This is a genomic window from Isoptericola sp. NPDC056134 (assembly GCF_042264825.1).
Taxonomy (GTDB): domain Bacteria; phylum Actinomycetota; class Actinomycetes; order Actinomycetales; family Cellulomonadaceae; genus Isoptericola; species Isoptericola nanjingensis.
Window position 1 is genome coordinate 141,498 of sequence record NZ_JBHJVM010000001.1, and the last position, 80,779, is coordinate 222,276.

Sequence of the window (80,779 nt, forward strand, 5' to 3'; positions counted from 1 at the left end):
GGAGGTCGGTAAGGAGTTGCCTTTCCACGGACACGGTGTCTCGTGCCAGCGCTCTGGACCCCCCCCCCCCGCCTCCGGGAGGGGGGGGGCCTCCGGCGTTACCGGACCCGGGCGCGGTCGGCGCCCGGCGCGTGGCGTCTGGATCGAGTCCGTCGGCGTCCCGGTCGGCCCGGGCGCGGCCGCGCGTTGTTGCGACCAGCATGACGACGAACCCGATCGACACCACCGCGGCTCCCGCGGCGGCCACGACGACGGCGACGACGGCGGCACCGGGGGCGCCCGGCCCTCTCCCGCGCCGACGCGCCGCACTGGCGCTGGCCACGATGTTCCTGGGCAGCTTCTCCCTCGTGACGGCGGAGTTCCTGCCGCCCGGGGTGCTCACCCCGGTGGCGCAGGACCTCGGGGTGACCGAGGGCGTGGTGGGCCTCTCCGTGAGCGCCACGGCTCTCACCGCGCTGCTCACCGCCCTCGTGCTGGGCTCCCTGTTCCCGCGCACCGACCGCCGCACGCTGCTCGTGGTGCTCGCGCTGGGCGCGGTCGCCTCCAACGTGCTGGTGGCGCTGGCGCCGAGCATCGGCGTGCTCATGGCGGCCCGGCTGCTGCTGGGCGCGGCGCTGGGCGGCTACTGGTCGATGTCGCTGGTCATCGCGACGCAGCTCGTCCCCGCGGACCGGGTGGGCAGGGCGATGATGGTGGTCAACGCCGGCACGACCGTCGCCACGGTGGCCGGCGTGCCGCTGGGCGTGATCCTCAGCGCCGCGGCCGGCTGGCGGGTCGTGTTCGTGGCCGCCGCGGTGATCACGGTGGTGACGGCGGTCGCGATGCGCGTCGCCCTGCCGCCGGTGGCGCCGACGCCGGGGATCGGCTGGTCGGCGACCGGGCGGGCGCTGCGGTCGCCGGGCGTCGGCGTGGGCCTGGTGGCCATCGTCGCGGTCATCGGCGGGCACTTCGCCGGCTACACGTACGTGCGGCCCGCGCTGTCGCTGCTGCCGGGGTCCGACGTCGGGACGGTCGCCGTGCTGCTCGCGCTGTTCGGCGTGGGCGGCTTGGTCGGCAACTTCGCGATCGGGGCGCTCGTCGACCGGCACCTCGCCGTCCTGCTGCTCGCGGTCCCCGTGGCGATCGGCGCGGGCGTCGCCGCCGTCGGGCTGGCGTCCGCCCTGCCGCTGCTCGTGTACCCCGCGGTGATCGTGTGGGGCGCGGCGTTCGGCGGCGTCCTCAACGTGGTGCAGGTGTGGATCACGCGCGTGATGCCGGGCCAGGTCGAGGCGGGCAGCGGGCTCGTCGTCGCCGCGTTCCAGACGGCGATCATCCTCGGCTCCGCGGTGGGCGGCCTCGGCGTCGACTCCGTGGGGGTCGGCTGGACCTACCTCGTGGCGGCGGTGGCCGCCGTCGCGGGCGGGGTCCTGGTGCGCAGCACGCTGTCGCGGCGGTACTCGGACGGCGTCGCGCCGGTGTGACGGCGAAAGGCGCGGCCGAACGCCGTGTCGGAGCCGTAGCCCAGACGGCGGGCGATCGTCGCGACCGGCAGGTCGCCCGCCGTCAGGAGACAGCGTGCGTGCGCCACGCGCACCTGTGCCAGGTAGCGCCCGGGGGGCAGCCCCGTCGCGGCGCGGAACCGGGCGGCGAACCCGGACCGGGAGGCGAGCGCCACCCGGGCCAGGTCGTCCACCGTCCACTCACGGCCGGGGTCGGCGTGGATCGCGGCGACGGCGCTCGCCAGGCCCGGGTCCTCGCGCTGCATCAGCCAGCGGGCGGGGGCGCAGCCTCGCGCGTACCAGGCGCTGATCGCCATCGACGCCACGAGGGTGACGACCCGGTCGCCCAGCACGCTGCGCGGGGCGCGGTAGTCCTCGACCAGCGAGCGCAGCATCGTCGCGGCCGTCGGCTCGGTCTGGGGCAGCTCGGTCAGGAGCACGACGGCGGGCAGCACGCCCGCGCCGTCGTCCGCCCCCACGGGCGCCACCCGCACGCACTGCACGGCGGCGGTCGAGAGCGCGTGCACCTCGAAGCGTGGGCCGTGCGGCAGGAACAGGAAGTCGCCGGGCGCGAGGTCGGCGACGTCGCCCACGCCGCGCACGCGCACCAGGCCGTCGGTGACGAGCAGGAGCGCCGCGTCCCCGGAGGTGTGCTCGGCCCACTCGCCGGCGGCCAGCGTGTGCCGGGACCGTGCCACGAAGCGCCACTGCAGCCCCGCGAGCACGCGGTCGAGCTCCTCCGCGGCGGCCGACGCCGACGTCGTGCTCGACGAACAGCGGGACGCGCAGCCCAGGGCCGTCACAGGTCGCCCGTCTTCTCGAGCCGCTTCATCGCCACCCAGCCGATCGGCACGCGGGCCCAGTACGTGACGACGCGGTAGAGCATGGTCACGGTGACGGCGAGGGACGCCGGGATGCCGGCCGCGGTGAGCCCGGCGATGAGCGCGCCCTCGACGCCGCCCAGGCCGCCGGGCGTGGGCACCATCGCGCCCACGGAGTTGCCGACCAGGTAGATCACCGCGACGTCGATGAGGTTGAGCGACTGCCCGAACGCGGCCAGGGCGAAGTCGAACGCCAGCACGTACCCGAGCGTCATGATGACGTTGCCGCCGAGGCCCAGCGCGAGGCGGGTGGGCTGGCCCAGCATGGCCGACAGCCGGGGCCAGACCTGCTCGAGCGTCGGGCGCGCCTTCTCCCACGCCCACCGGCGGACGGACGGCACCAGGAGGATCGCGACGACGGCGATCGCGACGCCCGCGATCGCCAGCAGCACGGTCGTGGAGGGCAGGTCGATGAGGCCGCCGGACTGGGTGGACACCGACAGCACCACGAGCAGCAGCACCGTGACGACGAACTGCGACAGCTGCACCAGCGCGACCGTCGCGACCGCCATCGGAGTCGACACGCCGCGGCGGGTGAGCATGCGCAGGTTGAGCGCCGCGGGCCCGATGCCGGCGGGGGCGGCGAGCGCGACGAACGAGCCGGCCATCTGCGTCAGCGTGGCGCGCCACAGCGGCAGCTTCTCCGGCGAGAAGGCGCTGAACGTCAGGGCCGCGCCGAACCAGGTGAGGGCCCCGAGCAGGAACGACGCCGCGACCCACCAGGGATTCGCCTCGGCGATCGCGGAGGCGATCTCCTCGAAGTTCAGGGTCGTGACGATCACCGTGACGGCGACGATGGTCAGCGCGAGAGTGATGACCGTGCGGGCGCCGAAGCGGGTGATGTTCTGCGGCTGCACGTCCGCCTGCGGCAGCCGCTCGACGAGCGCCTCGCGCAGCTCGTCCAGCAGGCCCTTCGTGCGCCGCACCTCCTCGCGCGTCGGGCTGGGCAGCGCGATGGACTGCAGCAGCGGCCCGATGGCGGCGATGTCCTCGTCGGGCAGGGCGCGCACCGCGGAGGCGAGCGCGCGACGCGCCCCGACCCGCAGGGCCAGCAGCGCGAGCATCTGCGTGAGGTCCAGGCGTCGCGACAGGGTGCCCGACGCGATCTCGCCCTGCTCCCAGCCGGTGAGCCACACGTGCGGCGCGCCGGAGAGGTCCCGGTGCACCAGCACGACGTCGGGCGTCAGGGCGTGGTGGGTCAGACCGGCGTCGTGCGCGCGCCGCAGCTGCTCCCACGCCTGGGCGAGCACGGCGTCGCCGCGCGGCCCGTCGAGGTCGTCGGGCTCGAGGTCGCGCAGGGAGACGGCGCCGCGGGCGTGCTCCTGCACCAGCACCACGGAGTCGGCGGCGACGCCGATGCCCTCCAGCCGAGGGGTGCGCACGCCGGCCGCCTGGGCGGCGTACGCGAGCAGGGCGGTGCGCTCGGCCGCGGCGCGCAGCGAGATCGCGGCGCGGCCCTCGAGGCCGCGCAGCCGCAGGGCGCGCCACAGCCGCTGCACCGTGGTCAGCACCTGGCGGTCGCCGTCCAGCACGACGACGTCGCGGCGGGGCTCGCCGTCGCCGGTGAACAGCGCGTACACCCGGTTGTCGCCGGAGCGGGTGAGGGCCACGGCCGCCGCGTCCGCGGTCGTGGGGTCCGGCGGGAGCGTGTGTTCCTCGTCCTCCGGGGCGTCCACGACGTCGCCGTCGGCGTCGTAGGAGGCCACCGGGTCCTCCGGCACGGCGGGAGGCCCGTCGGCGTGCGCCTCGGCGTCGTCGACGACGGCGGAGACGTCGCGCACCCGCACCAGCGCCGTGGGGTGGAACCCGGCCCGCCGCACCGCGCCCACGAGGTCGGCGCCGTAGGCGCGCTCGCTGCGCACGCCGGACACGTACTGCACCGCCTGCCCGGCGAGGCGGCCGAGCAGCAGGGCGACGAGCACGCCCGGCAGCGACACCTGCCCCGTGATGAGCACGATGAACAGGGCCAGGTACAGCACGTTCCACGACCAGCGCACCGTGCGCCGGCGCGTGCGCGGCCCCGCCGTGGTGAGCAGGCCGGCGATCGCCGCCACGTACCCGGGGATGGTGAGCTGCCACGCGCCGTCGGTGAACACCGACAGCCCGCGCACCAGCTCGTCGCTGCCGAAGCGGGAGATGGTCAGGGCCGTGACGACGCCGAGCACGAGCCCGAGCGCGGCCGCGCAGATGGACTCCACCACCTGGCGGCCCAGCCGGCGCCAGCCCAGCTCGATCAGCACGGCCGCGGGCACGAACAGGGTGATGAGGCCCTCGAGGAGCGCGACCGGGATGAACAGGATGCGCGCCAGCAGGGAGCTGAACGTCCGCACGTCCTGGGTGACGCCCTCGGTGGTGGCGTGCGCGACGACCGACAGCACCAGCACCAGGGCCACGCCCAGCGCGCTGACCACCATGCCGAGCATGTCGGACGGGTGCCGCACCCGGGCCTCGGGGGTGTCGACGACGCGCACCAGGTCGGTCGGCGTGCCCTGGTCGGAGGTGTCGCCGCCGAGCAGGGCGCGCAGCGGGCCGGTCGGTGTCGCCGCGTCGCCCGCGGGGCTCCGGTGCGGAGGATCCTGGGCAGGACCCGCGGTGCTCGCTCCGGACATGCCGGAAAGTCTAGGTGTTGCCGGGCCTCACGGCCTGTGACACGAGGTAGAGAGCGGTGGTAGGTTCCCGGACCACGATGCGAACCTGCCCCCGGGTGTGACCCGCACCCGTGACGGGAGCGACACACCGGTGTGCTAGAAACCCGCATCGTGACGAGTCCGCGGCCACCCGCCGCGGCCGGCCTGGACGAAGGGGACCACGACCATGAGTGCCATCAGAGGCTCGCGACGGCTGCTCGCCGGCGCCGCAGGAACGGCAGCGCTCGCGCTGGTGCTGACCGCGTGCGGCGGGGGTTCCGGCGACGGCGGGAGCGGCGGCGGAGGCAGCGCCGAGTCGCTGGTCGTCGGCACCACGGACAAGATCACGTCGCTCGACCCGGCCGGGTCGTACGACAACGGGTCGTTCGCGGTGATGAACCAGATCTACCCGTTCCTCCTGAACACCCCGTACGGCAGCCCCGACGTGGAGCCGGACATCGCGGAGTCGGCGGAGTTCACGTCGCCCAAGGAGTACACGGTCAAGCTCAAGCCGGGCCTGAAGTGGGCCAACGGCAACGACCTCACGTCCTCCGACGTCAAGTTCACCTTCGACCGCCAGCTCGCGATCGCGGACGAGAACGGCCCGTCGTCGCTGCTGTACAACCTCGACTCGGTGGAGACGCCGGACGACACGACCGTCGTCTTCAAGCTCAAGAGCGCGGACGACCAGATCTTCCCGCAGATCCTGTCGTCCCCTGTGGGCCCCATCGTGGACGAGGACGTCTTCTCGGCCGACGCCGTGACGCCGGACCAGGAGATCGTCGACGGCAAGGCGTTTGCCGGCCAGTACTCGATCACGAGCTACAAGGCCAACGAGCTCATCAGCTACGAGGCGTACGACGGCTACCAGGGCATCCTCGGCGCGGCCAAGACGCCGAAGGTCGCCGCCAAGTACTTCACGGACGCCTCCAACCTCAAGCTCGAGGTGCAGGACGGCTCGGTGGACGTCGCCCTCCGGTCGCTGTCGCCCACGGACATCGAGGACCTGCGCGGCGACGACGCGGTGAAGGTCGTCGACGGGCCCGGCGGCGAGATCCGCTACATCACGTTCAACTTCAACACCCAGCCCTACGGCGAGAAGCAGCCGGACGCCGACCCGAAGAAGGCGACCGCGGTCCGCCAGGCCGTCGCCGACCTCATCGACCGCGAGGCCCTGGCCGACCAGGTCTACAAGGGCACCTACACCCCGCTGTACTCCTTCGTCCCGGACGGCCTCACCGGCGCCACGGAGCCGCTCAAGGAGATGTACGGCGACGGCCAGGGCGGCGCCGACGCCGACGCGGCGAAGAAGCGCCTCGACGACGCCGGGGTCACCACCCCGGTCGAGCTGAACCTGCAGTACTCGAACGACCACTACGGCCCGTCGTCGGGCGACGAGTACGCGCTCATCAAGGACCAGCTCGAGGCGGACGGCCTGTTCACCGTCAACCTGCAGACCACCGAGTGGGTGCAGTACTCCAAGGACCGCACGTCCGACGTCTACCCGGCCTACCAGCTCGGCTGGTTCCCGGACTACTCGGACGCGGACAACTACCTCACGCCGTTCTTCCTCAAGGAGAACTTCCTGGGCAACCACTACGTGAACCAGGACGTGGAGGACATGATCCTCGAGCAGGCCGTCACGGCCGACGAGGCGAAGCGCACCGAGCTCCTGGGCCAGATCCAGGAGGCCGAGGCCAAGGACCTGTCGACCGTCCCGTACCTGCAGGGTGCGCAGGTCGCGGTCACCGGCGCCGACGTCACGGGCGTCGAGGACACCCTCGACGCGTCGTTCAAGGTCCGCTACGCCGCGCTGGCCAAGGGCTGAGAGACGGACTGAGCACTTCTCGTGTCTGCACGTAGCACGGCAGGGAGCGCACTGGGACGCTACGTCCTGGTGCGCTTCCTGCTCATCATCCCCACCGTGTTCATCCTGGTCACCACCGTCTTCGTGCTCATGCGCGCGACCGGTGACCCCATCACCGCCGCGCTGGGCGGCAAGCTTCCGCCCGACCAGCTCGCCGAGCTGATCCATGCGGCCGGCTACGACCGACCCATCGTCGTCCAGTACTGGGAGTACCTCACCGGGATCTTCTCCGGCGACTTCGGCACCACGATCAGCGACAACCGGCCGGTCACCGAGGTGCTCACCACCTACGGGACGGCGACGCTGGAGCTCGCGTCGTACGCGATCCTCGTGGCTCTCGTGCTGGGCGTCCCGTTCGGCATGGTCAGCGGTTACTTCCGTGACCGTCTGCCCGACGCGGTGCTCCGCATCCTCGCGATCCTCGCGTACGCGACGCCGGTGTTCTTCGCCGGCCTCATCCTCAAGCTGGTGTTCTCCGTCTGGCTGGGCTGGTTCCCGGTGGCGGGCCGCGTGTCCACCGACGGGGAGATCGCGATGCAGCTCGCCGGCGCCGACTCCGGGTTCATGCTGATCGACGCGTTCAAGACGGGCGACCCCGCGGTCGTGCTCGACGTGCTGTCGCACGCCGCGCTGCCGGCGATCGCGCTCGGCCTGCTCACGGCCGGCGTGTTCCTGCGCCTCGTGCGCACCAACATGATCGGCACCCTCGGTACCGGCTACGTCGACGCGGCCCGCTCGCGGGGCGTCAAGGAGAGCCGCCTCGTGCGCAAGCACGCGTGGCGCCCGGCGCTCATCCCGATCATCACCGTGGCCGGCATGCAGGTCGCGATGCTGCTCGTGGGCGCCGTGCTCACCGAGACCACGTTCGAGTGGCGCGGCCTCGGCTTCCAGCTGTCGGAGTACCTGCAGGCGCGCGACTTCGTCGCCGTGCAGGGGATCGTCGTGCTGATGGCCGTGGTCGTGGCGGTGACGAACTTCCTCGTGGACGTCCTCGCCGCTCTGATCGACCCGAGGGTGAGGTACTGATGACCAGCGGAGAGATCACGAGCGTCGGCACGGCCGGCGCAGCCCCCGAGCACGTCGCCGGACGCGGGGCCTGGTTCAAGAAGCTGCCGGTGGTGCACCAGGTGCGCCAGAGCGTCGGGCTCCAGCGGGGCATGCTCATCGCGGGCCTCGTCCTGACGACGCTGTTCGTGCTGGTCGCGGTCTTCGCGCCGCTCCTGGCGCCGTACGGCTGGTCGCAGCTGCGCAGCGGGGACGGCGTCGCGTTCGGTGCCCAGCAGCCACCGTCGGCGGAGCACTGGTTCGGCACCACCGTCGGCGGCTACGACGTCCTGTCCCGCGTGGTGTGGGGCGCGCAGACGTCCCTGCTCGTCGTGCTCGTCGCGGTCGCGGCGTCGATCGTCGTGGGCGTGCTGCTCGGCCTGGTGTCGGGCTACTTCGGCGGCTGGCTCGACCGGGTGCTCGTGGTGATCGCGGACGCGATCTACGCGTTCCCGTCCCTGCTGCTCGCGATCCTGCTCGCCATCGTCATCTCGGGCGGGCAGTCGAGCATGTGGGGCGGCATCCTCGCCGCCGCGCTGTCGATCACCGTCGTGTTCGTGCCGCAGTACTTCCGGGTGGTGCGCGCCGAGGTGGTGCGGATCAAGGCGGAGGCGTTCGTCGACTCGGCGCGGGTGCTCGGCACCGGGCACTGGCGCATCATGACCCGCCACGTGCTGCGCAACTCCACGCGCACGCTGCCGCTCATCGTCACGCTCAACGCGTCGGAGGCGATCCTCACGCTCGCCGGACTGGGGTTCCTCGGCTTCGGCATCGAGCCGACGGCGGCAGCCGAGTGGGGTTACGACCTGCAGCGCTCGCTCGCCGACGTCACCTCCGGCATCTGGTGGACCGCGCTGTTCCCGGGTCTCGCCATCGTCCTCGCGGCGATGGGCATGACCCTCATGGGCGAGTCGCTCAACGACCTGGCCGACCCGCGCCTGCGCTCGCGTGCACGCTCCGGCCAGGTGGCGGGGGCGGTCGCGGCGACGTCGGTCGAGGCGGACGCCTCCGACCCGGAGAACCCGGCGTCCGCCGAGCACTCGGAGGAGAACCCGAAGGGAGGCGACGCATGAGCGCCGTCGCATCGAGCGCCGCCGCATCGAACGGCGCGGTCGCGCCGAACGGTGCTGTCGCGTCGATCAGGGACCTCGAGGTCTCGTTCGCCACGGACGCCGGGCCGGTACGGGCCGTCGCCGGCGTGAGCCTCGACGTCCAGCCGGGCGAGGTGCTCGCCGTCGTCGGCGAGTCCGGCTCCGGCAAGACCGTCACGGCCAAGACCATCCTGGGCCTGCTGCCGGAGACGGCGACCACGAGCGGCGCCGTCGTCCTCACGGGGCGCGACGGCGCGGCGACGGACGTCGTCGCGGTCTCGGCGTCGAAGCTGCGCCAGGTGCGCGGCCGCGACGTGGCGATGGTGTTCCAGGAGCCCTCCAGCGTGCTCAACCCCGTGTACACGGTGGGGTGGCAGATCGCCGAGGGCATCCGTGCGCACGGCGACGTGTCGAAGAAGGAGGCGCGGCGACGGGCGATCGAGGTGCTCGGCACGGTCGGGATCCCCGACCCCGAGCACCGCGTGGACCACTACCCGCACCAGTTCTCGGGCGGGCAGAAGCAGCGCATCGTCATCGCGATGGCGCTGGTGCTGGGGCCGAGCCTCATCGTCGCGGACGAGCCGACGACGGCGCTGGACGTCACCGTCCAGGCCGAGATCCTCGACCTGCTGCGCCACCTGCGCGACGAGACCGGCACGGCGATCGTGCTCATCACGCACAACATGGGCGTGGTGGCGGACCTGGCCGACCGGGTCGCCGTGATGTACCAGGGCAAGGTCGTGGAGCAGGCGCCGGTGGGCGACCTGTTCACCGACCCGCAGGCCGACTACACGAAGGCGCTGCTCAAGGCCGTGCCGCGCGTCGGGGAGGGCACCGTCCGCGCCGTCGAGCGCGCCGCCGCCCGCCCCGAGGGGTGGGCGGCGTCCGAGCCGGTGGTGCGGGCGGAGGGCCTGACCATCACGTACCCGGGGCGGTTCCGGCAGCCGGCGTTCACCGCGGTGGACGGCGTGGACCTCGCGATCCGCCCCGGCGAGGTGCTGGGGCTGGTGGGGGAGTCGGGCTCGGGCAAGACGACGATCGCCCGCGCGATCGCCGGCCTCACGCCCGTGAGCGGCGGGTCGCTGCAGGTGCTCGGCACCGAGATGCGCGGCGCCAAGGGGCGTGACCTCAAGGCGATGCGCCCGCGGCTGGGGTTCGTGTTCCAGGACCCGGCCACGTCGTTCAACCCGCTGCTGACCATCGCCGAGTGCGTGGCGGAGCCGTTGGTCGTGCACGGGCGGGTGCGCAACCCGGAGGCCGCGCGCGGCCGCGTCGACCAGCTGCTCGAGGCCGTCCAGCTGCCCCGCAGCTACGGCGACCGCTTCCCCCACGAGCTGTCGGGCGGGCAGCGGCAGCGCGCGTCGCTGGCGCGCGGCCTGGCGCTCGACCCGGAGCTGCTCATCGCCGACGAGCCGACGTCGGCCCTCGACGTGTCGGTGCAGGCGCGGGTGCTGGAGCTCTTCGCCGAGCTGCAGAAGGAGCTCGGCTTCGCCTGCCTGTTCGTGTCGCACGACCTCGCCGTCGTGGACCTCCTGGCCGACCGCATCGCGGTGCTCTACCGCGGGCACCTGGTCGAGGAGGGCACGGGCGAGCAGGTGCTCGGCGCCCCGCGCGAGGACTACACGAAGCAGCTGCTGGCCTCGCTGCCGGTGCCCGACCCGGACGCGCAGGCCGTGCACCGGGAGGAGCTGCTCGCCCTCCGGCAGCGCTGACCCGGCGGGACGCGCTCGGTCGCCGATCAGAGGCCGAGCGCGTCCTTCCACCCCTGCGGCAGCAGCGCGTAGCCGACGAAGGCGACGACGTCGAGCAGGGTGTGCGCGACGACGAGCGGCAAGACCCGCTGCCGGCCCCACCGGCTGGTGTAGAACCACGAGAACACCAGCCCCATCACGACGTTGCCGAAGAACGGGCCGATGCCCTGGTACAGGTGGTACGAGCCGCGCAGCAGCGAGCTCCACACCACGAACCACAGGCGGGACCACCCGAGGTCGCGGGTGCGCTCGTGCAGGTACGCGACGGCCACGACCTCCTCGAGCAGACCGTTCTGCAGGGCGGCGACGACGAGGACCGGCACCGTCCACCAGTGCTCGTTCAGGGCGCTGGCCTGTACCTGGACCGTGATGCCGAGCAGGCGGCCGAGGGCGTAGAACGCGAGCCCCGGGATGCCGATGGCGGCGGCCAGCGCGAAGCCCCACGCGACGTCGCGGCCGGGGCGCGCGTCCTCCAGGCCCCAGTCGAGGCCGATCCGACGGCGCGTGCCCCGCCACGTGGCGCCCGCCCGCCCGCTGAGCAGGTACAGCGCCAGCGCGACCGGGACCAGCGCGAAGAAGATCCCCAGCAGCTGGTAGGTGAGGTCGAGGAGCGAGCGGTCCGACTGGCTGGCGTTGAGGGTCGCGGACTGCTCCGCGAGCGGGGTCTCGGCCGTCAGCCTCGCGATGATGTTGACCAGGGCGTACACGCCGCTCTGCCCCAGGCTGAGGCCCAGCACGATCCAGATCTCGGCGGTGGTGCGGCGTCGCGCCGCGGGCGTCATCGTCTGCGGGTCGGCCACCGTCCGGTTATAGCACCCGCCCCTGGACGGCGGTCAGGAGGACGGCGGCGTCCTTGAGCGCTGGTCCCCGGGTTCAGAGGGCGCGGGCGTCACAGGTGCAGCGATCCCGCGTGACGACGGGGTGGCGCGGCTCTCGCCGCACAGCACCTCCAGCAGGTTGGAGACCGTGGTGGCGCGGCGCTCGTCGTCGAGCGTGACGACGCCCTCGGACTCGAGGCGGTTCAGCGCGTCCGCGACCATCGAGACGGCGCCCTCGACGATCCGCGACCGGGCGGCGATGATCGCGCCCGCCTGCTGGCGCTGCAGCATGGCCCGGGCGATCTCCGGGGCGTAGGCGAGGGGGGTTGTGCGCGGAGCCGCTCGGTGTCATGATCAACAAACCAGTTTGCAGCGCAAAGTCGTCTGCAGGATCCTCGAGAGGGAGCCATGACCGACCACCCCGACCGCCCTGGCGACGCCACCGACGACGCCGGGCTGGCCGCCGCCGACTCGCTCCGGCTCATCCGCGAGCAGCAGGACCGGGCCCGCGCGGCCCTCGGGCCGGACGGCCGCGCGCTCTACGGCGCGTGGGGCGTCGCATGGCTGGCCGGCTACCTGGTGCTGTGGTTCAGCGCGCAGGGCCGCGAGCAGCCGGAGGCCTGGGCGTACTGGGTCTTCGCCGGCGCCCTCGCCGCGGCCGTCGTGTTCACGATGGTGCACACCATGAGCCGCACGTCCGGCACGCGCGGCGTCTCCGCCCGGACGGGCGCGATGTACGGCTGGGCGTGGATGCTCGGCTTCCTCACCTTCAGCGCGTTCCTCGGCGGGCTCGCCCGCGCGGGCGCGGACGGGGAGCTCATGGGCCTCGCCAGCAACGGCGGCGCGTGCCTCGTCGTCGGGCTGCTGTACCTGGGCGGGGCGGTCGCGTTCGACGACCGCTCCCTGTTCGTCCTGGGCGGGTGGATCCTGCTCGTCGCCGCGGCCGCGACGCTCGCCGGCCTGCCCCTCACCTACCTCGTGATGGCGTTCGCCGGCGGGGGCGGCTTCCTCGTGATGGCCCTCGTCGACCACCTGCGCATCGTGCGCCGACGGCGCCGCGCGGGGGAGGGGGCGGGCCGTGGCTGACGCCCTCGACCCGGTCATCCACGCGCCCGCCCGGCTGCGCGTCGTCGCGACGCTCGCCGCCCTGGACGCCGGCGACGAGCTGAGCTTCCCCAGGCTGCAGAAGCTGCTCGACATGACCGCCGGGAACCTGTCCACCCACCTGCGCAAGCTCGAGGACGCGGGCTACGTCCGCGTCACCAAGACCCACGAGGGCCGCACCCCCGCGACCTATCTCGCGCTCACCCCGCAGGGGCGCCGCGCGTTCGAGGACTACCAAGAGGCCCTGACCGGCCTGCTGAGAGGAGCCGGATCATGACCCGCACCCGCCCCCCGGAGCGTGCCCCCGCCCGGGCCGACACGCCGCCCGTGCCCGCCGCCGCGCCCGACCCCGTGCCCGCAACGGTCCCCGCCGTCGTCGCCGTGCGCGGTGTCACCCGGCGGTTCGGCGACGTCGTCGCGCTCGACGACGTGTCGCTCGACGTCGGGCCCGGCGAGCTCGTGGGCCTGCTCGGGCCCAACGGGGCCGGCAAGTCCACGCTGCTCTCGCTGGTCAGCGGCCAGCGCCGCCCCGACGCGGGCACCGTGCGCCTGCTGGGCGGCGACCCGCGCGACGCCGCCAGCCGCGCCGGCCTCGGCATCACCCCGCAGGAGACGGGGCTGCCCGCCACGCTGCGGGTGCGCGAGGTGGTCGACTTCGTCGGCGGGCACTTCGCCGGCCCCGTGCCCACCGGCGAGCTGCTGGAGCAGTTCGGGCTCGCCGACCTGGCCCGCCGCCAGACGGGCGCCCTGTCCGGCGGGCAGAAGCGGCGGCTCGCCGTCGCGCTGTCGCTGGTGGGGCGGCCGCGCGTCGTCCTGCTCGACGAGCCCACCACCGGGCTCGACGTCGGCGCCCGCCAGGCGCTGTGGGACGCGATCCGCGCCTACCACGCGGACGGCGGCACGGTCCTGCTCACCAGCCACTACCTCGAGGAGGTGCAGGCGCTGGCGCAGCGCGTCGTCGTCATCGACCGCGGCGTGGTGCGGGCGGACGACACGCTCGACGCCATCCTGCGACGCGTGGGCCTGCGGCGGGTGGCGCTGCGCGCGACGGCCGACCTGGCCGCGTGGCCCGGCGTCGTGCGCGCCGAACGACTCGACGACGGCACGCAGGAGCTGTACACGGCGGACGCCGACGAGCTCGTCCGGTCGCTGGTGCGCGGCGAGGTGGACTTCCACGACCTCCGCATCCGGGGCGCGAGCCTCGAGGAGGCGTTCGAGGAGATGGTGACGGAGGCGGCACGATGAGCGCGACGACGACCCCCACCCGGGCGGGGACGGCCCCGGGACCGCTGCGGCTGACCTGGCTGCACCTGCGCTACCAGTTCCTCGAGACGGTGCGGGTGCCCATCGCGGTGCTGGGCAACATGCTGTTCCCCGCGCTGGCGATGTTCTTCTTCGTCGTGCCGCAGCGCGAGGTCGCGCAGAACCCGCTGTGGGCCACGATGTCGGTGGCGAGCCTCGGCCTGTTCGCCGTCTGCTCGGCGAGCCTGTTCACCTACGGGCTGGGCGTGGCCGAGGACCGGCAGCTCCCGTTCGACCCGTTCCTGCGCTCCCTGCCCGCCGGCCCCGGCCCGCGGATGGTCGCGCGGATCGGCAACGGCGCGATCTTCGCGCTGTTCGGGTTGGTCCCGCTGATCCTCATCGGCTGGCTTTTCACGGCGGCGACCGTGACGTTCGGGCAGCTGCTCGCCGGGGTGGGCACCATCCTGCTGGTCTCCGTGCCGTTCGTGCTGCTCGGCATGGCGGTGGGGTACTCGCTGTCCGCCAAGGCCGCGCTGCCGGTCGTGCAGGCGGTGCTGTTCCCCCTGGCGTTCGCGGGCGGCCTGTTCCTGCCGCCGCAGGCGTTCCCGGAGTGGCTGGACGCGATCTCGCAGGCCACCCCGACGCGCGCCGGTCGTGACCTGCTGGTGCAGGCGCTCACCGGCGAGCCCGCCTACGGGCTGGCGTGGGTCGTGCTGCTCGGCTGGACCGTGCTGTTCGCCGTCCTCGCCGCCGGCGCCTACCGCCGCGACGAGGGCCGCCGCTTCCGCTGACCTGCCTGCCCGCCACCGGCTGTGTTGTGGGCGCGATGTCGGGGACCATGCGTCCCCGACATCGCGCCCACACCATCGCGGGAGGGTCAGCCGGCGCGGCGCAGGCGCAGCGAGTTGCCGACGACGATGACGGACGACGCGGCCATGGCCGCCCCGGCGATCATCGGGTTGAGCAGGCCTGCCGCGGCGAGCGGGATCGCCGCCACGTTGTAGGCGAAGGCCCAGAACAGGTTCTGCTTGATCACGCGCAGCGTGCCGCGCGAGAGCCGGACGGCTGCGGGCGCGGAGCGCAGGTCGCCGCGGACGAGCGTGATGTCGCTCGCCTCGATCGCGACGTCGGTGCCCGTGCCCATCGCGAGCCCCAGGTCCGCCGTGGCGAGGGCGGCGGCGTCGTTCACGCCGTCGCCGACCATCGCCACGACCCGGCCCTCGGAGCGCAGCCGCGTCACGACCGCCGCCTTGTCCTGCGGCAGCACGCGGGCGATGACGTCCTCCTCGGCGATGCCGACCTCACGGGCGGCGACGCGGGCCGCGCCCTCGCCGTCGCCGGTGAGCAGGACCGGCCGGAGCCCGAGGTCGCGCAGCTCGCGCACCGCCTCGGCGGAGGTCGCCTTGACCGGGTCGCGCAGCACGACGACGCCGCGGGCGGCGCCGTCCCACGCGACGACGACGGCGCTCGCGCCGGTCGCCTCGGCGTCGGCGAACGCCGCCGCGAGGTCGCCGTCGAACGCGACGCCCTCCCCGGCCAGCCACGACGGCTGCCCGACGAGCACCCGCCGGGCGTTGAGCCCGCCGTCCGCGGCGAGCCCGGCGAGGCCGGAGTGCGCCCGCCGCACGACCGCCTCGACCCCGCCGCCCGGCGTCGCGCGGAAGTCGAACGCCTGCAGCGCGCCGATCCCGACGCCGTCCGCCCCCGTCCCGCCCGACCTGTCAGGGCCAGGACCATCAGAACGTGCTCCTGGTCCTGACAGCTCGCGTGCGGCGGCCGCGACGGCGTGCGCGATCGGGTGCTCGCTCAGGGCCTCGACGGCGCCGGCGTACGCCAGCACCTCGTCCTCCCGTGAGTTGTCACGGCCAGGGCCATCAGAACCTGCTCCTGGCCCTGACAGCTCGGCGACGACGCGCTCCACCTGCATGCGGCCCTCGGTGACGGTGCCGGTCTTGTCGAGCACGACGGTGTCGACGCGGCGGGTGGACTCCAGGATCTCCGGGCCCTTGATGAGGATGCCGAGCTGCGCGCCGCGGCCGGTGCCGACCAGCAGGGCGGTGGGGGTCGCGAGGCCGAGGGCGCAGGGGCACGCGATGATCAGCACCGCGACGGCGGCGGTGAAGGCGAGCTGGACGTCGGCGCCGGCCAGCAGCCAGCCCACCAGGGTGAGCACCGACAGCCCGATGACGATCGGCACGAAGACGGCGGAGATGCGGTCGGCGAGCCTGGCCACGGGGGCCTTGCCGGTCTGCGCCTGGGACACGAGGCGCCCGATCTGCGCGAGCGTCGTCTCCTCGCCCACGCGCGTGGCGCGCACCAGCAGGTGGCCGGACGTGTTGACGGTCGCGCCGGTGACGGCGTCGCCGGGGCCGACGTCGACCGGGACCGGCTCGCCCGTGAGCAGCGACGTGTCGACGGCGCTCGCGCCCTCGACCACCTCGCCGTCGGTGGCGACCTTCTCGCCCGGCCGCACGACGAACACGTCGCCGACGGCGAGGTCCGCGACGGGCACGCGCTCGGTGACGCGCCCGCCGTCGGGACCGGTCAGGGGTGCGCCGTCGGGTGCGAGCCGCACGCGCTCGGCGTCCTTGGCGCCCAGCTCCAGCAGGGAGCGCAGGGCGTCGCCGGCGCGGCGGCGGGAGCGGTGCTCGGCGTAGCGGCCGGCGAGCAGGAAGGTCGTGACGACGGCCGCGACCTCGAAGTACAGCTCGGGCGCGCCGCCCGACTCGGACGGGATCAGCGACGGCCGCATCCGCATGCCGAGCTCGCCCGCCCCGCCGAGCGTGAGCGCCCACAGGGACCACAGCGTCGCGGCGGCCACGCCGAGCGAGACCAGCGTGTCCATCGTGGACGCGCCGTGCCGGGCGGCCCGCGCCGCGGCGGTGTGGAACGGCCACGCGCCCCACGTCACGACCGGCAGCGCGGCGGCGGCGACCACCCACTGCCAGCCCGTGAACTGCAGCGCGGGGATCATCGACAGCGCGACCACCGGCACGGTGAGCGCCGCGGACGCGACGAGCCGACGGCGCAGGTCGGCCCCGCGGGCGTCGCCGGGGGCGGACGTGTCGGACGGAGGTCGTACCGGGGTGCGCTGAGCGTCCGACAGGTCGGGGGCGGGCGGGGCGACGTCGCGGCGGCCGGTGACGCGGGCGCCGTAGCCGGCCTTCTCGACGGCCTCGACCAGCGCGGCGTCGTCGACGGGCGCGGTGAGCTCGACGTGGGCGCTCTCGAGCGGCAGGTTCACCGTCGCGGTGACGCCGTCGACGCGGTTGAGCCGCTTCTCGACGCGCGCCACGCACGACGCGCAGGTCATGCCCTCGATGGCGAGGTCGATCTCCAGGATCGGAGGGCCGGCGGCGGGCCCTGCCGGGTCGACCGGCGAGGACGTGGGGGTGCTCATGAGGGTGACTCCCTGAGGTGCTGGGTGGAGGTCACCCGCGACGACCCGGGGCGGCGGGGTCGCGGTGGGGGCGCCGGGTCGGGGGGACGGCGGCGCGGCGCGGAGGGCCTGGGTCGCGGCGGCTCGTGGTGGTCGAGCGGCGCGACGGTTCGGCAGGCGGTCCGCGGGGATGGGCTCCGGGGAGCGGGGACTCAGGCGCGCGGGGGCACGGCCAGGTCGTAGGTCTTCCGCGCCGGGCCGGTCTCGGTGGCGGAGGCCTCGCCGGTGCCGCAGCCGCAGGCGCAGTTGTGCGCCTCCTGGCGGGCTGGCGCCTGCGCGGCCTGCTGGGCGGCGAGCGCGTCCTGCTGGACGGCGACGGACTCGACGTCGTAGCCCGCCTCGTCGACGGCCTCGCGCAGCGCGGCCTCGTCGAGCGGGGCGTCGGAGAAGACGGTGACGTCGGAGGTGCCGCCGGCGTGCAGCTCGACGGAGACGTCCTCGACGCCGGGGACGGCGGAGAGGTCCTTGGTCACGTGCGCGACGCAGTTGCTGCAGGTCATGCCGGTGACGCCCAGGGTGGTGACGGTGCTCATGCGTGCTCCTTCATCGAGGGTGGATCAGCAGGGGTGAGACGTGGGTCAGGACCGGACGAGCCGGCCGATGGCGTCGGCGGCCTCCTTGACCTTCGCGGCGCCCTCGGCCTCGGACGCGCGGGCGGCGTCGACGACGCAGTGGCCCAGGTGGTCCTCGACGAGGCCGATGGAGACCGCCTGCAGCGCCTTGGTCACGGCGGACACCTGGGTGAGGATGTCGATGCAGTAGACGTCCTCGTCGATCATGCGGGCGATACCGCGCACCTGGCCCTCGATGCGGCGCATGCGCTTGAGGTAGGCCTCCTTGTCGGAGGCGTAGCCGTGCGGGCCGTCGTGCGGGTGGCCGCCGTCGGTCGCAAGGTCGGGGAGGGGCGTGCCGGTGTCGGTCATGCGTCCACCATACCCCTAGGGGGTAATGCGTCAACCCTTGAAGCGGTCAGCCGACGCGGAACGGCGTCACCAGCAGGTCGTCACGGCGCGAGCTCGGACCGACGAGCAGCTCGAACTCGCCCGGCTCGACGACGCGGCGGCCGGCGGCGTCGACGATCGTGCAGTCCGTGGCGGGCACCTCGACCTCGACGACGACGCTCTCGCCGGGTGCCAGCGGCACGCGGCGGAAGGTCTTCAGCTCCCGGTCCGCCCAGGTCACGGACGTGACCTTGTCGCTCACGTACACCTGCACGGTCTCGACCGCCGGGCGGGCCCCGGTGTTGGCGACGGTGACGCGGCCCCGCACCACGTCGTCGGCCGCGACGTCGGCGGCGTCCAGCTCCAGCCCGGAGTACTCGACCGTCGTGTACGACCGGCCCTCGCCGAACACGTACGGCGGGCGCTGCGTGAGGTCGGCGTACCGCGTGCCGTGCTGGCCGCGCACCTGGTGGTAGAAGACCGGCTGCTGCCCGGCGTGCAGGGCGTAGGAGATCGGCAGGCGGCCGGTCGGCTCGACCAGCCCGAGCAGCAGCTCCGCGACGGCCCGGCCGCCACGCATGCCGGGGTTGGCGGCGTGCACGAGGGCGGCGGCGCGGCCCACGGCCTCGGGCAGCACGAGCGGCTTGGAGGCGACGAGCACGACGACCACGGGAGTGCCCGTCGCGACCAGCCGCTCCAGCAGCTCGGCCTGCCCGCCCTGGAGCTCCAGCGTGGCGGTCGACCTGCCCTCGCCCGCCAGCGCGACCTCGTCGCCCAGCACGGCGACGACGACGTCCGCGGAGAGGGCCGCGTCCTCCGCCTCGGCCAGCAGGACCGGGTCGGACGGCGCGGGCAGGGCCGCCGGCGGGCGCGGCTGCCCGTCGGGGAAGTGCGTGCCGTCGGGGTCCGGTCCCAGCTCGACGATGTCGGCGCCGCGGGCGTACGTCACCTCCCACGACGGCGGCGCGACGGCGCGCAGCCCGTCCAGCACCGTCTCGGTCAGCTCGCGCGGGTGGCCGTCGCGGATCCAGCTCACCTGGCCCGACGCGCCGGCCCAGTCGCCGAGCTGGGCGTGCGGGTCGTCGGCGTTCGGCCCGACGACGGCGACGCGCAGCGGCGCGGCACCGGTCGGGGCGACCGCGCGCCCGTCGTCGTCCGCCACGAGGCCGCCCGCGAGCGGCAGGGTGCCGTCGTTCTCCAGCAGCACCAGCGAGCCGCGCGCGACGTCGAGGGCGAGGTCGCGGTGCTCCGCCGAGCCGACGACGGCCTCGATGCGCTCGCCGACCGGCGCCCGCGGGTCCTCGAACAGCCCGAGGTCCACCTTGAGGCGCAGGATGCGCCGCACCGCGTCGTCGAGCCGCTTCTCGTCGATGCGCCCGTCGGCGAGAGCCTCCTGCGCGCCCTCGAAGAACGTCGGCGTCGCCATGATGACGTCGTTGCCGGCGCCGACGGCGGCGGCCGACGCGGCCGCGTGGTCGGGGCTGACGAACTGCTCCCACACCATGCGGCCCACGTTGTCCCAGTCGGTGACGAGGGTGCCGTCGAAGCCCCACTCGTCCTTGAGCACGCCCTGCAGCAGCCAGCGGCTGGTCGTGATGGGGACGCCGTCGATGGCCTGGTAGCCGATCATCACGGTGCGCACGCCCTCGCGGACCACGCGCTCGAACGGCGGCAGGAACCAGGAGCGGAGCTTGCGCGGCGTGAGGTCGGCCTCGGTGGCGTCGCGGCCGCCCTGGGTCTCGGAGTAGCCGGCGAAGTGCTTGGCCGTCGCGAGCACCGCCGTCGGGTCGGTGAGCCCCTCGCCCTGGTAGCCGCGCACCATCGCGGCGCCGAGCTCGCCGATGAGGTACGGGTCCTCGCCGAACGTCTCGTTCACGCGGCCCCAGCGCAGGTCGCGCGTCGCGCAGAGCACGGGGGAGAAGGTCCAGTGCAGGCCGGTCGCGGCGGCCTCGACCGCCGTCGCGCGGGCCGCCCGCTCCACGAGGTCGAGGTCCCACGTCGCCGCCATCCCCAGCTGGCTGGGGAAGACGGTCGCGCCGGGGAAGAAGCCGTGCCCGTGGATCGCGTCGTCGGCCACCAGCAGCGGGATCCCCAGGCGGGTGCCGCGGGCCAGCTCGATCGCCTCGACGACGCGCGACGGCGACGCGTGCAGGATCGACCCCGCCAGCCGCCCGACGACGATCTCGTCGAGGTCGTCCATCGCGTTGAGCTGCAGCATCTGCCCGACCTTCTCGGGCAGCGTCATGCGGCTCAGCAGGTCCTCCACCCGTGCGGCGGGGGACAGGGACGGGTCGCGGTACGGCAGGTCGGTCATGGCTCCTGAGCCTTCCGTCGGTCGAGGATCGCTGAGGTAGTACGAGTCTCCGCGAGGTAGTACCGCACCCCGCGAGGTAGTACGGGCCGTGCCGAGGTCGTGGGCAGCCCACTACCTCGGCACGGCCCGTACTACCTCGGCAGGGTCCGTACCACCTCGCGGACGGGGTCAGCGGACGGTGAGGCCGTTCGCCTGCGCGACGGAGCCCAGCCAGCCCAGCGACGGCTTCGGGCGCCGCTCGAACGTCTCCTTGTCGAACTCGACGAGCCCGAACGTGGGGCGGAACCCGGAGGCCCACTCGTAGTTGTCCAGCAGGCTCCAGTGCAGGTAGCCCCGCACGTCGATGCCGTCGGAGATGGCGGCGTGCAGGCCGGCCAGCGCGCCCTCGGTGTAGTCGATGCGGCGCGCGTCGTCCTGGGTCGCCATGCCGTTCTCGGTGACGAACACCGGCACGCCCTCGGTCTTCTCCCACGCCGAGCGCACGCCGTGCTCCAGGGCGAGGGGGTAGAACTCCCAGCCGGTGAGGGTGGTCTCGACGCCCTCGGGCACCTGGCGCGGGCCGTCGGGGCCGATGATGGTGCGGGTGTAGGCCTGGACGCCCACCCAGTCGTCGCCGCGGGCGGCCTCGAGGTACCAGTCGTCGCGCTGGTGGCCGTACTCGTGGGCCACGTCCTCGCAGCCCGGCTCGGGCTGGAAGTCCTGGGTGGCGACGGTCCAGCCGGAGCTGATGCCGCCCACGCCGGCGAGGATCTCGCGCGAGCGCCGGTGCGACTCCAGCAGCGTGTCCGCGACCTGCAGGTCGGGGGCGGGCAGCCCGTAGGCGACCAGGTTGGCCGGGTCCTCGCCGCCCGCGATCATCGCGGCGATGTTGGGCTCGTTGATGGTGCAGACGTAGTCGACGTCGTTCCCGAGGATCGGCAGGGCGAGCTCGGTGAAGCGGGCGAAGCGGTCGGCCGCCTTCGGGGAGCGCCACATGCCCTCCTCGTAGAACCAGCGCGGCACCGTGAAGTGCATGAGCGTGACCATCGGGGTGATGCCGAGCTCGAGGCACGTCTCCACCATGCGGCGGTAGTGCGCGATCTCGGCGCGGGAGACGAAGCCCTCCTCGGGCTCGATCCGCGCCCACTCGATGGAGAAGCGGTACGTGTCGAGGCCGGCGTCGCGCAGGAGCGTCATGTCCTCGCGGTAACGGTGGTAGCTGTCCGCGGCGTCGCCGCTGGGCTCGACGATCGAGGTGCCGGCGGCGTGCTCGCGCACCCACCAGTCGCTGGAGACGTTGTTGCCCTCGATCTGGTGGGCCGCGGTGGCGGCGCCCCAGCGGAAGCCCTCGGGGAAGTGCAGCACGGGATGGTCCTTACGTAGTGGAGCGGTGTTCGGGGGGTGGCTCAGCGGGAGGTGGTCCAGAAGCCGGCCAGGAGGTCCGCCGTCGCGGCGGGGTTCTCGACGTTGGGGAGATGACCGGCGTCGGCGATCACCTCGTAGCGGGCGCCGAGCCGCTCGGCCATGGCGCGCTGCCACGGCTGCGGCCACGCCGCGTCGTCCACGCCGTGCGCGACCAGCACCGGCAGGCCGGTGGCGGCCAGGCCGGGCGTGACGTCGCGGACGTCGGCGAGGACGTCGATCGCGCCCAGCAGGTTGTCCGTGCTGGTCGCGACCGAGCGGTCGCGGTGGAAGCGGGCGTCGACGTCGAGGGCGGCCAGGGCGGCCGAGTCCTCGGACAGGCGCCGGGCGAGCCCGGGGTTGTCGAGCGTCCACAGGTCGACGAGCCCGGCGGCGGCGAGCAGCCGGTCGCGCTCGGCGTCCTTGCGCCCCGGCCAGCCGTGCGGGCCCGAGCAGAGCATGGTGAGGCTGGCGAACGGCGCGGCGTCGCGCACGGCCGTGGCCGCCGCGACCGTGCCGCCGAAGCTGTGCCCCAGCAGGTGGAGGTCGCCGGCGGGGAGGCCGGCGGCCGCGCCCACGACGGCGGCGACGTCGAGCGCGTCGCCCGTGAAGTCGTCGCGGCGGTAGGCGCCCACCCCGCGCGGCGCGACCGAGTCGGCCTGCCCGCGCTGGGAGTACGTCCACGCCTCGACCCCGCGCTCGGCCAGCAGCGGCAGCAGCAGCCGGTGGTCCTCGCGCGACCCGGTGAACCCGGGGACCAGCAGCGCGACGGCGCGGCGCTCCACGCCGTCCGGCACGAGCGACCGCAGCGCGGTCAGCGGGCCCACCGGCACGTCCAGCACCAGCGGCTCGACGCCGTCCGGCAGCGGGAGCACCGAGAACGGCGCCCCGGGCCGGACGGCCGTCGGGGCGGGCGCGGTCACGACGCGGCCCCGTCGGAGAAGCGGCGGGCCGGCTGCGGGATCGCGTCGAGCAGCTGGGTCGTGTACGCGTCCTCGGGGAACCGCAGCACCTGCGTGGTGCCGCCGGACTCCACGACCTTGCCGTGGTGCAGCACCATGATCTGGTCGGTGACGACGCGCGCGGACAGCAGGTCGTGCGTGATGTACAGCAGCGAGACGCCGAGGCCGGCGCGCAGGTCCTCCAGCAGGCTGAGCACGCCGGCGCGCAGCGACACGTCGAGCATGGAGACCGGCTCGTCGGCGATGAGCACCTGCGGGTCCGACGCCAGGGCGCGCGCCACGACGACGCGCTGGCGCTGCCCGCCCGACAGCTGGTGCGGCAGCTTGGCCGCGTACTGCTCCACGGGCGTGAGACCCACGGTCTCGAGCAGCTCCAGCACGCGCTCGCGCGCGGCCTCGCCCTTGAGCCCGGTGAAGTTCTCCACCGGCCGCGTGAGCGTGTACTCCACGGTGTGCAGCGGGTTGAGCGCCGAGTACGGGTCCTGGAAGACCATCTGGACGTCCGCGTGCAGCGTCTTGAGCTGGCGGCGGCGCAGCCGGTCGACCCGCAGGTCGCCGAACGTCACGGTGCCCGACGTCGGTCGCTCCACGCCGGTGACCATCTTGGCGATGGTCGACTTGCCGGAGCCTGACTGGCCGACCAGCGCCATCGCGGCGCCCGGTTCGAGCCGGAACGAGACGTCGTCGACGGCGGTGACCGCCTTCTCGCCGCGGCGCGGCGGCGGGTACACCTTCGACACGTGGTCGACGACGATCGCGTCGTGCGCGGCCGCGCGCCCCTCGCGAGCGCCCGTGCGGGCCGCGCCGTCCTCCGCCCCGCCGGTCGCTGCGGCCGCAGGGGCCTTGCGCTCGAAGCCCGGCAGCTCCACGACCTCGGCCCGCGGGTCGGCGTAGTGGCTCAGCAGCATCTGCGTGTACGGGTGCGCGGGTGCGGAGAAGATCTGCCGCGAGGCGCCGTCCTCGACGATCTCGCCGTCGTGCATGACGACGACGCGCTCCGCGGACTCCAGCACGACGCCGAGGTCGTGCGAGATGAGCACGGCGGTGAAGCCCTCCGCGGCCTGCAGCTCGCGGATGGTGTCCATGACGGCGTGCTGCACCAGCACGTCGAGGGCCGTGGTGGGCTCGTCGAACACCATGAGGCGCGGCTCGAGCGACAGGGCCAGCGCGATCGAGACGCGCTGGCGCATGCCGCCGGAGAGCTCGCCGGGGTAGCGGTCGAGCACCGTGGACGGCAGCTGCACCTTGTCGAGCAGCTCGACGGCGCGCTGGCGGCGCCTGCCCTTCGGCACGTGGCCGTGCGCGGCGAAGATGTCGCCGAAGTGGTGCGCGATGGTGCGCACCGGGTTGAGCGCGTTCATGCCCGACTGCAGCACCATCGCGAACCCGCCGCGGCGCTGCACGCGCAGCTCCTCGGCGTCCAGGTGCGCGATGTCGGTGCCGTCGAACACGATGCGGCCGGCGGAGATGCGCGCCGGGGCCTTGGCGAGGCGGGTGACGGCGAAGCCGAGCGTCGACTTGCCGGAGCCGGACTCGCCGACCAGGCCCACGAACTCGCCCTGCTCCAGGGTGAGGTTCGCGTGCTTCACGGCGTGCGTCGGGACGGCCCCGCGGGGCTCGTAGACGACGGACAGGTCCTGGATCTCGAGCAGGCTCATCGGCCGGTCCCTTCCCGCAGGCGCGGGTTGGACAACCCGTCGACGCCGAAGTTCACGAGGGTCATGGAGGTCGCCAGCAGCGCGATGCACAGACCCGGGGCGAACAGGAGGATCCACTGGCCGGTGAGGATCGCCATCGAGTTCTGGGCCCAGAAGATCATCGAGCCCCAGCTCACGGTGGCCATGTCGCCCAGGCCGAGGAACGACAGGCCGGACTCGGCGAGCACCGCCGACGTCGCGGCGCCGAAGAACGACCCCGCGATCATCGAGGTCATGTTCGGCAGGATCTCGCGGAAGATCACGCGGGCCGAGCTCTCGCCGGAGAAGATCGCCGCGGTGACGAAGTCGCGCGAGCGCAGGGACTGCGTCTGCGAGCGCAGCACGCGGGCGCCCCACGCCCAGCCGGTGATGACGACGACCAGGATGATCATCGGCAGCCCGCCGTTCTGCAGGTACGCCGCGATGATGATCATCAGCGGCAGGCCCGGCATCACGAGGAACAGGTTGACGAGGAAGTTGACGACGTCGTTGCCCCAGCCGCGCAGGTAGCCCCACGACAGGCCGATGACGACGGCGACGACGGTCGACAGGCCGCCGGCGACGAAGCCGACGAGCAGGGAGACGCGGGCGCCGTAGATCACCTGGGACAGCACGTCCTCGCCGGCGCCGGTGGTGCCGAGCCAGTGCGCGGCGCTGCCGGGCTCGTTGCGGGCGAACGAGTCGTCGTGCGGGGAGTACGGCGCCAGCAGCGGCGCGAAGACGGCCATGAGGACGAACAGGCCCAGGATCACGAGGCCCACGCGGGCCTTGGGGTTGGCCCAGACGGTGGCGAACGCGCGGCCGAGCACCTGGCCGGTGCGGCCGAGGCGGGTGCGGGCGGGCCGGTTCGGGCCGCGGGCCGCCTCGGGGGCGGGACCCTCGGGGTCCGGGATCGTCGCGGTGGTGGTGGTGGTCGGGTCAGCCATCGGGGTCACCGCCTCGTTCGGGGGTCGAGGACGCCGTAGAGGATCTCCACCAGGAAGTTCGCGAGCAGCACGCTCACGGTGATCATGAGGAAGAGGGCCTGCATCAGCGGGAAGTCCTGGTTGGTGACGGCGTTGAACAGCAGGTAGCCGACGCCGGGGTACGCGAACACCTGCTCGACGAGCAGGGAGCCGCCGACGACGCCGCCGAGCGCCATGCCGAACCCGGTGAGGTTCGGCAGGATCGCGTTGCGGGCGGCGTAGCGGATCGCGACGGTGCGGCCGCGCAGGCCGTTGGCCTCGGCGAACGTCACGTAGTCGTCGCCGAGCGTGTTGATCATCGTGTTGCGCATGCCGAGGATCCAGCCGCCGAGCGACGTGATGAGGATCGTCACCGCGGGCAGGGCCGCGTGGTACAGCACGTCGCCGAGGAACTCCCACGACAGGTTCGGCACCGCGGTGGCGGAGTAGGCGCCCGAGGTGGGGAACCAGCCGAGCACGTAGCCGAGGAAGAAGACGATGAGGAGCGCGGTCCAGAAGTAGGGGAACGCGGAGAGGAAGCTGCCGGCCACCGTGGGCAGGGAGTCCATCCAGGTGCCGCGCTTCCAGGCCGCCCCGATGCCGATCAGGGTGCCGAGCACGAACGCCACGACGGTGACGGCGCCGACCATGATCAGCGTCCAGGGCAGGGCGCCGGCGACGAGCTCGGAGACCTGCTGCGGGAAGAAGGTGTAGGACACCCCGAAGTCGAGGTGGATGACGTTGTTCAGGTACGTGACGTACTGGTCCCAGATGCTGCCGCCGGGCACGCCGAGCTGGGCCTCGATCGCCGCCTGCACCGACGGCGTCACGGGGCCGTTCTGGGCGAGCTTGGCGATGGCCGCGTCAGCGGGCGAGCCGGGCATGAGGCGCGGGATGACGAAGTTCAGCGTCACCGCCGCCCACAGCGTGAGGACCAGCAGGCCGAGCTTGCGGAGCGCGTAGCGCAACGGAGCCTCCGGGTCGGTCGGTTCGGTGGGGCAGGGGGTGGCGGGGGGGGGTGGAGGGGGGGGGTGGGGGGGGTGGCGGGGGGGGAAAAGAAACAAGCCCGCCCCCGCCTCTCCAACCCCCCCCTCCCCCCCCCCGGGTCCGGGATCCTGCGGCGGTCGGCTCAGCGGCTGTGCGCCGACACGTCGCCCATCGTGGTGGTGGCGCGGATCGCGACCTGGACGTCGCCGCCGCTGTTCGTGATCGAGTTGTTGATGCGGCCCAGCGTCGTGCCCGCGTCGAGCGACGCGGTGACGCCGGACGCGACGCCCACGGTCACGTCGCCGGCCTGGGTGCTCAGGTCGAGCGCACCCTGCACGGCCTCCTCCACGCGGAGGTCGCCCTTCGCGGTGCTCAGCGTGCCGGGGCCGGTGAGCCGGCCGACGGTGATGTCGCCGGCCTGCGTGGCGAGGCGGGCGCTCGCCGCCTCGTCGATCTTGACGTCACCGTGCGCGGTCTCGACGACGACGGCGCCCAGGCGCCCGACGCCGCGCAGCGGGGCGCTCGCCGCGGTGACCTCGACCGCGGACCCTGCGGGCAGCTGCACCGTGACCTCGACCGAGCCGGAGGGCCCGAAGGCTCGGTGCCCGTCGGGCGCCGCGACGCGCAGGACGCCGTCGGCGTACGCGACGGTGGTCTGCTCGGCGGCCTCGACGTCGCGGCGCTTCGAGGCGTCGGCGGGCCGCACCTCGACCGTGGTGTCGGACCGGTCGGCGGCGACGAAGGTGAGGCGCCCGGCCGGGACGTCGACGACGGCGGAGACGGGGGCGGGGGTGGCGAAGTTCTGCATCGTTCTCAGCTCCTGCGATGGTCGGTGCGGTGACTTTCTGACATGCGAAACGCTACGTTGCGTTCGTAGATCGGGCAAGAGCAATGTTGCATCAGAAGACCGTTTGCGCAGGTCACAATGCCAATATCGTTGCACCAGGCCTGAACATCAACGCAACCACCGCGCTTGAGCCCGTTGCACCTGACCCGAAGTGAACGTAACGTGGCACCCGGCCCGACCCCGGGCCCGACCCCAGGAGGACGCCATGCCGGGAGGCCGGCTCACCGCCCAGGAGCGCCAGCAGATCGCGCTGGGCCTCGCCGACGACCTCGCGTACGCCGAGATCGCCCGCCGGCTCGACCGCCCGACGTCGACCGTCACGCGCGAGGTGATGCGCAACGGCGGCCCCGGCGGCTACCGCGCCGACCTCGCGCAGCGCGCCACCCAGCAGCGCGCGCACCGTCGTCGTCCCGCCTCGCCGCGCGCGACGTCCGGCTCGGGGGCCGCGACCGACGACGCGGCCCTGCGGGAGTACGAGGAGACGTTCACGACGCTGCTCATGCAGTCCGGCCTCCCCCGCATGGCCGCGGCCGTGCTCACGCGGCTGTACGTGGCGGACTCGGGCAGCCTCACCGCGGCGGAGCTGGTCGAGAGGCTGCAGGTGAGCCCGGCGTCGGTGTCCAAGGCGGTCGCGCTGCTGGAGAACCTGGGGCTGATCCGCCGCGAGCGCGAGGACGGGCGCCGCGAGCGCTACGCCGCCGACGGCGACGCCTGGTACCAGTCGATGATCGCCGCCGCGCGCTCCAACGCCGCGCTCGCCGCCACCGCCCGGCAGGGGGTCGACGTCCTGGGCCGCGACTCCGCCGCGGGCGCGCGCCTCGAGAACATGGCCCGCTTCATCGACTTCGTCGCCGACAGCATCACCCGCGCGGCCGAGCAGGCCCGCGACCTGCTGCACACCGGCCCGGCTACTTGATCGCGCCCATCGACAGGCCGCGCACCAGCTGCTTCTGCGCGATCCACCCGGCGAGGATCACCGGCAGCGACGCGAGCAGCGCGGCGGCGCAGAGCCGCGCGAGGAACAGGCCCTCGCTCGTCATCGTCGAGACGATGAAGATCGGCACGGTGGCGGCGCGCGACGCGGTGAGGTTGAGCGCGAAGAAGAATTCGTTCCACGCGAAGATCACGCAGATGAGCGCCGTCGCGGCGATGCCGGGCGCGACCATCGGGATGAGCACGGACCGCAGCGTCTTCATCAGCCCCGCGCCGTCGACGGCGGCCGCCTCGAGCACCTCGGCGGGGATCTCCTGGAAGAACGACCGCATCATCCACACCGCGATCGGCAGGTTCATCGCCGTGTACAGCACGACCAGCGTCCAGATGTTGTCGAGCACCTTGAGCTGCCCGGCGATGACGTAGATCGGCACGATGACGGCCACGACCGGCAGCATCTTGGTGGAGATGAAGAAGAACAGCACGTCGCTGACCTTCTCCACCGGCCGGATCGACAGCGCGTACGCGGCGGGGATGCCGAGCAGCAGCACGAGGACGGTCGAGACGCCGGTGGCGATCGCCGAGTTCGCGACGTACGTGCCGGACTCCCCGACCACCGCCTGGAACTGGTCGAGCGTCGGGGTGAAGAACCACGTGGGCGGGTCGGACGACGCCTGGTTCTCCTGCTTGAACGCCGTCATCGCCATCCACAGGACGGGGAAGAAGAACCCGAGCGCGAGGATCCAGGTGAGGGTGGTGAGCAGCCCCCCGGTGACGCTGCTCCGGCCTGAGCGGCGCGCGGCCGCGGACGGGGCGACAGGCGTGCGCGGGGCCGTTTCGGTGGCGGTCATGCTCACTCCTTGACGTCGAAGCTGCGGAAGATGAGCCGCAGCGCGGCGGAGGCGACGATGATCGTGGCGATGACGACGACGACGCCCATCGCGGCGGCCTGCCCGACGTCGAAGCCGAGGAAGGCGCGCTGGTAGATGTAGAACGGCAGGTTGGCGCTGGCCGTCCCGGGGCCGCCGGCGGTCATGAGGTAGATCTGGTCGAACGTGTTGACCACGTAGATGATCCCGAGCAGCACGCCCAGCTCGATGTACCGGCGCAGCTGCGGCAGCGTGATCGACCCGAAGGTGCGCCACCAGCCGGCGCCGTCCATCGCGGCGGCCTCGAGCACGTCCTTCGGCTGGGCCTGCAGCCCGGCCAGGACGAGCAGCATCATGAATGGCGTCCACTGCCACACCAGGGCCATGAGGATCGCGACGATCGGGTACGTGGAGGTCCAGTCGACGGGGTCGATGCCCACCAGCCCGAGCGTCCAGTTGAACAGCCCGTACGTCGGGTTGAGCATCGCCATCGACCACAGCACCGAGCTGGCCACGGGCATGATGAGGAACGGCGTGATGAGCAGCGTGCGCGCCACGCCCCGGCCGCGGAACGGCCGGTCGAGCAGGATCGCGAGCACGATGCCCAGCACCATCGCGACCAGCACGCAGCCGAGGGTGATGACCACCGAGTTGAGCGCCGTCTGGCGGAACACCGAGTCGCGCGCGATGTCGAGATAGTTCGAGAGCCCGACGAAGAGGTCGGAGTCGGGGCGCAAGAGGTTCCGCGAGTGCAGCGAGTACCAGATCGTCACGAGGAACGGGATCTGCGTGACGACGATCGTGAAGACCAGCGCCGGCAGCAGCGGCCCGCGGCGGCGCCACCGCTCGGCGCGGGAGTACCGGTGCTTGTCCGCGCGGGCGGCGCGCTGGGCCTGCGCGCGCCGCAGGTTCCCGGCCTGCGTGGTGACGGCGGTCATCGCTCGTTCTCCTTGCGGTACGTCTCGGCGACGGTCTCGGCGTACTGCTGCGACTGCTCCAGCGCGTCCGCCACCGACTTCTGCCCCGCGATCGCGGCCGACATCTGCTGCCCCACGCGGGTGCCGAGATCCTGGAACTCGGGGATGCCGACGAACTGGATGCCCGGGTACGGCACGGGCGCCACCATCGTCTTCTCCTGGGTGGCCTCGCTCATCGCGGTGAGGGTCGCGTCGGCGTACGCCTCCGAGACCTCCGCGTACTGCGGGATCTCGTACGTGGACAGCCGGCTGCCGGGCGGCACCCGCTCCCAGGAGAGCGTGGAGCCGACCAGCGTGATGTAGTCCTTGTCGGTCATCCACGACACGAAGTCCCAGGCGGCGTCCTTGTGCTCGCTGGTGGACGGGATCGCCAGGGACCAGGAGTACAGCCAGCCGGCCGCGTCGGTCTCGCTCACCGGCGCGGGCACGTAGCCCGTCTTGCCCGCCACGGTCGACGACGCCGGGTCCTCGATCGACGAGACCATCGACGTCGCGTCGTACCACATGGCCGCCTGGCCCTGCGCGAACCGGGTGAGGCAGTCGCCGAAGCCGGAGGTCGCGGCGCCAGGCTGCCCGTACTGCTGCACGGTGTCGACGTACGTCTCGACGGCCTCGCGCACCTCGGGCGAGTCGAGGCGAGCGTTCCCGCCCTCGTCGAACCACTGCCCGCCGTAGGTGTTCATCACTGTCGTCATGGGGGCCATGACCTCGCCCCACCCGGCCAGCCCGCGCAGGCAGATGCCCGCGAAGTCCTGCGACGGGTCGTGGAGCTCGGCGGCCAGCTCGCGGACGTCGTCCCAGGTGGGACGGTCCGGCATGGTGAGGCCCGCCTGCTGGAAGAGGTCCTTGCGGTAGGCGAGGAACGACGACTCGCCGTAGAACGGCACCGAGTAGAGGTCGCCGTCCACCGACAGCGCCTCCCGCACGCTGGGCACGAAGTCGTCCGGGTCGTAGCCCTCGGTGGCGTCGGCGTACGGCTGCAGGTTCTCGATCCAGCCGTTCTCGGCCCACATCGGCGTCTCGTAGTTGGAGATCATCACGACGTCGAACTCCCCGCCGCCGGTGGCGACGGACGCGGTGATCTTGGCGCGGGCCTCGTTCTCCGGCAGGGACACGAAGCGCACGTCGATGCCGGGGTGCTCCTTGCGGAACTCGTCCTGGAGGGAGATCGCGTCCTGCATCTGCGGGTTCGAGACGATCGCCACGACGATCTGCTCGCCGTCTCCCCCGCCGACGGCGCCCGCCCCCGCGCAGGCGGCCAGGGAGAGCCCGAGGACGGCGGCGCCGGCCGCGGCGGCGAGCCTCCGGGTTCGTGGTCGGAACATCGCTGTCCTCACGTCGTCGGTCCTGTCGGTGTGTCTCGACGAGCTCCGGCGCGCACAGATGAGATGCTGCGCTGCGCTCATCTGTATGGACAGTAGTTCGTGATGCTCACGTGAGCAAGGACCGAGCGCTCAGAGTGGCGCGGCGGCCCGACCTGCGAGGAGGATGATCCCGTGACCGACGCCGAGCACGCCCGCCTCCTCGTGGAGGTCAGCCGCGACTACTACCTCGACAACCGCTCCAAGGTCGACATCGCGTCCGCCCGCGGCATCTCCCGCTTCCAGGTGGCCCGGCTGCTCGCCGAGGCGCGCGAGAGCGGCGTCGTACGGATCGAGATCTCGCCGCCCGCCCACCTGGACGCCGGCCGCGCCCGGCGCCTGGCCGAGCGCCTCGGCGCGCGCGAGGTCGTGATCGCCGGCGCGGCCGGCACCCCCGGCGCGACGCGCGAGTCGGTCGCCCGTGCGCTCGCCGGCGTCGTCTCCGCGCACGTGCGCGAGGGCGCGACCCTCGGCGTCTCCTGGTCCCGCACGATCGAGATCGCGGTGCGCCACCTCGATCCCCTGCCCGCGTGCGACGTCGTGCAGCTGGTCGGCGCGCTGCCGGTGGACGGGTCGGGCGACTCGCTCGACATGATCCAGGGCTTCCGCCGGATGCCGGGCGTGCGCACCTGGCCGGTCTGGTCGCCGCTGCTCGTGGCCGACCCCGGCACGGCCGCCGGCATGCGCCGGCAGCCCGAGATCGCCGCCGCCCTCGACCGCGCCGACGGCCTCGACGTCGCCGTCGTCGCGATCGGGGCGTGGACGGCCACCGGATCCACCGTGTTCCCCCAGGTCACGGGGGACGAGCGGCGCGCCGCCACCGCCGCGGGGACCGTCGCCGAGTGTTCCGGACGGCTCTTCGACGCCGAGGGCCGCCGCGTCGTCACGCCGCTCGACGCCCGCGTGGTGGGCGTGACCTTCGACCAGCTCGTCCGCACCCCCGAGGTCGTCACCGCCGGCTACGGGCGCGAGGCCGCGCCCGGCCTGCGCGCCGCCGTCGCGGGCGGCATCGCCACCACCGTCGTGTGCGACGACGCCGCCGCGGGCGCGCTCGAGGAGCTGGTGGACGCGTCCGCCGGGTAGCGCCGCCGCTGTCCCGATTGCGGGCATGACCTGCGCCGTCGAGCCTGGGGGTGACCGAGGAGGCCACCATGACCGAGTCCGGCGAGCACCAGCCCGAGCGTCGCGCACGGGCGGACGACGACGCCACGCACGACGTCCCCGACACCCCGCGCGCGCCGTCCGACGCGCCGAAACCGTCCTGGGGCCGGGCCCTCAAGGGCACGGTCCGTGAGTTCGGGGCCGACCAGTGCACCGACCTCGCCGCCGGGCTGACGTACTACGCCGTCCTGGCGTCCGCGCCCGCGCTGCTGGCGCTGGTGTCGCTGCTGGGGTTCGTCGGGGACGCCGAGAAGGCTCTCGACTCCGTGATGAACACGGTCTCGGAGTTCCTGCCCGAGGACATGATCAAGATCGTCGAGCCCCTCATCGAGAACGCGGTCGGCAACACGGGTGCGGGGATCGCCCTCGTGGTCGGTCTCGTGCTCGCGCTCTGGTCGGCGTCGGGGTACGTCGGGGCGTTCGGCCGCGCGATGAACCGCATCTACGACGTCGAGGAGGGGCGCCCGGTCTGGAAGCTGCGCCCGGCGATGTTCGCGCTGACCCTGGTGGTGCTGATCATCGCCGCCGTCGTGGTCGCGAGCCTGGTGCTCTCCGGGCCGATCGCCCGGTCCGTGGGCGAGGCGATCGGCCTGGGGGACGTCGCCCTCACCGTGTGGGGCATCGCGAAGTGGCCGGTGGCGCTCCTGCTCGTCGTCGTCGCCGTGGCGATGCTGTACCACTTCACCCCGAACGTGAAGCGGCCGCGGTTCCGCTGGCTGAGCGTCGGCGCTGTCGTCGCCATCGTCGTCACCGCGATCGCGTCCGCGGCGTTCGGCTGGTACGTCGGCAGCAGCTTCTCCAACTACGGCTCGTACGGCATCCTCGCCACGTTCATCGTGCTGCTGCTGTGGCTGTGGATCGTCAACCTCGTGCTGCTGTTCGGCGCCGAGCTCGACGCCGAGGTGGAGCGCAGCCGCGAGCTCAACGACGGCATCGCCGCCGAGGAGAACATCCAGCTCCCGCCGCGCGACACCAAGGCCAGCGACAAGAAGGCCGGCAAGCGGCGCGACGCCGTCGCCGAGGACCGCGCGGTCCGCGAGGCCGCCGCCCGCGACCGCGCGGCGGACTGAGCGCGGCCGACCGAGCGCGGCCGGCTGACGGAGGCCTCCGGGCTCAGCCCGCGACGAGGCCCTCGACCGTCGCGCGGGCGCCGAGCGTGTGCAGCGAGTCCAGCGCGGCGGTGTACGCCTCGACGAACCGCGGCTCCGACGCCAGGTCGCCGAAGAGCTCCTCGTCGCGGACGAACACCAGCGGGTCCTCCCGGTTCCTCGCCGCCGCGGCCTTCAGGCGGTCCGCGAGGCGGTCGACGATCTCGATGGGCTCGCCCTGCTCGTCCACGGCCTCGTCGTACCGCGCCCACGCGGCGACGACGGCCGCGGACCGGTGCACGTCGCCGCCGGAGGCGAGGTTCGCCCGGATCACCGGGACGAGCCACTTGGGGATGCGGTCGGAGGACTCGGCGCACAGGCGGGCGAGCGTGTCGCGCACGTGCGGGTTGGCGAACCGCTCGATCAGCGTGGCCTCGTACTCCTCGAGGTCCACGCCCGGCACGGGCAGCAGCGTCGGGGCGCCCTCGCGCGCCATGTAGTCGCGCAGGAAGCGCACGAACGTCTCGTCGGCGCAGACCTCGTGCGCGTACCGGTACCCGGCCAGGTAGCCCAGGTAGCACAGCGCCTGGTGGCTGGCGTTGAGCAGGCGCAGCTTCATCAGCTCGTACGGCTCGACGTCGTCGACGAGCTGCGCGCCGACCTCCTCGTACGGCGGGCGCCCGTCCGCGAACCGGTCCTCGACCACCCACTGCGTGAACGGCTCCGCCACGACCGGCCACGCGTCGTCGACCCCGAACCGCTCGGCCACCATGGTGCGGTCGTCGTCCGTGGTGACGGGAGTGATGCGGTCGACCATCGAGTTGGGGAACGGGACGTGCTCCTCGATCCACCCGGCGAGCTCCGGGTCCTTGAGCCGCGCGAACGCGGCGAACATGCGGTGCGCGACGTCGCCGTTGCCCTGGATGTTGTCGCAGCTCTGCACGGTGAACGGCGGGACGCCGCGGTCCCGGCGGCGGCGCAGCGCCTCCGTGACCAGCCCGAACGTCGTGGCGGGCACGGCGCCGGGCTCCAGGTCCGCACGCACGGCCGGGTCGTCGGCGTCGAACTCGCCCGTCACCGGGCTGACGTTGTAGCCGCCCTCCGTGACGGTCAGCGACACGATGCGGATCTCCGGGGAGGCCATCGTCGAAAGCACCGCCTCCGGGTCGTCCGGCGCGAGCAGGAAGTCCACGATCGAGCCGATGACGCGGCCCTCGAGCGTGCCGTCGGGGTGCTTGAGCACCAGCGTGTACATCCCGTCCTGCGCGGCGAGCGCGTCGCGCATGCGGGCGTCGTGCGGCAGCACGCCGACGCCGCAGATCGCCCAGTCGAGCGCCTGGCCGGCGTTCATCAGCCGGTCCAGGTACATCGCCTGGTGCGCGCGGTGGAACCCGCCGACGCCCAGGTGCACGATGCCGGCGCGCAGGCGGCTGCGGTCGTACTGCGGGACAGCCAGGCCGTCGCTCGCGAGCGACTCCACGGTCTCGGCGCTGAGTGCGGTCATGGTGCGTCCTTGCTCCGTCGGGTACGGGAAGGACCAACGTAGCAAACGAGCACTGCGATGGTCACAGATGAGCGCGGACTGCCGTCACCGCGGCCGGTGCCCCGTCCGCGCGTCGACCATCCGCGCGCCCGTGAGGACACAGGCGAGGCCGCGCCGGTCGCCGGTCGCGACGACGCCGACCAGGGCCGCGAGCGCCACCACGTTCTGCAGCGCCCCGGCCCACGCGTTCGACGCGTCGCCGGGCGGCACCGCCTCCACGATCCCCAGCACCCCGTACAGGCCGAGCACGAGGTACCCGCGGGCGAGGCGCCGCGCGAGCGGACCGCGTCGCAGCGCCCCCGCGCCGTCGGGCCATCGCGGCTCCAGCCACACCGCCCGCTGCCCCAGCGACGCGCCCGAGCCGACCCACGGCGGCAGGAGGAAGACCACGACGGCGGGCACCACCGTGCCGAGCAGCACGTCGGGCCACGTCGTCGCGGACGAGACGTCCCGACCGGTCGCCAGCACCCCCACCCGGTAGGCGAGCTGCAGCGCCGCCCCCAGCGCGAACGCGGCGAGCAGGTCGGTGACCATCCCCAGGACGCGGCGCCAGAACGTCACCGGCCGCGGCTCCAGGCGCGCGGCGGCGAGCTCGCGCGCCTGCGGCATCCAGCGCAGCACGACGGGTGCGACGAGCGCGCCGAGCAGGCCGCCGAGCGTGTTGGTGAGCACGTCGTCCACATCGGCCACGCGGTAGGAGCACGGGATGATCCCGAGGATCCCGGTGTACTGCACCGTCTCGATCGCGACCGACGCGACGAGCGCGCTCAGGGTGGACCCGGCCACGCCCCACCCGAGGTATCGCCGCGCCAGCACGCCCCACGGCACGAAGAGCAGCACGTTGAACGCCACCTGCAGCACCGCGGCGCTGCGCAGCGTGGCCAGCAGCCCGAGGCCCGCCGTCTCCCGGCGGACGTCGTCCAGCGAGTGCAGGGGCACCAGCTCCGCGCCGGGGACCCCGTGCGCAGCGCACCACGCGGCCAGGTCCCCCGACGGCAGCGGCAGCAGCGTGTACGCGAGCAGCGTCACGACGTACACCGCGAGCGCCGCGGCGCCGAGCACCCGCCGCGCGTCGAGCCGCCCGTATCGTCGCTGCTGCACCAGCAGCACGGGGATCAGCACCCCGAGGAACACCAGCACCCCGAGGCCGACGCCCACCGCGGCCGGCCATGTCCATCGATCGATCACGCCGCCGACGGTAGGCGGCTACGGCTGGGTCAGCGCGTTCAGATCGCCGATCGTGCCGTCGAACACGTTCATGTCGATGTGCTCCTCCTCGCCGGCGTAGCCGGGGAGCGTGTCGCGGTCGGAGTACTGCCAGAACTCCCAGTCGCGGCGCGGCAGGTCGGGGGTGGAGGCGACGGACCGGATCCACAGCGGGTACCGGTCGTAGTCGTCACCCAGGTAGTCCGCCCGGATCTGCTGCGTCGTGTAGAGGATCGGCGGCACGCCGTAGTGCTCCTCGAGCGCGTCGAGCATCGGGTCGAGGATGCCCCGGAGCTCGTCGACCGTCGGCGGGTCGGCCGCGAAGTCGCCGTAGTACTCGACGTCGACGACGGGCGGCAGGGCGCCGCTCTCGGCGGGCACGACGTCGATCATGTGCGCCGCCTGGTCGGCGCCGGGGCTCTCGAAGGAGAGGAAGTGGTAGGCGCCGACGAGCAGGTCGGTGGCGCGGGCTCCCTCCCAGCTCGCCGCGAACCGCTCGTCCTCGTGGGCGGAGCCCTCGGTGGCCTTGATGAACGCGAAGTCCAGGTCCTGGTCCGCGAGCACGGGCCAGTCGATCTCGCCCTGGTAGGCGGACACGTCGACGCCGCGCACGGCATACCGGTCGGCAGCCAGGCGGTTGGGCCAGAGCACTCCGTTCCACACCAGCAGCGCCAGCACGCCCAGCAGCACGACGACGGCCCCGACGGCGACCGCCAGCGCACGACGACCCCGACCTCGCCCTGCTCGCTCGCCGCTCATCCCGCTGATGATCCCCGATCACGCCCACGCCGGGCCACCACCGGGCCGGTCGGACGGCGCGCGCCGCGACGCGGCCCGCGGAATGATGCCCTCATCCGAGGTGAGGAGACGCATGACCGACGCCACCGACCAGGCTGCGGCGCCGCCGTCGACCACCTCCCCGGCGCTGCGGCTGCTCCGCACGGCGAGGCGTGCCCCGTTCACGCTCGGGATCGTCGCGCTGATGCTCGTGCTCGGCGTCGTCACCGGCGCCCTGTGGTCGCCGTTCGAGGACCACCCGTGGTTCGCGAACGTCGCGTTCGGCGCCCCGGCGTTCGCCGACGGACGGTGGTGGACGCCCGTCACGGGCTCGCTGTTCGCCCTCGAACCGTGGGAGTACGTGGCTGTCGCCGGGGTCTTCCTCCTGCTCGTCGGCTGGACGGAGCTCCGCCTCGGGACCCGGCGCGCGGTCGTCACGGCGGTGACCTGCCAGCTCGTCGGCGTCGTCGGGACCGCCGGCGGTCTCGCCCTCCTGGCCCGGACGGGCTGGGACTGGGCGGAACGTCTGGCGCAGGTGCTCGACGTCGGCTTCAGCGCGGGGGTCGTCGGGGCGGTGACCGTGACGGCGTTGAGCCTGGCACCGCCGTGGCGGTTCCGGGCGAGCGCCCTGATCGCGATCTACGTCCTGGCCGCCCTCGTGATCTGGGGCGGGATCGCGGACGTCGAGCACGTCGTCGGCTGGGTGGCCGGGCTCGTCGTCGCCCGCCCGGTGCTGGGAGCGAGGCTGGGGCGCGGCACACGCGCCGGGCGCCTGCAGCGCGACCGGGCGACGGCCGCCGGCTACTTCGCGATCTCGGCCCTGATCGTGGTGCTCACGAGCTTCGCCGCCGGGCCCAGCGAAGGACCGCTGGGCGAGGTCGCCAGCAGCGGCTGGCCGACGGGTGTCCTCGCCGTCGCGGTCGACCTGGTCCTCGCCGTCGGCCTGCTCCGGGGCAGGAGGTCGTGGTGGCGGCTGGCCGTGGCGCTCACGCTGCTCGGGGTGCTCGGCGAGGCGCTCTTCGCGCTGGCCGCGTCCCTCGCGCTGCCCGAGGAGCTGCCGCTCGTGCTGCTCATGCTCCTGCTGGACCTGGGTGCGCTGGCGCTGCTGGTCGTCCGGCGGTCGTCGTTCCGCGCCCGTCGGCACGCGCGGCCGTCGGCGGGGGCCCGGCTGGACCAGGACGACGCGCGCGCGACGCTCCGCCGGCTCGGGGCGGGCCAGCGGCTGGCCTGGATGACGACCTGGGACGGGCTCGAGCGGTGGACGCCCGAGGGGCAGGACGGGTACGTCGCCTACCAGGCGCACGCCGGTGTCGTCGTCGTCCTCACGGACCCGGTCGGCGACGGGCCGGACGGCCGTGCGGAGCTGGTGGACGCCTTCGTGGGGGCGGCGTCGACGGCGGGCGCGGGGTCGTGCTTCTTCTCCGCGAGCGAGGAGGTCGCGGAGATCGGGCGATCGCGCGGCTGGACCCTCGTGCCGGTGGCCCAGGAGGCCGTGATCGACCTGCCGGGCCTGGAGTTCCGGGGCAAGAAGTGGCAGGACGTGCGCACGGCGCTCAACCAGGCCGCGAAGCAGGGCATGGAGCACCGGCTGGTGCGACTGGTCGACGAGCCGCCCGAGACGCTCGCGCAGGTGCGGGCGATCTCCGAGGCGTGGCTCGGCGACAGCGACCTGCCGGAGATGGCCTTCACGCTGGGCGGGGTGCGCGAGGCCCTCGACCCGGAGGTGCGCGTGGGGCTCGCGGTGGACGGCGAGGGTCGGGTGCACGGCGTGACGAGCTGGCTGCCCGTGCACGCACCGGACGGGCAGGTCGTCGGGTGGACGCTCGACGTCATGCGGCGCGCACCGGACTCGTTCCGCTACACGATGGAGCTGCTCATCGCGTCCGCCCTCACGACGTTCCGGGACGAGGGCGCCCTGGAGGCATCGCTGTCCGGCAGCCCGCTCGCCCACGGCGACCTCCCCTCTCCCGGGGGCCTCGACGCCGTCCTCGACCGCCTCGCGGAGCGCCTCGAGCCCCTCTACGGGTTCGAGTCCCTGCACCGTTTCAAGATGAAGTTCCAGCCACGGAACGCTCCGCTCTACCTCGTGGTGACCGAGCCCGCGACCCTCCCCCTGGTGGGACTCGCCCTCGTGCGGTGCTACCTGCCCGACGTGCACGCGCGCGAGCTGGTCGCGGCCGCCCGGTCGTCCCGCCGCTGAGCGCGCGGCGCACGGCGTCGCCCGTCACTTGATGCCCGTGGTGGCGATGCCGCGGACCAGGAACCTCTGACCGAAGAGGAACACGAAGAACACGGGCAGCAGCGACACGATGGACATCGCGAACATGGCTCCCCAGTTGCTCTCCCCCTGCGAGTCGACGAACAGCCGCAGCGCGACCGGCACGGTCATCATGTCCGTGTCGGTGAGGTAGATGAGGGCGCTGAAGAACTGGTTCCAGGTGCCGATGAACGTGAAGATCGCCGTCGTCGCGAGGGCCGGCGTCATCAGCGGCAGGATGATGCGCAGGAAGATCCGCGCGTGTCCGGCGCCGTCGATCCGGGCGGCCTCGTCCAGCTCCTTGGGCAGCCCCCGGATGAACTGGACCATGAGGAAGATGAAGAACGAGTCGGTCGCGAGCATGTTCGGCCCGACCAACGGCCAGAACGTGTTCACCATGCCGAGCTGGGAGAACAGCACGTACTGCGGCACCAGCGTGACGTGCCCCGGCAGCATGATCGTGATGAGCATGATCGCGAAGAGCAGCGTCTTGGCGGAGAACCGCATCCGCGCGAACGCGTAGGCCGCCATCGAGCACGAGACGAGCGTGCCGAGCACGGACCCGAGCACCACGACCGCCGAGTTGAGCATGTAACGGCCGAAGGGGTGGCTGAGCGCGTTCCACCCGTCCGGGTAGTGCGACAGGTCGACGTCGCTCAGCCACAGGCCGGGCTGGCTGAAGATGAGGTCGTCCGGCCGCAGGGACGAGACCACCATCCACAGCAGCGGGTAGATCATCACGGCGCCCGTGACGATCAGCACGAGGTGCTTGAGGACGCTCCGCACGGGGTGGGAGGAGCGCCGACGTCGCGCGGCGACCGGCGCGGGCTCCTGGGGGGCCGGGGCCGTCTCGACGTCCCGCTGGATGGTGTCAGTCATCGTAGTAGACCCAATACTTCGAGGCGATGAAGTTGACGGCGGTGAGGGCGCCCACGATGAGGACCAGCAGCCACGCCATCGCGGAGGCGTAGCCCATCTCGAAGTCCTTGAACCCCGTGTTGTAGAGGTACATCGTGTAGAAGAGCGTCGAGTCGGACGGGCCGCCGATCCCGCCCGAGATGATGAACGCCTGGGTGAACGACTGGAACGCCCCGATCGTCTGCAGCACGATGTTGAAGAAGATGATCGGGGTGAGCATCGGCATGGTGATGCGCCAGAACTGCTTGGCCTTGGTGGCCCCGTCGACGGCGGCCGCCTCGTAGTACATGGTCGGGATCTGCCGCAGCCCGGCGAGGAAGATGATCATCGGCGACCCGAACGTCCACACGTGCAGCAGGATGATCGTGCCGAGCGCCGTGTCCGGGCTGGAGATCCAGCCCATCCCCTCGATGCCGAAGAGGCCGAGCACCTGGTTGACCAGGCCGGTCGTGCCGAAGATCTGGCGCCACAGGATGGCGATGGCCACCGACCCGCCCAGCAGCGACGGCAGGTAGAAGACCGAGCGGTAGAAGGACAGCCCGCGCATGCCCCGGTTGAGCGCCACCGCGATGAAGAGCGCCACGGCGAGCTGGAGGGGCACTCCCACGACGACGTAGGTGAGGGTCACCCGGAGCGACTGGTGGAGGCGGTCGTCGGTCAGCATCCGGAGGTAGTTCTCCAGGCCGACCCAGTTCGGGTCCTCGAGCAGGTTGTAGTCGGTGAACGACAGGTAGAACGACGCGATCATCGGGCCTGCCGTGATGACCACCAGCCCCAGGAGCCACGGGAGCAGGAAGACCAGGGCCGCCTTGTTGTCCCGTCGCGCCGCCTTCCGCTCGCGCGGGTCCAGGGGGCGACCGCCTCGCTTCAGCTTCGAGAGCTCGGTGATCGCGCTCATCCGGACGAGCCCGTCTGCGCTGTGGAACGATTCATCGCGTGGACCTCCTCGACCACGGAGCGCTGCGCACCAGCGCGCAACTTTTGGGGTAACCGTTGACCACAGTATCGAACTCTTCGTAGTCTGGGAAGCGCCTTCCCGCTCGCCGACGCCGACCGTCGCGAGCCTTCCAGGGGACGGGCTGCTCGTACAGGGAGGTACGACCCCATGCAGAGACTCAACTTCAGGACGACCGTCGCGACGGCCACCGCCGGCCTCGTCGTGCTGACGACCGCCGCGGGCTGCGCCGTCGACCAGCCCGGCGCCGACGCCGCGCCCTACGACCCCGACGAGGAGGTGACGATCACCTTCGCATGGTGGGGCGGGGAGGAGCGCAACCAGATCACGAAGGAGGCGATCAAGGGGTTCGAGGAGGATCACCCGAACATCACCGTCGAGACGCAGAGCAGCGACTTCGGCAGCTACTGGGACATGCTCGCGACGCAGGTCGCCGGCGGCGACGCCCCCGACCTGATCACGATGGGCGGCTCCTACCCGAGCGAGTACGCCGGCCGCGGCGCGCTGCTGGACCTCGGCACGGTGTCCGACTACCTCGATACCTCCAAGGTGCCGGCGGACACGCTCAAGATCGGCGAGATCGAGGGCACGCAGTACACCGTCCCGTCCGGCGTCAACGCGCTGGCGGCCTTCCTCAACCCGGCCGTCTTCGAGGAGGCCGGGGTCGAGCTCCCGGACACGTCGACGTGGACGTGGGACGACTTCGCCGCGATCACGCAGCAGCTGTCCGACCAGAGCCCGAAGGGCACCTACGGCACCGTGCCGTTCGCCAACTCCTCGCTGCTCGACGCCTGGGCCCACCAGCACGGCGAGGCCATCTTCGCCGAGGACGGCACCGTGGGCGTGAGCCCCGAGACCGTGTCCGCCTGGTTCCAGCTCTGGTTGGACGCCCAGAAGAACGGCGCCACCCCCGAGGCCAGCATCTTCGTGGAGGACTCGACGGCCGTGCCCGAGCAGTCGCTGTTCGGCACCGGCAAGCAGGGGATCGCCTTCGCGTGGAGCAACTTCAAGGCGGACGCGCTCGGCGACTCCGTCGTCGAGGCGAACCTCCCCGGCGAGGCCGAGGCGGTCGGCAACCGCGTCGGCTCCACGATGGAGTACGCCATCACCTCGAAGACCGCGCACCCCGAGGCCGCGGCGATGCTGCTCGACTACCTCATCAACGACCCGCGCGTGGTCGACGCGGTCGGCACGGACCGCGGGGTCCCGGCGAACGCGGAGGTGCGCGACCACCTGCGCGAGAGCCTCAGCACCGTGCAGCAGAAGGAGGTCGACCTCATCGACGAGATCGCCGCGTCCGACGCCGGCGCGCGGATGCCCGCCCCCGAGGGCGCCAGCAGCACCGGGGACATCTTCACCCGGCTGATGCAGGACGTGCTCTTCGAGCGGACGACGCCGGACGACGCCGCCGAGCAGTTCATCTCCGAGGTCGAAGGCTCGTTGAAGTGACCGCCCCCGGCGTCGCCCTCGTCGGCGGCCACGGCTACGCGACCCGCCACCTGGAGCACCTGCGGGGCGCCGAGCGCTCCGGCCGGGCCCGGCTGCTCGGCGTCGCGGACCCTCGCCCGCCCGAGGACGACGCCGGCGGCGTCCCCTGGTTCGACTCGCTCGCCGACCTGCTGGACGCCGGCGTCGAGCCCGACGTGGTGGTGATCTCGACGCCGCCGCACACCCATGCGCCCCTTGCGCTGCGGGCGGTCGCGGCCGGGGCGGACGTCTACGTGGAGAAGCCGCCGGTCGCGTCGTGGGCGCAGTACGTCGAGCTCGAGCGGGCTGCGCGCGACGCCGGCCGCGTCGTGCAGGTCGGGTTCCAGAGCCTGGGGTCCGAGGCCCTGGGGATCATCGAGGACGCGCTCCGCGCCGGCGAGATCGGCGACGTGCTGGCCGTCGGCGCCGTCGGGACGTGGTCGCGCACGGTCGGCTACTACGACCGGTCCCCGTGGGCGGGCAGGCGCGTCCTCGACGGCGTCGACGTGGTGGACGGCGTGTCGACCAACCCGCTCGCGCACGCCGTCGTGACGGCGCTGCGCCTGGCCGGCGCCCGGCGCGCGGACGACGTGCTCGACGTCGACGCCGACCTCTACCGCGCGCACGCGATCGACGCCGACGACACGTCCGTCGTCCGCGTCCGCACGGCCAGCGGCGTCGCCGTGACGCTCGGCCTGACGCTGTGCGCGCAGGAGCAGACGGCCCCGGTGATCCGCGTGCGCGGCACCCGCGGCACGATCGAGCTGAGCTACACCACCGACGAGCTCACGGTGGACGGCGTCGCCGGACGGCGCACCCTCACCGCGGGCCGCGCGCACCTGCTCGACGACCTGCTCGTGCACCGCGCGACGGGCGCGGACCTGCTCAGCCCCCTGGCCGACTCCGGCGCGTTCATGCGCGTGCTCGAGGCGGTGCGGGTGGCCGATGCGCCCCGCCAGATCCCCCCGGAGGCCGTGACCTGGACGGGCTCGGGCCGCGACCGGCGACCGGTCGTGCACGACGTCGACGCGATCCTCGCGCGGGCGGTCGTCGCGCAGGCGACGCTCGCCGAGCTGGGCGTGCCGTGGGCGCGGAGGCGACCCGCCCTCGACGTGCTCGACGTGGGCGGCGTGCCGGTCGCCGAGCTCCGCGACGGCGCCGACGTGGCGCCGATCCTCTCCCCGCGGCCCTACCTGCACCCGGTCTCCACCCTCGACGGCGTCGTCGTGACCGACCACCTGCCGGCCGACCACGCCTGGCACCTCGGCGCCGGCCTGGCGATCCAGGACGTGAGCGGCACCAACCTCTGGGGCGGCCGCACGTTCACGGCGGAGGACCGCGAGTACGTCTGGCGGGCCGACCACGGGCACGTGCGCCTCGACCGGCACGCCCGCCGCGGCGGCATCGCCGAGCAGTCGCTGACCTGGTGCGACCCCGCGGGCGCCGCCCTGCTGACGGAGCACCGCCGGTGGGAGGCGTCCCCCTCCCCCGACGGCTGGTGGCTCGACCTGCGGACCGAGCTCCGCAGCGCCACCGGCGACCCGGTCCCGCTCGGCGGCCCCGGCAGCAACGGCCGGGCCGGCGGCGGCTACGGCGGCTTCTTCTGGCGCATCGCGCCCTGCACCGACGTCCATGTGCGGACCGCGGACGCCGACGGCGAGCAGGCCGTGCACGGCACCACGTCTCCGTGGTTGGCCTGGACCGCCACGTTCGCCTCGGGGCCCGCCACGCTCGTCGTCGTCGCCGCGCACGACGACGACACGGACCCGTGGTTCGTCCGCTCCGCCGGCTACCCCGGCGTCGGCCTCGCGCTCGCGTGGGACCGCCGCACCACCGCGCCGGTCGACGAGTCCCTGCGCCGGCGCGTCCGCGTGCTCGTCGCCGACGGCGTCCTCGACGACGACCACGTCGCGCGGCTCGCCGCCGACACCCTGGCGCGCGACCTCGCGCCCGCACCGCTCGCCTCCCGACCCGCCTGAAAGGGCCCCACCGTGCACTCCCAGCCCATCGACCGGCGCGCGCTCGTGCGCCGGCACGACGTCGTGCAGACCGCCCTGGACCCGCGCAGCCCCGTGACCGTCGGGAACGGCGAGCTCGGCTTCACCGTGGACCTCACCGGCCTGCAGTCGATGCCCGGCGAGTACCCGGTGCACAAGCGGGGCCACGAGCCCGACCGCGACGACCCGGGCACGCTCCTCGGCACCCAGACCCAGTGGGCCTGGCACTCGATCGCGGGCGAGCGGGAGTACGCGCTGGAGGAGACCACCCGGCGGTACGAGGTCGACGGCCGGCTCGTGCCGTACGTCGAGGAGAGCCGCCGGGACACGCCGGGGTACGACGCCACCCGGTGGTTCCGGGCCAACCCGCACCGCCTCGACCTCGGCCGCATCGGCTTCGTCGCGGTCACCAGGGACGAGGACGACGGCGAGCCCCTCGTCGCGCTGCGCCCGGCTGACCTCACGGGCACCCGCCAGGTCCTCGACCTGTGGTCGGGGACGGTGGACAGCGCGTTCTCCCACCGCGGCGTGCCGGTGCGGGTGCGGACCTCCGTCCACCCGACCCGCGATCGGATCGGCGTCACCGTCGCGTCCGCCCGGGCCGCCGGGCTCGCCATCGCCGTCGACTTCCCCTACGGCTCGTCGGACTGGCACAACGCCGCCGACTGGGACTCCCCCGACGCCCACTCCACGTCCGTGACGCCCGTGCCCGGCGGGTGGCTCGTGGAGCGGCGGCTCGACGACTCGACCTACCGGGTGCACGTCGCCGCCGCCGGCGCAGAGCTGACGCACGTCGCGCCGCACCGCGTCGTCCTGCGGCCCACGGCCGACGACGTCGACGTGGCCGTCGAGCTCACCACCGACGGGCAGGGCGACATGGTGCTGCTGCCCTCCCGGGCCGGGCACGCGGACACCGCGGCTGCCGCAGGCGACGCCCAGGAGGTGCACCGCGCCGCGGCCGCGCACTGGCGGGACTTCTGGGAGTCCGGCGCGGCCCTGCAGCTCGCGGGGACCGACGACCCGCGCGCCCGGGAGCTCGAGCGGCGCGTCGTGCTGTCGCAGTACGTCACGGCCGTGAACAGCGCAGGGTCCCTCCCGCCGCAGGAGACCGGGCTGGTGTGCAACTCGTGGCGCGGCAAGTTCCACCTCGAGATGCACTGGTGGCACGCCGCGCACTTCCCGATGTGGGGCCGCCCCGAGCTCCTCGAGCCGAGCCTCGGCTGGTACCGGCACGCCCTGCCGCTGGCCCGGGACACCGCGCACGCCCAGGGCTACGCCGGGGCTCGCTGGCCCAAGCAGCTCGGCTCCGTGCTGCGCGAGACGCCGAGCTCCATCGGCGTCCACCTCGTGTGGCAGCAACCGCACGTCGTCTACCTCTCCGAGCTCGTCCACCGGGTCACCGGCGACGACGCGTTCCTGCGCGAGCAGGCCGAGGTCGTCTTCGCGTCGGCGGAGTTCATGGCCGACTTCGCCCAGAGGGGGACGGACGGGTTCACGCTCGGCCCGCCGCTCGTGCCCGCGCAGGAGAGCTACGCGGCAGAGCGAGCCCGCCTGTCGAACCCGCCGTTCGAGCTGGCGTACTGGCGCTGGGCGCTGCGCACCGCCAACGCGTGGCGCGAGCGGCTGGGCCTGCCGGTCGAGGAGCGGTGGGCCGAGGTCGCGGAGGGCATGATGGCGCCGCACGTGCGCGACGGCGTCTACACCGGCGTCGACGTCGAGCCGTACACGATCCGGACCGACCACCCCTCGATGCTCGGCGCGCTGGGCATCGTCCCCGACGTCGGGCTGATCGACGCCGACGTCATGCGCGCCACCTACCTGGACGTGCTGCGCGACTGGGACTGGACGTCCACCTGGGGCTGGGACTACCCCATGATGGCGATGACGGCGACGCGCCTCGGCGAGCCCGGCTGGGCCGTCGACGCGCTCATGGACGCGGCGGGCAAGAACGTCGTGCTGCCGAACGGGCACAACCACCAGACGGACTCGCTGCCCCTGTACCTGCCGGGCAACGGCGGCCTGCTCGCCGCCGTCGCGCTCATGGCGCGCACCCACCTCGACGGCGGGGCGGGGTTCCCCGCCGGCTGGGACGTCCAGCTGGAGGGGTTCCCCGCCACGGTCTGACGCCGGTCACCGCCGGCCCGGGCGGCGCCTCACGGCGAGCCGGGCAGGGTGACGGCCCGCAGCGGGGCCGACGGCTCCGACGTGCCGGCCGCGTTCACGGCCACCACCCGGTAGGTGTACGCGGTGCCGGGCTCGAGGTCGCGGTCGTAGGTGGTGTGCACCTTCGCAACGCCGACCTCCTGCGGATCGCCGCCGGCCTTGGACCGCAGCACGCGGTACTCCGTCGCGCCCCCGCCCGAGGTCCAGACCAGGCCCGTGAACGTGGCGCCCTGGAGCCCCACGCGCAGGTCGGTGGGCGGCGCGGGCACGGGCAGCGGCACGGTGAGGCTCGCGCTCCGCTCCGACTCGCCCAGCTCGTTGACCGCCGTGACGGCGTAGTCGTAGGACGCCACGGAGGCCCCGATGGTGTCGTCCTCGTACGCCGGCTCGGTGGTCGTGCCGACCAGGGCGAACGCGCCCCCGCCGTCACGGCGGTACACCTGGTACGTCTCGGCGCCCGGCACGGGCTCCCAGCCCAGGGCGAACGCCGCGGCCGACACCTCGGTGGCCTGAAGCCCTCCCGGGGCCACCACCGGGTCCAGCGGGCCTGACGTCGCGGCCGAGACGGCAGAGGACGGCTCCGACTCCCCGCCCGGGGAGACCGTCGTCACGGCGTAGCGGTACGACGACGACGGCTCGGCCGTGTCGTCGGTGTACGACGGGTCCGCCACGTGGCCGAGCAGCTCGAGCTCGCCGCCGTCGGCCGGTGCGCGGTAGACGCCGTACGCGGTGGCGCCGTCGACGGCGGACCAGCCCAGGTCGACGGAGTAGCTCCGGGCGGCACCGACGGCGAGGTCGCCCGGCGCGGGCGCCGTCGTGGACCCCGAGGTCACCAGCGCGCTCACCGCGGCCGACGCGTCCGAGGCCCCGCCGGGTCCGACGGCCGTCACCTGGTACCGGTACGGCACCCCGGCCTCGACGTCGGCGTCACGGAACGAGGTGTCCGCGGTGGTCCCGACCACCCGCATCGCCGGCTCGGACGACGACGCCCGGGCGACCAGGTAGGCGGTCGCGCCGGCGGAGCCGGTCCAGGAGAGGTCGACCCCGAGGCCTCCCGCGGCCCCCGACGACTCGGCGCCGAGGTCCGCCGGCGCGGCGCTCACGGGCTCGTCCGCGCCCGGCACGGGGTCCACGGCGACGATGTAGTTGAGGACGGTGCCGCCCGCGTTGGCCCCGGTGACCACGTGCGACCCGGCGGGGAACCGCGCCTTGAAGAGCTTCCACGACCCGCCGTGGTCGTCGGCGACGGTGAGGTCCGTGGCCTCGTAGCGGTCGGTCAGCCAGGCGGGGCGCGGGGAGATGCGCGTGTCGTGCGCGACCCAGACGTCCGCGTCCACGGGCAGGAAGAAGGAGAGCAGGTCGTCGTTCGTGGCGGCGCGCGACTCGACCGCCGACCGGACCCACTCGAGGCCCTGGATCTCCGCCGGCACCGACGTGAACCGGTAGGCCTTGCTGCCGGTCATCCGGTCCCCGGCGACGAAGTCGCCCACCTGGAGGTCCTGCTGGATCGACCACAGCGCGGCGTTGGCGGCCCCGTTGGTGCTCGAGTCCGTGACGACGGCGCTGCGGATCGCGTCGCCCTCCAGCGGCGCGGCCGGCGCGGCCTCCGGGGCCTCCGGCGCCGGCGGCTCGAAGGCGTCGCCGGACCATTCCACCGGGGTCAGCGGGTAGCCCTTCGGGAAGCCCGGCGCCGCGAGCTCGTTCAGGTACTCCTCGAGGTTCGTGTACCCGTCGCCGTCGTCGTCGCCGTTGCGGTCCTCCGGGTCCGCCGGGTCGAGTCCCCGCGCGAGCTCCCAGTCGTCGGCCATGCCGTCCCGGTCGGCGTCCGTCGCCGGGGTGCCCTCGTCGAGCTCCGGGTACCCGCCGACGTCCGACTCGTCCCCGATGATGGCACCGGTCTGGTGCCGCACCTCGTCGACGACGCGCGCGTCCACCGCGTCGCGCGCGACCGAGGCGCCCGCGTGGTCGAGCGTCAGGTCGAGCGCGCGGCGGGGGCTCTGGGTGTGCACCGGCGGGTACGCGAAGCGCTCGGGCACCCGGACGGCCGGGCGGGCGGCCTCGATCATCCCCGAACCGGTGTCCCGGCCGTTCAGGACCCCGTCCCGGTTGCTGTCGATCCGGTTGTCGTCGAGGAACACCTGGTAGTTCTCGTTGCCCCGCACGACCGCCGCGGTGGGGTTCGCGGAGTTCACGCCGGCGACGAAGTAGTTGCCCACCACGTTGCCGTACCCCTTGGTGCCCGACTCGCCGCCGGCCACGTAGGGGAAGTCGCCCCAGTTGTAGACGACGTTGTTCACGAAGTCCATGACGCCCTTGGTCTTCGGGTTCCGGTCGTTGTTGTGGGCGTAGAGGTTGTGGTGCATCGAGATGGTGTTCATCTCGACGAGCCCGCCCATGGAGTGGGTCAGCCGGCCCTCCGACATGATCGACCACTGCACCGTGATGTTCTTCGACCGCGGAGCGTCGTAGTCCTTGCTCTTGATCGAGAGGACCTCGTCGCCCGCCCAGGAGAACGACGAGTGGTCGACGATGACGTCCTGCGAGTCCTCGATGTACATCGCGTCGTCCGTCGAGGCCGAGCCGAGCCGGAACCGCATGTTCCGGATGACGACGTCGCTGCACTCGACGAACCGGACGGTGTTCCCCTTGATGGTCACGCCGTCGCCGGGCGCCGTCTGGCCGGCGATCGTGATCCCGTGCTTGTCGCGCGCCACGATCTGCGGGATCGTCACGTCCCCCGCGACGTCGAAGACGATCGTCCGCGGCACGTCGCCCGCGGTGGTGAGCGCGTCGTGGAAGGTGCCCGGGCCCGTCAGCTCCTTGCTCGTCACGTGGTAGACCTCGCCGCCACGTCCTCCCGTCGCGGCGTACCCGAACCCCTCCGCGCCGGGGAACGCCGGGAGGGCGTCGTCGCCCGCCGACGCCGGTGCCGCGGGGACCAGGACGGCCAGGGCCGCCGCCAGTCCGGCGGCGGCCGCCACCGCGGATCGTGCTGCTGACCGTCGTGCCCTCATCGTCCGTACCTCTCTGTACGTGCGCAACATTGTGGGAATGCGGTTTCCTGAACGTAGCGCCGACGTCCGTGCACGTCAACAGGAACGACGAGGGGTGAGGAAAGGGTGGGAGGGCGTGCGGGTCAGAGACCGGACGTCGTCGAACCGCGTGGCACGAGCTCGCACGGCATGGCGACGACCCCGGGCTCGAGGCCGCCGCCCGCGAGCGCACCGTGCAGGAGCCGCGCCGCCTCGCGGCCCATCTCCTCGAGCTCCATGTCGACGCTCGTGGTGCTCGGGTCGGAGTTCCACACCAGCGGGCCGAAGTTCTCGTAGCCCACGACCGCCACGTCCTCGGGGACCCGCACGGACTCCCGCCGCAGACGGTCGATGACGCCCAGCGCGATGGCGTCGGAGTCGCACACGACCGCGTCGACGGCGCCGGCCCCGACGTCCTCGAGGATGCGGAGCATCGCCGCCCGCCCCCACAGGGCGGTCCGCGGGCCGTCGGCCAGGTCGGCGACGAGCCGCAGCCCCTGGGCCTCCGTGGCCTCGGCGACGCCGGTCCTGCGGTCGGCGGCCACCCGGTACTGCGGCCGGCCGCTGACGTGCGCGATGCGGGTCCGCCCGAGCCCCGCGAGGTGCTCGACCTGGAGGCGGCCGCCCTGGGCGTCGTCCACGACCAGCGAGGTGTCGCGCGGGTCCCGGGACCGGCTGTGCACGTAGACGACCGGGACGGGAAGGTCCTCGCCGACCGGGTCGCGCTCCTCGGTGCGCCCGCCCACCACGATCAGCCCGTCGACCCGGCGGTCCAGCAGGGCGTTGAGCTGGTGACGCTCGCGCAGCCGGTCATCCCGGGCGTTGCAGAGGTGCACGAACGAGGAGTACGAGCTCAGGCCGTCCTCGAGCCCGTCGAGGATGGGCAGCGAGAACCGCGACTCGAGGTCGGCGGCCAGCACCCCCACCGACGTGACCGGCTGCCGCCCGGGCCCGCTGCTGGCGACGAAGCCGAGCTCGCGCGCGCTGTCCAGGATGCGCCGTCGGGTGGCGGCGGAGATCCTGCCGCGACCGTTGATGGCCTTCGACGCCGTCGACATCGACACGCCTGCGGCCTCGGCCACGTCCGCCAGCCTCGCACGATGTCTGCGCACGCCAGCGCTCCTTTTCGTCCACGCACCACCTGGAAGCGTTCCCGCTGAGGACCCGACCGTACTGCACACGGGAACGCGCAGCCGTCCGACCGCCGGGGCCGCGTCCGGGAACACCAGGCGCCCCTTGCGCGTTATGTCACAAGATTCACCCGCACCATGAGGAGCACTCTTGCGACGCATCCCCCGAAAGGTCGAGGTCGAGCACGAGCCGGGGAAGTTCACCCGGTACCTCCGGCACGACAACGGCGAGGGCTTCGTCTCGCCGCACGCGAGCGTCCACCCCGACGCCACCATCAGGCCCGGCGCGTACGTCGAGGCCGGCGCCCGCGTGGGCGCGCACGCCAAGGTGGGCCGGTTCAGCTGGGTCGACGTCGACGCCGTCGTCGGACGCGGAGCCCGCGTCGACGAGAACGTGCACGTCGGCGTCCGTGGCGTCGTCGGCGACGACGCCCGGGTCGGCTCCGGCACCCGCCTCGGCACCGACAGCCGCGTCCCGTCCGGCGTCGTCGTGCCGCCCGACGCGATCGTCCCCGACGGCGAGACGGCGCACGGCGAACGCCGGCGGAAGGACTTCGGCACGGCCGCCTGACGCGGCGCGCGCTGCCGGCGCCCGCGCGGCATGATGCTCGGGACCGACCCGAGGAGAACCGTGCCCCACCATGACCCCGAACCCGCCACGGAGACGGCGCGGCCCTCCGGCGACGGCGTGCTGCGGCTCGGACGGATCGGGTGGGCGGTGGTCGGCATCGCCGCGGCCGCGGTGGTGGTCTACGCCGCCGTGTCGGCGATCAGCGGGCTCGCCGTCCCCCTCGTCGTCGCCGCCGTGCTCGGCGTGCTGCTGCACCCCCTGGTCGACCGCCTGGAGCGGCTGGGGCTGCGGCGCGGCCTCGGCTCCCTCGCCGTGCTGGTCGCGCTGGGCGCGGTCCTCGGGGTCGCCGTCTGGGTCACGGCCGACGGCGTCGTCGACCAGGGAGCGGAGATCACCGACCGGCTGGGCAGCGGCCTCGACACCCTCCAGCAGCAGCTCGCGGGCACGACGCTCGACCTGTCCGGCGTCGACCTGAGCGAGACGACGAGCTCCCTGGCAGGCGGCGTCGCCAGCCTGTTCGGGAGCGTGTTCTCCAGCGCCGCGGCGTTCGTCGTCGGCACGTTCGTCGCCGTCTTCTTCCTCTTCTACGTGATGGCGGACTGGCCCCGCATCGAGGAGTTCGCGGCGCGCCACTCGTCCGTCCGCGGCACGCCCGGCCGCGTCGTCGTCGACGAGGCCACGGCCACGCTGCGCCGCTACTTCGGCGCGCTCACGACGTCGAGCCTCGTCACCGCGGTGCTCATCGGGCTGGGCGCGGTCCTGCTCGACGTGCCGCTGGCGTTCTCGATCGCGCTCGTCACCTTCGTGACCTCGTACATCCCGTACCTGGGCGCGATCTTCTCCGGCGCGTTCGCCGTGCTCATCGCCCTGGGGTCGCAGGGCCCGACGTCGGCGCTGATCCTGCTCGCCGTCATCCTCGTGGTGCAGAACGTCGTGCAGACGCTGATGCTCACCAAGCTCTCCTCCGACCAGCTGCGGCTGCACCCGATCGTCAACCTCGGCTCGACGATCATCGGCGCCGTGCTCGCCGGCCTGCTGGGCGCGATGCTGTCCGCGCCCGTGACCGTCATCGTGCGCGACGTCCTCGGCCACGCCCGCAGGACGGACGCGGCCGAGGACCTCACCGACCTCACGACGGGCTGACGCCCGGCTCGTGTCAGGGGGTCGTCTGCTTGCGGCCGCCCATCCCGGCGACGATCGAGACGCCGATCACGGCCAGGACGATCTGGAAGAGCAGCTCGATCCAGTCGATGCCGCCCGTGTCCTTGACGTCGAACAGGCTCGCGATCCACGTGCCCAGCAGGGCGGCGACGATCCCGATGAGGATCGTCACGATGATCGAGATGTTCTGCCTCCCCCGGACGAACAGCCGGCCCAGGGCGCCGATGATGGCGCCGATGATGATCGCGGTGATGATGCCCGAGATGGTCACGGTGGTGCTCCCTCCTCGACGACGGCGCAGGTCGCGCCCGCAACGAAGGTACGGCGGACCCCCGCTGCTCGCCCCCCGAACGCCGACGGCGCCGACCCTGTGACCAGGGCCGGCGCCGTCGTGGGCGGGCGTCAGTGCTGCTGTCGGCGCCGGATCCCGACGAGGATCGCCCCGCCCGCGACCAGCAGGACGGCGAGGCCGACCCACAGGGCGATGTCCGCACCGGTGGTCGGGAGCCAGCCGCCCCCGCCGGTGTCGCCGTCGCCGCCCGGGGGCGGTGGGGGCGGGTCGAACGTGTTCGTCACCGTCAACGACGCCGGGTCGGCCGCGATGGTCACCGCGCCCGGGTCGCCGTCGCCCACGGTCGAGACCGTGGACGACGCCGCGCCGCCGTCGTCCGTCTCCGTCACGACGCACTCCGCGCCGATCGGGAGCCCGGCGTAGGTGACGGTGTCGCCCGCCGCGATCTCGCGCGCCGCGCCGCCCGGGATCTCGATGTCCTCGCCCTGGAACGTGCAGGCGAGGGTCACCTCGAACGGCCCGACGTCGTACGCGTCACCCTCGAAGTCGACCACCTTGTCCACCGCCAGCGAGCCGACGTCGAACGTGTTGGTCACGGTGACCACCGCCGGGTCGGCGTCCGCGCCCGGCACCACGACCTGGCCCGGGTCGCCGCCGTCGACCGTCGTGGAGATGGTCGTCGTGGTGGCGCCCGCGGCCTCCGACTCGGTGACCACGCACTCGGCCCCGACCGGCAGGTCGGTGTACGTCACCGACTCGCCGCCCGTGATCGTCTGGGTCGCCCCGCCCGGGATCTCGATGTCCTCGCCGTCGAACGTGCAGGACAGCGTGACCTCGAACGGGCCCGACCCCCAGGCCTCCGCCCCGTCCCCGTCCACCACCTTGTCGACCGTGAGCTCGCCCAGGTCGAAGGTGTTGGTCAGCAGCAGCGAGACCTGCTCGGCGTCGGACGCGGGCACGACGACCTCGCCCGGGTCACCGTCCTCGACGGCGGTGGTGATCGTCGACGACGTCGCCCCGCCGTCGTCGGACTCGCTGACGACGCAGTCGGCGCCCACCGGCAGACCGGAGTAGACCGCCGGCTCGTCCGGCGACACGGCGCGCGTGGCACCACCCGGGACCTCGATGTCGTTGCCCTCGAACGTGCACACCGCGGTCACCTCGAACGGCCCGTCGCCGTACGCCTCGGCGCCGTCGCCGTCCACCGCCTTCTCGACGGTGAACTCGCCGACGTCGTAGGTGTTGGTGACCGTGAACGCCTGCGGCTCCGTGATCGGCGCCGAGCCGTCCACCACGACGTCGTCGGGCGCGACCGCCACCGAGGTGGCACCGCCCTCGTCCGTCTCCGTCACGGTGCAGGTCGCCCCGTCGGGGATGCCGAAGTACAGGCCCGGGAAGCCCGGCCCGAACCGGCGGGTCTCGCCGCCCGGGATCGTGACCTCCTCGCCCTCGCTCGTCGTGCACGCCATCGACACCTGGTAGGGGAACTCGTCGAACGGCACCTGTGCCAGCCACTCCTGGACGTCCTGGAGCGCCGCCAGGATGTCCTCGGGCGTGGTGGGCAGCGGGTCGGGGAGGCCGGGGAACGGCTCGAAGTCCGGCATCGGCGGGGCGAACTCGGCCCCGTCGCCGTCGACCACCTTGCGGACGACCACCGGCGACGTGAGGAACGTGTTCGTCACGGTGACGAGCACCGGGTCGTCGTCGGTGGTGCCGACGGTCACCGTGCCGCTGGTGGCCGGTTCCTCGGGGTCCTCCCCGACCGGGTCCATCTCGACCGAGCTGGCGCCGAAGTCGTTCGTCTCCGTCACCGTGCACTCTGCGCCGACCGGCAGGTCGTCGTACGTGATCGTCTCACCGGCGTTGATCGAACGGGTCGCGCCGCCGGGGATCGGGTCGATGGCCTCGCCCTCGAAGCTGCACGCGAGCTGCACCTCGAACGGCCCCGGCCCGTACAGCGCCCCCAGCCCGGCCAGGTCCTTCTCGACCTGGAGCGACCCGAGGTCGTAGGTGTTCGTCACGGTGACACCGACCTCGGTCTCCGTGCCGTCGTCCCCGCCGACCGTGACGTTCTCCGGGTCGATCGCGACCGACGTCGCACCCCCGTCGTCCGACTCGGTCACGGCGCACTCGGCGCCGATCGGCAGCCCGTCGAAGGTGGCGGGGTCGCCCGGCGTGAGCTCCCTCGTGGCGCCGCCGGGGATCTCGATCGGCTCGCCCTGGAAGGTGCACTCGAGGGTCACCTCGTACGGCCCGGTGCCGTACTGCGCGCCGTCGCCGTCCACGACCTTGTCCACGGCGATCGATCCGACGTCGAAGGTGTTGGTCGCGGTGACCTCGACCGGGTCCTGGGTGCCGTCGTCCCCGCCGATCACGACCGTCTCCGGGTCGATGTCCGTGGACGTGGCACCGCCGTCGTCCGTCTCGGTCACGACGCACTCGGCCCCGATCGGCAGGTTGTCGATCGTCGCGTCGAGCGGGTCGTCCCCGCCGAGGCTCAGCGAGTCCTCGTAGACGGTCTGCGGGTCCGATCCCCCCGCGCCGTCGCCGTCGAACGTGCAGACGACCTCGAACGTGTAGGGCCCCGTGGCGAAGTCGGCGCCGTCGCCCGTGACCTCCTTGAGCAGCTGCATCGAGCCCACGTCGAAGGTGTTCGTCAGCGTCACCGCGTTGCGCGGCTGCCCGACGATGTCGCCGGCGAGTGTGAGGTCCGCCGAGACGCCGTCCGTCACGACCGGCTCGCCGAGCGGGCCGTGCTGCACGGTGATGGTCGTCGACGACGCGTTACCCGCGCCCGTCTCCGTGACCGTGCACTCCGACCCCACGGGCAGGCCGTCGAACTCGACTGAGTCCCCGTCGTCCAGCTCGAACGTCATCGGGTCGTCCGGCCCGTAGCCGTCGGCGTACACGGGCTCCCCGAGGAACGTGCACTCGACCGTGCCGTCGAACGGACCGAACACGATCGGCTCGCCGTCCTGGTCCACCGCGTCGCTGACGACCTCCTTGTCGATGACGATGCTCGACAGGTCGTAGCGGTTGATCGCCGTGATGGTGGTCGGGTCCTCCGGGTCCTCGCTGTCGATCGTCACGGTGCCGACGATGAGCTCGCTCTGCCCGGCGTCCGCATCCTCCGTGATGGTGCACTCGGCGCCGTACGGCAGGTTCGGCACGATCGTCGGCGTGCCGGGGACGACCGTGATGGGTATCGGGTCGAGCTCTTCCTCCACCCAGGTGCCCACGCCGGACGTGCACTGCACGTTGAGCTCGAACGAGTCCGGCGCGTACTGCGCGCCGTCGCCCGTGACCAGCTTGTTCACCTCGAGCGGGCCCGACGCCGTCGCGACGCCCACCTTGGTGCCCTCGGCGGACAGGGAGTTGATCCGGTCACCAGCCTGGGTCACGACGACCCCGGACGCCGCGGCCGAGTTGAAGGCGATCGACCGGTCGCCGGCCTCCGGCACCTCGGGCGGAGTGGTCGTCGTCCCCTCCAGCGCGAGCGAGCTGCCGGGCCGGAAGAGGTTCCCGTCGGCCATCGTGATCACGGCCTTGAACGCGGTGATCTCCTCGTACGTCTCGTCGGGAGTGTCCGGGGTGAGCTCCGCCCACCCGCCGGCGGTCGGGTCGTCGGAGCAGACGGGCTCGTCCACCGGGTCGGTGAGGTCTTCCGCGCAGTAGTCGTCGACGAGCGTGTAGTAGAACGTGGTCGTGCTGCCCGCCGGCGCGTCGACCACCTCGGGCGGGAAGTTCGGGTTGAGGATCGGCTCCCACTGCGACCCGCGCGCCGAGCTGCTGGTCGGGTCGGACGCGGTGTCTCCCGGCGTGGGCATGCGGTCGTAGATGACCACCTTGTCCATGGGCAGGTTGCCGACGTTGTCGACGCGGATGCGCCAGGTCTCGTCATGCCCCGGCGGGATGACCGGGGTGCAGGGGTAGGCGTAGAACTCCGGGTCGCCGGCCGGCTCGACCGGCTCACAGTCCTCGGCGCCCACTCCGCCCGGCGGCGGCTGACCGGGGTCCACGATGAAGCCCAGCGGGTACTGGTCGTCCGTCGCCTTGACGTACTTCGACTCGGCCAGCACACCCGACGGGATCGGCGTCACGTCTGCGTCCGCCTCGCACGCGCCCGTCTCCTCGTTGATGCGACCGGGGATGGTGGTCCCGTCCTCACCGGACTGGGCCTGGCAGACGTCCCACGGTCGGTCGCCGGTCACGCCCGCGGTGTTGTTGACCACCGTGTTGGCGGGCAGCGTCGTCCGGAAGATCACCTGCACGGTGATCGTGTAGACCTGGCCGACCTCGAGCACGGTGCCCTCAGGGAAGGTGAAGGTCAGCCCGGCGATGTTGCCGTCGCGGTCCACGGTCACGTCGTCCGGGTCCGTGGGCATCTGCGGCCCGTTGGGCTGCCCGGGAGGAGCCGTGCCCGGCTCGGTGAGCGCGTAGCTGTACGGCTCGGCGACGTCCGCGAGCCGGAGCTGGGGTCCGTCCGGGTCCGTCGGCATCGGGTCGTCGATGATCACCGGGTCGTAGATGGGCCGGTTCCCGACGTTCGTGACCGTGATGTTCATCGGGAACGCCGTGCCCGGCGGCTCAGTGCCGTCCTGGATATCGGAGTTGAAGTCCTTGACGATCTTCACGCCGTTCTCGGCGTGCTCATAGTTGATCGTGCCGGACGCCTCGGCGTCGCTGGTGACCGGGATCGGGTTCGCCGGGTCGTCGGGGTTGAAGACCAGGTCGGCGCCCGTCACCGTGGCGGTCACGTCGTTGGTGGCGACGCCGGGCGCGTCCTCGCCCGGCGCCGGGTCGTTCGCCTCCAGGTCGGTCGGCACCAGTGTGTCCGGGTCGGAGCGCAGCGTGTCGCGCACCTGCACCGTGAGGTGCACCACCTGGGTCGGGTTGGCCGGGTTCTCCCAGATGCTGCCGTCCGCCTTGGTGAACGTGAACCGCAGGCCGACCACGTCGGCGGCGTCCACACCGTCCGGCAGCGCGAACGCGCCGGAGGGCACCCCGTTCGTCCACGTGCAGCCGTCGAACGTGTCGCTCGCCTCGTCGTACGTCCCGCCCGTGCAGGCGTCCACCTGCACCTGGTCGATCGGGCCGGTGAACGTCGTGTCGGCGAAGTCCACGAAGTCGTACTGGTTCCAGAAGCTGCCGTCCACGTCGGTGAGCGTCATCTCCACGGCACGGGACGGGCCGGTCGGCTGCCCCGTGATCTCGAGGACCGAGGTCGGGTTGGTCTCCGCGTCGGAGCCCGGTTCGGTGATCGTGGCGGGGGTGAACGACTTGGTCTCCTCCATGGTGATCTCCGCGTCGCGGAGCTCTACGTCCGCGGTGTCCCACGCCACGGGATCGTCGGCCGTCGTGCCCCCCGGGTCCGAGACCTGGGCGCCCGCGCTGTTGGGCACGGGGTTCGGGTCGTGGTCCACGGTGATCCGGTCACCGGTGTACCGGTCGAACTCGCGCAGCTTGAGGGTCATCTCCAGGACGCCCTGGTTGTTGCCCGACTCGGTGGAGGCGATGCGCCCGTCGAAGGCGACCTCGACGCCGATGACGTCGGCGAGGTCGTCGACCGTGAGCGCCTCGGCGCCGGCCTCGTCGTAGTCGGTCGTCGTCCCGTCGACGGTCGTCAGGGTCACCGTGGTCGTCTCGGTCCCGTCCGGCGGCACGACGTCGATGATGTCCGTCAGCGTGAACGCGTCGAACGGGTTCGTGCCCGGGGCGACGAGGGGTTCGACGACGTTGTCGTCGTTGGCGTACGACGGTTCGGCGATCAGCAGCTGGTCCACCCGCGCCACCGAGTTGTTCGACCCGGTGATGGTCACGTTCGTCGTCGGGAAGTCTTCGTACGGCGTACCCTCCGGCGGCACGGACAACGGGCCGCCCGTCCACTCCTTGTCGATCCCGACGTTGATGGGCTCGTCGATGATGAGCACGTCGTCGGCGTCGGTGTCCGTCCGCGTGACCGGGTCGCCGCCGTCCGGCGGGTTGAAGGTCGCCGTGCCCCGGGCGGTGTTCGTCACCAGGCCCGGGTCGTCGGGGTTGTTGTAGATCTCGCCCTGGTCGCGCCCCAGCGCAGGGCCGCCGCTGCGGCGGTCATCGCGGAGCTGGAACGTGAGGTCGAGGTGGCGCCCGTCGGCCTGGGTCGAGCGGGCCACGCCGTCGCCCTGGGCCGGAACCGTCGGGTCGGCCGGGAACTGGGCGCGGCTCGGCGACTCCGTGTACGTCAGGCGCACCGACGTCGCGCTCTCCTGCTCGTCGGCCGTCAGCGTGTAGCCCGGGAAGGTCCCGTCGCAGGCCGTCGGGCAGGGGTCGCCCGACGCCTCGACCCACGCGCCGTCGATGAACAGCTCGACGCTCTCGATCTGGTCGTACTGGATCAGCGGGTCGACCGATCCGTCGATCGCCTCGACGCGCGTCAGGTTGAAGGCGTCGTAGTACGAGTCGGCGATCGCGGGGTCGTCGGCGGCCACCGGATCGGCGATGTCGCTGATCACCATCGGGTCCACGTTCTCGAACCCGTTGGTCGACCAGGTGATCTGTGCGGTGATCTCGTCCTGGGTGCGGGCCCGCAGCGTGTAGGGCTCACCGGTCTGGCCGTCCGGGGCGAGGAACGTCTTGTCCATGAAGTCGAGGTCGCCCGGGCCCACGGGCACCGGGAACGGGTCGACGGTGTCGCATCCCTCGACCGGGTCGGTCGGCGCGACCGTGCCCGAGGACGCGCTGGAGGCGCCGCAGTTCTCGATCGGGTCGTCGGCGTCCTCCGGGCCGGTGTAGGCCGCGATGAAGTTCGGGGACACGCTGGTGCCCGGCGGGATGCCCTCGCCCGTGTTGTCGTCATAGACGAACTGCACGCCCTGGGCGTCGGCCGGCAGGTCGCAGTTGACCGTCGCGGCGCCATCGGTCGGCCCGCAGCCGGGCGCCTCGACCCACTCGGAGCCGTTCCAGTAATTGATCGTGAGCGTCGTTCCGGCGGGCACATCCGTGGAGCGGACCGAGGTCGGGACGAAGTTGTCCCAGAACTCGCCCGGGTTGCTGGGGTCGGTCGGGTCCTGGACGACGATCTGGTCCGCGTTGGTCGTGGACCCGTCCTCGCCGAACGGCAGGAGCTGGGTCGGCAGGCCGATGACGACCGTCTGGCCGGGCAGGGCCGGGATGGTGGACGGCGAGATCGACTTGGTCGTCTCCGTCGCGAGGCGGTCCGTCAGCGTCTCGAGCGTGTCCTCCGCCGTCTCGGAGTCGTTGGGGATCTCGGCCGTGATCTCGTTGGGGTGCAGGACGTTGTCCTCGTCCTGGTCCGGGTCGGTGTCCGCCGTGAACGGGATGGTCGCCTCGGCTCCGGTGACGATGTTGCCGGTGTACTCGACGGAGAACCCGACGACCTCGCAGCCGGCCGGCGGGTCCGGCAGCGTGTCCTCTGCCTCAGCGGGGATCGGGTCGGTCGTCGTCCCGTCCGCGCAGGTGAACGTGACGCTGGCCGCATCGGCGTCGTTCGGCCACACCACGCCGGCACCGGCGCCGTCCGTCCCCCAGCCGGTGAACGTCAGCGGGTCGTCGCCCTCGAACGGGCTGTCCGTGCCCGGCGACGGCTCCGTGATGGTCATCTCCGTGGTCGGGTCGCCGTCGTTGGTCGCGCCCAGGGTGACCGTCGTCGGGTCGCCCGCGCTCACGACGGCGGGGTCGAACGTCTTGGTGGGCGTCACGCTGTTGTTCGGCGGGGTGATGACGTAGGTGTCGCTGGCGTCCGTCGGGTCGGACTCGTCGTCGCCGTGGATCACGTTCGACGAGGTCGTGTTGGTGATCGTCGTGGTGTCGGTGAGGTCCGTGACGGCGTCGGTCTGCTCGACGTCGATCGGGATGGACGCCGAGGCACCGATCGCGATGTCGCCGTCGAACTGCACCGTGAAGCCCTCGACGTCGCAGTCCGCCGGCGGGTCGGGCAACGTGTCGGGCGTGGTGGTCGTCTGCGGCTCCGCGGGCCCGTCGGCGCAGGTGAACGTCACCGTGGCCGACTCAGCGCCGTCGGGCCACACGACGTCGCCCCAGCCGGTGAAGCCGAGGTAGGTGAACGGGTTCGGGTCGGTGCCCTCCGTGGGCTCGACGATGACCAGCGAGTCCACCGGGTCGTTGGACGTGTTCGTGCCGCCGATCGTCATCGTCGCGGGCGTGCCGGGGCTCGCGATCGCGCCGTCGGGCTCGATCGACTTGGTGGTCTCGGAGTCGAGGACCAACGGCACCTCCGGGACGATGTCGTCGGTCGCCGAGTTCGGCTCCGAGTTGTCCGAGTCGACGGTGGCGGTGTTCGTGATCGGCTCGCCGTTCATGCTGTACGGGATGTCGTCGGCTATCACCGCCGTGATGAGGATCTGCGACTGCTGCCCGTTGTCCACGCTGTCGGCCGTGTAGGTCACCGTGTCGGTGTCGGTGTCGACGTCGATCGCCGGGTTGACCGTCCCGGCGCCCGGGCTCTGGATCGACGCGCTGACGAGCTCGACGTAGTCCGGCAGCGGGTCCGTCATCGTGGTCGGCACGCAGGGATCTTCGTTGGGGTCCGAACAGGACACCGTGACCACCCACGTGACGGTCTGGCCCGGCTGGTACGGACCGGTGCTCGTCTCCACCTTCTGGATACCCCACGACGCCGCGGACGCCGACGTCGCCGGGATGATCGCCCCCGCGAGCCCCAGCGCGAGCACGCCGAGCACGGACCAGCCGCGCCGGAGCCTGCCTCCTGCGTGCGCGACGCTGTGCTTGCCGGCGTGACGGGCCACACCTCGACCCGTTGAACTGCGACGATCCACCATCAGTGCCCCTCCACACATCGGTGCAAACCGCCCGCGCGCGACGCTGTGCGCGAGCACCACCAACGACGATGTCAGACATCGGGCGACTTGGCTCGGCGAACGACGGTTCCTCACGATGGTCTCCAAAGCCCGGGTTTCCGGGCCTCGGTCTGCGCTCGCGAGCGGCGCGCCGTGCGGCGACAGTCGAGGTGAGAGCGTCGGAGCGCGACGAAGGAGTCGACATGGGCCGGGCGAGGACACGACACGGACGTACGGTGCCGGGCACGACGGCGGCGCTGGGCGCGACGGCGCTGCTGCTGGCGGGGTGCGGCGAGGCCAGCACCGACGCGATGGGGGACGACACGACCCAGACCTGCCAGGACCTCTCCGCATACACGGACGCCCTGCGAAACCTCGCGGGCACCCTGGGCCCCGACGCGACGGTCGCGGAGGTGCAGGCGGCGCGCGATCAGGCGCAGGAGGCCCAGGAGACGCTGGAGGAGAGCATCTCCCAGGTGAGCGACGACCGCACGGACGACATCGCCCGCTCGTGGGACGCCCTCGTCACGGCGTTCGGCCAGGTCGACGACGACGCCACCCTCGCCGAGGCGGCCGACTCCCTCGAGGACGAGGCACAGGGCGTCGTCGACGCGACCTCGTCCGTGCGCGAGGACCTCGACTGCAGCTGACCGCCTACCCCTCGCGGCCCGGCCGGAAGCGGTAGAGCAGACCGCCGACCAGCGTGAGCAGCGCGGCGAGCGCGAGCAGGGTGCCCACCCACCCGGCGCCGGTCTGCGGCAGGAAGTCCGGCGGGGTCGTCCCCCCTGCGTCCGGGGGCTGCGGCGCGGGCGCAGCTCCGGGCGGTGTCACCGTCGTCGTGGTGGAGCACCCGTCGTCGCTCGTGCAGGAACCGCCGGAACCGTCGGGCGTCACGACGTTCGTCACGGTGCCGTTGCCCTCGTCGGGGTCGTCGATCCGGAGCGCGTAGGTCACCGTGACGGTGCCGTCGACATCCAGCGGGCCGCGCCACTGCAGCACCGGCTCCGTGTACCCGAGCTCGCCCGCGGTCGCCGTCGGCAGGCCCTCGGGGGCGGCGTCGTCGAGCACGTCGGTGAGGTCGTCGCTGAAGCCTGCGGGTACCTCGTCCGTGTACGGGGCGGTGCCGGTGGACGTCACCGTGACGGTGTAGGTCACCAGGTCTCCCGGGGTGGCCTCGGTGACGTCCACCGTCTTGGAGAGCTCGAACGCCCGGACCGGCGTGATCACCTGGCAGCCTTCCGGCATCTCCGGGATCGCGGCGCGCACCCCGACGGACATGCCACCACCGCCGTCCGGCATCATGACCGGGCAGTTGGACTCCTGCGGCCCGAGCACCGCGTTGGCCAGCGTCCCGTCCCCGGACAGCGGGTCGTTCACCGTTACCGAGTACGTGACGGTCGCCGTCTCCCCCGCCTCCAGTGCACCGGACCACGACAGCTCCGGCTCCGCGTACGACACGTCACCCACGTCCGCGACCGCGTCTCCGTCGTACGTCGCGTCGTCCAGCACCTCGGTCAGGTCGTCCGTGAAGAACGCCGGGTCCTCGGCCGTGTAGTCGGCGGTGCCCGTGTTGGACACCTTGATCGTGTACGTGACGGTGTCACCCACCGTCACGGGCCCCGAAGGGTCCGCCGTCTTGAGGATCTCCAGGTCCTTGACCGGGTCGGGCTCCACGCAGTCGGGATCGGCGGTCGCCGGGTCCGGTGCGAGGTCCGTGCAGTTCGACTCCTCCGGACCGACGACGACGTTGTACAGGGTCTCGTCGCCCGTCGGCGGGTCGTCCAGCGTCACCGTGTACGTGATCGTGGCGGCCTCCCCCGGCGCCAGCGGGCCGGTCCAGGTGAGCACCGGCTCCGCGTAGGACACCGCGCCGACGTCGGCCGTCGCGGCGTCGTCCCAGGTCGCGTCGTCGAGCACCTCGGTGAGGTCGTCGTCGAACGTCGCCGGGTCGTCGTCGGTGTACGCCACCTGGCCCGTGTTCGTCGCCGTCACCGTGTAGGTGAGGGTGTCACCAGGTCGGGCGCCCGCCGTGCCGTCCGACGTCTTCTCCAGGTGCAGCGCGCGGACCGGGACGTCCGTGCTGCAGTCGGGATCCTCAGAGCCGTCGTGGCAGTTGGACTCGTCCGGGCCGACGACGGCGTTGGTCAGGCTCCCGTCGCCCGAGACCGGATTGTTCACCGTCACCGAATACGTGATCGTCGCGACCTCGCCCGGTTCCAACGCGCCCGACCACGACAGCACCGGCTCCGCGTACGAGACCGCGCCGACGTCGGCCGTCGCGGCGTCGTCCCAGGTCGCGTCGTCCAGCACCTCCGTGAGGTCGTCGGTGAACGACGCCGGCTCGTCGTCCGTGTAGGTGGCGCCGCCGGTGTTGGTCACGGTGACCGTGTAGGCCACGGTGGCGCCGGCGTCCACCTGGCCCGACGGGTCGGCGGACTTGGCGATCGTGAGGTCGCGCACCGGTACGTCCGCGCCGCAGGCGGGATCGTCCGAGCCCTCGTCGCAGTTCGACTCCTCCGGGCCGACGACGGCGTTGGTCAGCACGCCGTCGCCCGTCGGCGGGTCGTTCACCGTCACCGAGTACGTGATCGTCGCGATCTCCCCGGGCCCGAGCGGCCCGGACCACGACAGCTCTGGCTCCGCGTACGTCACCTCGCCCACGTCAGCCGCCGCCTCGCCGTCCCACGTCGCGTCGTCGAGCACCTCGGACAGGTCGTCGGTGAACGACGCCGGGGTGGCGTCCGTGTACGGCGCACCGCCCGTGTTGGTGACGGTCACCGTGTAGGTCACCGTGTCGCCGGCCGTCGTCTCGACCGACGGGTCCGCCGCCTTCGTGACCTCCAGCGCCCGCACCGGCACGGGCACGTGGCAGCCGTCCTCCGTCCCGTCGTCGCAGTTCGACTCCGCGGGCCCGACGACGGCGTTGTCCAGCACCCCGTCACCGCTCACCGGGTCGTCCACCGTCACCGAGTACGTGATCGTCGCGACCTCGCCCGGCGCCAGCGGCCCCGACCACGACAGCACCGGTTCCGCGTACGACGTCGCGCCGACGTCGGCGGTCGCGTCGCCGTCCCACGTCGCGTCGTCCAGCACGTCGGCGAGGTCGTCGGTGAACGTCGCAGGGTCGAGCACCGTGTAGGCCGTCTGGCCGACGTTCTCCACCGTCACCGTGTACGTCACCGTCGCGCCGGGCAGCACCTCGGCCGACGGGTCGGCCGCCTTGGTGATCTCCAGCGCGCGGACCGGGTTCGGCTCCACGCAGTCCGGGTCCTCACTGGCCGGGTCGGTGCAGTTCGACTCCTCGGGCCCGACGACGACGTTCCGCATCTCGCCGTCGCCCGTCGGCGGGTCGTCCACCGTCACCGAGTACGTGATCGTCGCGACGTCCCCGGGTGCGAGCCCCCCGCTCCACGACAGCACGGGGTCGGCGAACGTCGCCGTGCCGACGTCCGCGGTCACGTCGCCGAAGGTCGCGTCGTCCAGCACGTCCGACAGGTCGTCGTCGAACGTCGCCGGGTCGGTTTCCGTGTACGTCGTCTGTCCGATGTTCTCCACCGTGATCGTGTAGGCCACCGTGTCGCCCGGCAGCGCCTCGCCCGTGCCGTCGGACGACTTCACGACCTGCAGCGCGCGCACCGGCACGTCGGTGCCGCAGGCAGGATCGTCGCTCCCGTCCGCGCAGCTCGACTCGTCCGGGCCGACGACGGCGTTGGTCAGCGTTCCGTCACCGGTCAGCGGGTCGTTCACCGTCACCGAGTACGTGATCGTCGCGACGTCCCCCGGCGCCAGCGCGCCGGACCAGGACAGCTCGGGCTCCGTGTAGCTCACCTCGCCGACGTCCGCGCTCGGCGTCCCGTCCCAGGTCGCGTCGTCGATCACCTCGCTCAGGTCGTCGGTGAACGTCGCCGGGTCGTCGTCGGCGTACGGCGCACCGCCCGTGTTCTCCACCGTGACCGTGTACGTCACCGTGCCGCCCGGCAGCACCTGGTCCGCGGGAGCAGAGGTCTTCGCGATCGTGAGGTCGCGCACCGGCACGTCCGTGCCGCACCCGTCCTCCGTGCCCTCGTCGCAACCGGACTCCGGCGGACCGACGACGGCGTTGGACAGGACCCCGTCTCCGGAGACCGGGTCGTTCACCGTGACGGAGTACGTGATCGTCGCGACGTCACCCGGCGCCAGCGCGCCCTGCCACGACAGCACCGGCTCCGCGAACGACACCGCCCCGACGTCCGCGGTGGCGTCGCCGTTCCACGTGGCGTCGTCCAGCACCTCGGTGAGGTCGTCCGTGAACGTCGCCGGGTCCAGAGCCGTGTACGGCGCGCCTCCCGTGTTGGTCACCGTCACCGTGTAGGTCACCGTCTCGCCGGCGACGACCTCGCCCGCCGGCGCGGAGACCTTGGCGACGGCGAGTGCCCGGACCGGCACGTCGGTGCCGCACCCGTCCTCCGTGCCCTCGTCGCAGCCCGACTCCGGAGGGCCCACGACGGCGTTGGTCAGCGTCCCGTCGCCCGTCGGCGGGTCGTCCACCGTCACCGAGTAGGTGATCGTCGCGACGTCCCCGGGCGCGAGCGCCCCGGACCACGACAGCTGCGGCTCGGCGTACGTCACCTCCCCGACGTCGGCCGCCGCGTCGTCGTCCCAGGTCGCGTCGTCCAGCACCTCCGTCAGGTCGTCGGTGAACGTCGCCGGCTCGTCGTCGGTGTACGGCGCCTGGCCCGTGTTCTCCACCGTCACCGTGTACGTCACCGTGCCGCCGGGCAGCACCTCGCCCGCCGGGGAGGAGACCTTGGCGATCGAGAGGGCCCGCACCGGCACGTCGGCGGTGCACTCCGGGTCGTCCGAGCCGGGCGCGCAGTTCGACTCCGGCGGACCGACGACTGCGTTGCTCAGCGTCCCGTCCCCGGACGGCGGGTCGTCCACCGTGACCGAGTACGTGATCGTCGCGACGTCGCCGGGTGCGAGAGCTCCGGACCATGCCAGCTCCGGCTCGTCGTACGTCACCTCGCCGACGTCGGCCGCCGCGTCGTCGCCCCACGTCGCGTCGTCCAGCACCTCCGTGAGGTCGTCCGTGAACGACGCGGGGTCGTCCGCCGTGTACGTGGTCTCGCCGGTGTTCTCCACCGTCACCGTGTACTCGACGGTGCCGCCGGGCAGCACCTCGCCCGCCGGGTCGGCCGTCTTGGTGATCTCCAGCGCCGGGACCGGCAGGTCGTCGTTGGTGAACGTGCACAGCACCGCCGCGCCGACGCCGTCCGCGCCGGCGGGGGGCATCGTGAACTCCCCCTCCGTGCCGTCGCCGGAGGCGACCACGGAGTCGTCGATCTGGTTCACGCACTCCCACGCGGTGGTGTAGTTCGCGAGGTCGGTGGTACCGGCCGCCGTCTCCGTGACGGTGTACGTCTCACCGACGAGGGCCATCAGCGGGCCGCCGTACTCGCCCTCCTCGTCCTGCACGCCGAGGTCCGTGCCTGCCGTGGTACCAGTGTTGCCCAGGCCGTCCTGAATCCCGCCGCCCGACAGGCTCACGGTGAACTGGTCGGTGTCGGCACGGCGGTCCACCACGTCCTTCTGCACCTGGATCGTGGCGGGCGTGGCGCACGACGCGAGGTCCACGCTCTGGCCCGACGGCGACAGGGCCGGCGTCGCGACGGCCTCCCCCGAGCTCGGGTTCACCTGGTAGAGGGTGGTGCCACTGCCCAGGTAGACGTACCCCTGCACGTCCACCGCCAGGCCGTTGATGGGCTCACCCGTCTGGGCAGTCCCGATCTGGCGGGAGTCCAGGGCCAGGGGCGAGCCCTGCGTGGTCGACGGCAGCGGACCCGAAACCACGTAGATCGCGTTGGCCGCGTCGCCCGCCGACAGGTACAGGTTGCCGAAGCTGTCGAAGGCCCAGTCGCCGTTCTGCCCCGGCGGGTCGTCGAGCGCCACGGCGGCGACCTGACCCAGGTACGTCTCGGTCGCCGGGTCGAAGGCGTAGACCTCCGCCGTGCTCCCCGCGACGTTGCCGAAGTAGTACACGCCCGTCGCGCGGTCCACGGCTCCGTGCGTGGCGTTGAAGTTCGGACCGGCCGGATAGGACTGTGTGGTCTCGGTCGCGGAGTCGAACACGTAGACGGTCGAACCGGAGTGCGTGAAGGCGTACCGCCCGTCGCCTGAGATCCCCAGCGCGTTGTTGGTACCGGAGATGCCGTCCATCGTGTGCTCGACGGCGAGCGCACCGGTCGCGGTGTCGACGCCGTAGATCGCGTGCGGGCCGCCGCCCTGCGCCGAGTACAGCGCGTCGCAGACGAACGGCTCGTTCTCGACCGTGACGGGGTAGTCCTCCACCTCACCGCCCGAGACCGCACCGGTCGGCGACGGGTCGGCGACGTCGCCCGCGAACAGCCGGAATCGGGCGTACGCGTCCCCGGGCACCGTCGCCCCGGGGAAGGTGAGGTCGTAGTCCTCCGTCCCGGAGCCAGCGGGGACCGCGACGGTGACACGTTCGCCCGCCTCGAACGCGCCGTCGGCGTCGAGGTCGACCCAGCCGGCGAGCGTCGCCGCTTCGTCGCCGTTGTTGGTCGCCGTGACCGTCACCGTGGTCTCGACGCCCGTCGTCATCGTGATCGGGCCTGCCACCGCACCCTCGTCGTCCACCCCGGCGGCGTCGTCGCCGTCGGCGGCCGTGCCCGGCGCGCCGTCGTCCTCCGGGTCGACGGTGTTCGCGTCGCCGAGCATCAGCGGCGCCGTGTTCGTCGACGCGTCGTAGTCGACGAGGCCGTGCCGCGCGCCGTCCTCGGACAGCGACGTGCCGTACGTGTCCGGCGCGTCACCGAGGTCCATGAGGACCGGGGCGGAGGCGCAGCGGGCGCCGTCGTTGTTGCTCGTCGGGCCGGGGCCGTAGGCGAAGAAGGTGGCGGTGCTCGGGTCCGTCGTGGAGACGCGCCAGATCTGCCCCGTCTCGTTGTTCGCCCCGTACAGGTAGCCGGGGCTCGAGTACGTGGCGCCGTACGGAGAGCTGTTCGCCTGGTTGCCCACCGCCGGCACACCGTCGGGGGCGACGAGGGCACCGAGGGCGCCCACCTGGACGTAGCCGACAGCAGGGTTCGCCGGGTCGAACGCGTAGAGGAAGACGTTGTTGTTGTTCGCGTTCGTCCCGAACGAGTACAGCCGCCCGTCGTCGGGGTTGAACACCCAGTCCAGCCCCGCGTTGATCGGGGCGGCCGGTGCCGGCACGGCACCTCCGTCGAGCACCTGGAGGAACGTCGGCGACTCCTGGTCGACGTCGATGGCCATCCACGGGCGCGTCGCCGTCTGGCTCGAGGACGACACGTAGAGGATGCCCTCGGGGGAGACGTCACCGATGGGCACGCCGTTCGGGAAGAGCTGGTCGAACGTGAAGGACACGTTCGAGTAGTCCGGGGAGCCCAGGTTCTCCACCGTCGCGTAGTCGGGCGCGACGAGGTAGATCTGGTCCGTCGGGTTGTCCATGCCGAAGAACGCGTCCGCGAGCTCGCTGTACCCGACCCCGTTGTACGCGATGCCGTCCAGGGCCGGCTGGTCCACCAGCTCGCCGGTGACGAGGTCGATCTCGGTCGGCGTGGCCGACGGAGACCCCTGGAACAGGAATGCCGGCGTGGGGCACGCCCCCGCCCCGACGAACGGGGTGAAGGTCACGGTGGTCTCGCCCGGCAGGTTGACCCCCGTCGTCGGCTCCACGTCGTCCGGGCCGTTGGTGTACTCGCCCGGCGTGCGCGAGGTGACGTCCACGCTGACCGTGCAGGACTCCTCCCCCGCGGCGAGCACGCCGTTCGTCACGGCGACGGTGGTGCCACCCGCGGGCGCCGCGACATCGGCGTCGCAGTCGGTGTCCACGGCGGACGGGCGGGCCACCTCGAGCCCGGCGGGCAGGTTGTCCGTGAACTCCCAGCCGTCCTTCGCCGCCAGCTCCGAGGTGTTGGTGACGGTGAACGTGAGCGTGGAACGGCCGCCGACGATGGTCGACGTCGGGGAGAACGCCTTGTCGAGCTGCGGGCTGACGTCGAGCACCTGGATGTTGTCGTAGGCGCCGTCGTTGCCGTTCGCGGCACTGTTCTGGTTCCGCATGCGCACGGCGAGCGTCGACCCCGTGACCAGCGTCGACCCGTTGGCGGCGAACGTCCCCGCGCGCACGGTCTGGTTCGCGCCGTTCGGCGTGGGCACACCCGTGTAGGTGGTGCCGCGGGAGTCGGTGCACACGTTGATCGGCGCGCTCGAGACGGGGATCTCGGCGGCGGCGTCGTCCAGGAGGTAGAACCGCAGCAGTGGTGCGGAGACGCCGCAGTTCATCGCGCCGGCGTCGACGGAGAACGTCACAAAGCGGTTCGCGACGGGGAGCGTGATCGGCGACGACTGGAACTGGATCTGCGCCCCCGTGGCCGAGTCCGCCGTGTACGAGGCCGCCGCCCCGTTCGTCGTCGGAGGGACCCCGCGCAGCTGACCGAGCGCGTGCGGGATGGCCAGCATGCTGTTGTAGACCCCTGCGGCGTTGGGCACGTCCGTGCAGTCGTTCGCGTTGCGGGGGCTCGTCCAGTCGACGATGAACCCGTTGCAGTTCGGCCTGTTGGCCCAGAACGCCGCGGCCGAGTAGGTGGTGCCCTGCGTGCCCGTGTAGTCGGTGAGCAGGATGTTCGACCCGTCGGGCGTGTTCTCGAAGTCCTCGGTGTACAGCACCTGGGGGTCGCCGGGGACACCGGGGTTCCCGGGCTCGGCTGCGGCCTCCGGCGCGGAGGCCACCGGCAGCGCCACGGTGACGAACGCACCGCCCAGCGCGAGCACGCCGGCCAGCACCCCGGACACGGCGGCGCGGCCCCTGCCCGCTCTCGCCCTTCGGAATCCCACGATCCACGGCCTCCTACGGCTGCGACGTGTCCGCCCGCGCACGCCGTCGTGCACAGGCACCCTCGTCGAAGGTGCCAGAGAATCCTCAGGTCCGCGCGCGGGACGAGCCCATCCCGGTCGCGGCCCGACGGCCCCTGCGGCAGGGTGCTGACGTGCACCCGAACCCCGGTCCCGGCCCGGCTCCCCGGCACCGCAACCTGCCGAAGCCGACCCCGCGCGACGTCGTCTCCGGCTTCGTGACGGGCCTGTTCTCCATCCCCGAGGGCATGGCGTACGCGACGGTCGGCGGGTTCTCCGCGCCTATGGGCCTGTGGTCGGGCGCCGTGCCCACGGTGATCGGCTCGATCTTCAGCCGCACGGTCCTCATGGTCACCACGCTCACGAGCGCGATCGCGCTGTCGGCGCAGAGCATCCTCGTCGGCGCGGGCCTCGACCCCGGCGATCTCGGCTCCGTCGCCGCGCTGACCGTGATGGTCGGGCTGTGGATGCTGCTGCTGGGGGTGCTCAAGCTCGGCTCGGTGATGTCGTTCGTGTCGACGGCGGTGATGACCGGGTTCACGGCGGGCATCGCCGTGCAGATCGTGGCCGGCGTGGTCAAGGACGCCACCGGCTACACCCCTGAGGCGCACAACACGGTGGGCAAGCTGGTCGAGGGCGTGCTGCACGTCGGGGAGTGGGACGGCGCGACCGTGCTCGTCGCGGTCGCGACGGTGGCCGTGTGGGCGGGGCTCCAGCTCGTGAAGCCGCTGCGCAAGACGGCGACGCTGGTCTCGCTCGTCGTCGTCACCGTGGTCGTCGCGCTGCTGGGCACCGACGTGGAGCGGGTGAGCGACATCGCCGCCATCCCCCGCTCGCTGCCGCCGTTCACGCTGCCGGACGTCGGCGCGATGCCGGAGCTCGTCTCCGGCGGCCTCGCCATCGCGCTCATCGCGCTCGCGCAGGCGGCGGGGATCGGCGCGGCGGTGCCCAACCCGGACGGCTCCCGCACCGACGTCTCGAAGGACTTCACGGCGCAGGGCCTCGCCAACGTGGCGGGCGGGTTCTTCGGCGCGCTGCCCACCGGCGGGTCCCTCTCGCGCACCGGCGTCGCGACCAGCGGCGGCGCGCAGACGCGCTGGGCCGGCATCTTCGCGGGCGTGTGGCTCATCGTGCTGGTGCTGCTGCTCGGCCCGCTGGCCGGCGAGATCCCGATGGCGGTCATCGGGGGCCTGCTGCTCGTCATCGGCGGCGAGCTCATCGTCGGGCGGTGGGCCGACATCGTGCTCGTCTTCCGCACGTCGTGGCTGTCCGCGGCGGCGCTGGTCGTGACGTTCGCGGCCACCACGCAGCTGCCGCTGCAGCAGGCCATCTTCCTCGGCGCGGGCCTGTCGATCGTGCTGTTCGCGGTGCAGGCGGCCAAGCGCGGGCGGCTGGTCCGGTTCGTGCCGACGGGCGACGGGGACTTCCGCGTCGAGGACGCCCCCGCCGACCTGCCCAGCGGCCAGACCACCGTGCTGCACTACGTGGGCACCGGGTTCTTCGCCGAGGTGAACCGCCTCGAGGAGGAGTGGCCGCACACCGCGCACACCCAGGACGCCGCCCTCGTCATCTCGCTGCGCGGCTCCGCGGGCATCCCGTCGACCACGTTCCTCAAGTCGCTCGACCGGCTGCTGGACCGCTGGCACGAGCACGGCGTCGACGTGGTGGTGTGCGGTGTGCCGGAGGACCTGCGGCAGCGTTTCGAGACCGGCGGCGTCAGCGGACGCCTGCGAGACTCCGTCGTCCCGAGCGGCGACACCCTCCTCGGATCGGTGCGCGAGGCGTACGACCTCGCGGAGCGTCGACGCATCCGCCGGGCGGCGTCCGCCGACGGCTGAACCCTCGCCGCGCGGTCCCGCGCGAGCGGTGCCATCGTGGCGCCATGCCTACCGCACCGAAGCCGGCCACGCCCACGATCATCGCCCAGCAGCAGGCCCTGCTGAACGGTCTTCCCTTCACCGACCGGCAGGACTTCGAGGACGCCACGCGCGGTCTGATCGGCCGGCGGACGCCGAACGCGATCACGAACGACACGGGCGACGTCGTCTGGGACAACGACACTTACTCGTTCCTCACCGGCGACGCGCCGGACAGCGTGAACCCGAGCCTCTGGCGGCAGTCGCAGCTGGTCGCCGAGCAGGGCCTGTTCGAGGTGGTCGAGGGCATCTACCAGGTGCGCGGCTTCGACCTCTCCAACGTGACGTTCATCGAGGGGGAGACGGGCGTCATCGTGCTCGACCCGCTCATCTCCACCGAGACCGCCGCCGCGGCCCTCGCCCTGTACCGCGAGCACCGCGGCGACCGCCCCGTCACCGGGATCATCTACACCCACTGCCACGTGGACCACTTCGGCGGCGTCAAGGGCGTCACCACGCAGGAGGACGTCGACGCCGGACGCGTGCCCGTCGTCGCGCCCGCGGAGTTCACGGAGCATGCGGTGGCGGAGAACGTCTACGCGGGCACCGCGATGGGTCGCCGCGCCGGCTACATGTACGGCGCTGCGCTGGCTCGCGGCCCGCAGGGCGCGGTCGGCGCCGGCCTCGGGCAGACCACGTCGACCGGCACGGTCACCCTCATCACCCCGACCCTCGACGTCACCACGACGGGGCAGGAGGAGACCGTCGACGGCGTGCGCATGATCTTCCAGATGGCGCCCGGCACTGAGGCCCCGGCCGAGTTCCTCGTGTACTTCCCGGACCACAAGGCCCTGTGCGCGGCGGAGGATGCCACGCACACGCTGCACAACCTGCTGACGCTGCGCGGCGCCGTCGTGCGCGACCCGCATGCCTGGGCGAACTACCTCACCGAGACGATCGACCTGTTCGGCGCCGACCTCGACATCGTGTTCGCCTCCCACCACTGGCCTATCTGGGGCAACGAGCGCGCCGTGACGTTCCTCGCGGAGCAGCGCGACCTGTACGCCTACCTGCACGACCAGACGCTGCGCCTGCTCAACCAGGGGTACACGGGCATCGAGATCGCCGAGCAGCTGCCCCTGCCCCCGGCGCTCGAGAACGCGTGGCACGCCCGCGGGTACTACGGCTCCGTGAGCCACAACGTCAAGGCGATCTACCAGCGGTACATGGGCTGGTACGACGGCAACCCCGCCCACCTCTGGCAGCACCCGCCCGTCGAGCAGGGCAAGCGGTACGTGGAATTCATGGGCGGCGCGGACGCCGTGGTGGAGAAGGCGCGCGCCTCGTACGACTCCGGCGACCTCCGCTGGGTCGCGGAGGTGCTGTCCCACGTCGTCTTCGCCGAACCCGGCCACGCGGCGGCGAAGGAGCTGCTGGCCGACACGTTCGAGCAGCTCGGTTACGGGGCGGAGAACGGGACCTGGCGCAACGTCTACCTCTCCGGCGCCACCGAGCTCCGAGCGGGGAACTTCGGTACGCCCACGCAGACCGCGTCGAAGGACATCGTCGACCACCTCACCCCGGAGATGCTGTTCGACGCCCTCGCGATCCAGGTGAACGGACCACAGGCATGGGACCACTCGGTCACGGCGGACGTCGTCCTGAACGACACGGACACGCGCTACCGGCTCCGGCTCTCCAACGGTGCCCTCACCTACAGCTCCCGGCCCCAGCGCGACGACGCCGACGTGACCATCACGGCGACGCGGGCGAATCTGCCCGCGCTGGCGGGGGGTCTGGACCCGGCTCGCCTCGCCGGTTTCGGCATCGAGGTCAGCGGCGACACGGACGCGCTGGCGAGGGTCCACGGGATCCTCGACCCGGGCGACCCGGACTTCGCCATCGTCACGCCGTGATCTAGGACCCAACGGTTCCCAGGAGGGGGCGGGCGGGGAGCACCCGGTCGATACCGACGATGAGCAGCCCGAGGACGTAGAAGGCGCCGCCGTAGAGCACCAGGTTGAGCCCCAGCCCGCCCCACCCGAGGGCGTCCACGTCGATGAACCCGTACGGGTAGTCGCTGCCCGGGCTGAGCTGCCCGCGCAGCAGGACCGCGCCGAAGTAGAGCACCGGGAAGAGCATCCACAGACCCGCGTCGCGCAGGCGGGCGCGGCGGTGCGGGTCGAGCAGCAGGAAGTCGAGCACGACGGCGAGCGGCAGCGCCCGGTGCTCGACCTGCCCGTCCGTGAGCCCGAGGAAGACGGCCGGGGCGTCCGGATCCTCCGGCGCGAGGACCAGCCACGCGACCAGCCCGGTGATGGCCGCGGCGAGCGTGACCAGTCCCTTCGCCCCGACCGGCGGTGGCTCGCGGCGCCGCAGCGTCGTGACGGCGGCCCAGCCGAAGACCGCCACCGCCAGGAAGCTGGTGAGGTTGGTGAAGTAGACGAAGCCCTCGACGTCGCCGTCGCGCCAGATGGCGCGCGTGCCGACGAGACCGAGCGCGACGACGACGAGCCGGAACAGGCCCACGAGCACGAACATGGCGGTAGTGAAGCAGACTCCGCGCGCCCGCCCCGTCAGAAGACGACGACCGCCACCAGCCCGGCGAGGCCGAGCAGGGCCGTGCCCGCGCACATCACGACGATCCGCCGCCCGTGGCGGAGGCGCGGCTCGGCCGTGTCGAGGTGCCGGTGGGTGTGGCGGGCGTGCCGCTGGGCGAACCACCACAGCGGAGGCGTGAGCACCAGCCCGACGGCGGCGGCGAGGAGGAACGACGTCGCACCGTCCACGCCCGGCAGCGTCTGCCACGCCACCGCGCACGCCGCGGTGAAGGAGAGCAGCGTGCGTCGCCACGCGAGCGCCGTCCGCTCGGCCTGGAGGCCGCGGTCGCGCTCGGGGCCGACGAGCGGCGGGTCGGGGCGGTCGGTCATGTCGGCGCCGTCACGTCAGTGCAGCAGCAGGGCGAGCAGCACGAGGATGCCCACGACGGTGATGGTCACGACCAGCACGAAACCGGTGATCGCGCCCGGCAGCGGGCCGTGCTCCCGCATGGCGCGCTCCGAGCGGGCCCACTCGACCGCCGCCGCGACCGGCACGACGGCGCCCGCCACGAGCAGCACGATCGCGGACGTGAGGCGCAGGTGCGGCTCCATCGGCAGGTCCAGCGCCTCGAGCGCCGTGCCGCCGGCGATCAGCCCCAGGGCCGTCCGGAGCCACGCGAGGATGGTGCGCTCGTTGGCCAGCGAGAACCGCGGGTCGGGCTCCGTGCCCCTCTCGTAGACCCAGCGTGGGAAACGCTCGCGGCTCACGTCGACGTGCCTCCTTCGTCTCTGCGGGTGCTGCCGACATCCTCCCGCAGGACGAGCGGGGGCGCTCAGGGCGGGTCGTTGACGAACCGGAGCTTCACGCGGACGTCGTCGAGCGGCACCACCAGCGTCGACCCGTGCGGCGACCACCTGTCGGGGACGAGGAAGAGGGCGTCTCCGCCCTCGACCAGCAGCCGCAGGCCGCGGTAGCGGTACCGGTACTCGCCGTCCCCGGCCGCGAGACCCTCCTCCACCACTGCCGGGTCGCCCACCTGCAGCTGCTGCGGGGTGTCGACGACGACGGCGGGCAGGCTGCCCAGGTCGCGGGCGAGCGCCTTGGCCTGACCGCGTCCCGTCCACTCGGCCACCGTGCCGGTGGCCCAGAAGAGCGCGGCGACCACCGTGAGGACCAGCAGCAGGACGGCCGTCCGTGCGGGGTCGGTGCCCGCCGTCGGCCCGGCGTCCGGTCCCGTGCCCCGCCTGCGGTGGGACCAGGTGAGGCCGTACGCGAGGCCCGCCGACCCGACGCCGATCACCAGCGGGGTCACCAACGGGTACGGGACCCAGGCCGCGAGCGCCGGATAGGCCACGACCAGCGTCACGCCGACCGCCAGCACGACGGCGCCGCCGACCGTCAGCCCGAGCGTCCAGCGGTGCGCCACCGGAGCCGGGGCGCCGGCGAGCCTCCGCCGCAGCGCCGCGTCCGCGAGCACCAGCCCCGCCCCCACGAGCAGCACCGCGAGCATCGGCACCAGGAGCGGCTGCGGGCTGCGCATGACGAACTCCTGCGTGCTGTACCCGAGCAGGTCGACGTCCACGCCGAAGTACAGGTACTGCGCGCGGGTCGTGACGTAGCCGAAGTAGAACAGGATCGCCGTGACGAACGTCGCCGGGGCGACCACCGTGCCCAGCACCGACCAGACGCGCGCCAGGACGCTCGGTTCGTGCGCCGGCGGTGACGGCTGCTGGGTCACGGAAGGACCTGTTCCTCGGTGGGCTCGTCGGCGGGCTCGTCGGCGGGTTCCTGCGTGACCTCCTCCGGCGTCTCGGTCACCTCGTTCTCCGGCGCCTCGCTCGGCTCCCCGGTCTCCGGCTCGCCGGACTCCTCCGTCGGTGCCTCGGAGGACTCGTCGCTCGCCGGGTCGCAGTCGTACACGACGTCGTCGGGCGGGTGGCACATCGACCACACGGTGTGGAGCGTCATCGCCGCCTTGAACTCGTCGCACTGCCGCTGGGTGGGGCAGGTGGCGCTCGCGGCGAACGAGACGTCGACCAGCTCCGTCGCGGGGTCGGGCGGCCGCACGGCGACCCAGCACGAGATGTCGCCCGGCGCGAACGGCTCGCCGACGCAGGGCGGCTCACCGCAGTCGGAGCTCGCCAGCGCAGCGCCCGCGGTCAGGACCGACACCCGCTCGATCTCCACGGTCACGCCCTCGGGCACCCCGTTCGTCTGGATCGAGGCGAGACCGCACCACGCGTCGCCGACGAGCACGAAGTCCTGACCGCCCATGAGGAGGCCGGGGAGGTCGGCCTGGGCGGCGCCGCCCGCCTGCGGCAGCGGTTCTTCGAGGTCCTCGCCCGCATCGTTCCCGTCGCCGTCGTCGTCCCTGCTGCCGCCGTCGCACTCGTCGCCGGGCCGCACAGACTCGGACGTCGTCGCGGGCGGCTCCGTGGCGCCCGCGTCCGCGTCGGGCAGCTCTCCGCCGGCCCCGCACGCGGTCGTCGCCAGGACCAGCAGGACTGCCAGAGCACCCAGGCCTCGCGTCATCTCGCCCTCCCGGAAGAACCGGGCCGCGTCGTCGCGGTCAGAGGACTCCGCGGTGCCGCGCGTCGTCCTACCCGTGGAGAGAGCGCGCGATCTGCGCTGATACCGCGTTCCGACCTCACCGCCGTGTCGGCGCCCGTCGGTAGCGTGCCCGGCATGCGCGCCGACTTCCTCGCCCTGCACCGCCCCGGCGACCCGCTCCTGCTGCCGAACGCGTGGGACGCCGGGTCTGCGCGGATCCTCGCCGCCCTCGGTTTCGCCGCCGTCGCGACGACGAGCAGCGGGTTCGCCGCGACGCTCGGCCGGCCCGACGGCGCCGTCACCCGGGACGAGGCGCTCGCGCACGCCGCCGCGCTCGCGGCCGCCGTCGACGTGCCCGTGAGCGCGGACCTGGAGAACGGCTTCGCCGACTCCCCCGCCGACGTCGCCCGCACCGTCGCGGACGCCCGCGACGCCGGAGTGGCCGGCGCCTCCGTCGAGGACGCCACCGGCCGGGACGACGAGCCGGTGTACGACCGGGGCCTCGCCGTCGAGCGCGTGGTCGCCGCGGCCGAGGCTGCCGGCGACCTGGTGCTCACGGCCCGCTGCGAGAACCACCTGTACGGGCGGGACGACCTCGCCGACACGATCGCGCGGCTGCAGGCCTACCAGGAGGCCGGCGCCCACGTGCTGTACGCGCCGGGGCTGCGCGACGCCGCCGCGATCGCCACCGTCTGCCGCGAGGTCGACCGGCCCGTCAACGCGCTGCTCGTCGCGGGCGGTCCCACGCCCGCCGAGCTGGCCGACGCCGGGGTCGCACGCATCTCCGTCGGCGGCACGTTCGCGTGGAACGCCCTGTCCGCCCTGGTCGACGCCGCCCGCGAGCTCCAGGCCGGCGGCGTCGGCTTCCTCGACCGCACGGGGCCGGCGCGCGACGTCATGGGTGCGGCGTTCCGCTCCTGAGCAGGGCCGGGGGCGCCGTCCGCAGGAGGGTGCATCCGGGGCCGCGCCGACGGGCGAAGAGCAGGCAGGTGCACCCGCACCTCGCGGCCGCCCGAGGCCGCGCCCTGTGGACCCGAAGGAGTCGATGACGATGAAGCTTCGAAACGCTACCCGGACCGCCTGGGGTGCCGTGTGCGTGGCCGCCCTGGGCCTGCTGGGCACCGCAGCCGCGACCACCGCCACGGCGGCCCCGCCCGCGGGGACGACCAGCCTGGCCGCGGTGCTGGCTTCCGACGGCGACACCTTCGACCGCAACTGGTACGACTTCGACGTGGTCGACCAGGCGGTCGCGGCGGTGCTGGAGGCCAAGCCGGACAGCCCTGTCGCCGTGCTGGCCGACGGCACGGTCCCCCTCACGGCGTTCCTGCCGAACGACCGTGCGTTCCAGCTCCTGGCGTTCGACCTCACCCACCGCTGGGAGCGCACGGAACAGGGCGTGCTGCGCCGGGTCGTGGCCGCGGCAGGGGTCGACGCCGTCGAGCAGGTGCTGCTCTACCACGTCGTGCCCGGCGCCACGATCGACGCCCGGCAGGCGCTGCGCTCCGACGGGGCCCGCCTGACGACCGCGCAGGGTGCGACGTTCCGGGTCGACGTCCTGAGCCGGTGGGTGCCGCTGGTGCGGCTCATCGACCGGGACCGCAACGACGTCGACCCGTTCCTCGTCCGGAGCAAGCTCGACCTCAACAAGGGCAACGTGCAGATCGCCCACGGCATCAGCGCGGTGCTCCGGCCGCTGGACCTCTGACCGCGAGCGCCGAGGGCCTCGCCGGGATGCCGGCGGGGCCCTCGCGCTTGTCCGCATATCTGCTAGCAAGGCTAGAAATATAAATCTCAACCAGATTGCATCCGCGGACGGCTCCGAGCCGGAACAAGAGGTGTCAGCACGGACACGGCCCGAGGGCCACGACACCGGGAGGCACCATGGAACGCACCGCACGGCGCAGCGCCGCACTCGTCGGGGTGACCGCCTTCGCAGCACTGGGACTCTCCGCGGTCGGGCTCGTCCCGGCCGCCGCCGCGGCCGAGGACGGCGCGGTGCTGTCGGTGATGCACGGCGTCCCCGACACCCCCGTCGACGTGTGGGTCGACGACGAGCTCACCGTCGACGACTTCGAGCCCGGCGACATGGCGGGCCCGCTCGACCTGCCCGCGGGGACGTACACCGTCGCGATCACCGCGCCCGACGCCGAGGACACGAGCGACCCCGTGATCGGGCCGGTCGACCTGGAGCTCGAGGCGGGCGGCAACTACACCGCGGTCGCCCACCTGGACGCCGACGGCGGCCCGACCGCCACGCTCTTCACCAACGACATGTCGGCGACGGCGGCCGGCGAGGGCCGCCTCACCGTCCGGCACGTCGCCGCGGCGCCGGCCGTGGACGTCCTCGCCGGCGGCGAGCCGGTGATCAGCGGGCTGGAGAACCCCGACGAGCAGAGCCTCGACCTCCCGGCGGGAACGGTCTCTGCCGCCGTGGCCGCGGCCGGCACCACGGAACCGGTGCTCGGGCCGACGGACGTCGAGGTCGCAGAGGGGGTCAACACCATCGCGTACGCCTGGGGCAGCCTGGACGACGGCACCCTCGCGCTGGCCACGCAGACGGTGGACGGGCTCCACTCCTCTCCCGACGGCGTGCCCGCCGGGATGTCCGGTCTCGCGGCCGACGCCACGTCCGGGTTCGAGGCCCCCAGCAGCGGGTTCAGCACCGCCGCCCTCCTGGTCGGCAGCGCGCTGGTGGTCATGTTCCTCGCGATCGCGGGATACGAGCTCGTCCGGGCGGCACGGCTGCACGCGCGCGAGCACGCTCACCGGCCGGGCTCGACCCGCCGATGACGTCGCACGCACGCTCCGCCGTGGTGGGGGGGGGTGGGGAACACGCAACCCACCCCCAAAGGGGCGGGCCTGTGATT

The 80,779-nt window shown here is 72.9% G+C and carries 55 protein-coding genes and 1 pseudogene; 24 read left to right on the forward strand and 32 right to left on the reverse strand.

Annotated elements, in window-relative coordinates; genetic code table 11:
- Window positions 1–200 precede the first annotated feature (200 nt).
- A complete protein-coding gene (locus ACFCZN_RS00660) occupies window positions 201–1,460 on the forward strand; it encodes an MFS transporter (RefSeq protein WP_430555492.1) in 1,260 nt (419 codons plus the stop codon).
- On the opposite strand, the gene ACFCZN_RS00665 is transcribed toward ACFCZN_RS00660, so the two are convergent.
- The gene (locus ACFCZN_RS00665) at window positions 1,367–2,281 is read right to left on the reverse strand and encodes a helix-turn-helix domain-containing protein (protein ID WP_430555493.1); all 915 of its coding nucleotides are present in this window, start codon (window positions 2,279–2,281) and stop codon (window positions 1,367–1,369) included. The genes ACFCZN_RS00660 and ACFCZN_RS00665 overlap by 94 nt on opposite strands.
- The gene (locus ACFCZN_RS00670) at window positions 2,278–4,968 is read right to left on the reverse strand and encodes a flippase-like domain-containing protein (RefSeq protein WP_430555494.1); all 2,691 of its coding nucleotides are present in this window, start codon (window positions 4,966–4,968) and stop codon (window positions 2,278–2,280) included. The genes ACFCZN_RS00665 and ACFCZN_RS00670 overlap by 4 nt, the downstream gene beginning before the upstream one ends.
- 205 nt (window positions 4,969–5,173) lie before the next feature.
- On the opposite strand from ACFCZN_RS00670, the gene ACFCZN_RS00675 reads away from it, so the two are divergent.
- From ACFCZN_RS00675 to ACFCZN_RS00690, 4 genes are read left to right on the forward strand one after another with little or no spacing between them, the layout of a single operon-like run.
- On the forward strand, window positions 5,174–6,814 hold the full coding sequence (locus ACFCZN_RS00675; RefSeq protein ID WP_429763144.1) for an ABC transporter substrate-binding protein: 1,641 nt from the start codon (window positions 5,174–5,176) through the stop codon (window positions 6,812–6,814).
- A gap of 21 nt (window positions 6,815–6,835) precedes the next feature.
- Window positions 6,836–7,879, forward strand: coding sequence for an ABC transporter permease (locus ACFCZN_RS00680; RefSeq protein ID WP_429763145.1), 1,044 nt, complete (start codon window positions 6,836–6,838; stop codon window positions 7,877–7,879).
- Complete coding sequence (locus ACFCZN_RS00685) at window positions 7,879–8,970, forward strand: ABC transporter permease (RefSeq protein ID WP_430555495.1); 1,092 nt, start codon at window positions 7,879–7,881, stop codon at window positions 8,968–8,970. Before ACFCZN_RS00680 ends, ACFCZN_RS00685 begins: the two co-directional genes overlap by 1 nt.
- On the forward strand, window positions 8,967–10,700 hold the full coding sequence (locus ACFCZN_RS00690) for a dipeptide ABC transporter ATP-binding protein (protein ID WP_430555496.1): 1,734 nt from the start codon (window positions 8,967–8,969) through the stop codon (window positions 10,698–10,700). Before ACFCZN_RS00685 ends, ACFCZN_RS00690 begins: the two co-directional genes overlap by 4 nt.
- A gap of 26 nt (window positions 10,701–10,726) precedes the next feature.
- On the opposite strand, the gene ACFCZN_RS00695 is transcribed toward ACFCZN_RS00690, so the two are convergent.
- Both ACFCZN_RS00695 and ACFCZN_RS00700 read right to left on the reverse strand, forming a co-directional pair.
- On the reverse strand, window positions 10,727–11,521 hold the full coding sequence (locus ACFCZN_RS00695; RefSeq protein ID WP_430555686.1) for a CPBP family intramembrane glutamic endopeptidase: 795 nt from the start codon (window positions 11,519–11,521) through the stop codon (window positions 10,727–10,729).
- Between the two features lie 51 nt (window positions 11,522–11,572).
- Window positions 11,573–11,890 (reverse strand): annotated as a pseudogene (locus tag ACFCZN_RS00700) (hypothetical protein); the annotation flags it as partial.
- Window positions 11,891–11,965: 75 nt separating this feature from the next.
- Between ACFCZN_RS00700 and ACFCZN_RS00705 the strand changes: the two are divergent.
- From ACFCZN_RS00705 to ACFCZN_RS00720, 4 genes are read left to right on the forward strand one after another with little or no spacing between them, the layout of a single operon-like run.
- The gene (locus ACFCZN_RS00705) at window positions 11,966–12,643 is read left to right on the forward strand and encodes a hypothetical protein (protein WP_429763149.1); all 678 of its coding nucleotides are present in this window, start codon (window positions 11,966–11,968) and stop codon (window positions 12,641–12,643) included.
- Window positions 12,636–12,938, forward strand: a complete 303-nt coding sequence (locus ACFCZN_RS00710; RefSeq protein ID WP_429763150.1) for a transcriptional regulator — start codon at window positions 12,636–12,638, stop codon at window positions 12,936–12,938. The genes ACFCZN_RS00705 and ACFCZN_RS00710 overlap by 8 nt, the downstream gene beginning before the upstream one ends.
- The gene (locus ACFCZN_RS00715; RefSeq protein WP_429763151.1) at window positions 12,935–13,906 is read left to right on the forward strand and encodes an ABC transporter ATP-binding protein; all 972 of its coding nucleotides are present in this window, start codon (window positions 12,935–12,937) and stop codon (window positions 13,904–13,906) included. The genes ACFCZN_RS00710 and ACFCZN_RS00715 overlap by 4 nt, the downstream gene beginning before the upstream one ends.
- Window positions 13,903–14,694 (forward strand): ABC transporter permease, encoded by a 792-nt coding sequence (locus ACFCZN_RS00720; RefSeq protein ID WP_429763152.1) that lies wholly within the window; start codon window positions 13,903–13,905, stop codon window positions 14,692–14,694. Before ACFCZN_RS00715 ends, ACFCZN_RS00720 begins: the two co-directional genes overlap by 4 nt.
- Window positions 14,695–14,780: 86 nt before the next feature.
- Here the strand turns inward: ACFCZN_RS00720 and ACFCZN_RS00725 are convergent, their stop codons facing one another.
- The 10 genes from ACFCZN_RS00725 to ACFCZN_RS00770 all read right to left on the reverse strand — a co-directional run bounded on the left by ACFCZN_RS00725 (window position 14,781) and on the right by ACFCZN_RS00770 (window position 27,375).
- Entirely contained in the window at window positions 14,781–17,303 is a 2,523-nt protein-coding gene (locus ACFCZN_RS00725) for a heavy metal translocating P-type ATPase (RefSeq protein ID WP_430555497.1), read from the reverse strand.
- A gap of 191 nt (window positions 17,304–17,494) precedes the next feature.
- Window positions 17,495–17,875: a heavy-metal-associated domain-containing protein gene (locus ACFCZN_RS00730; RefSeq protein ID WP_429763154.1), complete on the reverse strand. Its 381-nt coding sequence runs from the start codon at window positions 17,873–17,875 to the stop codon at window positions 17,495–17,497.
- Between the two features lie 45 nt (window positions 17,876–17,920).
- The gene (locus tag ACFCZN_RS00735; RefSeq protein WP_430553503.1) at window positions 17,921–18,265 is read right to left on the reverse strand and encodes a metal-sensitive transcriptional regulator; all 345 of its coding nucleotides are present in this window, start codon (window positions 18,263–18,265) and stop codon (window positions 17,921–17,923) included.
- Between the two features lie 46 nt (window positions 18,266–18,311).
- The gene (locus ACFCZN_RS00740; RefSeq protein WP_430555498.1) at window positions 18,312–20,597 is read right to left on the reverse strand and encodes a glycoside hydrolase family 3 N-terminal domain-containing protein; all 2,286 of its coding nucleotides are present in this window, start codon (window positions 20,595–20,597) and stop codon (window positions 18,312–18,314) included.
- Between the two features lie 168 nt (window positions 20,598–20,765).
- A complete protein-coding gene (locus ACFCZN_RS00745) occupies window positions 20,766–21,941 on the reverse strand; it encodes a glycoside hydrolase family 1 protein (RefSeq protein ID WP_430553505.1) in 1,176 nt (391 codons plus the stop codon).
- Window positions 21,942–21,982: 41 nt separating this feature from the next.
- Entirely contained in the window at window positions 21,983–22,900 is a 918-nt protein-coding gene (locus ACFCZN_RS00750) for an alpha/beta fold hydrolase (RefSeq protein ID WP_430555499.1), read from the reverse strand.
- Complete coding sequence (locus ACFCZN_RS00755; protein WP_430555500.1) at window positions 22,897–24,597, reverse strand: ABC transporter ATP-binding protein; 1,701 nt, start codon at window positions 24,595–24,597, stop codon at window positions 22,897–22,899. Before ACFCZN_RS00755 ends, ACFCZN_RS00750 begins: the two co-directional genes overlap by 4 nt.
- On the reverse strand, window positions 24,594–25,562 hold the full coding sequence (locus tag ACFCZN_RS00760; RefSeq protein ID WP_430555501.1) for an ABC transporter permease: 969 nt from the start codon (window positions 25,560–25,562) through the stop codon (window positions 24,594–24,596). Before ACFCZN_RS00760 ends, ACFCZN_RS00755 begins: the two co-directional genes overlap by 4 nt.
- Window positions 25,563–25,567: 5 nt before the next feature.
- Window positions 25,568–26,548: an ABC transporter permease gene (locus ACFCZN_RS00765; RefSeq protein WP_429730146.1), complete on the reverse strand. Its 981-nt coding sequence runs from the start codon at window positions 26,546–26,548 to the stop codon at window positions 25,568–25,570.
- Between the two features lie 161 nt (window positions 26,549–26,709).
- Window positions 26,710–27,375, reverse strand: a complete 666-nt coding sequence (locus tag ACFCZN_RS00770; protein ID WP_429762995.1) for a DUF4097 family beta strand repeat-containing protein — start codon at window positions 27,373–27,375, stop codon at window positions 26,710–26,712.
- A 244-nt stretch (window positions 27,376–27,619) separates the two neighbouring features.
- On the opposite strand from ACFCZN_RS00770, the gene ACFCZN_RS00775 reads away from it, so the two are divergent.
- Window positions 27,620–28,330, forward strand: coding sequence for a MarR family transcriptional regulator (locus ACFCZN_RS00775; RefSeq protein ID WP_430555502.1), 711 nt, complete (start codon window positions 27,620–27,622; stop codon window positions 28,328–28,330).
- Here the strand turns inward: ACFCZN_RS00775 and ACFCZN_RS00780 are convergent.
- Genes ACFCZN_RS00780 through ACFCZN_RS00790 form a run of 3 tightly spaced genes read right to left on the reverse strand, consistent with a single transcriptional unit; the run spans window position 28,323 to window position 31,518 of the window.
- Window positions 28,323–29,198, reverse strand: coding sequence for a carbohydrate ABC transporter permease (locus ACFCZN_RS00780; RefSeq protein WP_429762993.1), 876 nt, complete (start codon window positions 29,196–29,198; stop codon window positions 28,323–28,325). The genes ACFCZN_RS00775 and ACFCZN_RS00780 overlap by 8 nt on opposite strands.
- 2 nt (window positions 29,199–29,200) lie before the next feature.
- On the reverse strand, window positions 29,201–30,154 hold the full coding sequence (locus ACFCZN_RS00785) for a carbohydrate ABC transporter permease (RefSeq protein ID WP_429762992.1): 954 nt from the start codon (window positions 30,152–30,154) through the stop codon (window positions 29,201–29,203).
- Window positions 30,151–31,518, reverse strand: a complete 1,368-nt coding sequence (locus ACFCZN_RS00790) for an ABC transporter substrate-binding protein (RefSeq protein WP_430555503.1) — start codon at window positions 31,516–31,518, stop codon at window positions 30,151–30,153. The genes ACFCZN_RS00785 and ACFCZN_RS00790 overlap by 4 nt, the downstream gene beginning before the upstream one ends.
- A 171-nt stretch (window positions 31,519–31,689) precedes the next feature.
- On the opposite strand from ACFCZN_RS00790, the gene ACFCZN_RS00795 reads away from it, so the two are divergent.
- Both ACFCZN_RS00795 and ACFCZN_RS00800 read left to right on the forward strand, forming a co-directional pair.
- Window positions 31,690–32,637 (forward strand): sugar-binding transcriptional regulator, encoded by a 948-nt coding sequence (locus ACFCZN_RS00795; RefSeq protein ID WP_429762990.1) that lies wholly within the window; start codon window positions 31,690–31,692, stop codon window positions 32,635–32,637.
- A gap of 68 nt (window positions 32,638–32,705) precedes the next feature.
- Complete coding sequence (locus ACFCZN_RS00800) at window positions 32,706–33,785, forward strand: YihY/virulence factor BrkB family protein (RefSeq protein ID WP_429762989.1); 1,080 nt, start codon at window positions 32,706–32,708, stop codon at window positions 33,783–33,785.
- A gap of 43 nt (window positions 33,786–33,828) precedes the next feature.
- Here ACFCZN_RS00800 and ACFCZN_RS00805 read toward each other — a convergent pair whose 3' ends face one another.
- The 3 genes from ACFCZN_RS00805 to ACFCZN_RS00815 form a co-directional block, all read right to left on the reverse strand.
- Entirely contained in the window at window positions 33,829–35,307 is a 1,479-nt protein-coding gene (locus ACFCZN_RS00805) for a mannitol dehydrogenase family protein (RefSeq protein WP_430555504.1), read from the reverse strand.
- Between the two features lie 84 nt (window positions 35,308–35,391).
- A complete protein-coding gene (locus tag ACFCZN_RS00810) occupies window positions 35,392–36,534 on the reverse strand; it encodes a VanZ family protein (RefSeq protein WP_430555505.1) in 1,143 nt (380 codons plus the stop codon).
- 18 nt (window positions 36,535–36,552) lie between these two features.
- A complete protein-coding gene (locus ACFCZN_RS00815; protein ID WP_430555506.1) occupies window positions 36,553–37,311 on the reverse strand; it encodes a GH25 family lysozyme in 759 nt (252 codons plus the stop codon).
- A 112-nt stretch (window positions 37,312–37,423) separates the two neighbouring features.
- Between ACFCZN_RS00815 and ACFCZN_RS00820 the strand changes: the two genes are divergently transcribed.
- Window positions 37,424–39,529, forward strand: coding sequence for a bifunctional lysylphosphatidylglycerol flippase/synthetase MprF (locus ACFCZN_RS00820; protein WP_429762984.1), 2,106 nt, complete (start codon window positions 37,424–37,426; stop codon window positions 39,527–39,529).
- A gap of 24 nt (window positions 39,530–39,553) precedes the next feature.
- Here the strand turns inward: ACFCZN_RS00820 and ACFCZN_RS00825 are convergent, their stop codons facing one another.
- Together ACFCZN_RS00825 and ACFCZN_RS00830 are read right to left on the reverse strand one after the other, a co-directional pair.
- On the reverse strand, window positions 39,554–40,324 hold the full coding sequence (locus tag ACFCZN_RS00825) for a carbohydrate ABC transporter permease (RefSeq protein ID WP_429763213.1): 771 nt from the start codon (window positions 40,322–40,324) through the stop codon (window positions 39,554–39,556).
- A gap of 133 nt (window positions 40,325–40,457) precedes the next feature.
- Window positions 40,458–41,402 carry a carbohydrate ABC transporter permease gene (locus ACFCZN_RS00830; RefSeq protein ID WP_429762983.1) on the reverse strand — a complete coding sequence of 315 codons (945 nt, stop codon included), beginning with the start codon at window positions 41,400–41,402 and terminating at the stop codon, window positions 40,458–40,460.
- 207 nt (window positions 41,403–41,609) lie between these two features.
- On the opposite strand from ACFCZN_RS00830, the gene ACFCZN_RS00835 reads away from it, so the two are divergent.
- From ACFCZN_RS00835 to ACFCZN_RS00845, 3 genes are read left to right on the forward strand one after another with little or no spacing between them, the layout of a single operon-like run.
- Window positions 41,610–42,908 (forward strand): ABC transporter substrate-binding protein, encoded by a 1,299-nt coding sequence (locus ACFCZN_RS00835; protein ID WP_429762982.1) that lies wholly within the window; start codon window positions 41,610–41,612, stop codon window positions 42,906–42,908.
- Complete coding sequence (locus tag ACFCZN_RS00840; protein ID WP_430555507.1) at window positions 42,905–44,905, forward strand: DUF6807 family protein; 2,001 nt, start codon at window positions 42,905–42,907, stop codon at window positions 44,903–44,905. Before ACFCZN_RS00835 ends, ACFCZN_RS00840 begins: the two co-directional genes overlap by 4 nt.
- 12 nt (window positions 44,906–44,917) lie before the next feature.
- Window positions 44,918–47,047, forward strand: a complete 2,130-nt coding sequence (locus ACFCZN_RS00845; RefSeq protein WP_430555508.1) for a hypothetical protein — start codon at window positions 44,918–44,920, stop codon at window positions 47,045–47,047.
- A 29-nt stretch (window positions 47,048–47,076) separates the two neighbouring features.
- On the opposite strand, the gene ACFCZN_RS00850 is transcribed toward ACFCZN_RS00845, so the two are convergent.
- Entirely contained in the window at window positions 47,077–50,067 is a 2,991-nt protein-coding gene (locus ACFCZN_RS00850; RefSeq protein ID WP_430555509.1) for a fibronectin type III domain-containing protein, read from the reverse strand.
- A gap of 155 nt (window positions 50,068–50,222) precedes the next feature.
- Window positions 50,223–51,230 carry a LacI family DNA-binding transcriptional regulator gene (locus ACFCZN_RS00855; protein WP_430555510.1) on the reverse strand — a complete coding sequence of 336 codons (1,008 nt, stop codon included), beginning with the start codon at window positions 51,228–51,230 and terminating at the stop codon, window positions 50,223–50,225.
- A gap of 169 nt (window positions 51,231–51,399) precedes the next feature.
- Here ACFCZN_RS00855 and ACFCZN_RS00860 point away from each other — a divergent pair, with 169 nt between their 5' ends.
- A complete protein-coding gene (locus ACFCZN_RS00860; RefSeq protein ID WP_429762977.1) occupies window positions 51,400–51,819 on the forward strand; it encodes a transferase in 420 nt (139 codons plus the stop codon).
- 60 nt (window positions 51,820–51,879) lie between these two features.
- Window positions 51,880–52,962 carry an AI-2E family transporter gene (locus ACFCZN_RS00865; RefSeq protein WP_430555511.1) on the forward strand — a complete coding sequence of 361 codons (1,083 nt, stop codon included), beginning with the start codon at window positions 51,880–51,882 and terminating at the stop codon, window positions 52,960–52,962.
- A 13-nt stretch (window positions 52,963–52,975) separates the two neighbouring features.
- Here ACFCZN_RS00865 and ACFCZN_RS00870 read toward each other — a convergent pair whose 3' ends face one another.
- On the reverse strand, window positions 52,976–53,251 hold the full coding sequence (locus tag ACFCZN_RS00870) for a GlsB/YeaQ/YmgE family stress response membrane protein (protein ID WP_430555512.1): 276 nt from the start codon (window positions 53,249–53,251) through the stop codon (window positions 52,976–52,978).
- A gap of 131 nt (window positions 53,252–53,382) precedes the next feature.
- Window positions 53,383–62,037 carry a DUF5979 domain-containing protein gene (locus tag ACFCZN_RS00875; protein WP_430555513.1) on the reverse strand — a complete coding sequence of 2,885 codons (8,655 nt, stop codon included), beginning with the start codon at window positions 62,035–62,037 and terminating at the stop codon, window positions 53,383–53,385.
- A gap of 287 nt (window positions 62,038–62,324) precedes the next feature.
- Between ACFCZN_RS00875 and ACFCZN_RS00880 the strand changes: the two genes are divergently transcribed.
- On the forward strand, window positions 62,325–62,738 hold the full coding sequence (locus tag ACFCZN_RS00880) for a hypothetical protein (protein ID WP_430555514.1): 414 nt from the start codon (window positions 62,325–62,327) through the stop codon (window positions 62,736–62,738).
- 4 nt (window positions 62,739–62,742) lie between these two features.
- Here the strand turns inward: ACFCZN_RS00880 and ACFCZN_RS00885 are convergent, their stop codons facing one another.
- Complete coding sequence (locus tag ACFCZN_RS00885) at window positions 62,743–70,905, reverse strand: GEVED domain-containing protein (RefSeq protein ID WP_430555515.1); 8,163 nt, start codon at window positions 70,903–70,905, stop codon at window positions 62,743–62,745.
- 113 nt (window positions 70,906–71,018) lie between these two features.
- Here ACFCZN_RS00885 and ACFCZN_RS00890 point away from each other — a divergent pair, with 113 nt between their 5' ends.
- Together ACFCZN_RS00890 and ACFCZN_RS00895 are read left to right on the forward strand one after the other, a co-directional pair.
- Window positions 71,019–72,803: a SulP family inorganic anion transporter gene (locus ACFCZN_RS00890; protein WP_430555516.1), complete on the forward strand. Its 1,785-nt coding sequence runs from the start codon at window positions 71,019–71,021 to the stop codon at window positions 72,801–72,803.
- A gap of 44 nt (window positions 72,804–72,847) precedes the next feature.
- Window positions 72,848–74,737, forward strand: a complete 1,890-nt coding sequence (locus ACFCZN_RS00895; protein ID WP_430555517.1) for an alkyl/aryl-sulfatase — start codon at window positions 72,848–72,850, stop codon at window positions 74,735–74,737.
- A gap of 1 nt (window position 74,738) precedes the next feature.
- On the opposite strand, the gene ACFCZN_RS00900 is transcribed toward ACFCZN_RS00895, so the two are convergent.
- The 5 genes from ACFCZN_RS00900 to ACFCZN_RS00920 all read right to left on the reverse strand — a co-directional run bounded on the left by ACFCZN_RS00900 (window position 74,739) and on the right by ACFCZN_RS00920 (window position 77,894).
- Window positions 74,739–75,362 (reverse strand): Pr6Pr family membrane protein, encoded by a 624-nt coding sequence (locus ACFCZN_RS00900; protein ID WP_430555518.1) that lies wholly within the window; start codon window positions 75,360–75,362, stop codon window positions 74,739–74,741.
- Window positions 75,363–75,397: 35 nt separating this feature from the next.
- Window positions 75,398–75,751, reverse strand: a complete 354-nt coding sequence (locus ACFCZN_RS00905; protein WP_430555519.1) for a DUF202 domain-containing protein — start codon at window positions 75,749–75,751, stop codon at window positions 75,398–75,400.
- 15 nt (window positions 75,752–75,766) lie between these two features.
- Window positions 75,767–76,129 (reverse strand): YidH family protein, encoded by a 363-nt coding sequence (locus tag ACFCZN_RS00910; protein WP_429730731.1) that lies wholly within the window; start codon window positions 76,127–76,129, stop codon window positions 75,767–75,769.
- A gap of 65 nt (window positions 76,130–76,194) precedes the next feature.
- Window positions 76,195–77,100 (reverse strand): hypothetical protein, encoded by a 906-nt coding sequence (locus tag ACFCZN_RS00915; protein ID WP_429762966.1) that lies wholly within the window; start codon window positions 77,098–77,100, stop codon window positions 76,195–76,197.
- A complete protein-coding gene (locus ACFCZN_RS00920; RefSeq protein ID WP_430555520.1) occupies window positions 77,097–77,894 on the reverse strand; it encodes a hypothetical protein in 798 nt (265 codons plus the stop codon). Before ACFCZN_RS00920 ends, ACFCZN_RS00915 begins: the two co-directional genes overlap by 4 nt.
- Before the next feature lie 153 nt (window positions 77,895–78,047).
- Between ACFCZN_RS00920 and ACFCZN_RS00925 the strand changes: the two genes are divergently transcribed.
- From ACFCZN_RS00925 to ACFCZN_RS00935, 3 genes are all read left to right on the forward strand, one after another.
- On the forward strand, window positions 78,048–78,833 hold the full coding sequence (locus ACFCZN_RS00925; RefSeq protein ID WP_430555521.1) for an isocitrate lyase/phosphoenolpyruvate mutase family protein: 786 nt from the start codon (window positions 78,048–78,050) through the stop codon (window positions 78,831–78,833).
- A gap of 130 nt (window positions 78,834–78,963) precedes the next feature.
- The gene (locus ACFCZN_RS00930) at window positions 78,964–79,617 is read left to right on the forward strand and encodes a fasciclin domain-containing protein (protein WP_430555522.1); all 654 of its coding nucleotides are present in this window, start codon (window positions 78,964–78,966) and stop codon (window positions 79,615–79,617) included.
- 176 nt (window positions 79,618–79,793) lie between these two features.
- Complete coding sequence (locus ACFCZN_RS00935; protein ID WP_429762961.1) at window positions 79,794–80,702, forward strand: DUF4397 domain-containing protein; 909 nt, start codon at window positions 79,794–79,796, stop codon at window positions 80,700–80,702.
- Window positions 80,703–80,779: the final 77 nt, after the last annotated feature.

Coding starts and splice junctions, on each gene's coding strand:
- ACFCZN_RS00820 (WP_429762984.1), top strand. CDS start 37,424: ATGACCGACGCCACCGACCAGGCTGCGGCGCCGCCGTCGACCACCTCC.
- ACFCZN_RS00900 (WP_430555518.1), bottom strand. CDS start 75,362: ATGTTCGTGCTCGTGGGCCTGTTCCGGCTCGTCGTCGTCGCGCTCGGT.
- ACFCZN_RS00675 (WP_429763144.1), top strand. CDS start 5,174: ATGAGTGCCATCAGAGGCTCGCGACGGCTGCTCGCCGGCGCCGCAGGA.
- ACFCZN_RS00825 (WP_429763213.1), bottom strand. CDS start 40,324: ATGATCTACCCGCTGCTGTGGATGGTGGTCTCGTCCCTGCGGCCGGAC.
- ACFCZN_RS00715 (WP_429763151.1), top strand. CDS start 12,935: ATGACCCGCACCCGCCCCCCGGAGCGTGCCCCCGCCCGGGCCGACACG.
- ACFCZN_RS00685 (WP_430555495.1), top strand. CDS start 7,879: ATGACCAGCGGAGAGATCACGAGCGTCGGCACGGCCGGCGCAGCCCCC.
- ACFCZN_RS00790 (WP_430555503.1), bottom strand. CDS start 31,518: ATGTTCCGACCACGAACCCGGAGGCTCGCCGCCGCGGCCGGCGCCGCC.
- ACFCZN_RS00760 (WP_430555501.1), bottom strand. CDS start 25,562: ATGGCTGACCCGACCACCACCACCACCGCGACGATCCCGGACCCCGAG.
- ACFCZN_RS00690 (WP_430555496.1), top strand. CDS start 8,967: ATGAGCGCCGTCGCATCGAGCGCCGCCGCATCGAACGGCGCGGTCGCG.
- ACFCZN_RS00835 (WP_429762982.1), top strand. CDS start 41,610: ATGCAGAGACTCAACTTCAGGACGACCGTCGCGACGGCCACCGCCGGC.
- ACFCZN_RS00730 (WP_429763154.1), bottom strand. CDS start 17,875: ATGAGCACCGTCACCACCCTGGGCGTCACCGGCATGACCTGCAGCAAC.
- ACFCZN_RS00930 (WP_430555522.1), top strand. CDS start 78,964: ATGAAGCTTCGAAACGCTACCCGGACCGCCTGGGGTGCCGTGTGCGTG.
- ACFCZN_RS00775 (WP_430555502.1), top strand. CDS start 27,620: ATGCCGGGAGGCCGGCTCACCGCCCAGGAGCGCCAGCAGATCGCGCTG.
- ACFCZN_RS00695 (WP_430555686.1), bottom strand. CDS start 11,521: ATGACGCCCGCGGCGCGACGCCGCACCACCGCCGAGATCTGGATCGTG.
- ACFCZN_RS00670 (WP_430555494.1), bottom strand. CDS start 4,968: ATGTCCGGAGCGAGCACCGCGGGTCCTGCCCAGGATCCTCCGCACCGG.
- ACFCZN_RS00735 (WP_430553503.1), bottom strand. CDS start 18,265: ATGACCGACACCGGCACGCCCCTCCCCGACCTTGCGACCGACGGCGGC.
- ACFCZN_RS00705 (WP_429763149.1), top strand. CDS start 11,966: ATGACCGACCACCCCGACCGCCCTGGCGACGCCACCGACGACGCCGGG.
- ACFCZN_RS00785 (WP_429762992.1), bottom strand. CDS start 30,154: ATGACCGCCGTCACCACGCAGGCCGGGAACCTGCGGCGCGCGCAGGCC.
- ACFCZN_RS00755 (WP_430555500.1), bottom strand. CDS start 24,597: ATGAGCCTGCTCGAGATCCAGGACCTGTCCGTCGTCTACGAGCCCCGC.
- ACFCZN_RS00740 (WP_430555498.1), bottom strand. CDS start 20,597: ATGACCGACCTGCCGTACCGCGACCCGTCCCTGTCCCCCGCCGCACGG.
- ACFCZN_RS00895 (WP_430555517.1), top strand. CDS start 72,848: ATGCCTACCGCACCGAAGCCGGCCACGCCCACGATCATCGCCCAGCAG.
- ACFCZN_RS00660 (WP_430555492.1), top strand. CDS start 201: ATGACGACGAACCCGATCGACACCACCGCGGCTCCCGCGGCGGCCACG.
- ACFCZN_RS00805 (WP_430555504.1), bottom strand. CDS start 35,307: ATGACCGCACTCAGCGCCGAGACCGTGGAGTCGCTCGCGAGCGACGGC.
- ACFCZN_RS00720 (WP_429763152.1), top strand. CDS start 13,903: ATGAGCGCGACGACGACCCCCACCCGGGCGGGGACGGCCCCGGGACCG.
- ACFCZN_RS00725 (WP_430555497.1), bottom strand. CDS start 17,303: ATGAGCACCCCCACGTCCTCGCCGGTCGACCCGGCAGGGCCCGCCGCC.
- ACFCZN_RS00780 (WP_429762993.1), bottom strand. CDS start 29,198: ATGACCGCCACCGAAACGGCCCCGCGCACGCCTGTCGCCCCGTCCGCG.
- ACFCZN_RS00770 (WP_429762995.1), bottom strand. CDS start 27,375: ATGCAGAACTTCGCCACCCCCGCCCCCGTCTCCGCCGTCGTCGACGTC.
- ACFCZN_RS00815 (WP_430555506.1), bottom strand. CDS start 37,311: ATGAGCGGCGAGCGAGCAGGGCGAGGTCGGGGTCGTCGTGCGCTGGCG.
- ACFCZN_RS00925 (WP_430555521.1), top strand. CDS start 78,048: ATGCGCGCCGACTTCCTCGCCCTGCACCGCCCCGGCGACCCGCTCCTG.
- ACFCZN_RS00800 (WP_429762989.1), top strand. CDS start 32,706: ATGACCGAGTCCGGCGAGCACCAGCCCGAGCGTCGCGCACGGGCGGAC.
- ACFCZN_RS00920 (WP_430555520.1), bottom strand. CDS start 77,894: ATGACGCGAGGCCTGGGTGCTCTGGCAGTCCTGCTGGTCCTGGCGACG.
- ACFCZN_RS00830 (WP_429762983.1), bottom strand. CDS start 41,402: ATGAGCGCGATCACCGAGCTCTCGAAGCTGAAGCGAGGCGGTCGCCCC.
- ACFCZN_RS00905 (WP_430555519.1), bottom strand. CDS start 75,751: ATGACCGACCGCCCCGACCCGCCGCTCGTCGGCCCCGAGCGCGACCGC.
- ACFCZN_RS00935 (WP_429762961.1), top strand. CDS start 79,794: ATGGAACGCACCGCACGGCGCAGCGCCGCACTCGTCGGGGTGACCGCC.